The organism is Streptomyces sp. AC550_RSS872 (genome assembly GCF_019049285.1).
GTDB lineage: Bacteria > Actinomycetota > Actinomycetes > Streptomycetales > Streptomycetaceae > Streptomyces.
In genome coordinates, this window is record NZ_JAGMUL010000092.1 from 56,196 (window position 1) to 144,013 (window position 87,818).

General features: G+C 67.9%; 78 protein-coding genes and 13 pseudogenes (1 of these 91 only partly in view). 44 read left to right on the forward strand and 47 right to left on the reverse strand.

All coding sequences use genetic code 11. The features are described from left to right. From nhaA to KUM44_RS29980, 4 genes are all read left to right on the forward strand, one after another. Nucleotides 1-203, forward strand: the 3' portion of a protein-coding gene (nhaA, locus tag KUM44_RS29965; protein WP_217213083.1) for a Na+/H+ antiporter NhaA. The gene continues 1,096 nt to the left of window position 1, outside the view; only the last 203 of its 1,299 coding nucleotides appear in the window; its start codon lies off the left edge, out of view; the stop codon is at nt 201-203. An 18-nt stretch (nt 204-221) separates the two neighbouring features. Continuing rightward, complete coding sequence (locus KUM44_RS29970) at nt 222-482, forward strand: hypothetical protein (RefSeq protein WP_217212902.1); 261 nt, start codon at nt 222-224, stop codon at nt 480-482. A gap of 172 nt (nt 483-654) precedes the next feature. Further along, nucleotides 655-1,896, forward strand: coding sequence for a sodium:proton antiporter (locus tag KUM44_RS29975; protein WP_217212903.1), 1,242 nt, complete (start codon nt 655-657; stop codon nt 1,894-1,896). A 120-nt stretch (nt 1,897-2,016) separates the two neighbouring features. After that, a complete protein-coding gene (locus KUM44_RS29980) occupies nt 2,017-3,936 on the forward strand; it encodes a TrkA family potassium uptake protein (protein ID WP_217212905.1) in 1,920 nt (639 codons plus the stop codon). Between the two features lie 342 nt (nt 3,937-4,278). On the opposite strand, the gene KUM44_RS29985 is transcribed toward KUM44_RS29980, so the two are convergent. The 3 genes from KUM44_RS29985 to KUM44_RS29995 form a co-directional block, all read right to left on the reverse strand. After that, complete coding sequence (locus tag KUM44_RS29985; RefSeq protein ID WP_217212906.1) at nt 4,279-9,183, reverse strand: DNA repair ATPase; 4,905 nt, start codon at nt 9,181-9,183, stop codon at nt 4,279-4,281. Nucleotides 9,184-9,265: 82 nt separating this feature from the next. After that, complete coding sequence (locus tag KUM44_RS29990; RefSeq protein WP_217212907.1) at nt 9,266-11,302, reverse strand: flotillin family protein; 2,037 nt, start codon at nt 11,300-11,302, stop codon at nt 9,266-9,268. Between the two features lie 92 nt (nt 11,303-11,394). Further along, a complete protein-coding gene (locus KUM44_RS29995; RefSeq protein ID WP_217212908.1) occupies nt 11,395-11,835 on the reverse strand; it encodes a hypothetical protein in 441 nt (146 codons plus the stop codon). 254 nt (nt 11,836-12,089) lie between these two features. Between KUM44_RS29995 and KUM44_RS30000 the strand changes: the two genes are divergently transcribed. Beyond that, the gene (locus KUM44_RS30000) at nt 12,090-13,148 is read left to right on the forward strand and encodes a CdaR family transcriptional regulator (RefSeq protein ID WP_217212909.1); all 1,059 of its coding nucleotides are present in this window, start codon (nt 12,090-12,092) and stop codon (nt 13,146-13,148) included. Between the two features lie 65 nt (nt 13,149-13,213). On the opposite strand, the gene KUM44_RS30005 is transcribed toward KUM44_RS30000, so the two are convergent. Further along, nucleotides 13,214-14,323, reverse strand: a complete 1,110-nt coding sequence (locus tag KUM44_RS30005) for an SPFH domain-containing protein (protein ID WP_217212910.1) — start codon at nt 14,321-14,323, stop codon at nt 13,214-13,216. A gap of 30 nt (nt 14,324-14,353) precedes the next feature. Then, nucleotides 14,354-14,791 (reverse strand): NfeD family protein, encoded by a 438-nt coding sequence (locus tag KUM44_RS30010; RefSeq protein WP_217212911.1) that lies wholly within the window; start codon nt 14,789-14,791, stop codon nt 14,354-14,356. Nucleotides 14,792-15,941: 1,150 nt separating this feature from the next. Between KUM44_RS30010 and KUM44_RS30015 the strand changes: the two are divergent. After that, nucleotides 15,942-16,182 (forward strand): annotated as a pseudogene (locus KUM44_RS30015) (Tn3 family transposase); the annotation flags it as partial. Nucleotides 16,183-16,243: 61 nt separating this feature from the next. Here the strand turns inward: KUM44_RS30015 and KUM44_RS30020 are convergent. Then, a complete protein-coding gene (locus KUM44_RS30020) occupies nt 16,244-16,861 on the reverse strand; it encodes a TetR/AcrR family transcriptional regulator (protein WP_217212912.1) in 618 nt (205 codons plus the stop codon). Nucleotides 16,862-16,957: 96 nt separating this feature from the next. On the opposite strand from KUM44_RS30020, the gene KUM44_RS30025 reads away from it, so the two are divergent. Together KUM44_RS30025 and KUM44_RS30030 are read left to right on the forward strand one after the other, a co-directional pair. Continuing rightward, the gene (locus tag KUM44_RS30025) at nt 16,958-18,067 is read left to right on the forward strand and encodes an NAD(P)-dependent oxidoreductase (protein WP_217212913.1); all 1,110 of its coding nucleotides are present in this window, start codon (nt 16,958-16,960) and stop codon (nt 18,065-18,067) included. Then, complete coding sequence (locus tag KUM44_RS30030; protein WP_217212914.1) at nt 17,992-18,348, forward strand: SDR family NAD(P)-dependent oxidoreductase; 357 nt, start codon at nt 17,992-17,994, stop codon at nt 18,346-18,348. The genes KUM44_RS30025 and KUM44_RS30030 overlap by 76 nt, the downstream gene beginning before the upstream one ends. 34 nt (nt 18,349-18,382) lie before the next feature. Here KUM44_RS30030 and KUM44_RS30035 read toward each other — a convergent pair whose 3' ends face one another. From KUM44_RS30035 to KUM44_RS30045, 3 genes and pseudogenes are all read right to left on the reverse strand, one after another. Then, on the reverse strand, nt 18,383-18,658 hold the full coding sequence (locus KUM44_RS30035) for a hypothetical protein (RefSeq protein WP_254390311.1): 276 nt from the start codon (nt 18,656-18,658) through the stop codon (nt 18,383-18,385). A gap of 121 nt (nt 18,659-18,779) precedes the next feature. Beyond that, nucleotides 18,780-19,043, reverse strand: a pseudogene (locus KUM44_RS30040) (IS5/IS1182 family transposase); the annotation flags it as partial. 96 nt (nt 19,044-19,139) lie between these two features. Continuing rightward, a complete protein-coding gene (locus KUM44_RS30045) occupies nt 19,140-19,400 on the reverse strand; it encodes a hypothetical protein (protein WP_217212915.1) in 261 nt (86 codons plus the stop codon). Between the two features lie 109 nt (nt 19,401-19,509). Between KUM44_RS30045 and KUM44_RS30050 the strand changes: the two genes are divergently transcribed. Then, entirely contained in the window at nt 19,510-20,124 is a 615-nt protein-coding gene (locus tag KUM44_RS30050; protein ID WP_217212916.1) for a TetR/AcrR family transcriptional regulator, read from the forward strand. 95 nt (nt 20,125-20,219) lie between these two features. On the opposite strand, the pseudogene KUM44_RS30055 reads toward KUM44_RS30050, so the two are convergent. The 7 genes and pseudogenes from KUM44_RS30055 to KUM44_RS30085 form a co-directional block, all read right to left on the reverse strand. Next, nucleotides 20,220-21,402 (reverse strand): annotated as a pseudogene (locus KUM44_RS30055) (IS110 family transposase). Next, on the reverse strand, nt 21,372-21,962 hold the full coding sequence (locus KUM44_RS30060; protein ID WP_217212917.1) for a hypothetical protein: 591 nt from the start codon (nt 21,960-21,962) through the stop codon (nt 21,372-21,374). Before KUM44_RS30060 ends, KUM44_RS30055 begins: the two are co-directional and overlap by 31 nt. Next, entirely contained in the window at nt 21,959-22,693 is a 735-nt protein-coding gene (locus KUM44_RS30065; protein ID WP_217212918.1) for a hypothetical protein, read from the reverse strand. The genes KUM44_RS30060 and KUM44_RS30065 overlap by 4 nt, the downstream gene beginning before the upstream one ends. Nucleotides 22,694-23,650: 957 nt before the next feature. Then, nucleotides 23,651-24,163, reverse strand: coding sequence for an ATP-dependent DNA ligase (locus tag KUM44_RS30070; RefSeq protein ID WP_217212919.1), 513 nt, complete (start codon nt 24,161-24,163; stop codon nt 23,651-23,653). A gap of 130 nt (nt 24,164-24,293) precedes the next feature. Next, nucleotides 24,294-25,520, reverse strand: a complete 1,227-nt coding sequence (locus KUM44_RS30075; protein ID WP_217212920.1) for an MFS transporter — start codon at nt 25,518-25,520, stop codon at nt 24,294-24,296. Nucleotides 25,521-25,527: 7 nt separating this feature from the next. Further along, entirely contained in the window at nt 25,528-25,995 is a 468-nt protein-coding gene (locus KUM44_RS30080) for an ArsI/CadI family heavy metal resistance metalloenzyme (protein WP_217212921.1), read from the reverse strand. 28 nt (nt 25,996-26,023) lie between these two features. Further along, the gene (locus KUM44_RS30085; protein ID WP_217212922.1) at nt 26,024-27,388 is read right to left on the reverse strand and encodes an FAD-dependent oxidoreductase; all 1,365 of its coding nucleotides are present in this window, start codon (nt 27,386-27,388) and stop codon (nt 26,024-26,026) included. A gap of 101 nt (nt 27,389-27,489) precedes the next feature. On the opposite strand from KUM44_RS30085, the gene KUM44_RS30090 reads away from it, so the two are divergent. From KUM44_RS30090 to KUM44_RS30095, 3 genes are read left to right on the forward strand one after another with little or no spacing between them, the layout of a single operon-like run. Further along, a complete protein-coding gene (locus KUM44_RS30090; RefSeq protein ID WP_308402764.1) occupies nt 27,490-28,281 on the forward strand; it encodes an NAD(P)/FAD-dependent oxidoreductase in 792 nt (263 codons plus the stop codon). Beyond that, entirely contained in the window at nt 28,278-28,550 is a 273-nt protein-coding gene (locus tag KUM44_RS47315) for a hypothetical protein (protein WP_308402765.1), read from the forward strand. Before KUM44_RS30090 ends, KUM44_RS47315 begins: the two co-directional genes overlap by 4 nt. Before the next feature lie 48 nt (nt 28,551-28,598). Next, on the forward strand, nt 28,599-28,979 hold the full coding sequence (locus KUM44_RS30095) for a helix-turn-helix transcriptional regulator (RefSeq protein ID WP_217212923.1): 381 nt from the start codon (nt 28,599-28,601) through the stop codon (nt 28,977-28,979). Nucleotides 28,980-29,023: 44 nt separating this feature from the next. On the opposite strand, the gene KUM44_RS30100 is transcribed toward KUM44_RS30095, so the two are convergent. Then, nucleotides 29,024-29,563: a DinB family protein gene (locus tag KUM44_RS30100; RefSeq protein WP_217212924.1), complete on the reverse strand. Its 540-nt coding sequence runs from the start codon at nt 29,561-29,563 to the stop codon at nt 29,024-29,026. A 175-nt stretch (nt 29,564-29,738) separates the two neighbouring features. Between KUM44_RS30100 and KUM44_RS30105 the strand changes: the two genes are divergently transcribed. The 4 genes from KUM44_RS30105 to KUM44_RS30120 are packed head-to-tail and all read left to right on the forward strand — an operon-like array spanning nt 29,739 to nt 31,168. Beyond that, nucleotides 29,739-30,083 carry a hypothetical protein gene (locus KUM44_RS30105; RefSeq protein WP_217212925.1) on the forward strand — a complete coding sequence of 115 codons (345 nt, stop codon included), beginning with the start codon at nt 29,739-29,741 and terminating at the stop codon, nt 30,081-30,083. After that, a complete protein-coding gene (locus KUM44_RS30110) occupies nt 30,080-30,526 on the forward strand; it encodes a MerR family transcriptional regulator (protein WP_217212926.1) in 447 nt (148 codons plus the stop codon). Before KUM44_RS30105 ends, KUM44_RS30110 begins: the two co-directional genes overlap by 4 nt. A 56-nt stretch (nt 30,527-30,582) precedes the next feature. Next, entirely contained in the window at nt 30,583-30,822 is a 240-nt protein-coding gene (locus KUM44_RS30115; protein ID WP_217212927.1) for a hypothetical protein, read from the forward strand. A 10-nt stretch (nt 30,823-30,832) separates the two neighbouring features. Next, entirely contained in the window at nt 30,833-31,168 is a 336-nt protein-coding gene (locus KUM44_RS30120; RefSeq protein WP_217212928.1) for a YnfA family protein, read from the forward strand. A gap of 106 nt (nt 31,169-31,274) precedes the next feature. Here KUM44_RS30120 and KUM44_RS30125 read toward each other — a convergent pair whose 3' ends face one another. From KUM44_RS30125 to KUM44_RS30135, 3 genes are read right to left on the reverse strand one after another with little or no spacing between them, the layout of a single operon-like run. After that, nucleotides 31,275-32,330: an ArsO family NAD(P)H-dependent flavin-containing monooxygenase gene (locus KUM44_RS30125; protein ID WP_217212929.1), complete on the reverse strand. Its 1,056-nt coding sequence runs from the start codon at nt 32,328-32,330 to the stop codon at nt 31,275-31,277. Next, a complete protein-coding gene (locus KUM44_RS30130) occupies nt 32,327-33,097 on the reverse strand; it encodes an MIP/aquaporin family protein (RefSeq protein ID WP_217212930.1) in 771 nt (256 codons plus the stop codon). The genes KUM44_RS30125 and KUM44_RS30130 overlap by 4 nt, the downstream gene beginning before the upstream one ends. 37 nt (nt 33,098-33,134) lie before the next feature. Then, nucleotides 33,135-33,443, reverse strand: a complete 309-nt coding sequence (locus tag KUM44_RS30135; RefSeq protein WP_217212931.1) for a helix-turn-helix transcriptional regulator — start codon at nt 33,441-33,443, stop codon at nt 33,135-33,137. Between the two features lie 92 nt (nt 33,444-33,535). On the opposite strand from KUM44_RS30135, the gene KUM44_RS30140 reads away from it, so the two are divergent. Beyond that, nucleotides 33,536-33,949, forward strand: a complete 414-nt coding sequence (locus tag KUM44_RS30140) for an arsenate reductase ArsC (RefSeq protein ID WP_060905627.1) — start codon at nt 33,536-33,538, stop codon at nt 33,947-33,949. Continuing rightward, nucleotides 33,946-34,446 (forward strand): annotated as a pseudogene (locus KUM44_RS30145) (NAD(P)/FAD-dependent oxidoreductase); the annotation flags it as partial. The gene KUM44_RS30140 and the pseudogene KUM44_RS30145, both read left to right, overlap by 4 nt. 182 nt (nt 34,447-34,628) lie before the next feature. Here the strand turns inward: KUM44_RS30145 and KUM44_RS30150 are convergent. From KUM44_RS30150 to KUM44_RS30160, 3 genes are all read right to left on the reverse strand, one after another. Beyond that, a complete protein-coding gene (locus KUM44_RS30150) occupies nt 34,629-35,387 on the reverse strand; it encodes a class I SAM-dependent methyltransferase (RefSeq protein WP_217212932.1) in 759 nt (252 codons plus the stop codon). Between the two features lie 171 nt (nt 35,388-35,558). After that, a complete protein-coding gene (gene istB / locus KUM44_RS30155; RefSeq protein WP_217212933.1) occupies nt 35,559-36,356 on the reverse strand; it encodes an IS21-like element helper ATPase IstB in 798 nt (265 codons plus the stop codon). Next, nucleotides 36,353-37,003, reverse strand: coding sequence for a hypothetical protein (locus tag KUM44_RS30160; RefSeq protein WP_308402766.1), 651 nt, complete (start codon nt 37,001-37,003; stop codon nt 36,353-36,355). Before KUM44_RS30160 ends, istB begins: the two co-directional genes overlap by 4 nt. A gap of 646 nt (nt 37,004-37,649) precedes the next feature. Between KUM44_RS30160 and KUM44_RS30165 the strand changes: the two genes are divergently transcribed. After that, nucleotides 37,650-38,321: a hypothetical protein gene (locus KUM44_RS30165; protein ID WP_217212934.1), complete on the forward strand. Its 672-nt coding sequence runs from the start codon at nt 37,650-37,652 to the stop codon at nt 38,319-38,321. On the opposite strand, the gene KUM44_RS30170 is transcribed toward KUM44_RS30165, so the two are convergent. Then, nucleotides 38,302-40,062, reverse strand: a complete 1,761-nt coding sequence (locus tag KUM44_RS30170; protein WP_254390312.1) for a site-specific integrase — start codon at nt 40,060-40,062, stop codon at nt 38,302-38,304. The genes KUM44_RS30165 and KUM44_RS30170 overlap by 20 nt on opposite strands. Nucleotides 40,063-40,267: 205 nt before the next feature. Between KUM44_RS30170 and KUM44_RS30175 the strand changes: the two genes are divergently transcribed. After that, nucleotides 40,268-40,858: an IS5 family transposase gene (locus tag KUM44_RS30175; RefSeq protein WP_217212935.1), complete on the forward strand. Its 591-nt coding sequence runs from the start codon at nt 40,268-40,270 to the stop codon at nt 40,856-40,858. Nucleotides 40,859-40,890: 32 nt separating this feature from the next. Here KUM44_RS30175 and KUM44_RS30180 read toward each other — a convergent pair whose 3' ends face one another. Further along, complete coding sequence (locus tag KUM44_RS30180; RefSeq protein WP_062701857.1) at nt 40,891-41,289, reverse strand: nuclear transport factor 2 family protein; 399 nt, start codon at nt 41,287-41,289, stop codon at nt 40,891-40,893. Between the two features lie 192 nt (nt 41,290-41,481). On the opposite strand from KUM44_RS30180, the gene KUM44_RS30185 reads away from it, so the two are divergent. Next, entirely contained in the window at nt 41,482-42,876 is a 1,395-nt protein-coding gene (locus KUM44_RS30185) for an IS701 family transposase (protein WP_254390313.1), read from the forward strand. 269 nt (nt 42,877-43,145) lie between these two features. Then, nucleotides 43,146-43,405, forward strand: a pseudogene (locus KUM44_RS30190) (transposase); the annotation flags it as partial. 165 nt (nt 43,406-43,570) lie between these two features. Here KUM44_RS30190 and KUM44_RS30195 read toward each other — a convergent pair. The 3 genes from KUM44_RS30195 to KUM44_RS30205 all read right to left on the reverse strand — a co-directional run bounded on the left by KUM44_RS30195 (nt 43,571) and on the right by KUM44_RS30205 (nt 47,070). Next, nucleotides 43,571-44,695, reverse strand: a complete 1,125-nt coding sequence (locus tag KUM44_RS30195) for an NAD(P)/FAD-dependent oxidoreductase (protein WP_217212936.1) — start codon at nt 44,693-44,695, stop codon at nt 43,571-43,573. Next, a complete protein-coding gene (locus KUM44_RS30200) occupies nt 44,692-46,659 on the reverse strand; it encodes a LodA/GoxA family CTQ-dependent oxidase (protein WP_308402767.1) in 1,968 nt (655 codons plus the stop codon). The genes KUM44_RS30195 and KUM44_RS30200 overlap by 4 nt, the downstream gene beginning before the upstream one ends. 168 nt (nt 46,660-46,827) lie before the next feature. Next, entirely contained in the window at nt 46,828-47,070 is a 243-nt protein-coding gene (locus KUM44_RS30205) for a hypothetical protein (RefSeq protein WP_217212938.1), read from the reverse strand. Between the two features lie 580 nt (nt 47,071-47,650). On the opposite strand from KUM44_RS30205, the pseudogene KUM44_RS30210 reads away from it, so the two are divergent. Then, nucleotides 47,651-48,098, forward strand: a pseudogene (locus tag KUM44_RS30210) (transposase family protein); the annotation flags it as partial. Between the two features lie 446 nt (nt 48,099-48,544). Here the strand turns inward: KUM44_RS30210 and KUM44_RS47700 are convergent. Next, nucleotides 48,545-48,835: a peptidoglycan-binding protein gene (locus KUM44_RS47700; RefSeq protein ID WP_217212939.1), complete on the reverse strand. Its 291-nt coding sequence runs from the start codon at nt 48,833-48,835 to the stop codon at nt 48,545-48,547. Between the two features lie 362 nt (nt 48,836-49,197). Further along, nucleotides 49,198-50,405, reverse strand: a pseudogene (locus tag KUM44_RS30220) (IS110 family transposase). A 203-nt stretch (nt 50,406-50,608) separates the two neighbouring features. On the opposite strand from KUM44_RS30220, the pseudogene KUM44_RS30225 reads away from it, so the two are divergent. Then, nucleotides 50,609-51,074 (forward strand): annotated as a pseudogene (locus KUM44_RS30225) (transposase family protein); the annotation flags it as partial. Nucleotides 51,075-51,240: 166 nt separating this feature from the next. Next, nucleotides 51,241-52,071, forward strand: a pseudogene (locus KUM44_RS30230) (IS5 family transposase). A gap of 126 nt (nt 52,072-52,197) precedes the next feature. On the opposite strand, the gene KUM44_RS46930 reads toward KUM44_RS30230, so the two are convergent. The 6 genes from KUM44_RS46930 to KUM44_RS30260 form a co-directional block, all read right to left on the reverse strand. Then, complete coding sequence (locus KUM44_RS46930) at nt 52,198-52,395, reverse strand: peptidoglycan-binding protein (RefSeq protein WP_217212940.1); 198 nt, start codon at nt 52,393-52,395, stop codon at nt 52,198-52,200. Nucleotides 52,396-52,524: 129 nt separating this feature from the next. After that, nucleotides 52,525-52,962 (reverse strand): peptidoglycan-binding protein, encoded by a 438-nt coding sequence (locus tag KUM44_RS30240; RefSeq protein ID WP_254390314.1) that lies wholly within the window; start codon nt 52,960-52,962, stop codon nt 52,525-52,527. 901 nt (nt 52,963-53,863) lie between these two features. After that, complete coding sequence (locus KUM44_RS30245) at nt 53,864-54,049, reverse strand: LysM domain-containing protein (RefSeq protein ID WP_217212941.1); 186 nt, start codon at nt 54,047-54,049, stop codon at nt 53,864-53,866. A gap of 1,525 nt (nt 54,050-55,574) precedes the next feature. Continuing rightward, nucleotides 55,575-57,512 (reverse strand): S41 family peptidase, encoded by a 1,938-nt coding sequence (locus KUM44_RS30250; RefSeq protein WP_217212942.1) that lies wholly within the window; start codon nt 57,510-57,512, stop codon nt 55,575-55,577. Nucleotides 57,513-57,568: 56 nt separating this feature from the next. Further along, nucleotides 57,569-59,485 (reverse strand): DNA/RNA non-specific endonuclease, encoded by a 1,917-nt coding sequence (locus tag KUM44_RS30255; protein ID WP_217212943.1) that lies wholly within the window; start codon nt 59,483-59,485, stop codon nt 57,569-57,571. A gap of 156 nt (nt 59,486-59,641) precedes the next feature. After that, nucleotides 59,642-59,788, reverse strand: a complete 147-nt coding sequence (locus tag KUM44_RS30260; protein WP_217212944.1) for a hypothetical protein — start codon at nt 59,786-59,788, stop codon at nt 59,642-59,644. A 556-nt stretch (nt 59,789-60,344) separates the two neighbouring features. Between KUM44_RS30260 and KUM44_RS30265 the strand changes: the two genes are divergently transcribed. The 4 genes and pseudogenes from KUM44_RS30265 (at nt 60,345) to KUM44_RS30275 (ending at nt 64,088) form a co-directional block, all read left to right on the forward strand. Next, entirely contained in the window at nt 60,345-61,466 is a 1,122-nt protein-coding gene (locus tag KUM44_RS30265) for a hypothetical protein (RefSeq protein WP_217212945.1), read from the forward strand. Nucleotides 61,467-61,594: 128 nt separating this feature from the next. Beyond that, nucleotides 61,595-63,100 (forward strand): hypothetical protein, encoded by a 1,506-nt coding sequence (locus KUM44_RS30270; RefSeq protein WP_254390315.1) that lies wholly within the window; start codon nt 61,595-61,597, stop codon nt 63,098-63,100. A 1-nt stretch (nt 63,101) separates the two neighbouring features. Beyond that, nucleotides 63,102-63,218: pseudogene (locus tag KUM44_RS45880) on the forward strand (IS630 family transposase); the annotation flags it as partial. A 222-nt stretch (nt 63,219-63,440) separates the two neighbouring features. After that, nucleotides 63,441-64,088 carry a dihydrofolate reductase family protein gene (locus KUM44_RS30275; protein ID WP_217213087.1) on the forward strand — a complete coding sequence of 216 codons (648 nt, stop codon included), beginning with the start codon at nt 63,441-63,443 and terminating at the stop codon, nt 64,086-64,088. A gap of 137 nt (nt 64,089-64,225) precedes the next feature. Here KUM44_RS30275 and KUM44_RS30280 read toward each other — a convergent pair whose 3' ends face one another. Further along, a complete protein-coding gene (locus KUM44_RS30280) occupies nt 64,226-65,161 on the reverse strand; it encodes a PHB depolymerase family esterase (protein ID WP_254390316.1) in 936 nt (311 codons plus the stop codon). A 143-nt stretch (nt 65,162-65,304) separates the two neighbouring features. After that, entirely contained in the window at nt 65,305-65,703 is a 399-nt protein-coding gene (locus KUM44_RS30285) for a transposase (RefSeq protein WP_217212947.1), read from the reverse strand. A gap of 89 nt (nt 65,704-65,792) precedes the next feature. On the opposite strand from KUM44_RS30285, the gene KUM44_RS30290 reads away from it, so the two are divergent. Continuing rightward, nucleotides 65,793-66,086: a hypothetical protein gene (locus tag KUM44_RS30290; protein ID WP_217212948.1), complete on the forward strand. Its 294-nt coding sequence runs from the start codon at nt 65,793-65,795 to the stop codon at nt 66,084-66,086. A gap of 99 nt (nt 66,087-66,185) precedes the next feature. Here the strand turns inward: KUM44_RS30290 and KUM44_RS47320 are convergent, their stop codons facing one another. The 4 genes from KUM44_RS47320 to KUM44_RS30310 all read right to left on the reverse strand — a co-directional run bounded on the left by KUM44_RS47320 (nt 66,186) and on the right by KUM44_RS30310 (nt 68,016). Continuing rightward, entirely contained in the window at nt 66,186-66,590 is a 405-nt protein-coding gene (locus KUM44_RS47320; protein WP_217212949.1) for a transposase, read from the reverse strand. Between the two features lie 3 nt (nt 66,591-66,593). Continuing rightward, complete coding sequence (locus KUM44_RS30300; protein WP_217212950.1) at nt 66,594-66,923, reverse strand: transposase family protein; 330 nt, start codon at nt 66,921-66,923, stop codon at nt 66,594-66,596. A 307-nt stretch (nt 66,924-67,230) separates the two neighbouring features. Next, entirely contained in the window at nt 67,231-67,398 is a 168-nt protein-coding gene (locus KUM44_RS30305; protein ID WP_217212951.1) for a hypothetical protein, read from the reverse strand. Nucleotides 67,399-67,458: 60 nt separating this feature from the next. Then, nucleotides 67,459-68,016, reverse strand: a complete 558-nt coding sequence (locus KUM44_RS30310) for a DUF3291 domain-containing protein (protein ID WP_217212952.1) — start codon at nt 68,014-68,016, stop codon at nt 67,459-67,461. 357 nt (nt 68,017-68,373) lie between these two features. Between KUM44_RS30310 and KUM44_RS47705 the strand changes: the two genes are divergently transcribed. From KUM44_RS47705 to KUM44_RS30340, 7 genes are all read left to right on the forward strand, one after another. Next, nucleotides 68,374-68,769, forward strand: a complete 396-nt coding sequence (locus KUM44_RS47705) for a hypothetical protein (RefSeq protein WP_374202088.1) — start codon at nt 68,374-68,376, stop codon at nt 68,767-68,769. Nucleotides 68,770-69,641: 872 nt separating this feature from the next. Beyond that, complete coding sequence (locus KUM44_RS30315; RefSeq protein WP_217212953.1) at nt 69,642-71,288, forward strand: hypothetical protein; 1,647 nt, start codon at nt 69,642-69,644, stop codon at nt 71,286-71,288. A 96-nt stretch (nt 71,289-71,384) separates the two neighbouring features. After that, nucleotides 71,385-72,533, forward strand: coding sequence for a hypothetical protein (locus KUM44_RS30320; protein WP_217212954.1), 1,149 nt, complete (start codon nt 71,385-71,387; stop codon nt 72,531-72,533). A gap of 811 nt (nt 72,534-73,344) precedes the next feature. Then, nucleotides 73,345-73,644, forward strand: a complete 300-nt coding sequence (locus KUM44_RS30325) for a hypothetical protein (RefSeq protein ID WP_217212955.1) — start codon at nt 73,345-73,347, stop codon at nt 73,642-73,644. Next, nucleotides 73,641-75,578 (forward strand): GMC family oxidoreductase, encoded by a 1,938-nt coding sequence (locus KUM44_RS47325; RefSeq protein ID WP_217212956.1) that lies wholly within the window; start codon nt 73,641-73,643, stop codon nt 75,576-75,578. The genes KUM44_RS30325 and KUM44_RS47325 overlap by 4 nt, the downstream gene beginning before the upstream one ends. Next, nucleotides 75,575-77,425: a peroxidase family protein gene (locus tag KUM44_RS30335; protein ID WP_217212957.1), complete on the forward strand. Its 1,851-nt coding sequence runs from the start codon at nt 75,575-75,577 to the stop codon at nt 77,423-77,425. The genes KUM44_RS47325 and KUM44_RS30335 overlap by 4 nt, the downstream gene beginning before the upstream one ends. A gap of 85 nt (nt 77,426-77,510) precedes the next feature. Next, nucleotides 77,511-77,669, forward strand: a complete 159-nt coding sequence (locus KUM44_RS30340) for a hypothetical protein (RefSeq protein ID WP_217212958.1) — start codon at nt 77,511-77,513, stop codon at nt 77,667-77,669. On the opposite strand, the pseudogene KUM44_RS45900 reads toward KUM44_RS30340, so the two are convergent. After that, a pseudogene (locus tag KUM44_RS45900) lies at nt 77,638-77,882 on the reverse strand (transcriptional regulator); the annotation flags it as partial. The gene KUM44_RS30340 and the pseudogene KUM44_RS45900 overlap by 32 nt on opposite strands. Nucleotides 77,883-78,614: 732 nt before the next feature. Here KUM44_RS45900 and KUM44_RS45905 point away from each other — a divergent pair. From KUM44_RS45905 to KUM44_RS30360, 4 genes and pseudogenes are all read left to right on the forward strand, one after another. After that, nucleotides 78,615-79,433, forward strand: coding sequence for a hypothetical protein (locus tag KUM44_RS45905; protein WP_254390317.1), 819 nt, complete (start codon nt 78,615-78,617; stop codon nt 79,431-79,433). A 252-nt stretch (nt 79,434-79,685) separates the two neighbouring features. Continuing rightward, a pseudogene (locus KUM44_RS47330) lies at nt 79,686-80,080 on the forward strand (transposase); the annotation flags it as partial. A 110-nt stretch (nt 80,081-80,190) separates the two neighbouring features. Next, on the forward strand, nt 80,191-80,586 hold the full coding sequence (locus tag KUM44_RS30355; RefSeq protein WP_217213101.1) for a hypothetical protein: 396 nt from the start codon (nt 80,191-80,193) through the stop codon (nt 80,584-80,586). 65 nt (nt 80,587-80,651) lie between these two features. Continuing rightward, the gene (locus tag KUM44_RS30360; RefSeq protein ID WP_217212959.1) at nt 80,652-81,461 is read left to right on the forward strand and encodes an IS5 family transposase; all 810 of its coding nucleotides are present in this window, start codon (nt 80,652-80,654) and stop codon (nt 81,459-81,461) included. Between the two features lie 248 nt (nt 81,462-81,709). On the opposite strand, the gene KUM44_RS30365 is transcribed toward KUM44_RS30360, so the two are convergent. From KUM44_RS30365 to KUM44_RS47710, 3 genes are all read right to left on the reverse strand, one after another. Beyond that, nucleotides 81,710-82,507, reverse strand: a complete 798-nt coding sequence (locus KUM44_RS30365) for a hypothetical protein (protein WP_217212960.1) — start codon at nt 82,505-82,507, stop codon at nt 81,710-81,712. A 654-nt stretch (nt 82,508-83,161) separates the two neighbouring features. Next, nucleotides 83,162-83,509 (reverse strand): hypothetical protein, encoded by a 348-nt coding sequence (locus tag KUM44_RS30370; RefSeq protein ID WP_217212961.1) that lies wholly within the window; start codon nt 83,507-83,509, stop codon nt 83,162-83,164. A 292-nt stretch (nt 83,510-83,801) separates the two neighbouring features. Continuing rightward, nucleotides 83,802-84,185: a glycoside hydrolase family 55 protein gene (locus KUM44_RS47710; protein WP_217213089.1), complete on the reverse strand. Its 384-nt coding sequence runs from the start codon at nt 84,183-84,185 to the stop codon at nt 83,802-83,804. A 272-nt stretch (nt 84,186-84,457) separates the two neighbouring features. Between KUM44_RS47710 and KUM44_RS45915 the strand changes: the two genes are divergently transcribed. Both KUM44_RS45915 and KUM44_RS30385 read left to right on the forward strand, forming a co-directional pair. Next, nucleotides 84,458-84,679 carry a transposase gene (locus KUM44_RS45915; protein WP_254390318.1) on the forward strand — a complete coding sequence of 74 codons (222 nt, stop codon included), beginning with the start codon at nt 84,458-84,460 and terminating at the stop codon, nt 84,677-84,679. 122 nt (nt 84,680-84,801) lie between these two features. Next, a pseudogene (locus KUM44_RS30385) lies at nt 84,802-84,909 on the forward strand (transposase); the annotation flags it as partial. A gap of 474 nt (nt 84,910-85,383) precedes the next feature. Here KUM44_RS30385 and KUM44_RS30390 read toward each other — a convergent pair. After that, nucleotides 85,384-86,361, reverse strand: coding sequence for a winged helix-turn-helix domain-containing protein (locus KUM44_RS30390; RefSeq protein WP_217212962.1), 978 nt, complete (start codon nt 86,359-86,361; stop codon nt 85,384-85,386). Between the two features lie 89 nt (nt 86,362-86,450). On the opposite strand from KUM44_RS30390, the gene KUM44_RS30395 reads away from it, so the two are divergent. Continuing rightward, nucleotides 86,451-87,767, forward strand: a complete 1,317-nt coding sequence (locus KUM44_RS30395; protein ID WP_217212963.1) for an MFS transporter — start codon at nt 86,451-86,453, stop codon at nt 87,765-87,767. Nucleotides 87,768-87,818 lie beyond the last annotated feature (51 nt).

Here is an 87,818-nt window from a genome sequence, read left to right on the forward strand (position 1 = left end):
AACTCGCCTTCCCCGACCCAGCGGCCGCCGGACCCGTCAAGGCCGCGGTCCTCATCGGCTCGCTGACCGCAGCAGCGCTGGCGTCCATGCTGATCAAGCGGCGCAACGGTGTCTACCGGCGCCTGTACGAGGAGGAGAACCGCGACGACGACAACGACGGCATCCCCGACATCTACCAAGTCGACGCCACCACCGAGCGCTGACGTCGAGAGGGGCGAGGTGTGGAACCTTCACTGGCCACAGCGTTAGCCCTCATTGCGGTCCTGGTCATCAAGACCGCGGTGATGCAGCTGCGCGACCCCGGCAGCGCGCGACGGGAGTGGGCCTTCGTCACGGACGGGGTCGCTTTGGCCGGGGGTGTGCTGACGGCTGTTGTCGTAGGCGCCGTGGGCTGGTCGTACGGCGGGAACGGCGCGGTGGCGTGGGCCCTGCTCGTTGGTCTCCTGGTCGCCCAGGGCATGGGACGACGCGCGGAACGCTGACACCCGCAGGCTGTCCTCGAGTTGCCGGATTCCGGCAAGGATCCCTGTCCCGGAGTGCGCGTCAAGGACCTGTCAGGAACGCGTAAAGCATGTGTAAGCTCGCCACTGGTGTGCCGGGAAGTCTGGTCGGCGGTGTGGACAGAAGTCTCTTCGTCGATCGGGGGTCCAGGTCATGGTGCTCGTTGTGGTGTTCGGTGTGGCGCTGCTCATCGCGGTGCTGCTGTCAGGGCTCGCGGCCCGGACCGTGCTCTCGACGTCCTTCCTCTTCCTCGTCGGCGGCGCGCTGGTCAGCGACGGATTTCTGGGTCTGATCCACATCACCCCGGACAGCGAGATCGTGTCCGTGACGGCGGATCTGGCGCTGTTCGCGGTGCTGTTCACCGACGGCATGCACGTCTCCTTTCCCAAGCTGCGGGAGAACTGGCGCAACCCGGCGCGTGCCCTCGGGCTCGGCATGCCGCTCGCCTTCGTCGGCATGGCTCTGCTCACGCACTTCGTGGTGGGGCTGGACTGGACGACCTCCTTCCTCGTCGGCGCCGTACTGGCGCCGACCGACCCCGTGTTCGCCTCCGCCATCGTCGGGCGCAAGGAAGTCCCGTCGAAGCTGCGGCAGTTGCTGAACGTGGAGAGCGGCATCAACGACGGGCTCGCCCTGCCGGTCGTCCTCATCCTGATCGCCGCGGCCGGGCCGACCTCCGGGCACGCCGAGGCCGACTTCGGGAAGATCGCGCTGGAGCTGGTCCTCGGGCTGGTCTTCGGTGTCCTCCTGCCGTTCGTCGTGAACGAGCTCGTACGCTTCCGGCTGCTGGGCGCCGAGCCCAAGCTGCAGCCGCTGCTGCCGCTCGCGATCGGCGTGATCCTTTACGCCCTGTGCCACCTCACGCACGCCAACCCCTACCTCGCCGCGTTCTCGGCCGGCGCCGTGCTCACCGCACGAGCGCCGGAAGCGAAGGAGGCGTTCGAACCACTGGGGGAGGCGCTGGCGGAGCTGGCCAAGTTCGCGGCCCTGCTGGTGTTCGGCGCGCTGCTGACCCCTCAGCTGTTCGGCGACCTGTCCTTCGGCGGCTACGTCGCGGTGGTCCTCGCCATCGTGCTGATCCGCCCGGCCTCACTGCTGCTGTCGCTGCTCGGCACGCGGTTCACCCGCCGCGAGAAGCTGGTGGCCGCGTGGTTCGGGCCGAAGGGCTTCGCCTCGGTGGTGTACGGGCTGCTGGTGCTCCAGGCGGGGATCCCGCAGGGTGAGGAGGCGTTCACCCTCATCGCCGTGTGCATCGCCTTCTCGATCGTCGCGCACAGCTCGACCGACGTGCCGATCGCCCGGCTCTTCCACGTCGAGGACATCGCCGGCGTACCTGACGGTGACGCGGCACCGACATCGCGTGCGGCCGGGCAGTCACAGGAGGTGGGTGCCTGACCCGGTCCCGGACCGGCAACCCTGCTCCCGCGCTCCCACTGCGCGTCCGTTCGACCGGAGGTCTGCGACGACATGGCCCTGTTCCCTCAGCCGACGCCCGGTGTGCCACGGCCGGGACACATGATCGTGTGTGGTGACGACGCCCTGGCCGAACGGCTGGCGGCCGAACTCACGACGGTGTACCGGGAGCGGGTCACGCTGGTCGTCCCGAGCTCGAACCTCACCGGAGTCACCAACCCGACACGTGCCTCCGCTCTGCTCGGCCGGATGCAGGCCGCCATGAATCGTGCGGCTGACGCGCCCGGCGGGAGCGGGGCGGCTCCCCGGATGCTCGAAGCTCCCGTGCTCACGGAGGCGGTCCTGGTCGAAGCGGGTGTGCGGGAGGCCGCCGCGCTGGCGCTGGTCCACGACGACGACGCGACCAACATCCACGCGGCCCTCGCCGCCCGCCGGCTCAATCCCCGGCTGCGCCTGGTGATCAGGCTCTACAACCGCAAGCTCGGCCAGCACCTGGAAGAACTCCTCGACCAGGCCGCCGCCCTCGCCGCACCCGGCCTGGACCCCGACGCCCTGGACACCTCCACCACCGTCCTGTCAGACGCGGACACGGCGGCGCCGGCGCTGGCGGCCACAGCGGTCGCCGGCACCAGCAAGGTGGTCCAGGCCGACGGGCTGCTGTTACGGGCAGTGGAACGCACCCCGCCCGGTCGCGGCGAGGTGGCCGACCCCGGCCTGTGCACACTCGCCCTGCTGTCGTCGACCACCAACGACCCTGCGGGAGCGGAGGGCTCGGATGCGAGCGGGCAGGACGGACCGGCGCTGCTGCCCGGCATGGACGAGGTCGCCGCCGCGACAGGTCGCGGCACAGTGGTCCTCGAAACGGTCGCCCACACCGGCGCCGCTTCCGCGCCCGGCCGCCTGGCAGGGCGAGGGCTTCCGCTCGCTTCCCTGTTCTCGCGTCGGCTGCGCTGGTCGCTGGCCGGGCTCGTCGCCAGTGTTCTGGGGCTTGCCGTGGCGAGCTGGCTGACCACCGACGACCACCCGCTGCATGCCGCCTACCTCACCCTGCTGGACCTGTTCGCGATCGGGGACCCGGCGATCGGCGAACCCACTGCCCGCCAGGTGCTGCAACTCCTGTCCGGCCTGGCCGGACTGCTGCTGCTCCCCGTCCTCCTCGCGGCCGTTCTCGAAGGGCTCGGCACCTTCCGCACGGTCTCGGCACTGCGACGCCCGCCCCGCGGTCTCTCCGGCCACGTCGTCCTGCTCGGCCTCGGCAAGATCGGCACCCGTGTCCTGGCCCGGCTGCGGGAACTCGACATCCCGGTCGTGTGCGTCGAGGAGGACCCCGAGGCACGCGGCCTGCCTCTCGCCCGCCGCCTCCGTGTCCCCACCGTCCTCGGCGACGTCACCCAGGAAGGCGTCCTGGAATCCGCCAAGATCCACCGTGCACACGCCCTGCTCGCCCTCACCAGCAGCGACACCACGAACCTCGAAGCGGCCCTGTACGCACGCTCCGTCAAACCGGACCTGCGGGTCGCCCTGCGCCTGTACGACGACGACTTCGCCACCGCGGTGTACCGCACATTGCGCGCCGCCCACCCTCACGCCCTCACCCGCAGCCGCAGCGTCTCCACGCTCGCCGCGCCCGCCTTCGCCGGCGCCATGATGGGCCGCCAGATCCTGGGGGCGATCCCGGTCGAACGCCGCGTGCTGCTGTTCGCAGCCCTGAACGTCGCCGGACACCCCCAGCTGGAGGGGCGCACCGTCGCCGAGTCGTTCCGGGCCGGTGCCTGGCGTGTCCTGGCCCTGGACACCGCCGCCCCGCACGACCGGCTCCCCGACCTCGCCGCCAACCCGACGCACGAGGACTCCGATCGGCCCGCCGGGCTCGTATGGGACATTCACCCGGGCTACGTCCTGCGTCCTCGTGACCGGGTGGTCCTGGCCGCCACGCGGCAGGGCCTGGCCGAGCTCCTCGGCCGACAGCCACGGGGCGGGACGCACGGCACGGGTCCGGAGAGGACGGGACGGAGGGACTGAGCCGACAGCGGCCCGGCCAGCCGCCCGGCCACCCGTCACCGTCAACCAAGAGCTGCGTCAGCCCAGTACCTACGGATCAGCGCAGGCTTCTCCTCGAGGCCGGCATCACGACGACCGCTGGTGAAGGCGCCCGGCAGAGCGAGCCAAGCCAGCAAACGCCTACCGTGCCGGCCCACCACCAGCGGTCCCTCGGCTCAGTCAGCGCCACCGCCAGGCCGGCGAAGACCAGCGTCAAGGCGCCGGTCCACCACCGGTTCCTGCGTCGAGTCGCGGCGTCATGACCGATCCATGGGCCGGGCACGCCGTGCTGCCCGTCGTGCTCAGCCGTCCCGCCGAAGGCACTCATTTCAGTGGCTCTCCCGGTTGCCGCCCTGCCGCATGGCGGGCCTGGGAGTTCGCCAACGAATGGCGTGGGTCGGCAGCGCGGTCGATCGCCGTCCCAATCGCGGCGATACGGTCGGCGAGCAGGCCGAGCGCGGCGACTGCCCGGGACAGGGGCGCGTCCTCGGGACCACCGAGGGCTAGAGAGCGGACGTAGGCCGCTTTCACCTCCGCCCACCTCGACGCCTGTTCCGCCGTCAGCGTGCCCCGCAGCTCGGCCAGCTTGAGCAGGTTTGCCTCGGCGCCGGTGGTCAGAGTCTGTGCCTCGGCCGTGTAGTGGTCGTCGATCAGCGCGGCGAGCTCGGTGTCGTTCATGACGGGCTGTATACGCTGGACGATCTTGTTCATGTTGCGGTAGGAGCCCTGCAGTTGGAAGGGCGGTTCCGTGCGGGTCGCGTCCGACTGGGCCGCCGATGCGATGTAGGCCGCGTTCACCGCCAGAACCGTCCGTCGGGCGGTGAGCAGGTGGCGCAGGACGGCCAGGATCCGCTCCAGCTCGGTGGGGGCGTACGGGTGGGTGAGGCGGTCGGCGCGGGACGCCCCGTCGCCTTCCGCCAGGCGGATGAGGAGGTCCAGGTCGGTGCGCTCGCGGCCGGCCATGGGAGCGAGCACCGGGTTCGACGTCAGGGCGTTCTCGATGAAGCTGAGCGCGAAGGCGTCCTCCTTGCCCGTCAGGACGTCGCCGAGGTTCCAGACGTCGGCTCGGTTGGCGAGCATGTCGGGCACGCGGAAGCGGCTGCCGGACTCGGTGTAGGGGTTGCCTGCCATGCATACGGCGAACCGCTTGCCGCGCAGATCGTAGGTGCGCGGCTCGCCGTCCCGCACACCCTCGATACGACGTGTGGCGTCGCACAGCGGGATGAACTTCTGCAGCAGCTCCGGGGAGGTGTGCTGGATGTCGTCCAGGTACAGGAGGGTGTTGTTGCCCGTCTCCAGCGCGAAGTTGATCTTCTCGATCTCCTGCCGGGCGGTGGCGTTCGGCGCCTCAGCCGGATCGAGCGAGGTGACGGCGTGGCCGAGCGCCGGGCCGTTGACCTTCACCAGCATCATGCCGAGCCGGTCGGCGACGTACTCCATGAGGGTCGTCTTGCCGTAGCCGGGCGGGGAGATGAGCAGGAGCAGTCCGCCGGTGTCGGTACGCCTGGACTCGCCCGTGGTGCCGAGCTGCTTGGCGAGGCTGTCGCCGATGAGGGGGAGGTAGACCTCGTCGATGAGCTTGCTCCGCACGAACGCGGACATCACGCGCGGCCGGTACTCGTCCAGGCGGATCCGCGTGCGCTCGGCGGTGACCAGGGCTGTCCGGTGGCGCTGGTACGCACGGTGGGCGGGGGCATCGTGCAGGCGGAAGTGCTTCGTGCGGGCCAGGAGTTCGTCGATGCGCACGGTGAGCTTGCGGCCGGTGATGCGCGGGTGCGTGCCCAGCAGCTCCTCGACGGTCTCGGTCAGTGCCGCGTCGGACTCGTGCCGGACCAGATCCGGGCAGAGCTCGGCGGCCACCGCCTCGGCCAGGTCGCCGGGCGTGATGTCCAGGCCGGTGGAGGAGGCGTACGAGGACAGCCATGTCTCGACGAGTTGCTTGCGGGCAGCCAGGTCGTCGAGCGCGGTGAGGTCGTCGTCGTAGGCGGACGTGCCCACGGTGCGGCGGAACTTGTCGAGCATCGTGCGGGTGCCGGCGCTGATGACGAAGCCGTCAGGTCCGGTGGTCAGCTCCTCGAACAAGTAGGCGGCTGCGCTGCCTGCGTCCTCGCCTCCGATCGCTTCCGCCAGTTCCGCGCGCAGGTCGGCGATGGCGGGCGCGAGGCCGAAGGTGTCTCTCGCCCGGGCCAGCGACACCGCACGCCGCGTCCAGCTGTCGCGCGCCTCGGGCGACGTCCCATGCGCCCAGAACAGCTGGGCAGCGGCCCGGGCGACGGGCTCGTGGCGGAGCAGTCCCGCCGCGTCGTGCAGGCGCAGGAGCGCGGTGAGGATCGCCGTCGCGTCATGGTCGTGGACGCCGCGCTCGTAACCCTCGTCGTACGCCGTCTCGGCTGCCTGCCGCACGAAGGCGGGCAGGTCGGCCTCCGCAAGGGCCTCGGGACCGTGTTCGTCCAGCAGGCGGGCGGCGAGATGCTCGGCCCGGTAGACCTCGGGCGACTCCGACGGCAGGGGGCGGTCCCAGTACCGGCGAGTGGCGGTGAAGTCGGCGTCGGTGACCGGGGAGCGGTAGTCGGTGCCGGTCACCGCGAAGGCCAGGCCGTCGCCGTGGGGAACGAGGGTGAGATCGAGGGGCTGGGTGTTCACGGCGAAGCGGTGGTGGCCCAGGCGTAGGGCGCGGCCGTCGTCGGAGTACAGCTCGGTGCGGTCACGCAGGGCGCGAAGTGCCTCTTGCCGGGCTGCCTTGAGGCGTCCGTCCAGTTCCTCGGCCCGCACCTGGTCGCCGAGGTCGCGCAGTTCGTCGGCGATACGACGGACCTTGGCGGGCATCGGGTCGGAGGTGAAGTAGGTGGTGACCGCGTCCGCGTCCGTCAGGGTCGCGGCCCGGCGGGCCACGGTGGCGAGGACGCGGGTCGCGGAGTCGGCCAGGCGTTCGGCTTGACGGGCACGGGCGTCGGCGAGGGTCTGCTTGCGGGCGGAGAACGCCTCGTGCACCTCGTCACGCTTGTCCGCGAGGGTGTCGAGGAAGTCGTCGAACTCTGCGAACCGGGATTCGAGGTTCTCCACCTGGACCAGGAGGCGGGAGAGCTGTTCGTCGCACGCGTCAGGACTGTCGGCCGCGGCGAGGGCCCCGGCGACGGCCTGGCCCAGCAGCGCGAGCTCGGCGGCGAACCCGGCCCGGCTCTCCTGGTCGAGGAGAGAACGACGGCGGGTTTCGAGGACGGCGCGAGCCCGGTTGACTCCGCCGAGGACCTCGGCGACGCGCTCCAGTACGGACGTACGGACCGTGGCGTCACCGATGTCGAGCCCGGCAACCACCTCGGTCACCACGCCCATCCCTTCGGCCAGCTCGTCTAGGCGGGCCATCACGGGCCCGGTCTCTGCGACGGTGGCGATGGCCTCGGCGTCCTCGATGAGCCGCTCGACGTCCTCGTGGTGGCCGGCGAAGGCGTCCTCGCGTGCCAGGTGGGCGATGGCCCGCTGCCCGAACGCGGCCAGCTCGGCCTCGGTGCCGGAGGCGAGCTCGTCGATGCGGTCGCGGTCCGCGTACCGCGTCTCCTTGAGGGTCAGCAGGTGCCCCTGCGCCTGGCGGAGCTCCGTCAGCCCGGTCACCCACGCGGCGGCTCCGCGCGGCGCCTCACCGCGTAGCCGCCGTACGACGACGGCGATCCGCGCGGCGGCTTCGTCGAGCGCGTCGGTGGCCTGCCGGGTGAGGGCCTGCACGGTCTCGAACTCGGCCAGGACCTGCTCCGCCGTGGCCATCACCTGCGCCAACGGGGTCTGGAGACCGCCGAGTTCGGGGTCGGCCAACCAGTGGTGGGTGTCCGCCACCCGGACGCAGGCGGCCACCAGCGCCTCGTACACCTCGCTGGTGGGGGTCGTCTCGGCGACGGCCCCGGTGATGGACAGGCAGTCGGAGATGCCCCGCACCAGGTCGGCGTTGCCGACGCGGGCCAGTGGGCCGGTGCCGACGGGCTGGGCGGCAGCGTGGGTGTCCGAGACGTACGGGGAGTTCCACAGCTGTGCGGGGTGGACCCGCCGTGGTTCGTCGCTCTCGGCACGCAGGACCACGAGCGCGCCGTCGTCGAGGAGTGCCCAGCCATGGCAGGACAGCGGGGCGGCCATCTCCTTGCGGATCGTGTTGTACGGCAGGAGCAGGCTGCGGCCCTCGGCGCTCGCGTGGAAGGCGTAGAGCACGTCCTCGCCGTTCGGGGAGCGGATTTCCCGCTCGAACTCCAGCTCCGCCGTGTCGATTTCGTACGTCTTGTGGGCCCCGGAGGCCAGGCAGTAGCCGCCGGGGAAGACGATGCCCTGATCGTCCGGCAGGCGGCGGCAGGCCCTGCCGATGTCGTCGAGGCGGACGACGGCCCTGGTGAGGGTGTTGTACACCAGGTGGCGGTCGGTGGCCTCCTTGTAGGGGCGCACGCGCAGCAGGATCAGGGCGCCCACGCGCGCGTGGGCGATGTCCGCGTCCGCGAGGGACTGGAGCGGCTCGTCGACCGGCTCGCTGTAAATGCCCTCAGCGGTCTCGGTGTCGTCCGCGGTCTTGACGGTGAAAGTGCCGCCGACCGTGGAGACGAACACCTCGCCATCGACAGAGACATGAGGATGGCGGCCGAGGACGTGGTCGTCGCGGGTGGCCGGCGTCCAGTCGACCTCGTGGGAGGGCGGCAGGACGTGGTCACGGTCGCCGCGTGCGTCCAGGAACGTGGCCCGGCCGTCGCCGGACAGGGACCAGCGCAGGACGCGGATGTCGTCCGTCTTCTCGCCGGTCTGGAAGACGGCGAGCACCTTGTCCTCGACGAGGCGCAGTCGCAGGAGACGGGCCTGGCGGTAGTAGCGGTGCAGAGCCGCGAACTCCCGTACGAAGGAGGAGTCGTCGAGCAGGCCGGGCACGGCGTCGTCGGGCAGCCGCCCGAAGGTACGGTCGTGCAGGGTCAGGACCTCGCCCACGCCGGTGTCCGCCTCGCGGCTCGGGACAGCGTTGTAGCCGAAGAGCAGCACGTCCCCCACGGCGACGATGTCCCGGGGCACCACGGCGCCGTCGGTACGCAGCCGCTCCGTACGGGCGAGTTCCAGCCGCATCGAGCCGAACTCCTCGCCCCGGCGGGCGTTGAGCGCCTCGGTGCGGCGGGCGAGCTCGGCGGCCTGCGCGGTGAGTCGGTCACGCAGCACCTCGTACGTGCCCGTGTCCAGTGGCTCGTACGTGCCGGTGTCCAGGCCGGTCGTCATGGATTCCCTCTCAGGAGGTCGAAGGAACACGGTCCGGAGCCGCCGTCCCCTGTGCGGCGGCTCCGGACCGGGGGCGGGCGGGTCAGGCGTGGACGGCCTTGCCGTTGAGAGCGGTGAGCGGCTTGTCCGCGAGACCCAGCTCGCCGGCCTTGTCGAGCAACTGCTGGAGCTGCCCGGAGTCGGCCCCGCCGGTCCGCATCAGCTTCATCAGCAGCGCCGATACGGTCAGGTTCTGCACGTCGGCCGTGGAGACCGAGCCGAGGACGCGGCTCAGGTCGTCGGTGAAGCTGGCGCTGCCGTCCAGCCAGGGCCCGGCCAGTGCCTGCGCGGTCTCGGAGTGCTGGACGAAGCTGTCGATGCCCTTGCCGAGCGCGATCGAGGACACCAGCCGGTCGAGGAAGACCGAGTCACCGCCGACGATGTTGATGTCGGCGTTCTCCAGTCCGGTGGCGAGCACGGTGGCCTGCGCCTCGGCGACCTGACGCTGTACGTCCAGGCCCGCGAGCCGGATGTCCTTCTCGGCTTCCAGGCGCAGCCGGTACTCCTCGTGGCCACGGGACGCGTCGTCAAGGGCGGCCATCGCCGCCGCCTTCTCGGTCAGCCCGGCCGCCTCGGCCTTGAGCTTCTCGCCGATGCCCTCGGCCTCGGCGAGGGCCCGCGCCTTGGTGCCCTCGGCCTCGGCCCTCATCCGGGCCTGCGTCGCCTCGGCGTCCGCACGGCCGGCCTTCTCGATGACCTCGGCCTCCTTGTCGCGGACCTGGACCGCCGCGAGCCCTTCCGCAGCGGCCTCGGCCTGGACGCCCTCGGCGAGGCGGAGCTTGGCGCGGGCGTCGAGGTCGGCCGTCTTCAACCGGGCCTCGGCAAGGGTCAGTTCCTCGGACGCGCGGTGCGTGGCGGCCTGCTCGGCGGCCTCGGCGGCCTTGATGTCCTTGACCAGCTTCTCCTGCGCCTCCGCCTCGGCGGCGATGATCACGGCCTGCCGCCCGCGCTCCGCCTCCTCCACGGCGCGCAGCCGCTTGATGGACTCCTCCTGCTCGGCGACCGTACGGTCCACCGCGACCCGCTCGCGGATGACCTCGGCGATGTCCCGCTTCTCCGCCTCGACCTCCTTCTCGGCGGCGATCCGGGTCAGCTGCGTCTCCCGCTCCCGGGCGATGACTTCGAGGAGACGGTCCTTCTCGATGCGCTCGTTCTCGACGGCGATGACCCGCTCGCGGTTCTTCGCGGCGACGGCGACCTCGCGGGCCTGGTTCTCCCGCTGCACGCCGAGCTTCTCCTCGGTGGCCAGGAACGCGGCCTGTGCCCGCAGCCGCTCCTCCTCCACCACCCGCGCCGTCTCGGCCTCCTCCCGGGCCCGTACGGTCGCGATCTCCCGCCTCTGCTTGATCTCCGCGTCGGTCTGCCGCCGCTCCAGCTCCAGGATGGCCTCGCGGGCGTCGACGTTCTGCCGGGTGATCTCCTTCTCCTCGGTGCGCTGGGCCTCGTTGGTGCGCACGTGCTCCAGGGCCGTCAGTTCGGTGATCTTGCGGATGCCCTGGGCGTCGAGGACGTTGGCCGGGTCGAGCTGGGTCAGCGGCGTCTGCTCCAGGTAGTCGATCGCCGCGTCCTCCAGGTGGTAGCCGTTGAGGTCGACGCCGATGACCTCGATGATCCGGTACCGCAGCTCGTCGCGCTTGGTGTACAGGTCGGTGAAGTCCAGTTGCTTGCCGACGGTCTTCAGCGCCTCGGAGAACTTCGCGTGGAACAGCTCCTGCAGCGTGTCCCGGTCACTGGCCCGCGCGGTGCCGACGGCCTGGGCGACCTTGATGACGTCCTCCACGGTCTTGTTGACCTTCACGAAGAACGTGATCCGGATGTCGGCGCGTATGTTGTCCTGGCAGATCAGCCCGTCCTTGCCGGTCCGCGTGATCTCGATGGCCTTCACCGAGATGTCCATCACCTCGGCCTTGTGCAGCACCGGCAGCACGACCTGCCCGGTGAAGGTCACATCGACCTTGCGCAGCTTGGAGACGATCAGCGCCTTGCCCTGCTCCACCTTCCGGAACAGCTGGGAGACGACGAGGACGGCGAGCCCGGCGACGACGATGAGCACGCCGACGCCCAGAGTGATGGCATTCATTGCATACGTCCTTAGGGCATAAGGAAGGTGAGGCGTAAGGGAGTTGAAGCGTGAAGAAGGAGGGCGGGGCCGCGGCCCGGTGGCACCGTGCGTCAGGCCGCGTGGTCCATGTGAGCCCGACCTCGGTCGCGGTCCCGGCCCTCTGCCCGGCCGAGGCCGGACAGACCGGGTTCATCGGGGAAGAGACGGTGTAGGCGCCGTACGAACCGGCGAGTCATCCGCCATGCGGCGAGCAGCGCAAGGACCGGCACGACCATGCGCAGGAGTCCGGTGGCGGGTCCCGGCGAGGTGAACGCGACCAGGACGAGAGTCCCGCCGACACTCAGGGACCAGGCCAGAACGGTCAGCGAGGAAAGGGCGATCGCCACCGGTACCCCGCCCATGCCCCACGCGCGAAGATCGAGGTCCGCATCGAAGCTGTGGGTGCTGGTGAGGCGCACGGCAACCAGGATCCAGAAGCACAGCACCACGACGAGGGCGGCGGTCAGCAGGATCGTGGGCAGACCGGTGGCGACCGCCAGAAACGTCCGCATCAGGTGGTCCCCCTTTCCGGCCCCTTCCGGCCACAGTGCTCGTCCACCGTGTCTTCGGTGGCGTATCGCGTGCTCCGGTGCCGGACACCTGCCGGTGTCCGGCACCGGAATCCCCCGTAGTGCTCCCCGCAGGTCATGGTGCACGGCACTCCCCCGCCCGCGCATTGCCGGTTCCCGGCAGCATTCATTAGGGTCTGCGTGCCGGTAGACCGCTAAGAAACCGTCACCGGCGCGTTAAGAACCCGGGGGGCGACGTGACGGAACGGGAGATTCCCGAGCAGTATCTGGAGGGCTGTGCCCAGATTCTGGCCGAGGTCGCGGCCACGGGGCGGCGCCTCACCCGGGAGGAACTCACCTCCCGCCGGGAGCTCGGCGAGCAGGCCGCGGACGCCGGCCACGGACTGCGCGCCCTGGTCAGCGCCCATCTGACCGCCGCCCGCGCGGCGTGGCCGACCACTCCCGGCACAACCGACTCGGCCCTGGCCGCCCTGCACCAGGTCATAGACGCCTTCTCGGAGGGCTACGAACGCGCCCAACGCCACGCCGTACGTCAGGAGGAGGCCGCCCGCCGGGAGTTCATCGACGACCTTCTCTACGGCCGTAGCGACCTGGGGCGCCTCGCCGAACGCGCCGAACGCTTCGGCCTGCGCCTCTCACACGCCCACGCCGTGGCCGTCGCCGAAGGGCCCACCGCCTACGACGAGGGCGACCCGGTCCCCCGCCAGGTGGAACGCGCCCTCATCTCCCGCTTCGCCGACCGCAGCATCCTGCTCACCACGAAGGACGGCCGGCTCCTTTGCATCGCCCCCGGCCACCAGGACGAGGTACTCGCGTTCTTCGCCAAGCAGGCCCACGCGGCCACGGAAGGGGGCCGCGTCGCCATCGGGCGAGCCCAGCCAGGCCCCGGTGGAGTCGTCCACTCGTACGAAGAGGCACTGAACGCCTTGGAACTGGCCGAGCGCCTGGAACTGGAGGACCCGGTCCTGCGCGCTGCCGACCTGCTCGTGTACCCCGTCCTGACCCGCGACCGGCAGGCCATGGCCGATCTCGTGGTGAGCAGCCTCGGTCCGCTGACGACGGCTCGTGGTGGCGCCGGGCTCCTGCTCGGCACTCTCACCGCCTACTTCGATTCGGGCTGCGTGGCCGCCGAGGCCGCCCGCCGTCTCTCACTCAGCGTGCGCGCCCTGACCTACCGGCTGGAACGCATCCACAAGCTCACCGGAGCGAATCCGGCTGATCCGGCGCACCGTTACATGCTCCAGACCGCGGTGATCGGTGCCCGGCTGCTGGACTGGCCCGCAAAGGACCTCTGAGGCGCAGCACTCGGGAGTGAGGGGTGGGTGCCTCACAACGGTCCCTGGCGACAACCGTTTTGGGCTCAGCCGCCGGACGTCTGCCCCCGGCGCTGCATCTGTGGCGACTTCGCAGCCTCGGCCTCCGCCTTGGCGTCGCTCACCGCGGCGGCGGCCTGTTTCTCGGCCTCGTCAGCAGCGGCCGCAGCGTCGCGCGAAGCCGTCCAGCCCGCATCGAGCTCTGGAGTGCGGCCTTCGTCCGACGCATCGTCGCCGTCGGCCGCGCCCGCTTCCTCAGGTGGCGCAGTTGTGTGCACACCCGCCGTCGACTGATCACCGAACGCGCGGGTGACGGTCCGAACGGCCTCGGTCAGCTCCCCTGGGATCACCCAGAACGTGTTGTTGTCGCTGCTCGCCAAGTGCGGCAGCGTCTCGAGGTACTTGTAGGCCAGGATCTTCGGGTCGGCGTTGTTGCGATGGACGGCCTGGAAGACCAGCTCCACCGCCTTCGCCTCACCGTCCGCTCGCAAGATCATGGCCTGCTGCGTACCCTGCGCCTCCAGGATGTCCTTCTGCTTCGTGCCCTCCGCAGTGAGGATCTTGGCCTGCCGCTCCCCTTCGGCGTGCAGGATGGCCGCGCGCTTGTCACGTTCGGCCCGCATCTGCTTCTCCATCGCCTCCTTGATCGTGTGCGGTGGATCGATGGCCTTGATCTCGACACGGTTGACCCGGATGCCCCACTTGCCGGTGGCGTCGTCGAGGACGGCGCGGAGCCGGGAGTTGATCTCCTCGCGCGAGGTGAGGGTCTCCTCCAGGTCCATGCTGCCGATGACGTTCCGGAGCGTGGTCACGGTGAGCTGATCGATCGCCTGGAGGTAGTCGGCGACCTCGTAGGCCGCCGCCCGCGGGTCGGTGATCTGGTAGTAGAGCACGGTGTCGATGTTCACCACGAGGTTGTCCTCGGTGATCACCGGCCTGGGGTCGGACGAATAGACCTGCTCGCGCACGTCGAGTTTGGTGTTGATGCGGTCCGCCACCGGCACGACCAGATTCAGGCCGGGTTGCAGCGTCCGGCGGTACCGGCCGAAGCGCTCGACGTTGTAGCGGCGCGCCTGAGGGACGATCCGCACGCTGGCGGCCACGAGGAAGACGACGACGATGGCCGCCACAAGAGTGAGGATGACAACTGGATCCACAGTGCCTCCGTTGCTATGTGTTCAGCCGTTTCATGGAAGGAGTTCGCGGGGGTAGACGATGGCCGTGGCGCCGTCGATCTCCATGACATCCACCAGCGCTCCCACCGGGATCACCAGGCTTTCGTCGAAGGCGCGGGCGGACCACTCCTCGCCGGAGAGTTTGATCAGGCCGCGGGTAGCGGTGACTTCCTGCATGACCTCGGCCCGCTTGCCGATCAGCGCGTCACTGCCCTCGTATGTGACGGGTTGCTGTGCCATGTGGCGCAGCGCGACAGGACGGACGATGAGGAAGCCCGCTGCCGCTGCCGCGCCCAGGGCCAGGAGCTGGCCGAGAAGGCCGACGCCCACACCGGCGACCACGGCTGCAACCAGCGCGGCGCCCGCCAGCAACCCGAAGACCAGCGTCAGAGTGAAGAACTCCGCAGCACCCAGCGCCGCGGCGGCGAACAGCCATACGAACCACGGCATCGAATCGCCCTCCTCATGGGGCCTTGTCCACCAAGCTACTCCCGAGTCGCCGGGCGGAATAGATACGGCAGCGGTGGTTCTTGATCGTTGAACGCCTACCCGGCGGACGGACATACAGCGTTAGCCAGCGGTGCGAACCCGCTCTCTCAGGACCGCCTCTGCATCACATAAGTGCAGGTCAACGCCATACGACCGCCCACGCTCCGACGCTTACCAATCTGAGAGCGCGAGTCCGGTTCTCGTCACCCGCTCCATGCCGGACGCCACGGCAAAGACGTAGACCTGGGCGGCCACCGGCCGGGGGTTCAGACGGCGAGTGCAAGCACCGTGGCCCTCCGCCGGCACCGTCAATAGTCCATGTGCGGGCGCAACGGACACTTTGGCTCGGCCCGAGACACGACGCGGTCCTGTCGGTGCAGGGGGCGTGCGCGCTTATGGCTCTGCTACCGACGGCGCTCGTGCCCATAGCGTGCCTGCAAGTGGGCGGTTCGTAAGGCGATGTCCGTTTCTGGTTGAGGCTGAGCAAGGTCGCGGGTGGGGGTTGTGTCGGCTACCGCCACGGCATCGTCATCGTCAGTGTGAGAAGCCCACCGTGACCCGCGGCCACATCCCAGCGGCGGGGGCCACCCTCCTTCCGCGCAGCCGGCGCCGCGACCGAGGCCCGGCGCGCCAAGGCTCAGCGCCATCGGGTTCCTGTGCTGGTGCCGGGGCATCGACCAACTCGGCACCGAGCGTTCAGCCCTCTTCCTCGGCCTCATTCCCCTGTCCGCCGCGGCAACCGCCCCCCCCTGGTCGGCACCGGACATCTCAGCATCGCGCAACTCATCGGCTGCCTCTTGGGCGCCGGCGGCATTGCCCTCGGCATGAGTCGCACGCAGGGATCGCATGATCCTGCGTCGCACCAGGGACCGGGCTGACAGGCCGCGTCAGTCCGTGCCCGGTCTCAGCCGATCCGCCATGAGCATCGGGCTCTTGTTACCTGCGCGTTCTTCGCCGACTCCTATGGATCTGAGGAGCACTCTCAGAGGCCATCCGCAGGAAGGCGAAGCGCGCTGTCGTACGGGCCGGGCGGGAGCCTGACCGCCTGCTTGATCACTCTACGTTGTCAGATGCGGAAATCCAGCCCTCGAGAACAGCCCCTGGGGCTATGGAGGGGATGGAGGATCAGATCGGCCCGCTCGGCCTGGTCCTCAACTCCGTGGTGCTGTTCAACAGCCGCTACATGGGCGCCCGTCACCCAGCTCCGTACCGAGGGCTTTGACGTCCGCGACCAGGACGTGGCCCGCCTGTCCCCGTTCGTGCGGCACTACGTCAACATGCTCGGCCGGTACTCGTTCCTGCTGCCTGAAATACCTGGCGGCCTGCGGTCCCTGCGCGGTCCGTCGTCGACGCCGGGTGACCGCGGGATCGGGCCGGCACCCGGACGCGGCACCCGGGTGGCGGCTGGCGTGATCAGTGCGGTTGGCTGTCCGCGCCGGGTTTCTCGGGGGCCGGGTGGTCGGGGAAAAGCGGCAGGATCTGCTGCAGGATCAGCCGGCAGGGGGTCAGGGACTGGTCGGCGCGGGCGAGCACCATGGAGCCTTCCAGGGCGCCGAGCAGGAGCATGGCCAGGCTGCGGGCGTCTTCGGCGGGTGTGATCCCGTAGTGCTCCAGGGTCTCGGCCAGGGACGCCACCAAGGTCCGGTAGGCGTCCCGGCACGCGGCGGCGAGCGCGTCGGAGCCGGGCACGGAGTCCAGGGTCACGGTGGTGATCGGGAGTCCTTCGCTGAACCCGGTCTCCATCAGGTGGCGTGAGCAGTGGTCGGCCATCGCCGAGACCCAGGCCCGCGCGGTCGGGTGGGAGGCGCGGGTGGCCTCGATGTGGCGTACGGAGTTGACCGCCGCGAGATGGACGGCCTCGACCGCGATCTCCTCCTTGCCCCCAGGGAACAGGTAGTAGACCGATCCGCGGGGCGCGTCGGCCTCCTCGACGATCTGGGCCAGCCCGGTCCCCCGGTAGCCCTGTCGGCACAGCAGCCGGTGGGCGCTGGCAAGGATCTTCTCGCGCGAGTCGGACTTCGGCCTGGCCATGCAGATAAGTATAAGGAGCCCCATAGCTATACTGAACCCTATAGCTATACCAAGTTGTATAACTATGCAGGTCTACATACTTTCCGGGAGTGCAGCATGACCACCGTCTTCGTCACCGGCGGCTCGGGATTCGTCGGAGGCCGCTTGATCGCCCGCCTCATCGCGGACGGCCACACCGTCCGCGCCTTGGCCCGCAGCGAAACCTCGGCCAAAGCCATACAGGCTCTGGGCGCCACCCCTGTCCGGGCCGACCTCTCCAGCCCCGAGACCCTGCGCGCCGCCGCAGCAGGGGCCGAACTCGCCTTCCACGCGGCTGCGCGCACCGGCGGCGGCAGCCGCGCGCAGTTCTGGGCGGACAACGTCACCGGCACCGCCAACGTGATCCGAGCAACCCGCGAGGCCGGCGTGCGCCGCCTCGTCCACGTCGGCACCGAGGCGGCCCTCATGAACGGCCAGCCACTGGTCCGCGTGGACGAGACGGCACCGCTGCGGCCCGATTCCCGCGCCTCCTACTCCGCTTCCAAGGCCGCCGCCGAGCAGCTGGTCCGCGACGCCGACGGCTCCGGAATGGAGACCGTCGTCCTGCGCCCACGCTTCGTGTGGGGCGCGGGAGACACCACCTTGCTGCCCCGGCTGAAGGACATGGTGGAGTCCGGCCACTTCTCCTGGATCGGGGGCGGCCGGCACCTCACCGACACCACCCACATCGACAACACGGTGGAGGGGCTTGTCCTGGCCGCCGAGCGCGGCCGGCCCGGCGAGGCGTACTTCGTCACCGACGGTGAACCCGTCGTCTTCCGCGACTTCCTCACCGAGCTGCTCGCCACCCAGCACGTCACCGTCCCGGACCGCTCCCTTCCCTACGGCGTCGCGCGCGCCATCGCCGGCACCGCCGAGGCCTTGTGGCGAACTCTGCACCTCAAGGGCGAACCTCCCCTGGGCTACATGGGCGTTTGGCTCTCCGGTCTGGAATGCACGATCGACACGGCCAAGGCCCGCACCGAACTCGGCTACCGGCCCGTCACGACACAGCAGCAAGGGCCTCGCCAATATGCGCACCCCCACCCACTGAACCTGGCACGCCCCCACATCCGGCCCCGCGCCCTGACACCGAAGCCAAGGGAACACCAATGCCGAAGACGACGAACCCCGCCACGCACTGGACTGCAGCCGACATACCCGACCTCACTGGCCAGACCTGGCTGATCACCGGTGCGACCAACGGACTGGGACTGTCCACCGCCCGCGAGGCACACGCCAAGGGTGCCCGCCTGATCCTCGCCGTCCGCGACACCACTCGAGGCGAACAGCTGACCCGCGAACTGAGCGGCGCCGACGTCCTGCAACTCGACCTCGCCTCACTCGACAGCGTCCGCGAAGCCGCGGCGCAGGTCAGCAACATCGACGTCCTCATCAACAATGCGGGCACTTCCCCCCAGCAGCGCACTGAGTGGGCGGTTCATGAGGTGATGTCCGTTTCTGGTTGAGGCTGAGCAAGGTCGCGGGTGGGGGTTGTGTCGGCTATTGCTTCCTGGCGAAGTTGCCGGTGTCGGCTTCGGTGAGGATGCCGAGTTTGACCAGGCGTTTCAGCTTGGCGCGGGTGCCTTCGACGTTTTTCGGCAGCAGTTCGTGGCCGAGGGCTTCGCAGACGTCCTTGGCCCGTAGCGGCCCGGCCGTCTGGTTGAAGGCGGCGAGGATGCGGGGGTAGTCCGAGTGCTCGGGCAGCTCCGGCGCGACGGCCGGGAGCCGGTCGGCGAGGCCGGTGACGGTCTTGCAGGTGATCGCGAGGTGCGCCAAGTGGGTCTCGGCCTCCCGCAACCGTGTCTGCAGGCCGTCGATCTGGGTGCGCGGAGGTCGTCGACCAGGGCCCGGGCGGCGTCTGCCTGGAGGTCCAGGGCGTCGAGCAGAGGCTGGATGTTCACGCTGCCACCGCCTGCGCCTCGCGCCAGGTGGGGGCGTTCGCGCCGGTGAGGCGTCGGGTCATGACGTGAGTCATCGCCCAGTAAACACGGGAGGCGGAGGAGGCGGGGCGGTGCTCGCAGTCGCGGACCAGGCGCCGGTGCAGTATCAGGATCCCGTAGGTCTGCTCGACCCTCCACCGCTTCGGCTGCGGCACGAACCCCTTGACCTGCGGGTTGCGTGCGACGATCTCGACGTCGATGCCCAGGCCGGCGCCGTGCAGCCCGGTGAACGGGGCTATCCAGGAAGGCTCCGACGCCGTGATCACACCAGTCACGCCAAGAGCTTTCCACGCAGCGGTGGTTGGCCTCTGGAGCGCTCATGGACGTTGGTGCGCCTGCCTCCTCACATGGTGACGGCGCGCCGCTGCCGCCAGTAGGGCGGCACCTGCAAAGCCGACCAGGAGGGTTCCCCACTCAGGCACGTGGGCTGCCCGCAGAAGGCCGGCGACACCGAAACTTGTATCCCACCCGGCCTCTGTGATGGCGGAGCCGAACCCCTGGATGGCCAGGATGGCTCCGAACAGCCAGAGCAGCCCCTGGCCTGAGCTGTTGTCCGACTTCTTGAGCTGCTTCCCCATGACGGGCGTCCTCTCCGATGTGCGCACATCGTTTTCGATGCGGTCGCATCACATCGTGCAGTGCCGCAGGATATGATGCAAGTGCATCGGAAAACAGGAGGAGCTGAGCGTGCCCAGGCAGGTCGACTACGAGGACCGGCGCCGCCGGATCGCCGAGGCGGTCTGCACTCTGATCGCGCGTTCCGGCATGGAAGCCGTCAGCCTCCGCGATGTCGCGGCTCAGGCGGACGTGTCCATGGGCGCCGTCCAGCGGTGCTTCCGCACCAAAGAGGACATGCTGCTCTTCGCGCTGGAGCACGTCTCCCAACACGTCAGCGAACGCGCCAACCAGCGCATCGCCACAGCCTCCGCCCCTCAGGCCGCATCCACTCTGCTGTCACACACCCTGGCCGAACTCGCCTTGCTGAATGACGAATCGAAGACGCAGGCGCACGTCTGGCTGGCCTTCGTCACCCACGCACCGGCCAGCGAAAAACTAGCCGCCGTCCTGCACGACACCTATGCCAAGCTCCATGACCTCATCGCATGGCTCATCCGCTATGGCCAGGACACCCAGGAAATCCCACAGCACCTCGACCCCACCCGCGAGGCGCACACCCTCCTCGCTGTGGCTGATGGCCTCACGGTCCACGTCCTAGCAGGCCACCACTCTCCGGAGATGGCGCTGGCCATCCTTCAACGCCACATCGACCACCTGCTGCAAAGAGCATCCAGCCACGGATGACGCGCCCAGCCCCAATGTGTTGTGCACCGCACGCTTCTGACGCCCACAGCCTGCTCGGGGCTGGTCAGCAGATACGGGACTTCCCAATGTTGATGTCAAGCAGATGTCGCGACGGGAAGTGAAGCGTGGTAGCACTCTCTGTCACGGATCATCGCCCACAAAACGTTGACACGTCGGCGTGCGAGGGCAAGGAGGGCCTGTTTGTGCCCCTTCCCTTCGTTCCGCTTCCGCTGGTAGTACGCCTTGGAGGCAGCGCAGGACTTGAGACTGGCCATCGCCGACAAGTACATGGTCCGAAGCAGACCGCGGTGGTAGCGGCGGGGCCTGCGCAGGTTGCCGCTGACCCGGCCGGAGTCACGCGGCTGCGAAGCCGGCCAGTCGGTCCGCACTGCCGAAGGCGGCCAGGTCCCCGCCAGTTGCGGCGATGAACTCGGCACCAAGCCGTGCGCCCATACCGGGCAGACTGCGGATCACCTCGGCGTATGGATGTTCGTGAAACCTCGCCTCGATGAGGGCATCAAGCTCCACGATTTCCTCTTCGAGGGCCATCACTGCCTTCGCCAGGCGGACCACCATGGCGGCCGCCAGATGCTCGCCGGGCAACGCGGTGTGCTGGGCCTGCGCTGCCTCCACGGCAGTTCGAGCCAGTGCGGCGGCACCTTTGACCTTGCGGTTCTTCAACCAGGTCTCGATCCGTTTCGCGCCTGTGCGACGGATGGCTGCCGGAGTCTGGTATCCCGTCAGGAGCATGATCGGACCCTTGTTTGTCAGGTCCAGTGTCCGCTCCAACGCAGGGAAGATCTCCAGCAATTGCGCCCGTAGGCGGTTGATCTGGCGAGTGCGGTCGAAGACGAGATCCAGGCGCCGGGTCGTCAGAGCGCGAAGGTCAGTGGCAATCTCGTCGCCGGGCGTCAGCAGCCCCAGATCACGGCGGACGCGCGCCTGGTCGGCGATGACGAAGGCGTCCTTCGCGTCCGTTTTTCCCTCGCCCCGGTAAGTGGCCGAGGCCCGATGGACTGCCAGGCCGGTGAGATAGGCAACGGGCTGGCCGTGGACTGTGAGCAGGCCGATCAGCAGGGCGGCACCACCATGGTTGAGGTCGACGGCCCACAGCACATCGTCGAATAACGCCAGCACATCGCCGATCAGCGCCAGCAGCTCAGTCTCGTCGTTGAGGGTCCGGCGGGACAGCAGCCGCTCACCCTCCGCGTTAATCACCACGCAGTGGTGATGTGTCTTGCCGATGTCTACACCGGCCCAGATCTCGGGCACGGCCACCTCCGCCAGCTCGTCGTGCATCGATCCCGCAGACGACCTCGCCGGCGTTGTCCTACAGCAGCGATCGAGTCGCGTCTCCCAATTGGCGGTCGAGTCGTCGCGGAGCTCCGGGCGGCCAAGTCCCGTAAGCCATCCAACGGCTCAGCCTTTACAGCCATACCCGAAGCCCCCGGGCCCTCCGATCGTACGAGTGATCGGATCAGGCCCACGTCTTGAAAGGTAGGACAGCCCTTAGTCGTGCTGGTGGGGCCGTCGGCGGTGTCTGGGCCCGTCTCGATCACCGCGGAGCGGGCCTGGTCGTACTTCAGATACTGCTGCTCGATGTGCTTGGCGGCCGGGGCGTTCGCGACGATGATCTGTTGGGCCACCCGGAAGGCGTGGGTGATGCCGTCGCGCAGGTTCATGACGATCAGCTCGCACATGATCTTGCGGAACTCGTAGGGGCTGTCGCCCGCCTTCGCGCTGGCCTCGTCGCAGATGCCGGCCAGCCAGTGGGCGGTGTCGGGCGGGTAGCGGTCGAAGACGTGCGGTGCGTTGTCACCGGGGATGTCGTTGTTCATGCAGTCGTGCTCTCTACGAGGCGCAGGCCGCCGGGCGTGCGCGCGTTGGTGATGGTGGCAGCCCACTGGGCTACGTCGTCGGCGAGATAGGTGACCAGCCGAAGGAGGTCGTTGTCGGCGTTGGTGGCGACCTTGTCGCCGGGGTACCAGTCGGTGACGAAGGCGTTGAAGCGGCCGATTGCCCGGGCGAAGTCCTGTCGCCACTCGGCCAGCAGGAGTTCGTCACTCGGCCGGTTTCCGCCCAGGACCTGGACGAGCTCGCGGAACACGGCCTCCCCCGGCTCGGTGTCCGGCGCCTCAGTGCCCGGGTCGTGCTGGGCGGCTTCGTGCGCGGCGGCCTGGAGCAGGTCGGGGTCCGAGCGCAGCACGGCGCGAGCCAGTTCTGGGCGCTGTACGAGGTAGGCGGCAGCAACGGCGCGGGTGGCGTCCTCATCGGCTTTCACCGCGCCGAGGATCGCCTCGCGGACGTCAGGCTGGCAGGCTTCGAACTGGTGGACCGCGGTGACGACTGCCTTGCGTTCAGCCTGGGCACCGGGGCGTCGGCTGGGCGGGATCGCCTTGCGGACGGCCTTGAGGTAGTCGGCCTCGGTGACTTCGAGGATGTCGTCCTGCTCGGCCAGTGACATCAGGCCAAGCAGGACGCCGACCTTCTCCTCGAACTGCTCTTGGTCGAAGGCACCGTGTTCGCTGCTGAGGGCGACCTGGTACATCGTGGTGAACGAGACGTACACCTTGGAGTCCAGGACGAGCTGGCGCTGCTGCGGCTTCCACCGGTACCCCAGCAGGCGGCACTTGCGCAGAGTGTTCGGCGACAGCTTGAGCCGTGAGTGAGTACATCGAGCTGCGCCTCTGTTGCGTGGCGGGATCCAGCCTTGGCCGGAGCCCCGAACTTCGCCAGGAGCCAGTCTCCTACCGCGAAGCGCGCGGCCCGGAACTCCCGGCCCGTGGTTGACCCACGGGTGACGATGCGTTCGATCTCCTCGAACTCGGACGGTGTACAGCCGGCTTCGTCTGCGGCCTGGGGTTCGGTCCAAACGACGTGGACGGCGTGGTCATCCTCATGCCCTCCGGGTAGGGAGGCCGCCCGCACCGGACAGCCGGGCACGGAGAGTAGTCACGACTGAACTCTACTCACGGCATCCTGCGCGAGAGGCATCAACTCCGCGTTCGGGAGAATCACCTTCAGTGGTGAACCGGGGCAGCGTGTCGTCCTCCGCAGCGTGCCGCGCGTAGTCACAAGCCGTCACCCACAGCCGTTGGAGGGTGGATGGATGCCAGGCCGCCGCTGCGGCCTCCGCGTTCGCCGCGGCATGTCCCCACCGCTCCCGCCGTAGCCCAGAGCATTGCTGCTCAGCCGTACGCCAGCCCACGGCGAGTGCGTGGATGCGTACGCGTATCGGCGAGCAAGGCCCGGCAAGGTCAAGGGGAGCTTTGCGCAGTCCGTCGCGGACGCGGACGGGGTGAACTGAAGCGACATGCTGGGGACCGTAGGATCGAGCGCTGACAGTGTGTCCTGCATCTGGAGCAACCAGGCTCACCCTCCGGCGTTCCTCTCACCCGATTGGGCCTCCGTCGAGGGCTACCGCGCGCATGCGAGGCCAGCGCCGGCACATCCGCCACTCCGCCGCGGATGACGCCGTCGGAGATCTTCGTGCCGCACGCACGTGGCTCTGAGGTCTCGGTTCGGCTCAGGTACTGCGGAGCCGGGTGACCGTCACCACGGCGTGCCGGGATGTCCCGGCCAGGACCTCAACCACCGGTCCGGGAGCGGCGGTGGTGTAGGGCTCCCCCGCCCGGGTGCGCGCGCTGCGCGGCGGGCCGCTCGCGGCGAGGTGCACCGCGACCTGAGCGGCGAGGGGCGCCTTCAGGGACTGGGTGAGCGCGACACGTCCGTCGGGGAGGCGGACCGCGAGTGCCCGCGGCCGCGCGGCCGGCCCGGTGTAGCCGACGATGTCTGCCTCCACGGTCTCGGCATGCCTGATCTTCTTCCAGGCCCGGCCGGTGGTCCGGTACACGGAGGTGGCCTGCTTCGCAACGATGCCCTCAATGCCCTGCTCCGGGAGTTGCTGGTACCACGTCATGGCCACCGTGGGGTCGTCGGTCATCGGAACCAACTGGATCGGCGGCTTGACGTCGTACTCCTCCAGCAGGTCGACGAGCAGGGCACGGCGGTCGTCGTACCGCCGGTCCCCTGACGTCACCGTGCTCGGGGTGAAGAAGGACGTCCCACACCGAAGCGCGCAGGTTCGAGGAATCCAGGCCCTCCTTGCACGGGAACCTGATAGCCGTCCAGGGAACGAACTGGCCTGGGTGGGCAAGTTCGTTGCTACTTCATCGTTTCGGAGCCGTGGGTGGCGGCATGGTCGCCACGGCAACGAGGGCGGCAAGGGCAGAGATGAGTGCAAGCAGGGTGAACAGGTGTGGGTATCCGCCAAGTGCTGCGGCCAGGGCAGCTCCGGCGAACGGGGCGAGGGCTGAGGCCGCAGTCGCCGGAGCTGTGAGGAGTCCGGACAGGCGTCCGTAGTGGGTGGTGCCCCATCGGTCGGTTACGGCGGTGGCTTGGAGGAGGGTGAGGTTGCCGCGCACCATGCCGGCTGCGATCGCGATGCCCACGAGCAGGGGAAAGGGACCGGAGACCATCGCGAACGCAGCAGACGTGGTCCCGCCGAGCGTGATCAGGGCGACGGTGCGGGTGGTGACGCCGGTGCGATTGGCGAGGGTCGCGTGCAGAGTGCGGCCGAGGGTCTGTCCTGCGCCGCCTAGGCCGAGGGCCCAGGCGGCGGCGGTGGGGCTGGCGCCGCGGGTGATCAGCAGGGGTACGAGGGCGATGACGACGGCGTACATGGCGAAGCTGTTCAGCGTGAGCGCGGTGGCGAGCATCAGGAACGGTCGGCTGCGGGTCACCGACGCGCTGTTGGTGTCCCGTTGGGAGGGCGACGCTGGTGCGGGCGGCCATGGGCCTCGTAGCGCGAGGGCGTGGGCGGGGATGGTCACGAGGGCGAGGAGCAGCGCGAGTACGGCGTACGTTGCGCGCCAGCTCAGGTGCTCGGCGAGCGCGGCGGTCAGCGGGGCGAAGACGGTGGAGGCCAGGCCGCCGGCGAGGGTGACGACGGTGAGGGCGCGGACACGGTCGCTGCCCCACCAGCGGGTGAGGGCGGCGAAGGCGGGCTGGTAGAAGGTTGCGGCCATGGCCACGCCGGCCAGCAGCCAGGCGGCGGTGAAGGCCGCGAGGTTGGGCGCGGCGGCGAGGCCCAGCACGGCGACGACGCCCAGGACGGAGCCGGTGGTCATCACGGCGCGCGGGCCTCGGCGGTCGAGGATGCGCCCGACGGGGATGCCGGTGAGGGCGGAGACCAGGAGCGCGCCTGAGAAGGCGGCGGTGGTGGCGGTGGTCGACCAGCCTGTGGCGGCGGTGATCTGGGGGTTCAGGACGGGGAAGGCGTAGTAGACGATGCCCCAGCTGGTGATCTGGGTGGCGCACAGGGCGGGCAGGGCGGCGCGAGGCCGTGACCGGTCTCCCGTCCCGGTCACGGCCTCGCTGGTGTGGAGGTCGGTCATTGGCGGATCAGCAGCAGCCGCCCGCGACGGCCGGTGCCTTCTGTCCGGTGTCGGCCTCGGCCGGGCCGGCGGCGCAGCAGGTGCTGCCCTGCTGCTTGGCCAAGGAGTCGGCGTCAGCCTTCACGACGTACACCTCCCAGGGCTCCTGGCCGGGGCCGTGCACCCAGACCTTGTCCTGGAGGGCGTAGCAACAGGTGGTGTCGCTCTCCACGTCGGTGGCCAGGCCGGCCTCGCTCAGGCGGGCGGTGGCGGAGTGGACGGCTTCGGTGGTCTCGACCTCGACGCCGAGGTGGTCCATGCGGGTCGCCTCGCCCGCGGCGCCTTCGATCAGGACGAGCTTGAGCGGGGGCTCAGCGATGGCGAAGTTGGCGTAGCCGTCGCGGAGTTTGGCGGGCACGGTACCGAACAGCTTCGTGTAGAAGGCGACGGACGCGCCGAGATCGGGGACGCGCAGGGCGAGCTGTATGCGGGACATGACGGACCTCCTCGGGTGGATGGGGAGTTCAGCAGCCGCCGGAGGCGGCAGGGGCGCCGATGCCGATCTGGAGAGTGGCCGGTGCGGCGCAGCAGCCGCCGCCCTCGCTGCTCTGAGCGGCGTCGGGGTCGTCGTACAGGCCGGCGCCGCCGCACACGCCGGTCTCGGGCAGGGTCAGTTCGACGCGTTCGGCGGCCTCGCGGTCGCCTGCGAGTGCGGCGGTGATGGAGCGGACCTGCTCGTAGCCGGTCATCGCGAGGAACGTGGGAGCGCGGCCGTAGGACTTCATGCCGACCAGGTAGAAGCCCTGCTCGGGGTGGGCGAGCTCGTTCACGCCGTGTGGGTAGACGGTGCCGCAGGAGTGGACGTTGGGGTCGATGAGCGGGGCGAGCGCGGTCGGGGCCTGGAGGCGCTCGTCGAGGCCAAGGCGGACCTCGGAGAGGAAGGACAGGTCGGGGCGCAAACCGGTCAGCACGATCACCTCGTCGAGCGGGTCGAGTCGGCGGCCGTCCTCGGCGACGAGAACGAGCTGGGCGCCATCGCGTTCCACGGCCTGGGTGCGGAAGCCGGTGACGGCGCTGGCCTGGCCGGCCTCGACGGCGGCCTTGGCGCGCAGGCCGAGGGCGCCGCGGGCGGGGAGTTGGTCGGCCTCGCCGCCGCCGAAGGTGTTGTCGCCGATGCCCCGGCGCAGGATCCACACCGCGTGCGTGCCGTCTTCCTCCTTCGCCAGATCGGCGAGGTAGGCCAGGGCGGTGAAGGCGGAGGCGCCGGAGCCGATGACGGCGGTGCGCTTGCCCGCGTACCGGGCCCGGACGGCAGGGTCCGTCAGATCGGGGACGCGGTAGGAGATGCGGGCGGCTGCGGTCTTCTCGCCGAGGGCGGGCAGTCCGTTGGCGCCCATCGGGCTGGGGATCGTCCAGGTGCCGGAGGCGTCGATGACGGCGCGGGCGGTCAGGCGCTCCTCGCGGCCGTCGGCCAGCTGGACGTGCACGGTGAAGGGCTGTGCGTCGCGGTCGGCGTCGACGATGCGGTCCCGTCCCGCGCGGGCCACACCGGTTACGGCGACGCCGTAGCGGACCGTCTCGCCGAGGACGTCGGCGAGCGGCTGCAAGTAGCGCTCCGCCCAGTCGCCACCGGTCGGGTAGCTGGCGCCGTCAGGGCGGACCCAGCCGGTGGGGGCAAGGAGCTTCTCGGCGGCGGGGTCAGTGACCTCGGCCCAGGGTGAGAACAGCCGCACGTGCGCCCAGGCCCGTACGGCAGTGCCGGCGGCCGGGCCGGCCTCCAGGACCAGCGGTTCCAGGCCGCGCTCGAGAAGGTGGGCGGCGGCAGCGAGGCCGACGGGGCCAGCTCCAATGACCACGACGGGCAGCTGGCCGTTGGTGGGCGCGTTCACAAGATTCCCCTTTGCTTCGACGTCTGTCGATGTTGCGTGACCCAGGATGGCACCTGTATTGATGAGCGTCAACATAGACACTCGCCGAATCAGGGGGTGGTATGGAGCAGATCGACGTAGCAGTGATCGGTGGCGGGCAGTCGGGCCTGGCGGCGGCGTACGCGCTGCGCGGGCAGGGGCTGCCGTCGGTGGTACTGGAGGCGTCCGAACGGGCAGTCGGCTCGTGGCCGCGCTACTACGACAGCCTCACCCTCTTCTCGCCCGCCCGGTACAGCTCACTGCCAGGGATGCCCTTTCCCGGCGAGGATCCGGACCGCTACCCGCGCCGGGACGAGGTGGTCGCCTATCTGGCCGCGTACGCCGCGCGCCTGGACGCCGATATCCGCACCGGCTGTCGCGCCACCAGGGTCCGGCGGGCCGACGGGGGGTTCGAGGTGGAGCTGGCGGGCGGCGGCCGGCTGATGGCACGCGCCGTGGTCGCCGCCTCCGGCACGTTCGGCCGCCCCCACCGGCCTGCGTTGCCGGGCCTGGAAGGCTTCACTGGTTCGGCGCTGCATGCCGCCGACTACCGCAGCCCGCACCCGTTCACCGGACGCCGGATCATCGTGGTGGGGGCGTGGAACTCCGCGGTGCAGATCGCTGCCGAACTCGCCCACGTGGCCCGGACGACGCTGGCCAGCCGGGGGCCGGTGAGGTTCATGAGGCAGCGCATTCTCGGCCGGGACCTGCACTTCTGGCTCGCCCGCGGCGGCCTGACGCGGCCCCGCTGGGCCGCCTCCTTCGCACTCCACCGACGCAGCTGGTCATCGATGACCGCCGCTACCGTGCCGCGCTCGCCCAGCGTGCGCCGGAGTGGCGGGCGCTGTTCACCGGGATCGACGGCGCCAAGGTGAGCTGGCCCGACGGGACGCGCGAGGAGGTCGACACCATCCTTCTCGCCACCGGCTACCGGCCGGACCTGCCCTACCTCGCCGGCCTGGACGGTGCGCTCGATGGCGCTGGCCGTCCCCGGCAGCGAGGCGACATCTCCCTGATGCACCGCGGCGTGGCGTTCGTCGGGCTGGAGTGGCAGCGCAGCCTGTCGTCCAACTCCCTGCGCGGGGTCGGCCGGGACGCCGCTCGCGTGGCGCGGCACCTGGCGGCTCACCTCGCTCGCGGCTGACTCGGTCCGCCCTGGTCCGCTTGGTTCGACGTATGTCAACATAGACGTATGTCGAACACTGAGGTGCTGCCACTGCTTGAGCCGGAGTCGGATGCTGTGGCGCCGTGCTGTCCGCCGCTCACGGAGCGCCCGTTCACTGCGGAGGAGGCCGAGACGGCCGCGCGGATGTTCAAGGCGCTGGGCGATCCGGTGCGGCTGCGGCTGTTCTCGGCGGTCGCCTCGCACGAGGGCGGCGAGGCGTGCGTGTGCGACATCTCCGACGTCGGCGTCTCCCAGCCGACCGTCTCCCACCACCTGAAGAAGCTCAAGGAAGCCGGACTGCTGACCTCCGAGCGGCGCGGCACCTGGGTGTACTACCGGGTCGAGCCGTCGGTGCTGGCCGCGATGGGCAAGCTGCTGACCATGTCCCCGGGCGCGGCCCGACGGTGACCGGAGCACCCGCCGTTGGCCGCCGGGAGTGCCGTCGGTCGAGCTCATCCGCCCTCGGTCAGTGTGAGCTGCCGGTGGTGGAAGTCGAAGTGCTGGGTCGGGTACTGGTAGAGGTCCGCGATGGTCATGACGTCCTTGAAGAACGGATCCCAGCGGGTCGGGTAGTGCATGGCGAGCGCGAGGTCGGCCTCCCGCGAGGTATCGAGACGGCGGTGCAGCCAGTCGATGACGCGGTCGAAGGCCGTGCCCATCCGGCGACGGCCCAGAACCCGGGCACCACCGACTGGCCCCAGGTAGTTGACGACGTCGAATGGCCTGGTCGCCGTGTTCAGGACCCGGGCGAAAGCGCGGCTGGCACCGCGCGGCAGCCGTCCGAACACCCGCAGCAGCGCCAGCAGCGGCCGGATCAGGATGTAGCCGAAGAGCATGTGGAACAACAGTTGCCCGTTGGTCCACCGCGTGCCCTGCGTGCCCCGTCGCAGGTCGGCGTCGGCGGCGCCGTCGAGGAGCCGATGGAACGTCGTACGGGCCCGCTCCAACTCCTGGTGAATCGCCTGACGATCCACCCGCGCTGCCTCCTCCACGACAACCACCTGCCCTCCGGCTGCCCTGGGCACACCGTCGCAACGGCCTGCCGTCGTGCTGGTTGAGCGTCGCAACCCAGCCGTCACATGACCAGCTCGGCGGCCGGCCGGGCTTGCATCCGGTACCCAGGTACAGGTTTACCGTCGGTGGGGTGTGACGACGGGAGTGAGCGCGATGACCGACCTGGACTGGGTGCCCCAGTCATGCACTCTGCCCACCGAGGAGCAGCCACTACGGATCGCCGAGTGGGACGAACTGCTCACCGAGCGCCTGACGGCGCTGTCGCGCCCCGGCCCACAGCGTCTCCGGCTGGAACTCTCCGACGCCGCGGCGGCAGAGGACCGGGTCCGTGACCTGGCCGAGCGGGAGAGCGGCTGCTGTTCGTTCTTCACCTTCGAGGTGACCGTCGTCGCCGGCGCCGTCCGTCTGGACATCGGGGTGGATGCGGTGCATGAGGCGGTCCTTGAGGCACTGGCTGAGCGGGCCACCCGTCTGACCGGGCACGGGGAGCAGCAGTGAGCACGGGCCTGCGCAGCGGTCAGGTGGCTGAGGCGGCCGGGGTGAACCTCCAGACCCTGCGTTACTACGAGCGGCGTGGCCTGCTCGCCGAGCCCGAGCGCAGCAGCGGCGGACACCGCCTGTACGGGGAGGAGGCGGTGACCGTGCTGCGGGTGATCAAGGCTGCCCAGCGTCTCGGCTTCACGTTGGAGGAGGTGGCCGAGCTGCTGGAGGCCGGAGGCCACCGGCACGGCAGACCGGTCCCGGGCCTTCAGCAGCGGGCGCGCGCGAAGCTCGCGGAGGTCGACGCGAAGATCGCGGACCTCACCACCATCCGCGCCACCCTCGCGGCGGCTCTCGACGCGGGATGCGCCGACCTGACCGCCTGCTCCGCAAGCCCCTGCTGCCCGATTCCCTTCACCGGCCTCGCCGAGGAGAACCGCCATGCCGGCACCTGCTGCTGACCCGCGCACCAAGCGCGCCCCGAAGGCGCTCGCGGGCCTGGCCGGACTGGCCTGCCTTGCGTGCTGCCTGCTGCCTGCTGCCCGCCCTGATCACGGCAGGTGTGGTCGGCGCCGGCGCCTCGGCCGTGGTGGACCGGCTGCCGGGCATCGCCTTGGCCCTGGCCGTACTCGCCGCAGCGGCCTGGTGGTACTCAAAGCGCCGCACCTCCTCTGGCTGCTCCTGTGCGCCGAAGGCCACGTCCGGTGAGGGATGCGGCTGCGGGCCCCAGCAGATCGACGCCCCGGCCCGTCGGTAGGGTCCTGGCCATGATTGTTGCTCGATCCGTTGCCCTGTTCGTCGTCGCCGCCCTGTTCGAAATCGGTGGGGCCTGGCTGGTCTGGCAGGGCATCCGCGAGCACAAGGGCTGGGTCTGGATCGGCGCCGGCGTGATCGCCCTCGGCCTCTACGGCGTGGTGGCGACCTGGCAGAACGACGACAACTTCGGCCGCATCCTCGCCGCCTACGGCGGCATCTTCGTCGCCGGCTCCATCGCCTGGGGCATGATCGCCGACGGCTACCGACCCGACCGCTACGACGTCATCGGCGCGGCGGTCTGCCTCGCCGGCATGGCCGTCATCATGTACGCCCCCCGCAGCAGCTGACGCAGTCGGCGCGTCGGCTTCGCGCGGCCGTTCGTCCCCTGCGCTGCTCGTCCGGCGAGGCCCGCATGCCGCACGACCAAGCTGAACGCTCTCACGGCCTCGGCCCCTACGCGAGCAGGGCGGCAACCTCGCGTGCTGCCTCGCGGGCGGGGCGGCCGACGCCGATGAGGGTGGCGGAGGCGGGGCCGGTCCAGTCGCCGTAGCCGAGAAGGTGCAGGCGCGGCTCGTCCACGGCCCGTGTGCCGGCGGTGGCGATGTGGCCGCGTCGACCGCGGAGCTGGAGCGGGGCGAGATGGGAAAGGGCGGCCCGGAAGCCGGTGCACCAGATGACCGCGTCGGCCTCGGCGCGGGTGCCGTCAGCCCATTCGACGCCGCCGGGGATGAGGCGGGTGAACATCGGGCTCGCTTTGAGCAGGCCGCGGTCGCGTGCCTCGCGGACTGGTGGAACGGCGACGATGTCGCCGAGTGAGGCGACTCCGCCTGTGTCGGTGCGTCGTTCGTCGAGGGCGCGGCGGCGGGCGGTGGCCGCGTCGAAGAGGGCGCGGCCGTCGATGTCGTCGGCCAGGTAGCGGGGCGGGCGCTGGGTGACCCAGGTCAGCCGGGTGTCGTGGGCGAGGTCGGCGGCGATCTGGGCGCCGGAGTTTCCGCCGCCGACCACGATCACCCGGCGGCCCACGAAGTCCTGCGGGCTGCGGTATTCGACGGTGTGCAGCTGACGGCCACCGAATTCCCCGCGGCCGGGGACGGCAGGGAGGAAGGGGCGCCACCAAGAGCCGGTCGCGCTGATCACGGCGCGTGCGCGCCAGGGTCCCGAGTCGGTTTCCACGTGCAGGAGCCCGTCGTCGCGGTGGACACCGAAAACGTGTACCGGCCGCTCGACGGGAAGTTCGTATCGCTTCTCGTAGTCGGCGAGGTACTCCACGACATGCTGTGCGTCGGGGTACTCCTGTCCGGGCTGTGGTGGCATGAGGCGGCCGGGCAGTGAGGAGTAGGCGGCCGGGGAGAAAAGGTGCAGGGAGTCCCAGGTGTGCTGCCAGGCCCCGCCCGCTGTGGTCTGGGCGTCGAGGATGACGAAGTCGAGGCCCAGGCGGCGCAGGTGGTATCCGGCGGCGAGCCCGGACTGGCCGCCGCCGATCACCACCACCTGGGACGTGCGCGTCACTCGGCGGTGTCCCGCCCGGGCGTGAAGATGAGGGCGACTAGCGCCAGTCCGACCACGGCTCCGATCAGCTGCATGCCGATGAAGCCCACGAGAGAGCCGGGCGCGATGCCCGCGAACGTGTCGCTGAAGGTACGGCCGATGGTCACCGCCGGGTTCGCGAACGACGTCGAGGAGGTGAACCAGTACGCGGCGCCGATATAGGAGGCGACCGCCGCCGGGGCGAACCGCAACTGGTCGGTGCGTGCCAGGCCGAAGATCAGCAGGATCAGACCCGCCGTCGCGACCACCTCACCCAGCAGAAGATGTCCCGCCGACCGGTCGTGCGTGGACCACTCCACCAGCGCCTTGCCGAACATCGCGTCCGCCAGGACCGCGCCCGCGATGGCCCCGACGATCTGTGCCGGAACGTAAACGGCGACCTCGCGGAGCGTCACCCCGGCTCCGCCGCGCCTGCCGGTCCACCATTCGGCCAGCGTGACCACGGGGTTGAAGTGGGCGCCGGAGACCGGGCCCAGCAGGAGGATCAGGACGCCGAGGCCGAAGACGGTGGCCAGGGAGTTGGCCAGCAGCTGCACCCCGACGTCCCGGGTCAGCTCGGTGGCCTGGATACCGGAGCCGATCACGACCGCCACCAGGGCCGCGGTGCCGACCAGTTCGGCGGCGGCGCGGGCCGTCAGCGGCCTGCGCGGCGGGGTGGCGCCTGGAGCGGGCTGCGGCTCGGCGGACGGTATGGCCGACTCCGCGGCGGGTTCGTGCGTGGCGGTCAACAAGACTCCTTGGTGCAGTCGCCGGGGGCGGCGAGGTTCAGGGGCAGGACCGCTTGTTGTCGGCGGCCGAGCGGGCGGACTCGGCCAGGTCGGCGAACTGGCCCGCGAGCAAGGCGATAACGTCGGGCTTGAGCCGGTAGTAGGTGAACCGGCCGCACGGCTCCGTCTCCACGACCCCGGCCTCGCGCAGCACTCTCAGATGGTTGGAGAGGTTGGTCTGCCGGGCACCGGTCTCCTCCACGAGGTGGGTGGTGCACAGCATCTCTTTGGCGAGCAGGGTCACGATCTGGAGCCTGAGCGGGTCGGCCAGCACCCGGATCAGGTCAGTGTCGACTGACGTCATCATGTGCTGATACTGTCACATCAGTGGTGGCTGACACCACCGGGTGCTGACATCATTTGCACCTGATGCCGTCGTGAGACAAGAGAGAGCCTCCGATGTCCGACAAGCCCTCCGTGCTGTTCGTCTGCGTCCACAACGCCGGCCGTTCCCAGATGGCCGCCGCGTGGCTGACCCACCTGGCCGGGGACCGCGTCGAGGTCCGCTCCGCCGGCTCCAACCCGGGCGCGGGCGTCAACCCGGCCGCCGTCGAGGCCATGGCCGAGGTCGGCATCGACATCTCCGCCGAGGTGCCGAAGATGCTCACCGTGGACGCCGTGAAGGAGTCGGACGTCTGCATCACCATGGGCTGCGGCGACACCTGCCCGGTCTTCCCCGGCAAGCGGTACCTGGACTGGCAGCTGGAAGACCCGGCGGGCCAGGGCGTCGAGGCCGTGCGTCCGATCCGGGACGAGATCAAGGTGCTGGTCGAGGGCCTGATCAAGGAGATCGCGCCGGAGCCCCAGGCATGAGCACGGGCACGGGCATACGCAACGTCATCGTCATCGGCTCCGGCCCCGCCGGATACACTGCCGCCCTCTACACCGCCCGCGCCTCGCTGAAGCCGCTGGTCTTCGAGGGCGCGGTCACGGCCGGCGGCGCGCTGGTGCAGACGACCGAGGTGGAGAACTTCCCCGGCTTCCGCGACGGCATCATGGGCCCCGAGCTCATGGACAACATGCGCGCCCAGGCCGAGCGCTTCGGCGCCGAGCTCGTTCCCGACGACATCGCCGCAGTCGACCTCACCGGCACCATCAAGACCGTCACCGACAGCTCGGGTACGGTCCACCGCGCCAAGGCCGTCATCGTGGCGACCGGCTCGCAGCACCGCAAACTCAATCTCCCGGGCGAGGACGCGCTCTCCGGCCGAGGGGTTTCGTAGTGCGCGACCTGCGACGGTTTCTTCTTCCGCGAACACGACATCGTGGTCGTCGGCGGCGGCGACACGGCGATGGAGGAAGCCACCTTCTACGCTGACTGCCCTCGGCTTCGCCATAAGGGGAGCGAATACGCAGCGTCACGCTCCACACAACGAGAGCCAGAGCCTGAGAACTGACAACGCTGAGGGTCCGACCGTCCGCAACGCCGTGGGCGAGGTCGTTCTGACGTGACCTTGGTGGCGGTGAGGTGCCTGTGGGCATCCGGCTCTATTCAGGCTTGAGTGGTGGCTGATCGCACGATGGTCAGGCCGCACCGGTATGGCTCGTCGAGCTCGCCGTCGGGGAAATGCCGCGCCAGCGCGGTGCGGTTGGTGTCGAGGAGTTCGGCCCGCTCGATAGGGTCCATGACCGCGAAGTGCGAGTGGGTGCCGATGTTGCTGATGTGATCTTCGACGGTAATCCGGCGCGACCACGGTATCTCGCGGGTAGACACGTGCACCGGAAACGGGGCGAACAGCTCGGCCACGGTTGCCGGGTAGCTGCGGGTGAAGGGCGCGAGTCGGGCATCCTCCGCCGCGACCCACGGGACGCGGACGTCGGCCTGGTTCCACCACAGGGCCAGCACGCCGTGCGGGCGTAACACGCGCAGCGCTTCGGGGACGGAACGGGCCGGGTCGGTCCAGTGCCAGGCTTGGGCGTAGGTGATCACGTCGAAGCTGCCAGCGGTGAAGGGCAGTCGATCCCCCTCGCCCCTCACCAGCGGGATTTCTGGCTCGGCCGCGCGCAGCTTGGCGGCCATACCGGCGCCCGGCTCCAGGGCGACGACGTGGGCGCCGCGTTCGCGCATCAGCCGGGTGGCGATACCAGTGCCGGCCCCGCAGTCCAGCACGTCGGCGCCGACCAGCGGTCGGCCGGCGAGTTCCTCAACGGCGTCGAAGAGGGCCGGCGGGTAGTCCGGCCGAGCGGCGGCATATTGAGTGGCAACGGTGTCGAAGGACAGGGCGCGGGCTTGCTTCGCGTGAGATGCCATGCCCGCGATCTTTCCGGGTGCAGGGAGAAGTTGTCAGTAGTGCACGGAGAGATCCGCGTCCAGCGCAAGCGATTGACCGGGCTCTGATGAGAGGCCATCGCATCCAGCCGGACCCTGGATCAGTGGATGCTCCAATCGTCATGACGACGATGAGCATGCTCCCGATAAAGGTCAGCCCGTCGCGGTGTCCTGTGCTCGGACTGCCCTGGTGCTGGCGAGTCGGTAGGATTCTGTACCGGTCTCAATGATGTTCCCGCCGAAGGTGAGGCGGTCGACGATGGCCGCGCAGAGCCGCGGATCGGTGAACGTCCTGGTCCACCCGCCGAACGACTCGTTGGAGGCGATGGCGACGCTGTTCTTCTCCTCGCGTTCGGTCAGCACCTGGAACAGCAGCTCAGCGCCCCTGCGGTCCAGCTCCATGTAGCCGAGTTCATCGATACAGAGGAGATCTACCCGTCCGCAGCGGGCGATGGTCTTGGGCAGGATCTTCTCGTCCGCGGCCTCGACCAGCTCGTTGACCAGTTTGGTGGCGAGTGTGTAGCGGACCCGGAAGCCGGCCATGGCGGCCTCGGTCCCGAGCGCGATCAGCAGGTGAGACTTGCCGGTGCCCGAGTCGCCGATCAGGCAGAGCGGCAGACCCTTCTTGACCCATTCGCAGGTCGCCAGGGTGTGGATGACCGCCGCGTCGACGTTCCCGTTGGCCTCGAAGTCGAAGGCCCGCAGCGACTTCTCCCGCGGGAACTGCGCCGCCTTGATCCGCCGTTCGGAGCGGCGGCAGGCCCGGTCGTCGCACTCGGCCATCAGCAGCTCGGCGAGGAACCCGCGATACGACATCTGGTCGCGGGCGGCGGCTTCGGCCAGTTCGGGGAACTGGGCCCGGATGGTGGGCAGCCGAAGCATGCGGCATGCCTGGTCAACGGCGGCAGTGGCGGCCTGTTCGGTCAGTCCGCGATGGCGTTTGAGTGTCACGGCATCTCTCCCTGGATGGCGGGGCGGTCGGCCCGCTGCCGGGCTCGCAGCAACTGGTCGTAGGCCGCGACCGAGGGCAGCGGCCGGGTGTCGGGCGGCAGCTGGGCAAGCCCCCGTTCGGTCAGCGAGGTCACGTTCGTCCGGTCCGGCTCCGCAGGAACAACCGGAGCCGCGACCTCGTCGGCTTCAGCCGCCTTCCGGGCCTCCAGGGCAACCGCGTCCGCGGTCAGAGCGCCAGCCCTGACCGCGGACGCAAGCCCGGCGACCAGGTGCTCGTGGGGGACGTGCCGGCCCATCAGCAGGACCTCGATCAGAGCGCGGGTGCCGTCGCGCTCGCCGTGGGCAGCCTTCGCCGCCTCCCACCAGGCGTCGTGAACCGGTGTGAACTTCCCCGCAGAACGAGCCTGTTCGAGCGCGGCGGCACCGGGGAACGCGCCGGGCTTGCGGACCAGGGCTTCCAGGTAGTGTTCCAGATCCAGCCGGGTCTTCCCCTTGGCGATCAGCCGTTCATGGCGGGCGATTTCCTGCTGGCCGTCGTAGACCACCAGCTCCGAGGCGTGCAGCATCGCCCGGACCGTCCGGCCGATCAGCCGCACCGGCACCGAGTAGCGGTTGGTGCGGACGCTGATCTGGCTGAAGCGATCCACCCGCAGGCTGAACAGGCGTCCTGTCTCGAATGGTTCGTCCGGCAATGGCTGCGCAGCAGCGGTCGTTCGACGGCGAAGTACTCGCTCACCGGCCGCGGCCGGGAGCCGATCCGGCGCCGTTCATCCTCCTCATCCCACTGCTCGATTCTCGCGTTCAACTCGGCAAGCGAGGCGACCTCTGGGACGTTCTCTGAACTTGCCGGTTGGGGCCCCTCGGCCGCCTTCAAGTCCTCGATAGAGTCGGCGTGATGACTGGGAGCCGAGGCCGTTGGCCGAAGATCGATGAGGAACGCGGAGTCGAGGACGCGACGCTCCTGATCCTGGAGTGGCTGGGCGAGCAGGGTGTGAACGCCATGATCAGAATGGACGCCGAGAGGCTGGCTGACAACGCGCCGGCGTGGACGTTCGCCGCCAGCGGTGGCCCGTTGGCGCATGGGATGCGAGCTGACGGAAGGACTGTCCAGCAGTGCATGTCCGTCGCTCTGGATCGTCTGCGCGACGCTGGTCTGTCGGTTCCGTTTTGATCTTCGACCGCCGTTTGGCTTCAACCACGATGCCGTCTTCGTCGTTTCGGCCGTTCTTGTGGACTGTTGGACCCGGCTTCTCTGAACTGTCGAGGTTGAGACTTGGCAGTAGCGTCACGCTGGTGAATCTCAACCTCTTCAACGATGTGCCTGATGGCCTGACTCAACGAGCCCGATCGTTCGTCCGCGCGCACGGCGTCAAGGTCGACGTCCGACCGGTCGAGGAACACAGACAGTGGTGGCTTGAGCGAGACATCCCCGCGACGGTCATCGACCGGATGGCGGCATATCAAGAGCGATGGGGTGGCCTGGTCCTGCCACCCGCATCCAAGTACGACGGCGGCCCGAGGTACTTCGCAGCGGACTCTCCCGAAGGCTCCGCGTCCGAAGGATGGTGGTTCGAAGCGGGTATGCAGCGGACAGCGGTTCCCTACTCGTTCATGATCGGGCCGTCTGGTGAATTTGGCATTCACGCAGGTCAGTGGTCGCCCCTCCATGCCACTGTAGAGGGTTGGGTGGAGTCGCTCGCACTGACCCACCACGCGTCCATGTGGGCAAAGAAGATCGTCAAGATCACTGGCGACGAGGTCGACGGCATCGTGCTAGATGAGTACGAGGCGGTGCATCAAGTGCTGGGCGTGGCCGACACCTGGTGGCGAGGGGCCGACTCACTGGTGGCGATCTACTCAGGGGAGGCCGAGGCCCTGTCGTTCCCGCGGGGTCGCACTGCGTTGATCTACTCCGGCCTGGATGAGTGGGGCCTGCGAGGAGGCGTCAAGGACGGTGGCAGCTGAGAACGCTAGGAGCCCGACAACCCTCTGACTTCGGTGGTGACATGACGCCCCGCGACGTCAGGGAAGGTCGGCATGCCGAGGTGGATGGCAACGGCGCGGTGGGTGATGAGGTTGTCGAGCTGGGCGAGCTTGGCGTTGGCCGCCGCGAGGCCGACCTTGAGCCCTTCGGCCTCGCCGGCCCAGCCCTCACGTTCGGCTCGGCGATCCGGTCGATGAGGTTGTCGCGGATGTCCACCAGTCGCGGCCGTTGGGCCGGGTCGGCCCGCAGGAGCGGGCATCGGATGCAGCTGTGCTCGTGGACGCAACTGGTGCCGTAGGCCCGGCCGCAGTCTCCGAGGGCAACCTTGCGTCGTTCGAAGTGGCCGAGGAACTCCTCCCACTCCTGCTCGGTGGGGCTGCGGTATTCTTCACTGGGCCGCAGGTCCCGGCGACGAGCGATGAACGCGCGGTGCCCGTTGATGGCCTCCTCTGGATAAACGGCCTTGTAACCCATGGTCGTGTTGATGTCGCGATGTCCGAGGATCAGCTGGGCGATGTGGGGCGGCATGCCGTTCATGACGGCGTCGGTGGTGAAGATCCTTCGGAAGTCGTGCGGGGCGAAGTGCAGCGGGTTGCCGGTCGCGTCGGTGAATCTGGTGGCCGCGAGAGCGTCCTGGAGGAGGTCATGGATGCCGGCGATGGGGATCGGCCGGTCTTCCAGCCCGATCTTGCGCTGGAACAGCAGCGGCATAGGCGGGTTCCAGACCTTTTCGTGGTGGTCGTAGGCGATTACGAGCGGGACGCCGCCGTCAGTGGTGCGAACGCGGCAGATGATCGCGGAGAGGACATCGGCGAGTTCCGGCGAGATGACCAGCAACCGTTCCTCGTCGGTCTTGGACGGGGCGATCTGCAGGAGCGGAACGAGCTCGCCGGTGCTCGGCAGCCGGTATTGGACCAGGCTGTGGTGCGAGATCTCGCTCAGCTCCTCGACCCGGATGCCGGTCATGCGCAGGACCTCGATCGCGGCCCAGCCCCAGAAAGCGTTGCTCTCCTCCCGCGCCAGGTTCCGGCGCTGGCCGGTGGCGGGTTCTTCGGCCCATAGGTGCGGCGAGTGCCGCTTGAGGATCGCGCGCCGCAGCGTCTGCCCGTCGGTGGTGAACAACTCGCCGGGGCGGGCCCGTCCGCCGGCCTCCAAGCGGGCGGCGGCAGCCTTGCGGTTCCGGTCGACCGCTTCGCATAGGGACGGCAGGACGGGAAGTCGCTCCCGGGTGCGCTGATCCATGCGGGCCTTCTGCCGGGACTTCATCTTGCGATGCTGGACGTCGTCGGCGCGGACCGGACAGGGGACGGCCCATGGGCCCCAGCGGGAGGGTTCGTCGAGCGCCCACTGCGCGAGGTCCAGGTAGAACGCCCGCACCGTCATCAGGGTGTCGGAGGCGGTGGCCCGTTCCACCGTGGTCTCCACGACCTGGCCGTGCTCGTCGGAGGTCCGGACGGTCCGGGTCTGCAGGCGCCGCTTCCAGGCGGCGGCGACGTCCGGTGCGAGCCGGAGCGAGTCGATGCAAGGGTGGTGCTTCTCCAGGTCCTTCGAGAACCACAGCCCCAGCGCGGTCGCCAGACCGGTCAGGGTGTTGTAGTCGACGGACGGCTGACGTTCCCGCAGGTAGTCGACCAGCAGGTCGCGGACGGGGCGGCAGGCCAGGTCGTAGCGGTCGACGAGTTGCTCGACCGCGAGCTGGCCAGGGAAGCGTGTGCTGAACATGCGGACCGAAGACGGCGCGTCGGCGGGGAAGACGCCGAGGGAGTGCAGCAATTGGTAGAAGAACGGGCTGTGTCGGGTGGACTTGGCCTGTCACCAACGTCCCCAGACAGCACACCTAGTGCAGCTACAACGACATAGCCTGGCAACTCCTGCCGCTGGAGCTGAGGTTCGGCTCCGGACAGACCTGCTGGTGGCGCCTGGAGCGGTGGCAGCAGGCAGGAGTCTTCGACCAGCTGCACCGCATCCTGCTCGCCGAGCTGAACGCGGCCGGCCAACTCGACTGGTCACGGGCCTGCGTGGACGGCTCCCATGGCCGTGCGAAAAAGGGGGTGCCGACACCGGTCCGTCGCCGGTCGGCCGGCGCAAGACGGGCAGCAAACACCACCTGATCTGCGACGGACGCGCAACTCCGCTCAAGGTCATCACCACCGCAGCCAACGTCAACGACGTCACCCAGACCCTCGCCCTCGTCGACGGCATCCCACCCGTCGCCGACCGCTCCGGCCGTCCTCGCAGGCGTCCAGAGGCCCTGCTCGGAGACAAGGGCTACGACTCCAACCCCAACCGCCGCGAACTGCGCAAGCGGCGGATCCTGCCTGTCATCTCCCGCAAGGGCGCCCCGAACATCCAGGGTATGGACAAGCTCCGTTACGTCGTCGAGCAGACCTTCGCCCTGCTCCACCACTTCAAACGACTCGCCGTCCGATGGGAACGCCGCACCGAACTCCACGACGCCTTCGTCTCCCTCGCCTGCCGCCTCATCTGCTGGAGACGCCTCAAGAAGCACAACTCATGACCCCACATCAACCCAAGCTGACCGCCCCACGGTCAGGGCTGGTCGTACCAGGCAAACGCTGCGATCCGCCAGCCCTCTGAGGTGCGGACGAACTGGATGGTCTTGGTCCCGTCTCCCTCGAACGGCTCACCATCCAAGATCCCGGACTTGCGGTACTCGCCGAACCGCGACGCGATATCGCCCGCGATCTCTGTCCGTTCAGAGGTCTCCCACTCGGAGAACTCGACCAGCCGACCGTCGGTCAGCAGCCGCTGGCGAGGCTCGATGAACTCGTCCACGGTGTAGACCGTGAACTCCGGGCCGGTCTTGACGATCACGCCACCCGGAAGAACCAGCCGGCGGATCCGGGCCACGTCGGCAGCCTTGCCGCCCCGGTTGTCAAAGGCATCGAAGAACTCGGCGGTCACGACGTCTATCTCGATCTTGGACATGACGCGACAGTAACAGCGAAGGGGTGCCGGACATCGTCGGTCTCGACAGGCTGCGGAAGGTCGTCGAGGCAGACCGTCACGCGCCAGTTCAAGCGCCTCGCAGTCCGCTGGCAGACGGCTCGACCTACACAACGCCATAGTCTCCCTGGCCTGCGGACTGATCTGCTGGAGACGACTCAACAGCCCTTCACCATGATCGTGTTACGAGCTCTAATACTCCAGTTGCACTTCGCTATTGCCGCTGGTCAGGAGCTGGTTTCTGAGCTTACTCAACTGACGTGTCGTCATGTGGCGGGAGTTCGTGACCGGCGGCTTGTGATCGCTGTTGTGCTGATCGTGCAAGCTGATGTGCGGCCTGATGGCTGGGCTCCTGAGCTGGAAGAGGTGCTGCTGCGGGTGGGACACCGGTTCGGCCGGGTCGATCTGCGGCGGCGGATGCGAGACTACGTGCGCGGGCTGCTCGGCCCTGTCGGCCGGAAGAACGGCTGGCAACTCGCGGAGTACGTCGGCCACGACGTTCCGGCCGGCTTGCAGCATCTGCTGAACCGGGCCCGATGGGATCCGGATGAGGCCCTCGACGACCTGCAGGAATACGTGGCCGAACGGCTCGGTGAGCCCGACGGTGTCCTGATCATCGACGAGACCGGCTTCCTCAAGAAGGGCACTGCTTCGGCTGGCGTGCAGCGGCAGTACTCCGGCACGGCAGGACGCACGGAGAACTGCCAGGTCGCCGTGTTCGCCGCCTATGCCTCGTCGCGGGGACGGACCTTGGTGGACCGGGAGCTGTGCCTGCCGAAGTCCTGGACGTCCGACCGGGACCAGTGCCGCGCGGCAGGCGTGCCCGACGCCCGGGCCTTTGCCACCAAGACCGAGCCGGCCCGGAACCTTGTCGCCCGGGCGCTTGCCTCACCACTGCCCGTCGCGTGGGTGACGGCAGACGCTCTCTACGGGCAGGACTGGCACTTCCGCCGCATGCTCGAGGAGACCGGTCTGGGCTACGTCGTCGCGGTCCCGAAGTCGCAGCAGGTCAAGTCCCTCGCGGGATGCTGGCGTATCGACCAGCTCATGGGGGATGCCCCCGACGACGCCTGGGAGCGGCTCTCCTGCGGCGACGGTGCCAAGGGCCCGCGGGTCTACGACTGGGCAGCCGCCCAGCTCCCGGCCGTTTCGTTCTTCGGTGGTGACGAGCCTTCCCACCACCGGTGGGTACTGGCCCGCCGCAGCATTGCCCACCCGGACGAGATCGCCTACTACCTGGCCTATGCCCCCGATGGCACCAGTGTCGCGGAGCTGGTGCGGATCGCCGGCTCCCGCTGGGCGATCGAGTCATGCTTCCAGAGCGCGAAGAACGAGTGCGGCCTGGACCAGTACGAAGTGCGCCGCTACCCGGGCTGGTACCGGCACATCACTCTCGCGATGCTCGCCCACGCCTTCCTCGCCGCCATGGCAGCCCAGGCCGAAGACGCAAAGGGGGCCGCAGAAACGGATCTTTCCTCGTGCCGCTCAGCCTGGCAGAAATCCGCAGGCTCCTGGCGACTTGCCGCCCCAGGCCAGGCCACCACCGCCAGCACACCCGTCATGCCCTGAGGTGGTCCTGCTTCCGACGCAGACACCAGACCACCGCCATGCGCTGCCACTACAAAGGCCGCACTCGAGGTCACGAACTCCCGCCACATGACGACACGTCAGCTGAGTATGCTCAGAAACCAGCCCCTGACCAGCGGCAATAGCTAAGTGCAACTGGAGTACTAAGGGGACTTGGCTGCCCTGGGCTCCGCGACGACTCGACCGCCAACTGGCAGACGCGACTCGATCGCTGCTGTAGGACTACGCCGGTGAGGTCCTCTGCGGGATCGATGCACGACGAGCTGGCGGAGGTGGCTGGACCCGAGATCTGGGCCGGGGTGGGCATCGGCAAGACGCACCACCACTCATGGTGATCAACGCACGAGGCGAGAGACTGCTGTCCCGCCGAATCCTCAACGGTGAGACCGAGTTGCCGGCGCTGATCGCCGATGTGCTGGCGCTATCCGACGACGTGCTGTGGGCCGTCGACCTCAATCATGGCGGCGCCGTCCTGCTGATCGGCCTCCTCGGCACCCACGGCCAGCCCGTTCGGCTGCCCAGTGCGAAGCCGTTTCCGCCCCGGACGACCACGGTCGCGCCTGCAGCGACGTGCGCTGCGGGCAGCGGCAGCAGGTGATCGTTCTCGTCGGCCACCGGCCAACCCCTTGAGGGGCTCGTGGTCAGCAAGCCGACGAGCCCTCATGCAAGATCAAGGTTAGCCCGACCGGGACCACGCATGATGGGGCGTTGGGTCGGTGAAGCGGCGAGACCAGAACGGGTGGTTGTTCCAACGGGTCTCCTGCCGGTGGATGAATTGATGGTTTCGGCGGTATTCCGCGTAAGCGGCGTGCACACGATGCTCGTAGCTGTCCAACGCCGTCATGTCACCGCGCATGCGCGCGATCAGCGCGCGTGCGCCGTTCAGCCCCGTCACCAGTGCGGTCAGGATGCCCTGCGAGGACAGCGGATCGAAGGCGGCGGCTGCGTCGCCCACGGCGATCCAGCCCTCGCCGTACAGCCGGTCCAGGCGGGCACCGTACGCGGGCGCCCGCTGCGGCGCGCTGTCAGCAAGCAGCTCGTGCCCGTGTGCACGGGCACTCACATGGACAGTGCGCAGTGCTCGTCGGTGGAACGTCTCCGCGGTGCCCGGCTGTGCGCCGGGCAGGTCGGCGTCGGTGAAGAAGACGACCATGCGATGGCGTGAGGGCACCAGAGTCGAATACCACCAGCCGTCCCGGTCGGCTTCCACGAGGGAACGCGTGTCAGGCACACCGGATGCGGGGCCCAGGGTGAGGTGCGTGGCCAAGAGCCGGTCATTGGTGAGGCGGCGAGCGCCCAGGCGGATCGCCAGTGCCGCAGTGCGGCCTGTGGCGTCAACCAGCCACGTCGTCCGCACAGCGCGGACACTGGTGGGTCCCCAAAGCTGAATGTGCCACCCCTCGGGGGCGCGCAGCGGGGCACGCACCGCAGTGTGCTCGGCGAGCTCAGCTCCCACCGCCTGGGCTGCGGCGCGCAGCCGATGATCGAACAGTGCCCGGTCCAGGTGCCAGCCATGCCCGTAGGGGTCACGCAAGGAATCGACCGTGCGGAGGTCGGGCCCGCCCCAGGAGGAGAGGGTGCCGTAGCTGGGCAGATGGCCGCTACCAAGGATCTGGTCATGGATGCCGAGGTCCTCGAGCAGCAGCGCGGCCACGGAGACCAGGCATTCGCCGACCTTGGCCAGGCCGGTTCCCGCGTCAGCGAGCAGGACGCGGTGCCCGCTGCGGACCAGTGCGAAGGCCGCAATGGACCCGGCCGGCCCGCCTCCGGCGACGACGACGTCGTAGCGGTCGCCGCTCATTGCCACTCGTGGAAGGGATCGAGCTTCTCCAGATAGCCCACCGAGACCTGCTCCGGCGTGTAGCTGGTGCCCTCGATTGCTGTCGTGACGGCCCGACCCATCGCCGCCTCCGCCGCGGCGTCGGAGATCTCTGGCGCTCCCAGCTGCGGCACGTGTACGTTCACCAGGTTGTTGTCGTCATGAGCCTCCTGCAGCGGCGGCTGCGGAGGGGACTCGACCAGAATGAGGTTGGGGAACTTGCCGTCGCCGACGGTGTATTCGCGTTCCTCGATGATCCCGAATTTCCACCACAGCTTCGTCATCTGCTGCAGCTGTTGCGTTTTGTCCGTGGCGGTCAGCCCGCGCAACCACACCGCACGGCGCTCGAAGGCGTCCGCCCGCTCCTCGTCGCTGCCAGCCGCGTTGACCTTCTCAAAGTCGGCTGCCTTCAGTACGTGGTTGGGAACGTGGGCCGGCCAGAAGGTCGGCAGGTAGGGGCTGTAGCGGGCGTCGATGTTGTTCTGGAGCTCGTAGCCGGAGCGACAGCTTGCGGTGTCAGTCTGCCAAGGGGCCGCCATCCACCGCGTCAGGTCCCCGGGTCCCTGCGCGTAAAGCGGACCGCGCGCGGACAGCGCGATATCGGGGGTGAGGTGGTCCCCGTAGTCCGGTTCCGGCGGATCCTGCGCTGTACGGTGGCGGATGCGGAACGGTTCGCTGTACATGGTGTCGTGCCGAATCGGCCAGGTGACTTCGCAGCCAGGGTGGAAGGCATCGGCAGCACAGTTTTCCAGCGCGGCGCGGTCCAGCAGGCCCGGCTGCGAGGCGACAGGCGCATCCTCGAGCTTGGTGATGGTCTTCTTGGTGCCAGCCGTGAAGTCGCCCAGAGCCCACTGTCGCATCATCCGGTTCTGGGTCTCGGAGAGCGCCAGGTGCTGGAGGTCCGATCGTGGCGGTACGGCCATGCCGTCACCGTAGATCCACGGCCAGGGCGTAGGGGATCGCTCGTCACGCTCGTAGTCGCGCATCGTGTTGTAGACCTGCGTGCGGAGTTCCTCATTGCGCTCGGATGGATCGGACAGACGGGCGCGCATCTTCTCGTCCAGGAAATAGTGCGGCCCGCCCCATCCGAACTGGGCAGCGAAACCTCGATTGACCCACTGCAGATTGCAGAAGCGGGCCAGGATCGGCTCGATGTGGTCCCCGTAGGTGATGTCGGCAGGGAAGGGAAGCGTGCCGTTGTTGACGAAGACGTCGTGGAGCAGGTCATACAAGGTGCGCACGGTCTTCACCGCAGGTGCGTAGTGCGGAGGCCCGACGACCACCCAAGCTCCCGCCGCTTCGATCGCCTGGCCATTGTCCAGGATGACTTCCGCGGTAACCGGCCCGTCGGAGATGTCGTCATACCAGGTGTCGTTGTTGGCGAATCCGGTAATGGGCTTGCCCGCCCATGAGCCGCACTCCCCCATCCCGCCGAGGAACAGCAGTGATCCGCCCTTTACACCGCGCAGGTCCCCCAGGTGCGTCTTATCCCCCATGATCTGTCCCAGGACCTGCGCGGTCTGCTGCTGCGCCACTGACACGCTTTGTGGCGCGGGCATGTTCACCAGCTTGCTACGGTCCTGAACATCGGCGTTGCGGCGACCGTACTGCCGGCGCTTGAGCCGTCTGCCGTCCGGTACGTCCAGCGGCAGGTGAAACTGGTACCAGGCCGCCTTCTTGTTGGCTACCTGGACCGTCCACACGATGTCCTTAACGCCGTCGCGGCCCGGAACGACTTCGCGTACCGCCTGGCCGCCGCTGTCGTACTGGTAGATGCGGAAGTGCGCCGCCTGCCGTTTGAGCCTGCCCTCGGCATCTCGGAAGCCGCCCTCGGGGCTGGCCGGCTGGTCCGGCACCTCTGGGCCTATGAAGTACTCCGAGCTGTTGCCAACCCGCGCGATCCCGATCGCAGGATGAACCTTGAACGTCGCCTCATTCCCAGCCACAACCACCTCCGTAGACATCGTGCGTTACCGGGGCAGAACGTAAGGGGTGCAGTGAACCTACTGACGAAGCCAGGCATACGGCGGCGGTGAGCCGAGCGGATGGTGGAATTCGCGTGGCCTGCGCTCGAGGTGGTTCTCGCCAAGTCGGTGACGGATCGCCGCCCCCGGTCATGGGGTCGTGGTAATCCTGAGAGTCGTCGCTCGCCGCACACCGGTTTCACCCAGCAGCTCAACCAACGCCGCGTTGAAATTCTCCAGCCCGTCAGCCTCCAAGTGGGCGACGATCTCCCCCGGGAAGATCCCACTCGCCAACACCTTGCAGCCACCAAGACTGTGATGTGTCAGGCGCTCGAGCGCGACGTCATCACTAGCCGGCTCCACCTCGAACAGAACATATCCACGGGCCAGCATCGCCGATACCTCACTTCATTCTCGATGCCCGGTTCGTCACATAGGGGACGAATTGTATGTTCTGGGCAAATTAACACTGCCGTACTCCGGTTCCCGGGAGGCGCAGTCGTGTTATGGAGCGATCACTTGATCGCGCAAAAGCCCAGTTGCCGGGCGGAGTCGTGGCCTCGGACGACCCAGTATCCGTACCCGCACCGCTGCCACTGATCGTCCCAGCGGCGATACAGTTCCCATCTCGTCCAGCCGGGTGAGTGTGTCGGAAAGGTTGTGCAGGCAGGTTTCGCGGTCACGGCGGATCGCAAAGATCGTGGCGATGTCGGCGTCGGTCGGACGCGGCGATGACAGTCGAGCAGTCTACAATTGTTCACCAGCCGGGCTCGGGTCGCTCATACGAAGACCGTAGAAGCGCGCCAGGAGGACCTGACGGGTAGTCAGTCCAGGTGTCAGTCCAGGTGCGAATCAGTGAGGTCTTTCAGCGCGGCCACTGATCGGGGGACGGCGTAGGCGTCCCCAACGGACAAGGCTCCCGTGCCGTTGGAGGAGGTGTTCGACGTCTCAACTCGCGACCGCAAGAGCCTTGTTGGTTCTCTGTCCTGACCCACTGGACCTGCCTCATGCCCTGGTCGAGTGGGTCACCCTGCTCATCGTCACCCGCGAGGGTGACCACCGCTGCAAGCTCCCGCCGCACCAGCGTGCTCTGGTCGCTCTGGTGTACCTGCATCAGAACGTCACTCTCGCGCAGCTTGCGGCCGGCTTCGGTATCTCGACCGGCACCGCCCACGCCTACACGACCGCAGTAATCGGCCTGCTCGCCGCCCGCGCGCCCGGCCTGCTGCGTGCCCTGCGCGAGACCGATCCGGACTACGTCCTGATCGACGGCACCCTTGCCGAGTGCGACCGGGTCGGCGACAGCCGCGCGACTTCTCCCACAAGCACCGCCGGCGCGGAGTGAACGTGCAGGTGGTGACCGACCCTGCCGGCAGGCTGCTGTGGATCTCACCCTTCTGCCCGGCCGGGCGCACGACCTGAGGCGCATGGCCTGACAGGTGCTCCGGCGCCCTTGACGTCGGTCCGGCTTCCCCGCACGAGTGCGGTCAGCTGCCGGGATCGACTTGCCCCGAAGCACAGTTTATTCAGCAAGGTGTATGCGCACCGACGACGCGAGGTCCTTACTGCTTTGAGGCCACGACGGCGAAGCAACATAGCGTGAGGTCGCCGGTTAACAAACCGGCGATCCTTCGCGTCGATCGCCACCGGCACGAGGGCAAGCCGGCGGAGCTCCACACCCGTGGCTGGGCGGCGATGGTGGGGGTGGCAACGTAGGTGCGGCGGTCCATGAATGCGGACCGATCTCCCGATCGAACTTATAAAGCGGATCTCGGCGGGCTATCGTCCGCCTGTGCTGGTCGGAACGAGTCGGAGCACGCCGTCGTGTTTTGAAGTCATTCCGAGAGCTCAGAACGTCGAGTTACCGTCACTCCGAATAGGGCACCCGGAGCTTGGCCCAGGACTTTGCTCCCGGCCAGCCGTCCGCGTCCGCACCCTGGTACCCGAGCTTCCGCTGCCACCTGGCGTAGCAGTCGCGGTGGTGTGTCGTCCACTGACGTCCGCTGAGAGGGTGGGCCGAGGGTGGACCGGCCGGACCAAATTCGGAGCATCCCTCTTCGACCAGGCGCATTGCCATCATGCTGATGATCGGGCTGCTCGGCTCATTTTTGAACCACTCGGAACCTGGGAAGGGAACGTAGCCGTCTTCTGCACTCATGCTTGCACAGTAGGCGTGTCCACCATTGCCTACATGCTCACGGCTTTGCGACTCGGTAAGTTCATGCGATTAGCGGATGTCTGAGGATCGCTATCGCGGCATCCGGCTCGGCCGACAAGCTGCGCTACTCGTACGGCAGAGGGGGCGAGGACCCGGGACGTTAAAGCCGTTCAGAGCGCGGCATCGATTGCCATCCATGCTCGACGCAGGCACGCCACCACCCAGGCTCTGGGCGTCAGAACGCAGCGCTACGCGCTCAACGACGCTCAGGATCATTGCGCAAGGCAGCTCTCGGTCTGCCGGCTCCTCGTGCCGCACTTGACCTGCCTCACGCCCTGGTCGAGGGAGTCTCAATGATGGTGTCAAGCCGACTGGGTGGCTGACGGGGTGGGCGTGAAGTGCCTCTTGTCGCGGAGCATGGCCCAAAGGACGTCCACTCGACGGCGTGCGAGGGCGAGCAGGGCCTGGGTGTGGATCAGTCCTTCGGCGCGTTTCTTGAGGTAGTAGTCCCGGGAGGGGCCCGGGCGCATCATGGCGGTTTGGGCGGCCATGTAGAAGACGTGTCGCAGGCGGCGGTGGTAGCGCTTGGGGCGGTGGTGGTTGCCGGTTCGGCGGCCGGAGTCGCGTGACACCGGTGCTAGTCCCGCGTGGGCGGCCAGGCGGCCGGCGTCTGCGTAGCTGGACAGGTCTCCGACGATGGCGAGGAGCTCGGCCCCGAGGATGGGTCCCATGCCAGGCAGAGATTCGATGACTTCGGCGCGCTCGTCAAGGCGGAATGCTTCGCGGATCTCCCGGTCGGTGTCTTTGATCCATTCGTCGAGCATGAGGAGCTGGTGGGCGAGGTCGCACACGAGTTTGGCGGCTCGCTTTCGCCCGATAGAGCTGTCACCTGGGATCGGGCTGCTTCGAGCGCGCGGGCGGCGACCTCATCTGCACTGCGGACCGCACGTCCTGCCAGCCAGTCCGCGAGCTGCTTGACGCCGACTCGCTGCACGGCGGCCGGGGTCTGGTATTCGGTCAGCATAACGACCGGTCCCTTGGCAGCTGAGTAGTCGAAGGCCCGCTCCAGAGCGGGGCAGATGCCTACCAGGGCATCGCGCAGGCGGTTGATCAGCCGCACCTGGTCGGCGATCAAATCGGCTCGATGCGTGGTGAGCAACTGGAGACCAGCCACGGTCTCGTTCGGCAAGTTCAGCGGCGTGAAGTCCCGGCGCATACGCGCGGTGTCGGCGATGACCAGGGCGTCCTTGGCGTCGGTCTTCCCTTCGCCGCGGTAGGCGCCGGACATTCGGTTGACCGTTCGTCCAGGCACGTACACCACGCTCTGACCGTTGGCGATTAACAGTGCAAGCAGCAACGTTGAGGCCCGGCCGGAGATATCGACCGCCCATCGCACCTCGTTGGCCATCTCGCACGCTGCGACGATCAGTTCCAGGATCTCGTCTTCACCGTTGACGACCTTCCTCGAAAGCACCTTCTCTCCGGTGGCGTTGACCCCGACAGCCCAGTGATGGGCCTTGCCAGCGTCGATGCCGACCCAGATCTGCTCATGACGCTCCGTCACCGTCATCGCTCCTTTCCCCCAGGAAGCAGCACCCTCAGAGTCCGGGAACGCTCCGCCGCCGAGCCCTTAACCAGCGATGACCGCAGTTCTCAATCAGCGGCCGGAGCATCCCGGAGGACCGGGCAGCCACTCACTCGGAGCCATCAACGGCAGGTCACCATCAGCTACACCCAGTCCTCCCGGACCACCACCATTCTTAAGGGGTCACCATGCTCATCGTCACCCGCGAGGGTACCGCCGCTGCAAGCTCCCGCCGCACCAGCGTGCTCTGGTCGCTCTGGTGTACCTGCATCAGAACGTCACTCTCGCGCAGCTTGCGGCCGGCTTCGGTATCTCGACCGGCATCGCCCACGCCTACACGGCCGCAGTAATCGGCCTGCTCGCCGCCCGCGCGCCCGGCCTGCTGCGCGCGCTGCGCGAAGCCGACCCCGACTACGTCCTGTTGGACGGCACCCTTGCCGAGTGCGACCGGGTCGGCGACAGCCGCGCCGACTACTCCCACAAGCACCGCCGACGCGGAGTGAACGTGCAGGTGGTGACCGACCCGGCGGGGCGGCTGCTGTGGATCTCGCCGACGCTGCCCGGCCGCGCACACGATCTCACTGCGGCCCGCACCCACCAGATCATCCGGATCTGCGAACGCCAGGGCGTCCCGTCCTCGCCAACCGCGCCTACATCCAGTACCCCCCCCCGGCACCTCATCGACGGATGCCTCGCCGGGACCGGACTATCCCTCACGCCAACGACTTCATGAGTTCAAGCTCAGTAGAGGGCGTCTGAAAAGCCTGTCAGCGGGCAAGTTGCCTGGTAGCGGGGCGGTGGCGCACTTTCGGGGGCTGGGGTGTGCGGGCTGCGTACCCGTTACTCGACGGATCTGTCCGATCCGGAGTGGGAGATCCTCCGTCCGTTGGTTCCGGCGGTCAAGTCCGGTGGGCGACCGGCGAAACACACGCGGCGGGAGATCCTCGACGCGTTGGCGTACTGGCTGCGGGCCGGCTGTGCCTGGAGACTGCTGCCGCATGACCTGCCGCCGTGGCAGACGGTCTACTACTACTGGCGGCGATGGCAACAAGAAGGCGTGTGGGAACGGATGCTGACGGCGCTGCGCGAACGCGAGCGGGTGCAGCTCGGCCGTGATCCCACGCCCAGTGCGGCCATCGTGGACAGCCAGAGCGTTCGGGCCAGTGAGCGTGGCGGCCTGCACGGGTAAGGTCAACGTATCAAGCGCCACCTGCTCGTCGACACCCGCGGCACCGTCCTGCTGGCCTGCGTGAGCCCGGCGAGCGTCGGCGATCGCGACGGCGCCGTGGTGCTGTTCTCCCGGGCTGCCGATGCCTTCCCGCGCCTTCGGCACGTGTGGGCGGACCAGGGCTACCGGGGCGCCGACTTCCACACCTGGGCCCGGGAAGCCACCGGCCTCACCGTGGAGGTCGTGCAGCGCCGCGACGGTGGATTCCGCTCGACCTGGGCTCGGGTGGGGGAACCGCCTCCAGCAGTGCCCCTCTTCGCGGTGGTCCCGCGGCGCTGGGTGGTAGAGCGGACGTTCGCCTGGCTGGGACGGTGCCGCCGCCTGTCGAAGGACTACGAGTACCTTCGCGTCTGCTCGGAGAATGCCATCTACCTCGCCATGGTCATGCTCCTCGTGCGGCGCCTCGCAAGATCAGCCCGCTGACGGGCTTTTCAGACGCCCTCTAGCCGAGTTGGTGAACAACCGCGTGCCTACCCTGCGGCTTCGTCACGGACCTCGCCGGGACCTCGACGCCGTCGTCGCCGGTCTCCGCACCGACGGCGGCTACGCTCAGCAGACAAAGTCCGAGCTGTTGGCCCAGAAGGTTAGATGCGACCATGTCTGAGCTCCGATGATGCCGTCGACCGTGATATCGGCGCATCCCTGAAATCTGCGTGTTGCAGCATCAGTGACCGGGCCGAAAACCCCATCCTGGACGAGGTCTTTGCCCGTCATTGAATTGTTCAGGTAGCACTGCGCCTGTTTCACCGCTACTCCTGACGAGCCACGCTTGACTGATGGACGGGACTTGGTATGGTTGCAAACTTGACTGGCCATAGAGAGCCTCCTCTACATACTGTCCTCAAGTGCTTGGACTAGTGCTTCGAAGCCGGGAACTCAGTACGATGAGTTACCCTCATCCGGATAGGGGACCCGGAGCTTAGCCCAGGACTTTGATCCCGGCCAGCCGTCCGCGTCCGCGCCCCGGTACCCGAGTTTCCGCTGCCACATGGCATAGGAGTCGCGGTGCTGCGTCGTCCACTGAGACGGTGGACCGCCCTGACCGTACGCGGAACACCCCTCTTCGACGAGGCGGATTGCCATCATCGTGATGATTGGGCTATTCGGTTGACTCTTGAACCACTCCGAACCTGGGAATGGAATGTAGCCAGATTCATCTTTCGCGACGATCAGCCGTTGCCCGACGAAGATTTTGTCCGGGTCGGGGATGTTGTTCCACGCTTGAAGCTGTTCGACCGTGGTCCCGAAGCGGTTAGCAAGGTCCCACAGCGTGTCGCCCGTTCTGACGGTGTGGAAGGTGTCTTCTCCGTTCATATTTGTATGCTAAGCGCCTCGGTTGGTCCTCGCATGTTCGCCCGGGTTGCTGTGGTGAGGTCATTCGGACAGCGGGTGCCGGTGGACTGTTCCGGAGAACATCGCACTACAGAAGCCCCGGAATTGGGCTGGGCTTGCGGTGGTCCTCACAGGAGATTCGGCGATCACCGTCGCTGCTGTCTGGGGCGTTGCTCGTGCAGATGACGCTCAGTCTGTTGCCATCCGTACCCGTTCATTTACTGCCGTCAGCACAATGACAACAGCGTACTTCGGTATCAGGGCCGTCAGCCACACCGCTCAGTCCAGGGCCTCGCGGCCGCCGACAGCACCGGATGTAACGCCCTGGCAGATTGGCTAACGCCGGTTGTACGTATCTCACTTGGTCACCAACGCGCCCGACATGATGCGGGCCGGTTGCCTGGCAGGCCTTGCGATTCGGATCAGTCGCGATCACCGGATCCCACGCGACAAGAACCCGCGCGCGCAGCTCACGCGCGAACGGGCTCCCATGCAACTCCCCCACCGGCGCTATCTGACTGTTCGCCTATTCCATGTTCAACAGCTTTGGTAACGCACCATGCGAGACGGTGCCGCGCTAGTACTGCACGCTGGACGAGGCGACGCGACGGCATGCAGCACAAGGGAGGGCTGCACGGCAAGGAGACGATGAGGGTGACGCCGGCCTGGTCGGCGCCCCCTCCTGACGCGCCACGGGCCAATCCTGGTGTCGTAAGGTCATGAAGTCACGAAAGAGCGGCCGGAAAGCGCCAACCTGACGGCTCGGAGTCCCCAGCCACCTGCCGAAGCGCAACCCGCAAGTAAGCTGGCGGAGTTAGGGCGGCCGGATGACGCAGTAGCGTCATCCGGCCGCCCTAACTCCCATCGGCACTACACTGCCCGGTCAGCCCGCGGACTCTGCTTCTGATTCCGCCTTCGATACAAGCAGCCGTTGCCCGATCTTGATTTTGTTCGGGTCGCGAATCTTGTTCCATGCTTGAAGCTGTTCGACTGTGGTCCCGAACCGGTTAGCAAGGTCCCACAGCGTGTCGCCCGTTCTGACGGTGTGGAAGGTGTCTTCTCCGTTCATATTTCCATTCTAGGCGCCTCAACCTAACCTCGCATATTCGCGCGGGTGGAAGTAGTGGGGCCACCCGGAGGGGCGGAACGTAAGGGTGTTCATGCTGTATCATTTGCGTTCGACAAATTGGAGGAGCGGTGCAGAGCTTGGAGACCCAGAGGATCCCGTAGTGCAGAAGATCTGACGTGGGCTGGGCTCTTGGCGGTCCTCACACGCGGTACTGCAATCACCATCGGAGGTGGGGACCTTCGGCTTCCGCCGCCGTGTACACCTCGTCGACCAACGCTGCGAATCGCACCGAACGGCGATCTCCCAGGGCTGATGCGTACCTTCGCCACGGATCGGCATACGCATGCCAATGCCTCCGCGCTGCTTCCCCTGGGAAGTGGTCTGTGAGGAGTACCCGCAAAAGGCAATCGAGACCACTGCATCACTCGTGACACTTGTTGCGCAGCCAGTAGGCATGCGAGTTGTCGCAGAACGTGGCAAAGCCTGTGCCGAGCGCCGTGCCGGCGACCGCTGACCGCGCAAGGGGAAGAAGAGATGGGCCAGCGCACAGGGACTTCGCCGCCGACCTATTCCTTAGAATGCAAAGAACACGACCAGGTTCCCCCAGTCCAATGCCGCTGCAACTCGATCGTTATGGGTTGATCTCGTATCTCCTGAGGACCGTCCACGCGCCAGGAGCCCGGTAATGGATTTGTCCGGTCTGGCGGACAACCATGGTTTCCTCGACCGACCTTGGCCATGGACCCGTCGTCCGGTGCCTCCGCCGCTCACGCTACGGCAGCAGCGGCTCCAGGCGATCCCGAAGCGGCTCTTCGCAGTTGACGGTGCCAGCGCGGGCTGGCACATCGGTCCCCGGGGGTAGATGTCGAGCTGTAGCGGGTCTGAAACACGTCGGGGTCGTTCAACAACTCGCGTTGCGTCGGCCTGCGGGCATCGAAAATGGCAGCCCCGCCGGTATTTCGGGACGGCCCGAGGAGTTTTAACTAGAAGAGGCTGCTGTTGGCCGCTGCGAACGCGTTGGTCTTGGGGGTCTGTGATAGCGCGCGCTCGAAGTTGTGGGCGAACGAGGGGCGTGACAGGGCTGTCAGGGATGCGAGTTGCGGGAGACAACACACCTGCGGTGTGGCTCTTCGTGCATCGCCTGGAGCGCCGGACACCAGGGCCCGTCACCGACCCAGGTCCCGCATCACGTCCCCACTCGCAACTATCAATCGGCAATCTCGCCCACAAGGAATCGGCACGGCGCCGCGACCTCGGCCCGCCAACTACCGCTCGTGGTCACAGCAGTCGGGCGCAGGCCAAGGGCCGGGACCTGCCACCCGGCGCGAAGCCTCTACCCAAACCCGGCGCGAAGGCGGGTGTCCGGTCCGCGGTGTCCCGCGCAGCCGGCTGTAGTCATCTGCGGGGTCGTGCTCCTGCCGCGTCGGATCGGCTGTATTGCCGATCCGACGCAAGGAACGGCGACTGGCCCTGTCCGAAGGACTGCCCGGGCCCGCAGGATCAGGAGCAGGTGAGGGCCAAGCGCCTACGGCAGATTTCGGGTCGTACTCGCGACGAGGCGGCCGACCTCGAAACCCTCCAGGTGGGCGGTGTGTGCTGAGGCGGCGCCAGGGACCAGCAGGTCGGCCTGGCCGCCGATGAGGTCGACGGAGGCGCGGGGGCGCTGGTCGAGGTAGACATCGACGCGATCGACGTTCTCCGCGGTGAGCTTCAGACGGAGCGCGCCGTCGGCGGCGGCCGCCTCCGTGATCGTCACGGCGTGCGGAGTCAGACCCTGCAGGAGGCGGCCCGCGTGGTCCAGGAGATCGGTGTTGCCCTCCAGCAGGTCGCGGCGTGTCATGCGGTGCAGCTCGTCGGGGACGACTCCCAGGTCCTCCACCGGCGTGCCCGAGTTCGGGCCGACCCGCAGCGTGCGGCGTATCGACACCCGCATCCCGGCACCCTTCGGCAGGGCCGTGTAGGGCGTGCCCGGGTCGTCCGCCAGGAACTCGGTCAACCGGTCGTGCTGCCAGACGTTGGCGCCGCCGGCGCCCGTGTTCTCGTCGGTGCCGAGCACGGGGCCGATGTCGTGGTCCTGGAAGCCCGCCGCGAAGATGTCCGTGGCCGAGTAGCACCGGGCGTTGGTGATGAGTACGACGGGCCCGAAGTACTGCTGTCCGATGGCGTTGGCGCCGTTCTCGGGGCTGATCGGGAAGGCGCCGGAGTAGACCGAGCCGGTCTCGACGGCCTGTTCCATGGACGGCACCCAGGGGCCCAGATCCAGTCCCGGAGTGCCCTGGAGCCGCCGGCAGATCCGCAGGTTGAGCGGGGTGTTGACGAACTGTGCCGGTTCGGGGTTGATCCGGCGCGGCGTCAGTGTCTGCAGGGTGAACTCGGCGGCGTGGATGTGCCCTCCGCCGTTGTCCCGGACGTCCACGATGAGACCGCCCTGGGGCAGTTGCCGGATGAGCCGTACGAACTCGGCGACGAACCTGCCGGGGCTGTTGACGTGGAACGTGAAGATGCGGATGTGGCCGAACGTTCCGGAGGGCGTGGTGACGGCCCGGGCCCGGAAGACCGTGGGCATGGTGGTGGCGATCTCGCCCGCCCCCAGGTCCGGTAGGGGTTCGTCCGCCTCGGCGGCCCGCTCCTGGGCGACGACCAGGGGCGCGAACAGCAGCACCTTGGCCCGTTGGGTCTCATCGCCGTCGAGGTCCAGGCCTTGGAACACGGCCGTGTCCCGGTCGGCGGAGACGAACGAGGGCAAGTTCTCCACGATCTGCCAGCTCTGCCGGAGTTCCCGGGCCGTTCCGGCGAGGTCGATGTAGCTGACCGTCACCCACTCCTCCAGCGGCGGGAGATGGATGACGAGCGGCCGCACGGTCAGCGACTGCACACCCCGGCTGCGCCGGGCCGCCGTGTTGCTACCGGCGAACCGGGCCGCGTTGAGGTCGACGGCGTCCTGGATGGGGATGCCGCTCCAGTGGGTGATCTCGACGCCCGGCTCGAATCCCGGCGCCGAGAAGCCGCTCACCACATGGGTGACCAGGAACCGGGTACGGTCCTGTTCCGTGCAGGACTCGATCAGGAAGGGCAGGAAGGCGATCTTGTCCCTGAAGGGGTCGGGCAGCAGGTAGTTGGTGTGCAGGTCCCGCACCGAGTGGAAGATCTCCGACATCTCCGCGTGGAACAGCCACTCCCTCGGCATGGTCTGCGGTGTCTGCCGCTCCATGCGCCGGCGCAGCAGCCGCAGCCGCTGGACCGGGTTGACGGCGTGCATCGCGGTCTTCAGCGGCAGATGGACGTAGTTCTGTTCCAGCAGGACCAGGGCCTGCTCGGCAAGGAGTCGGCGGTCCTCCAGGGACAACTGGCCGGCGCCGTGCAGGAAGGCGGGCACGGAGGCCGCGCCGAGCAGGTGGTCACGTACCGGCTCCGCCGCGTTCTGGAGGAACTCGGGTGCGTTCTCATGAACCGGTTGGGTCATGGTGATGCACCAAGCCTTCGTAATGTGCGAATCTGGGTCTTGGATGGGGGGGCGGTTCAGCCCCACTGGATGTCGGCCGTGTTCTCCAACGGCGGGCGGTCCGCCACAGACTCGGGAACATGCAGGATGTCGCCCTTGTGGAGGGCCGCGGGGAAGCGCACCCGAGTGCGGTCCTCGACCTCGCCGAGGGTGACCTGGAAGACCCGGAACTCGTCCAGTTCCAGCGCTTCCAGCTGGTCCAGGTTCTGCGTCAGCAGAAACGCTCTGGCCTTCAGCTCGCCGTTCTCGGTGAATGCAATGACCTTGTAGAACTCCCGCGCTATGCGCACGCCCCGGTAGACCCGGTCGTCGTCCTGGAAGACCGGCCCGCCGAAGACGCTGATTCTCAGGTCGTCGACGTCGACGTCGGCGAAGACGGCGTCCTCCAGCGCTCCCCACACCCCGTTCTTGGCACTCTGGTTGAAGTCGTCCATCTGCGGGGTGATGTTGGTGTAGAAGAACGAGTCGGTGTTGGCCTTCCGGGCCTCCGGCAGGCTGCCCCAGAGCAGGTCGGCGCGGCGGGCGATGTGCCCCCGGTCGAGCCGGTTGGCCTGGTACAGCTCGTTGCCGACCTGCGCCGTGGCGGGCAGCCGCTGGTCCTTGACGAAGGGGATGCCGCTGCGGCTGAGCTTCTTCAGCGAGCCGCCGTCGACGTTCCAGGCCACCCAGAACGGGAAGCGCCGCTTCTTGTTCAGGGTGAGCGAGAAATGCGTGTACGGGATGACCGGCGAGCCGTCCAGGAGGGCGGCGTCCCGCGCGAGGTCCGCGTCCAGTTCCGGGGCCTCGACCCGTTCGCCGAGGAAGTCGGCGTCGTAGCCGGCGATGATCTCCAGCTGCTCCGGCGCGGGCTGGCTGAGGGTGATGTCGAGCTTTTCGAACACCGATGTCGACAGGCAGGCGAGGGCGTGCTCGTCCGGATCACCGGTGCCCTCGCCGGCGAAGTGCAGCCCGGCCAGCACCGAACTGACGCGGTCGTCGCCTTCCTTGAACAGCCACACCGCGCCGGAGTCACCGCCGCTGCTGACCTCATCGTCCGCCGACGGATGGTCGGGGTCCGGGCCAATCTCGAAGCACCCGATGGTCCGCTGGCCCGTTCCCCCGCCGTAGTTGATCTTCGCTATGGTGTCGACGCGGCGGACGATGCCGTGGGTGACCCCGGTGGAACGGCCGCTCTTGACCACCTTGTCGCCGAGCTCGGGCTCCCCCAGCGTCCGGGGGGCGACTTCCAGTTCGAGGATCTCCGGGAGGGAGTCGCGGTCTTCGATGGTCGCCACCGCGCAGTCCCCGGCCACGCCCAGGTGGGAGCGCTTGAGCACGCCCATCCGGTTGCGGTCGATGCGATTGTCGTCCCGCGTGCCGGGCTGCACGACCTCGATCCCCAGCTCGCCCAACGGCCCGTGCAGCACATGCCAGTTGCTGAGTACGTACGGTGTCCCGTCGGCCCGGTCGAACACGATGCAGCCGATGGTGCCGGCCGACACCGTCACCGCGCCGACGCTGGCTCCGGGCCGGATGGGGTCCATCCGGCTCTTGCGCAGCGGGCTCTCGACCTCGGCCACCATGTGGAAGCTCGGCTTGTAGGTGCGCTCGATGACATCGGTGGGCACCTCGAAGCCATCGACAGTGATGGTGGCCGGGATCAGCTCGGTGCCCAGGGACTCCAGCACCTCCGGCTCGGCCTTGGTAGCCACGGTGAACTGCAACGCCACATCGCCGCCCGGCTGGTCACCGGTCACCTTGCGGCCGACCCCCACTGAGGTGATGTTCGGATCCTCCAGCAGGTGCGGGCCCCGGACGCGGATGTAATGCCGCAGCGATGAGATGAGTTCATCGTCGGAGGGCGAGCCCATCTTCGCCGAGGCCGTCTTCGGCGCAGGCTTCGGTTGCGGGGTCTTCGAGGCGGTCTTCTTCGTGTTCGTGGTTCTGCTGGCCATGGGGGCACACATCCCTTCGCGGGCGAGACGACGCAGGAGGGCCGCCGGGGATCGGCAGGCATAGGCACGTCGGCGTCGCGCGCAGTAGTGGTCCGGGGCGGCGACGCTCACCAACGCTGCCTTGCATTGGTGGGTGTTCGGTTGCGGCGTCGGTGGTCAAACGAAGATCGCCACGACTATTGCGAGGGCCTGGCCGACCGCGACTGCCTTGATGACTCCGTCGAGCCAGGGGGTGAAGTCCTCGTTCACCCGACCCGGGCAGTCCATCGCCTTCTGTGGCCGGTGCGCTCCCGAGCGTGACACCCGCGGACGGTGCCCAATTCGGTTCGAACTCCTCCAGCTGCTGAACCACTTGGAGCTTTTGCATGAATCAGACGTCAACTATTCCGACCACCCGCCCTCCCGGAGTCGAAGAACCCGAGGAGGTGATTTTGCCGCTCATATCCATGATGGTCGAGCGGCGCGATGAGGCAAGTTGACATTGGAACCCAACGCTTCTGCCTCTTGGCGGATTCTCCCGCAGTCAACTACTTCTAGTGAAGCGTCAAATATTGAATCCAGACGCAATGACGCGTGTCCAATGTTGGCGATCATCTAGGCAACCCAGTCGTAGGCTGCCGGCCATGAGGAATCGCGCTCCCTCGTCAGCCTGACGCTCCGCCCTTCTGGCGAATGGTGCCGGAGCCAATCCGGATGCGCGAGACGGCGACGGGGTCTAACGTAAAAAGCGGCCGCTTGCGCATCGAGTCGGTTCCACACCGAGACGCGCATTTCATCGACTACGGCTGCTGCTTCTTACTTCTCCACGGGAACTCCGCCGGCTCGCACCCGATCCGGCGAGACCGGAGGAGGCAGGACAATGGGACGAGCTCCAGAGAATATGGAAAATCCGGGCGCCGAGGAATCTCGCCGAGCACTCTCGGAATCCCATGGGCACGCGTCCAACGCCCCGGCCGCTCGCCCCAGTACCTGGCAGCATCGCGCCAAGGTCCGCGCGTCCGTTCTGTGGATCGAACTCGACTCTGTCTGTCCGAAGGAGAAGGAAGACGACTGTTCGGACGGAGTGAAGCGGAGCGAGCAGCGTGACGGGGCTCGGCGATTGCTCGTTCGGGCGGAGAAGCTGATCGACAGTGCCGGGAGTCGGCAGCGAAGGTTGTGGGAGCGGATCCATAGTTGGTGGAACGGGGAGCTTTACGAAGGGACTCTCAAGAGCCTGCATGAGGCCGAAGTGCTCATCGTGGGACTGTACGAGCCCAACCGGGCGCTTCGCCATGCTCGGAGTGTGCTGGCGATGGCCAAGCCGATCTGCCGTGGGGACAGCCGGGTGGCACAGGTCGAGCAGCTTCTGGGGTCTTCCAGAGAGACGCCGATTCCCAAGGACCTGCCGGCGGCACTCGCCGAGTTGCTGGGAGCGGCATACGCGGTCGAGGAGGAGAGGGGTGTCCGTAGCCGGAACTTCCGTAACCGGCTGATCCGGGCGGGGTTGGTGCTGACGATACTTCTTGGTGTGGTAGTCGGCGTCGCTTTCGCAGTCGACGGTTCGATCCCCGTATGCGATGTGATCGGCGAGCGACAGACGACCAACTGCATCGGCTCAGACGCCCCGAGCGGGCAGGACACCGGCATCGTCATGCTACTCGGCATGCTCGGCGCCGGTCTGCCGATGATCGCCCGGCTGCAACGGATGGGAGGCAGCTGGAACCCCTACAGCCTGCCGTTCTGGCAGGAGATGATCAAGCTGCCGACCGGCGCCCTGACCGCTGTGGTGGGCCTGGTCCTCGTCGATACCGACTGGCTCCCGTTCGCGAGGCCCGCTGACGGTTGGCGAGAAGTAATCGCCTACGCGATCGCCTTCGGCGTCGGGCAACTGGCCTTCACCCACGCGCTCGATAAACGCACGGAAAAGCTGCTGGCTGCCGACCCCGACGTGGACGAGGCAGAGCAGCTGGAAAACGTACCGTCAAAAAAAGCGGACCGCTGAATCCGCACATCCCGGACCCAGGCCTGGACCCAGGAGAAGCCATGGCCGATCAAGTAGAACTTCCGACTCCCGCCAAAGTGGTCGCAGCCAGAGAACTGCCCGCTCGTGAACCGGTCCAGGACCCCACTTTGCGCATCCCAGTCAACCGGGACTGGGAAGGAAAGCCCGAACCTCGGCATCGACTCGTCACCATCGGTGATTCGCTCACGCACGGATTCCAGAGTGGGGCGATCTTCAGCACCGACATCTCCTTCCCGGCAATCATCGCCCATGAGCTGGGCTGGGGCGGAGGGTTCCGCCACCCCTCCTATCCCGGATACGGGGGTCTGCCACTCAACATCGAATTGCTGCTGCGGGAGTTGGAGGAACGCTTCGGGAAGAACCTCGACTGGTGGGAGGCGGCTCTGGCACTGTTCCACGCCCGGGGATTCCTGGACAAGGCTGAAGACTACTGGGAACGCGGGCCGGGGAAAGACGTGCCTCGGACCACCGGAATCAACCACAACCTCGGGGTGTACGGCTGGGACGTCCGCGATGTGCTGTCCAAAAACGCGAAGATCTGCCGGGACGCCATCGACGAACCAAAGGACAACTTCCTGAAGCAGGTCGTGCAGAACGACGGTGACCGCGCGGCGCTGCGGGTGCTGCCCTCGGCGGGCATCGACGGCGACGAGAACATGACCGTGCTCGCGGCCGCACAACGTCTCGGTGAGGACCGGAGCGCAGACCAGAGACACGGCATCGAGACGCTGATCGTCTTCGTCGGCGCCAACAACGCCCTGCAGACGGTGACCAAGCTCAAGGTGAAGTGGAGCGGCCCGGACTACAAGGACCTGAAGGGCAAGGAGTCGTACACGGTCTGGGATCCCGATCATTTCAAGGAAGAACTGCGGGAACTCGCCAAGCAGGTGCGCGGCATCGCGGCGCGGCATGTCATCTGGTGCACCGTGCCCCACGTCACCATCGCGCCGATCGCGCGCGGGGTGGCGCGCAAGATGACCATCGGCTCGCGGTACTACCCCTACTACACCCGGCCATGGATCAGCGATCGGGACTTCAACCCCACCGTGCACCCACACGTGACGGGCGAGCAGGCCAGGGACATCGACTTGGCGATCGACCTGTACAACGACGCCATCACCGCCCAGGTGAAAAACGCGCGGGACGACGGCCGGGACTGGTACCTCATGGATACGGCCGGGCTGCTCGACCGGCTCGCCGCCAAGCGCTACATCGACGATCCCAATGCCCGGCCGGCGTGGTGGCAGCCCTATCCCCTGCCGCCGCAGCTGGCGGCCCTGCCTACGCCGCCGAACTCCCACTTCCTGACCAGCGACGGCAATGGGCGCACCGATGGAGGTCTGTTCTCCCTCGACGGCGTCCACCCCACCACCGTCGGATACGGCATCATGGCCCAGGAACTGGTCAACATCATGCGCCTGGCAGGCGTCGAGTTCCGCCATCTGGACGGCACGGTACGACCGGACCCGGTCCTCGTCGACTTCGATCGGCTCATCCGCCGCGACACCTTGATCAACCAGCCTCCGGGCAACCTGACCTCGGGGTTCGAGGTCCTCGCCTGGGCGGAGGCGTCGATCAGTCTGCTGAAGCGCACACTCTATTTCCGGGGCTGACCGGTGGTCAGCCCACGCCCGCCACCCCGATGTACTCGCCGCGCACGCAAGGAACGCGCCCGCTGGCAGCGAGAAAGGTATCCGCTGGGGTGGATGCCCCCTTCAAGGCGCAGCCTGATGGGCTGCCCCAACGCAGGGCAATGCCATCCGCGCGCCTCTTGGCGACTCAGCCCCGCACCCGCGGGCATCGGAATGCCGCCGAACGACGCAGGTGAACGGTCACGTGGGGGACGCGTTGGAAAAACTTGGGCGCCACTGTCGATCCAGCCACGCCCCGTTCGACATCCCGATGTAGGAGGCATCGCCACAGAGGAGACGACAGCACATGACGAGGGAACACATGGAGCAGCTGCTGCGAGTGCAGAACTTCACCATCTCGAGCGACGGCGTCGCCGCCGGCGAGGACCAGAGCCTGGAGCGGCCTTTCGGCCACACCATCGATCCGGGAAGGCTCTTCGCCTGGGCCGGCGCCACAGCGAGCTGGCCCATCCGCACCGAGCCCGGGGGAAGCCGGGGCCTCGACGACTACTTCACCCGGGACTTCAGCCACAACATCGGCGCCGAGATCATGGGCCGCAACAAGTTCGGACCCCAGCGCGGTCCCTGGCATGACCACGAGTGGCGCGGCTGGTGGGGTGACGAGCCGCCCTTCCACACGCCGGTGTTCGTCCTGACCCACCACAAGCGTCCGTCGTTCACGCTCTCCGACACCACGTTCCATTTCGTGGACGGCGATCCCGCCACCGTTCTCGCGCAGGCGCGGGAGGCCGCACAGGGCAAGGATGTCCGGCTCGGCGGCGGCGTGACCACCATTCGGGAGTTCCTCGACGCCGACCTCGTCGACACCATGCATGTTGCCGTCTCACCGGTGAAGCTCGGTTCCGGGCTACGCCTGTGGGACTCGCCGGAACAGCTGCTGGACCGGTTCCACATAGAGGTCGTGCCCAGCCCGAGCGGCGTGACGCACCACCTTTTCTGGCGCAAATGACAAGACAGAGAACGCGGGAACCTCAGCACGGCCGACGCGAGCATGCTGGCAGATGAACGCGTAGTTGTGGGCGAGTCACCGTTGCAGCCCCCCGTACTCGCCCACAATCACTGACCAGCCACACGCGCAACAGGCCTTCACTGCCTCTTCTTCGGATGGGCGGCGAAGAACTCCCACATCAGATCGGTGGCGTTGACGTCGGAGTCGGCGAAGGCCATGTCGTTGTTCAGGCCGCCGGGCCAGGAATGACCCATGCGGGCCAGTCGGTAGGTGGTCACCTCGGAGCCGTTCGGGCACGTGGCCGTGGTTCGCTTGACTTCCTTCTCCACCTCCTCAGGCGAGGCGGTCTTGCAGTCCACACGCTTCTGCCAGGTCTTGATGCCGGTGTCGAAACTGTCGTAGTACCGGTCCAGTTCGCCGATAAAGGTGATGACGGAGACCGGGGATTCAGGGCGATACGAGTCGTCCTCCGCGGCCGAGCCGATGAAGCCGCCGCTGACGGGGGCGACGGCGGCGAAGACGTCGTGGAGTTCCACGGCGGCCTTGAGGGACATATCGCCGCCGTTGGAGATGCCAGTCGCGTAGATGCGGTCCGGGTCTGCGCCCCAGATGTCGACGAGGCGGTCGGTGATCGTGCGGAGCAGGCCGACGTCGTCCTCGGAGCCGCAGCACACCAGGGCGTTGAAGGCCTGCGCATGACCGTCCGGGTACACGACAAGGAAGTTCTCCCGGTCGGCCTTCGTGCTCAGGCCGCTGAGCTGTTCGACGTAGCGCCCGGTGCTGGGGTAGGGGTGCATGGCGATCACCAGGGGCAGTTTCTTGTCCGGGGTGTAGCCAGGGGGTGCGTGCACCTTGTAGGTGCGCTGTTGACCCTTCCAGGTGAGCTTGACCGTCTGGTCACCAGGGCGGGGAACTTCTGCCTCCGGTGAGGATGACGACGTAGGCCTCTTGGACGGCTCGTCCTCGGCGCCGGAGTCTTCGGGGCCGGAGGAACAGGCGGTCAGGACGAGGACGGCGCACAGGGCCACGACGGTGAGTGGGCCGCGTAAGGACGTAGTCCCTCGGGTCAGCATGGCGCACATGGTCGCAGTGGGGTGCGGGGCGGTCCAGAGGAATGGTTGGTTCGCAGCACCCGTGCTCTCATGTCGGCGACGCGTGAATCGTGGTTCTGGATCACTTTCGGTGCTGGGACCACGGAGAGTCACCAAAACCGCGATCATGAACGGCCTCGCGCGGTGAGGAGGACCCGTTTGCGGAGTAGGTCGAAGTTGGCGCGGCCGAACATCTGTCGCTTCAGCATCTTGATCTTGTTGTTGTGGCCTTCGACGGCGCCGGAGCTGTAGCTCAGGCTGAGACCTGCGACGACGGCCTCAAGGTCCTGCCGCAGGCCGGTGACGAAGGTGTGCAGGGCAGGGAGATCATCGCCCTTCACCTTGGCCATCCACTGGCCGAGGCCGCAGCCTTGACGGTCGTTCATGAGCTCGGCGAACGCGCGGACGTGGTAGGCGGTACGGTCGAGAGCAGGGCAGCGGGCCAGGATCTCCTTGAGCCGCTGGGCCTGGTCGTCGGTGAGACGGTCGGGGTGGCGGGTGAGCCAACCGGTCACTTCGCGCACGGACGGTGCTTTGCGGGCGGATCGAGCGGGGAGGCGTCACGGAGTCGGTGTACGTACTTCTTCACGACGCTCTCCCCGCCGGTGTACCCATGCTCGCGCAATTCCTCGAACAGGCGACGGGCGACAGTGCAACCCTCGGCCCACCGTTGGTGAATGTAGGGCTTGTAGGGGTCGAGGATGCCAGTGCGGCCGGTCCACTGGCCGGCCAGGAGCTCGTCCGGGCTCGCCGCGTGGGCGAGACGGCGGACGGTGTTGCGGGCCAGCCCGAGCTTCCGGCCGATCGCGCGCAGCCCAACTCCCTTGTCAAGGAGGGCATGGACAGCTGCGTGATGCTCACGGACGCGATCGGACAGGCGGCCGGCCGTGCGCGGCCCTGGTGGTGAGAGAGGTTCGAGGTCCACCGTTTCGGTGACCGCGCTGACCTGCGTGTTGGCAGCGTCGTGCGGTTCGCGGAGCAGGGCGCGGTGCTGGACGACGGTCTTCTAGACGCATTCGGCGAGGTTGGACCAGATGTGCCAGCGGTCCGCAACATGGACCGCCTCCGGGGCGCCGATCCACCCGGCCTCAGCAAAGGCAGTCGAGCGATCCCGGCAGATCACTTCGACACCAGGATGCTCGGTGAGCCACCGGGCCACAGTCGTCGTGGTCCGGTCTGACAGCAGGTCGACGGGCTGGCGGGTCTCGATATCGAGCAGGATCGTGCCGTAGTTGTGCCCCTTGCGCAGCGCGAATTCATCCATCCCGAGAACCCGCGGGGTGGTCGACTTGGGCTCTGGCAGGCGGCGGATCAGCCGTACCAGCGTCGAACGGCTCACCTGGGACGTCAGGACCTGGGAGAAGCGAGCTCCGGCCCGTCCGGCCAACATCACCGCCAGGCGCTCAAGCACCTTCTACAGACCGGCACTTCGCCTCCCATACCGGAAGGTGAGCCCGTCGATCTGCTCGGCGAAGGTCGCCTGCCGACAGGATCGTCCGCGGCAGCGGAAGCGCCGCACCCGTAACTCGATCAGCACTCGCCGTCCACCAACCGCATGGTCGGCGAACCGACGTACGTACCGGCTGTGCACCCGGGACGACAGCGTTCCGCACGCCGGACACGCGGCCTGACTCGCAGTCGTCCGTGCTAGAACAATCACCAACTTGCCTTCAGCCACGGCATTTTCGAGCACGACACCTGCGACCTGGTGGAACCACAGGTCCTGGAGGAGCACATCACCCACGGCCGTTCATGATCGCGGTTTTGGTGCCCCTTCGTGGTCTCAGCACCGAAAGTGATCCAGAACCACTTTTCAGCCGTCGCCGACACTTCAGCCGCCAGTCCCACGGCGTGCGGGAGCGGAACGTCTGCTCGCTCCCGATCGCCGCCTCGTCCCGCGCGAACTTCCCGGCTGGCCCACAGGCGCTTGATTGCGACGCGTTCACCCTACGCCTCTTCCCTGGTGAGCATCTTCCCCACCGATCCTCAGTGGTCGACTCCGAAACCCCTCGGAGGTTGACTGTGGAGCCTGTGTTGTGTGTGGTGCGGAGTCAGAGGCTGGGGTCGGTGAGGTAGAGGCCGCAGGCGCAGCCGAGGGCGTCTTCGGGGGTGCCGGCGAAACCGCTGGTGGGCAGGATGGCGTCTTGGCACTCATCGGTGCCCGCGAAACGGAGGGCGAAGCCCCAGGTACTGGCGGATCCGCCGTGGCGTAGACGCATCTGCTCGCCGTCATTCAACCGAGGCGTTTGACAGCGAAACCAGTCGTTCAGGTTTCCTGGTCAGCGAACCTGGTCGCTCTTCGGCCCGATGCCTTTGATCCTGGTCGGAGTTCCCTCCGGGGCGAACGAGTGGTGGAAGGTGAATGCGTGCGGCGCGGAGCCGTGGTCATGGAGGTGTTCCAGCCTGGAAACCCCGTCCTGCCAGGTAGGTATCACGCCGTCGAAGACCCACCAGAACACGTAATTCGGGTGCTCTGTCCTGTCGAACCAGTCGTAGCGCCTGTTCAGCGCCTCACGGTGCAGACCGGTGTAGACGGCGTCGAAGGCGGAGCGCAGGTCGGTCCAGAGTGAGAGGGTCGCGGCCAGTGCGGTGGTTTCCACCGTACGGCCCTTGCCGTACCAAGTCGGTACGACGAACTCTCCCCATGCACCCCAGTCCGCCTCGAAGAGCATGCCCCGGTCACCGTCTGCCGCTTCAGCACGCGCGAGGCACCCGGGGTGCTGACTGATCCTCCGGTACACGGCCTCACCCCTGTCGTAGAACTCGCGCATGAGAGGTGCGGGATCGGCGAGAGGTGACTTCAGGACGCCGAATGTGTACAGCGCAAGATGGGACATGCGTCTCTCCCTGGTTGGGGGTGCCTGGTGTGGACCCGGTTCGGTGGCTTACGCCTGGGGGCGAGGATGGGGCGTGACCGACTCATCCCGTCGCGGGTGGCTCAGCCTGAGGGAACTCCTGGGCGACCGTGGGCGATCGCCGAAGACCAGGTGAAGGTAGATGCCTCTGCGGGCCATGTCGAAGTTGCGTTTTCCCTGTCCAAGTGCCCTCTTGCATCTGTCATCGCGGGGCTGGGGCGGTGACGGGCGGGGCAGGCCGCGGGGTACCAGTGATCCACTTCGGCCGATCGGTTCGCCCACCACGCAGATGGCCTACGGCCACAAGACCGAGCACGGCTGCGGAAGCGTGCACAGGTGGTGCTGCACGCCGCGCATGGACGCTCCAACGCATGCATCGCCCGGGACGCGGGGATGCGTTTGGATACCGTGTGCGGCTGGCGTGTCCAGTTCGCCCGGGCGGGCCCGCCCGGGCTCAGAGACCGTCAACGCTGCGGCGGTCCCTCCTCGTTCACCCCGTTGCAGGCCACCGAGGAGGCGGGCGTTGGAGGCCGTGCACGTCGATGCCGAAGCGGGCGCCGTGGTCGATGGCGGTGGTGCGCAGTCTGCGTCCACCCAGGCCGCGATGCAGAAGCAGTTGTTCTTCTCGAAGATTATTGGCCTGCTGAACCCGTCTTCGATGGCTGCCTGGACAGTGTCGCGGCAAGGGCGACGGCACGTCACCCCGCGTTCCAGGCGGGCGTGCCCGTCGCATAACGCCGGGAGGACAGGGATCCTCTCGCATGGGTGGCACGAGGGAAGGAAGGCACTCCGCGGCGGCCAAGAGCCGTTCGCTGTCGATACCCATGCGGCTGGCCGGTGCTTTAAGGAACCAGTGGGCCACAGACCATCCCGCCCTGCTGAGCGGACACCCGCCAAGAACTCGCACTTGAGGATACGCCGCGGTTCTCCGATGTCGATTTATGCGGAACCAGCCGGGGGTGGGGAACTTGGTTTAGATGCTGGTACCCCGGATGGAGAGGTGGGCGTCCTTCGGGTCGTCGGACCCAATTGTCCAAATGAGATGGCCTGCTAGCCGATCAGGCCCGCGTCCCCAGCAACCTGCGAGCGTATTGCCAGTCGTAGCACACGCATCCAGGCAGCGCATGCCGTCAGATTCCCGTGAGACTCCCCCCCCGTCCCAGCCGTACGGGAGTGGCTGACTAGCTGGTCAGAGCGGGTTGACGACTGACAGGCAACCGCTCCAAGGCCGATCAGGATCCACGACTTGGCACCGCAGGCCACTGGCTACCGCTGCAAGCACGCCACCGAATGGATCGCCGTCAAGACACGGTGCCAACTGACTTTCGACCCGGCCGAACAGACCGCGCTCCCGACGCCCTGGCCGACTGCCTGACGCCGTCATCGAGTTCACCCTCGCCGGCTGGGCATCACTTTGGCCCGTCACCCAGGAGTGCAAGGGCGGGCCATTCATGAGGAATGTGGCGAAGGCAGAAGCGATGAGCAGGTAGGCCATCTGAGTGGATCCGCGACCGCGGCTGAAATGGGTTTTCGTGACCGGGTATTCGTTTGGACGTTGATATTTAGCATTAACTGAAAATGCTCATCTTTTTGGGAGCGGAGTGGCCATGCCCGACCACACGCAGCTGCGGCGTGCGACCGCCTGGACGAGAGCGACTGCCCTCGAGGAGGTCAGCGCCACGGGTGGCTTGGATGAGACATTCGGCCACCCCCCGTTGGACCAGGGCCTCGCCGACGACGGCTGCGGACCCGGCTCCACCGCGCTGGAACGGGGGCGGCTGTACCGCAGGATCAGCGGTAGGGATGACCGGGCGCGGCCCGTCAGCGAGGAGGAACTGACATCGCTGGGTGACCCGATGGCAGTGGAGTTCTTCCGCGTCGGCGTATTTCCCACCACCGTGCAGGACCTGCTGTCCCGACTCCCCGCGACGGCGGCCGCCTCACGGAAGGTGTATCTGGTCAGCGAGGCCGGGCAGATCCCGCCGGATGCCATCGGCGAGCGCGACATGCGGTTCGCGGTCACCGCTGCCGTAGCAGGTAGTCAGGTTGACCTTCTGGTCAGCACCCAGGCTGGTGGCGACCCCCAGGCGGGATTCCTTCAGGTCGCAGGATGGGATCCCCAAGCGAGGGTCTTCAACTTCTACGCTCGGTTCGAATCCAGCTGGGTCTGGGCGGGCAACTCCTGGGACGCACTGGAACCCGACTCGCGCGGCAAGGGCTGCTTCGACAGCCACGTCAACGGCAGCGCCGTGATGAAAGAGCTGAGGATTCCCTGGATCAACTGGCAGTCCGAGCGGGCCACGATCCGGCTCGCCGAGGATGACCCGCTGCACGATGACCAGCTGTTCCAGCAGGTCATCGGGGCCCAGCAACTGGAACTGACCGTCAGATCCCTCATCACCCGGTGGACGGCGGCGCGCCTAGCCGCTGTCACCGCGAGCGGCCTCGTGGACCACCCCGACCGGCTGCTGCGCCATCTCTTCACCAGCACCACGGTCAATCTCGCCAGCACCGACAGACAGAGCAGCAGCATCACGGCGGACAGTCCCGACCTCACGCTGCCCACGGGTTTCTGGCTGAACCAGGATGCCCTGTTCGACGACCTTCGCCTGTCCACGCAGGCCGCCCCGCCCAGGGTGCCGGCCGCCCGATACCTCGCCAGCCTGACCCGGTTCGGCTTCCGGCTGGAGGAGAAGTTCAGCGGGTTCTCGCAACCAGGCGACACGTTTTTCGCCTTCGTGGTGCCCGAGGCAGCTCACGAGGACAACGAGGTGGTTCGGCAGATGGTCCGCCACGGGCTTGTCCCGGCGAAGTTCGCGGCCTGTGTGCTGATGGTGGACTTTCCCAGCCCCGTCTTCAGCCCTGCCCGAAGCCGCCTCATGCGGTACGTGCCGACCACGCCGACCAAGGCGGTGGAGTTGTGCGACAAAGTCGCACAAGCCATCTTGGACGCCGCGGGCGCCCTGCCCGCGGACAGCCCCGAAGGCCGCTTCGCCGAGCAGTGGCAGGTACCCGACGACGCCTGGCGGACAGTGTTCGGACAACGCGTGGACGCGTACCTGCGCGGGGTCACCGAGCGCATCCGCACCGAAACCGGCTTCGATGACTTTGTCCGCCTGGCCGAGTCGCGCCGTCGGCACTTCCGCCGCATGAAGCTCAACGAGTTCGAACTCACCCTGCCGGTCACCAATATTCGCCCTGACGCCCCGCCGCTGGCGATGCGTGAGGACGCCACCGTCGCGGAGCTGACCTGACGCTGCCACTCACCGGTCCCGGTGTCCCCGGCATCACCTTCGGCGGCCCTGCCGCCCACTTGGTTCCCGCTCGCCCTCGCATACAAGGAGAACGCCATGGCCGAACTGGAAGCCTACGGCCCCCCAGGCAACCTCGACGATCTGGACGACTTCGGCCGCAAGGCCTGGAACACGTTCATCTCCGACACGGTCGACGAGGCCATTCAAGGCCCCGATCCGGACCAGGTACTGAACGACAGCCCAAGACCGCAGTTCTACAACCTGACCACCACGGACACGGCCCCGGACCTCCAGCACGCCCCCATTCGATGGACTGCGTTCCCCCGCATCATCAAGATCACCTCCATTTCCGACCTCCAGCGATGGCAGCGCGCCGACGCCAGCCGTGACGTCCAGGACGAGTACTGCGAGTGGAGCGTCTCCCGCGACGACTCAGGAAAGATCAACGAGGTCACGTTCACCTGTGAAGGCCCCGAGTACTGGGAGATCCTGGCGCAGACCAACCCGGACAAGACACTTGAGCTCTACCAACGGTTCATCAGTCCGGACGTACGCAAGGAGGATCTGTTCTCGCCCAGCGGTCGATACCAGCCGCGCAACAAGTGGAACAACTCCACGAGCCATGGCGCCATGCACTTGATTCAGCCGAACAACACCTTGGGCGCGGAAATCGAACTGGCTGCGGCGGCCACCATCCGGCGCGTGATCAACGGCGAGGAACTGACCACCGAGCAGGAGCTGATCGCCTGCAGCAAGTACGGTGCCGCGGAGCGCAACAGCGATCCGCACATCGGCGCGGGAGTCAACGCCCTGGCCCGCCAGAAGGCCGACATCACCCTCGCCGACCCAGTGGGCCTGTACTTCGACGACCTGTCCACGGACGGCTGGGAGACCCCGGACGGCTCCGATCCCAAGGAATACTGGACGTACTTGAGAGGCGACTCGGAGCACCGTGTCCGCGCGGTCTACGCGGTGCCCGCGGACAAGGGCTTTGCCGTCGGGGACATCACCATCGGCGGAAGGCCCATCGAGTTCGGATCGCAGATCGCGGACTTCATCACGATCAGGCTCACCGGCGTCGCCTGCCGGTTCGGCGAGTCCACGGCCCAGCCGCAGACCGCCTGTAAGGAGTTCCCGGCGGTCGAATTGCGAGAAGAGCGCTTCAACGCAGCCGCATTCTCCGCCTCCGGCCACTTCCTGGATCCCCGCCCCACGCTCTCCCACCGCTCTTCCCGCGTCACCTGACACGTTCCATCGCGGAGCGCGTCGCGCTTCACCAGGCCCGGTACGGCGAACACGGATCTTGCGGTGTGCCCTGTGGGGGTCGGCCCCGGCTTGGGGCCTGCGGCGAGTGTGGGGCGACGGCGACGCCGACAACCGGGCCGACTTGGGCGGCCGCGGAGGCTGTGGCGAGTCGGAACGGCGTCGGCGACGATGTTCCGGTCGGTCAGGGTGAGCGACGTCATCCCGCGCTCCGCGGCACGCTGAACGAGGAAGCCGGGCAGGGAAGCTCCGTAGCGGGCCCAATAGCACCGGCCTCGCCGACCGGCTCCCCTCACCTCCGTTCTTCTGCCGAACACCGGTACCCGCACATCCTCGCTGTCTTCGACGCGGCGACCGGCCCCTGCGGGCCAAGGACCTCCATCAGGCCCTCGGTCACGAAGTGCTGCCGGAGAAGGTCAAAGGCACCGGGCCAAGCAGAAGCTCCTGGTCAAACTCGGCATCTTCACCGAAGCCGACACCAGTAACTTCGCCAAGCAGCAGTAGCCGTTACTCAGACTCCCCAGGCCGTAGTGGACGCCTTCACTCACGACCTGCTCCGGCACAGACCCCACCGTTAACAAACCACCGGTGGCAGCGCGCGTCGGCTCGGCCGGACCAGATCGCCTCGGGAGCGGACCACCCGAGCGGACCATCCGTGGCGACGTCACTTCGCGTTGCCGGTCCGAGGGCCGAGCGGGTGGTTCTCGCGGGTGGCTTGGGTCGAGACGCGTCCGGCAGGGACAACTACCTGGGTGAGCTGCGCCGCCCCGCAGTCCCTTTCAGGGAGGACACCATGTCAGGAAAGCGTGTTGCCCGAATTCGTTCCGCGGCGGTTCTCGGGCTGGCCGGCATCCGGCTCTTCAACGGGGCCGCCGGCCTGCTCGGCCTCGACCTGCTGACCAGCCGCGACGAGCGCCTCACGCAGGACCTGCGGGAGGGTGTGCTCATCCATGGCAGCGACACGGTGACTGCGGCAATGCTCGGGCTCCGCGGCCATCTGGCACCCCGCACCGCTGCCCCGACCACCCTGATCTCCGCTGTCAACACCGCGCTGGCCGTCAGTGCTCTGACCGGCGGCCAGGAGAAGACGTGACAGCGACCGCCGCAGAGGGGTTCGACTACGTCGTGGTGGGGGCGGGGGCCGGCGGCGGGCCGCTCGCCGCCCGCCTCGCCGAAGCCGGCATGCGGGTTCTGCTCCTCGACGCAGGCGGCGAGCACACCAACGACAACTACCTGGTGCCCGCCTTCCACCCCGACGCCACCGAGGACCCCGCACAGCGCTGGGACTACTTCGTGCGCCACTACGCGGACGAGGAACAGCACCAGCGCGACACCAAGGCCGTCCCCGGCAAGGGAATCCTCTACCCGCGGGCCGGGGCGATCGGCGGCTGCTCCGCCCACCACGCGCTGATCACCGTCTACCCGTACAACGCGGACTGGGATCGAATCGCCCGGGCGACCGGCGATGACTCCTGGAGCAGCGCGTCCATGCGCGCCTACTTCGAGCGGCTGGAGCGCTGCGAATACCGGCCGCGCCCCAGGACACTGCCGTCCAACCGGCTGCTGGCAGCGCTGCTTCGGGCGCTGCCGTTCGTCTCCGGGCGGTACGTCAACGGGTCGCGGCACGGATTCGACGGCTGGCTGCCCACACGGCTGGCCGACCCCGGGCTGATCATCCAGGACAAGCAGCTGCTGAAGGTCGTACTGAACGCGGCGGAGGGCGAGCTCGCCGACTTCCTCGGTCGGCCGTTGTCGCCTCTGGAGGGCCTGGGCGCCCTGGTTGACCCCAATGACTGGCGCGTGCAGACCGATGCGCTCGAAGGGCTGTGGCAGATTCCCATGTCCGTCACCGCCGACGGGCGGCGCAGTGCCGTACGCGAGCAGGTCGCGGCCGTACGCGAGAAGTACCCCGACCGGCTCGTCGTACGGCCGCACGTGCTGGTGACCCGCGTCGTGCTGGACGAGAACGACGCGGCGGTCGGGGTCGAGTACCTCGCCCGCGAGCACGCCTACCGAGCCGATCCCGCGGCCGACGGGGACCCCCACCTCGCGTCGCCGCAGCTGGTGCTGGCCCGGCGCGAGGTGATCTTGGCCGCTGGTGCCTTCAACACACCGCAGCTGCTGATGCTGTCCGGGATCGGCCCGCGCGATGAGCTGGAGCGGCATGGCATCACGGTGCGCGTCGACCGGCAGGGCGTCGGCCGGAACCTCCAGGACCGCTACGAGGTCGGCGTGGTCAGCCAGATGGCCCGGGAGTTCCCGATCATCAAAGGCTGCTCCTTCCACGCGCCCGAGCCCGGCACGCCACCCGACCGCTGCTATCGCGACTGGCAGCGCGGCAAAGGGCTCTACACCACGAACGGAGCCGTTGTCGGCATCACCCGCAAGTCCCGTGCCGATCTGGACGCACCGGACCTGTTCGTCTTCGGGCTGCCCGCCGACTTCCGCAGCTATTACCCCGGCTACTCCCGGGACGGGCTGCTGCGCAAGGACCGCTTCACCTGGGCAGTCCTCAAGGCCGGGACACGGAACACAGGAGGGCGGGTGCGCCTGAGGTCGGCCGATCCCCGGGACACCCCGCAGGTGAACTTCCACTACTTCACGGAGGGCACCGACAAGACCGGCGCGGACCTCAACGCGATGGTCGACGCCGTCGAATTCGTGCGCGGCATGAACCGCCGCGCCGAAGACGTGATCAAGAAGGAGCTGTGGCCCGGCGAGGGTGTCCGCACCCGTGAGCAGATCCGCCGCTGGGTGCAGGACGAGGCGTGGGGCCACCATGCGTCCTGCACCTGCCCGATGGGGCGTCCCGACGATCCCGCCTCCGTCGTCGACAGCCGGTTCCGGGTCTGCGGCGTGCAGCGGTTGCGTGTCGTGGACGCCTCCGTCTTCCCCCGAATTCCCGGATTCTTCGTCGCCACTCCGATCTACATGATCAGCGAGAAGGCCAGTGACGTGATCCTCGCCGAAGCCCTGCCGCCCAGCGAACCAAGCACCGTCGAACCGTCCGCCAGGAGGAACCGATGACTCACAAGCAACCGTCCGCCGGCAACGCGAGGTCCGGCTACCGACGCACCCTGCCCTGGCGTGTCGTCACCGGCGTCGCCGAATTCCTGGACCGCAGGATCGGCTGGGACAAACTGCCCGTCCCGCTCGGACTCGGTACCCTGCTCGGGCTTCGGGTGAAGCTGCGGCAGGAGAACCTGCACGACACCAACCGGATCCCCGCAGTGAACGTACCCGAGCCAGCACCGCGGAACGGCAAGGCATACCTGGTCAACCGGACGGCCGACGGCAGTTACAACGACCTCGACCAGCCGAAGATGGGCATGGCCGGCACCCGCTTCGGCCGCAACATCCCGCTGGAGCAGATCCCTCCGGTCTCGGCCGCAGACGTGCTTTCCTCGCCCAACCCGCGCGTGGTCAGCCGCGAACTGCTCACCCGGGACGAGTTCATCCCCGCCGAGACGGTGAACTCCCTCGTGGCGGCCTGGCTGCAATTCATGGTGCGCGACTGGTTCAGCCACGGCACAAGCCCCACGGACCGGCCGTGGACCATCCCGCTACGCGACGACGACCCCTGGCCCGAGCGACCCATGCAGATCATGCGCACCCCCGACGACCCCACACGCGACCCGCACGCCCCGGCCAGCACCCCCGACACGCGCGTCAACGTCTCCTCGCACTGGTGGGACGCCTCCCAGATCTACGGGTCGAGTGAGGAGGAGCAGCGCGTCCTGCGCACCGGGGAAAACGGCAAGCTGCGTCTGTGGGGCGACGACGGGACACCCTTCCCGTCCGACCCGGACCACGACCCGTCCCGGGTGCCCGGCTTCTGGCTGGGGCTCGCGATGATGCAGACGCTGTTCGCCAAGGAACACAACGCCATCTGTGACCACCTCCACACGCAGTACCCCGGCTGGGACGACGAGGAGCTCTTCCAGCGCGCCAGGCTGGTCAACGCCGCCCTCCTCGCCAAGATCCACACGGTGGAGTGGACACCGGCAGTCATCAGTCACCCGACCACCGTCACCGCGCTGCGCACCAACTGGTGGGGACTCGCCGGCGAGCGCGCACACAACCTCTTCGGGCGGATCAGCAACTCCGAGGTGATCAGCGGCATCCCCGGTGCCGAGACCGACCACTACGGCGTTCCGTACACGCTCACCGAGGAGTTCGTCGCCGTCTACCGCATGCACCCGTTGGTCCGCGACGACTGGCATCTGCGGGCCGCGGCCGACGACGCCACGCTGCGGGAGGCCACCTTCCGCGATCTCGCCGGTCCCGAGGCACTGAAGGTCATGGACACCGTCCCCATGCATGACCTGCTCTACAGCTTCGGCACGCTGCACCCGGGCCTGGTCACCATGCACAACTTCCCGAAGTTCCTCCAGGAGTTCGAGCGGCCGGACGGTCACCCGCAGGACCTCGCGGCCACGGACATCCTGCGCAGCAGGGAACTCGGTGTCCCCCGCTACAACGAGTTCCGCCGGCTGCTGCGCCTGAAGCCCGCCGCGAGTTTCGAGGAGCTCACCGAGAACCGGGACTGGGCCGAGCAGATCAAGCGGGTCTACGGCGGCGACATCGAGAAGGTGGACCTGACCGTGGGCCTGTACGCGGAGAAACTCCCCGCCGGATTCGCCTTCAGCGACACCGCGTTCCGCATCTTCATCCTCATGGCCTCGCGTCGGCTCAACAGCGATCGGTTCTTCACCGAGTACTACACGCCCGAGGTCTATTCGAAGGCTGGACTGCGCTGGATCGACGAAAACACCATGGGGACCGTGCTGCTGCGCCACCACCCGGATCTACGGACCGCACTGGCCGGAGTGAAGAACGCCTTCCAGCCCTGGAACGTCGCCGGGCGGAAGTGAGGAGGAAGCCGGGACGGCAGAAGGTCGCAGAGCCTTCCTCGTCCTGGAGGGCGGCGGGGTTCGCGGCCTGGGCGCCGCGGGAGCTGTGATCGGCCTGCTGGAGAAGGGCCATGCCTTCGAGCGCTCCGCCGGCACCTCCGTCGGCACCATCGCGGTGGCCTTTGTGGCCGCCGGGGTGGAGGCCACGGGCCTGCGCGACATCATGGGCCGCCTGGACCCCGCTTGCCGTCCAGCCATGCCCTGAACGTGCGCTCGTGACGGTGAGGCCGGCCTCGCGGGCTGCCTGGCGGGCGTGGTCGGTGCGGGTGAAGTAGTGCAGACGGGCCAGCAGCCCGCGGCGTGCAGTGATCGGGGTGGCGACGAAGTTGGCGAGCGCATCGAGCTGACGTGCGACGGCCTCGTGGCCTTTCATGCCACGGGCCCCGTATTTCCCGAATTCCATGGTGCGCTCTGGCACTTCAATTCTCTTTCACGGTGGCGTGCGCTGCTTTGTGGCGGGACCAGATTACAGCAGGTTCGGTTCAGAGATCACGAGTTGTCGTCAAGCACAAGCCGGACCTGACCTGCTGGTTCGGGAGCTTGCGTGAACGTGGCGCAGGGCAGCTCAGGGCCACGCCCAACAGCCTTCAGTTCTGCGAACTCAGTCGAGGCCAGGGGTCTTCGGCCGAAGAGGCGCTGGAGGATCTCGCACGGTATTCAAACGTCGCCGTCCATTCCACCTCGGCGCTCGCCGGGGACGTCAGTGCCGCAGCTGCGGCGGACGACGAGGAACGCAAAGTGAAAGACCTCGAAGCCCTTCGACGCAAACCGGGCCTGCGGCCGCTATCTGCCGCGGATTTCGGCGGCTCACTCCGTGTGACGCCGTGGGACGTGCTGCACACTTTCGCACGAGCCATCTCCTTGGCACGCCGCGGAGCAGCCCGCGGCCTGGCCGAGCACTGGGGCAGTCTGAAGTACAGCCTGGCACTCAACGGCGGCCCCAGTTCCTACATGGGGCTCTCCGCCGAGGGACGGGACACGGCCGACTACTACAAGGCGCTCCAGTCCGGGGAACTTGGTGTCGGATTCGCGCTGGCTCTCTCCGAGCGAATTCTCAGCCGGCGATACCCGGACCATGCGGTATCGATCGTCCCGGCAGACACAGCCCTCCGTGCAGGTTGGGCCCTGAACAGCGGACAAGGGCACCACGATGGGCTACCGGTACCGTCCGCAGTACTTCGCAGAGGTCTGGAAACCCGGAGAACCGTCGCGCATTTTCCCTGTCGTCTCCCGCGGAAACCACGGCAAAGCCAGCGACTCACTCGGCCAACTCGCGGACGCTTCGGTCTACATAGACGGGGTCCACATCTGCATCCCCGACGAAACACGTGGCCTGATCTTCAGCACACAACTGCCCCTCGCCGAGTCGCTCACCGTGCACGCACTGGCTGCCGATGGCACAGACGGCTGGCTGTCCGGCACGGACAGCTTCCCCCTCGGGAACCTGAACGAACGGCTCCGCGACGAGGCATGGCCCCCAGGCATCCACCCCCTGGCCCACGACGGCAAGGGGGCACCCGTGGTACCCGGTGTTCACGTCACCCCGGAACTCTCCGGATGGTTCCGTCACGTCCTTGCACGAACCTCCGCCGCAGGGCTCACAGCCTTCGCCGGCGACGGAAACTCCACCGCTCCGTACCTCACCACCCGCCAGGGAAGCCGACGCTTCTCCGCTGGGTTCGCCCACGCGGCCACCGACAGCGTCCAGGACGCCGCATGCACACTGCTCGGCATTCCGTTCGTCGGCACCGACCACGTCTTCCGCCTCAACGGAACACGCGTGGAGGCATTCTCCGGCGTCCATGCCGACCTCTTCACCCACCTGAGTCACGGCCGCCGGGAGCAATACCGCAGCGACGTCCACGCTCTACGTCCCAAGTGGCCTTCGGACACCTGGGACGACGAGTGGAACGGCCCCGTCTCGATACACCAGGATGGCTTGGTCCTGGCCCTGCATCTGCTGCCCTGACTCTGCGTGACCACCGAAAGTCATCGAGGAGCCTTCCCGCCATGCCCCATCGACCATTGGCGGGGAGGTTTTCTGGGGAGAATCTGGGGAGTACGGGCGGCGCTGGGGAGCGCGTGGGGAGAAGCGGCTGCGTAGCCCGACAAGGTCTGAGAGGGCGGGATGTGACGAGATGCCGCGTTTGCTGTCGCTGGAACGTGTGGCACAGGCGTATCGGGACTGATCGGGGAGTCCTGTAGTGCTGGAGTGTTCCTCGTGAGCGACCGCCAGCCCTACAAGAGCGACTTGTCCGACGAGCGGTGGGCCCTGATCGAGCCGGTCATCGCCTCCTGGAAGGCTCAGCATCCCTCCGTCAGCGGCCACCAAGGCGCCTACGCGATGCGGGAGATCGTCAACGCCCTGCTCTACCAGTCCCGTACCGGCTGCCAGTGGGACTACCTCCCCCGCGATCTACCGCCGGTCGGAGCGGTGAAGTACTACTTCTGCAAGTGGCGTGACGACGGCACCGACCAGCCATCCACGACCTGCTGCGCTGGCAGGTCCGCGAGAGCCGGGGGCGCAAGGCCGACCCGAGCCTGGTGGTGCTCGACACCCAGAGCCTGCACGCGGCCGTGGGGGTGCCCGCCGACACCACCGGAAGAAGGCCGAGCGGGCTCGCCTGGCCGACCCGAATGCCGCGTACACCAACGCCCTCCCGAAAGCAGATCTCGTCCGCTACACGAAGACCCTGGACGGCGACCCCTCGAAGGGCGAACTGTCGGTGGATCTTCCCGCCGGCGGCACCATCAGCACCACCAGCACGGGCTGCCTGGCCGAGGCCAAGGGGAATCTGTACGGCGACACCGCGACCTGGTTCCGCGTCAATAAGATCGCCACAAGCCTGACGCCCCTCTACGTTCCGCATCTCGTCAAGGACCCGCGCTTCGTGAAAGCGGTCGAGGCCTGGTCGCGGTGCATGCGCGAAGCCGGCCACGCCTACGCGTCCCCAGACGAGATCCGGGAGGATCGGCATGCGCTCACGCAGGGAAGGAGCGCCGCACGGGCCCATGCCGCCGAGGTGCAGTTGGCGGTGACCGAAGCCACGTGTGCGGTGAAGACCTCGCTGGGCAAAACGGCTCGCGCCCTCGAGCGTAAATACCGCGCTAAGAGCTCGTAACACGATCTTGTTGAGGTGCGCTGGTTGGGCGTGACCGGTCTGATGATTCGGCCGTTCGTGATGCTGTGAGTACTCGGCCGTGGATCGTGGACGACGACTTGTGGGCGCTGATCGAACCGCTGTTGCCGCCCTGGCCCGAGCGGTCACCGGGTCCGCGGCCGGTGGCAGATAGGCTCTGCCTCCAGGGCATCCTCTATGTCCTCTACAACGACATAGCCTGGCAACTCCTGCCGCTGGAGCTGGGGTTCGGCTCCGGACAGACCTGCTGGTGGCGCCTGGAGCGGTGGCAGCAGGCAGGAGTCTTCGACCAGCTGCACCGCATCCTGCTCGCCGAGCTGAACGCGGCCGGCCAACTCGACTGGTCACGGGCCTGCGTGGACGGCTCCCATGTCCGTGCGAAAAAAGGGCGTGCCGACACCGGTCCGTCGCCGGTCGACCGGCGCAAGACGGGCAGCAAACACCACCTGATCTGCGACGGACGCGCAACTCCGCTCAAGGTCATCACCACCGCAGCCAACGTCAACGACGTCACCCAGACCCTCGCCCTCGTCGACGGCATCCCACCCGTCGCCGACCGCTCCGGCCGTCCTCGCAGGCGTCCAGAGGCCCTGCTCGGAGACAAGGGCTACGACTCCAACCCCAACCGCCGCGAACTGCGCAAGCGGCGGATCCTGCCTGTCATCTCCCGCAAGGGCGCCCCGAACATCCAGGGTATGGACAAGCTCCGTTACGTCGTCGAGCAGACCTTCGCCCTGCTCCACCACTTCAAACGACTCGCCGTCCGATGGGAACGCCGCACCGAACTCCACGACGCCTTCGTCTCCCTCGCCTGCCGCCTCATCTGCTGGAGACGCCTCAAGAAGGCCCGCCCATGATCGTGTTACGAGCTCTACGAGCGCAGGCCGGAACACTTCCTCGCCTTCACCGCCATCGCCGCGGCTCTCATTTGCCACCGCAGACTCACCAAGTGAAATGGCGTCCTATTCAGCGGGCACCTGAGGGGCCAGGGTTGCCATTCTCGGGAGTTGACCCGTGGGTTCGCGGTCAACACGCGGGATCGGCTTCGAGGTCGGCCTGGAGAAGCTGCCGGGCTGAGTCCGCATAGCGGATGGCGGTCTTGGGCTCACACACCGCCCTCAATGAGGGTCCAGCCAGAGGAGACCTGGGCTAGCGGGCCGACGTTGGTGTAGTTGCCGTTCACCAGCGTCGAGGTCCAGGCGGTTCCGTCGTCCTTGTAGAAGAACAGGCTGTCCGAGGTCCGGCCCACCTTGTTCCAGATGCCGGAGGTTCCGATCCTCTGGAAGGAGATGCCGGTGCCGTTGGTAGCCTTGGACACCCGGAACTCGAGTTCGCCGCCCGCCCTAGCCCACGACAGCACGGAGTCGCTCGTGGCGGTCAACGTCCCCAGGAAGTCGTCCCTCGGGATGCTGCCCTTGTCCGTGTAGACGCCGCCGGAGAGGCTGCCGTACCCCACGTTGCTCCAGGGGAACTCGCTGGAACCGTGCCGGGCCGCCGCGACCAGCGTGTCGCGGGAGGAGGCCATGGTGCCCCAGCCCGAACTGAAGTCGTTGTACACGCGGACCTGCTGGAACGCGCCGTTCATGAGGGTGCCCGTTACTCCGCGGCCGGTCGCGTTGTAGAAGATCACGGAGTCGGCGGACGCCTCGATGAAAGTCCAGTCCGGGGCGAACCCGTAGGTCTTGACTCGGGTGTACGTGCCGCCTGTGAAGGTGCCGACCTCCCCGGCCCCGGTGCCCTGGTTGTAGAGCAGCAGCGAGTCACGGCTCGCGGCGCCGTGCGTGTACCCGGTCGGGAGGCGCAGCATCGCCTTGGCCTGCCAGCGGCCGCCGGAGAGAGTGCCCGTCCCTGCTTGGCCGTTGTCGGACCTGTAGAACAGGATCGAGGTGTTTGGCGTGGTCACGGATGCTCCCCTTTCCTCACACTCGGACGCGCGCGGCGCGGCTGGACGTGGCGGGGAATGCGTCGCCGCGGTGCGGTCTGCAGGAGGACGCCCGTACTTGCGGACCGGCCAGTCACTGCTCCGCCCCCGCAGGCCGGCCGTTGCTGCTGCTGGGACGCTCTCATTAATTCTGCGCCACGGCGAGCCGCCCCGCATCTCGGCGCAGGCCAGGCGGGCAACCCAGATGGAACGGTTCGGCGGTGGGGCCCGGGAACATCGCTGCCCTCCAGGCCGGCGATGTTCCCGGGCCCCACCTTGCTCCCTTTGACTGTGCCTCACTCTGACTACAGAGGGCTACTCGTCGCTTTGCCGTAGCTTCGGAAGAACAGGGCCGTGATCTCCGCGAGTTCGAGGAAACTGAAGGCTCTTCAGTGGGAACTCGCGGGTCCGATGCCGTCATTTTCGGGGATGGCCCCGTGGGTTGGTGGCGAACACGTTGATCGGTTTCGAGATCAGACTGGAGACGTTGTCGTGCCGAGTTTGTGTTGCGGATGTCGGTTCAGCCGGTCTGGCCACGCTCGAGCTGTCGCGGAAAACGCCGGACTGGGAACGCTCCGGGTGACGAATGGCCGGGCGGTGTAGGGACCCTGATGATGCAAACAAGGGAGCCACGGCCTACCTCGTAGCGATCAGCAGGCATGCGACGGCGAACACGATCACCACGAACACGAAGATCAGCATTGTTCGCCTGGCAAAGCGCAAGGTATCGCCAACTCTGGTTACTTCAACGACCAGCGCCTCGGCATCAGGCGCAGAGCGCACCGCGTCCTCAATCTCGGCCCGTTCGAACCAGGGGAGCCACCCGCCTGACCGGCTAGGCACGCGGGGATGACCGGAAGCGTCGGGATCGACCAGCTCTGTGCCGGGCATCGCTTCCAGGTTCGTCCTCGCCACCCACGACTCAACCGAGCGCCGATAGAACACCTTGATGGTCTGATAGCCAAGCCTCGCCAGAGCGAACACAGCTACAGCTGCTGGTAAGCCACCTGCCGCAGATACGGCTCGATCACTGATGCTTTGCCACTGGCCTTGATCGCCCAGGGGACTGCTGCGGGATTCGGTGACACCTGACCTGGCTTGCTGAGAGGCGGCCTGGAAGGATGTTGCAGTACCCAAGCCGTATCCGATGGAGTTCCGCGAAGACGTCGTGCGGGTCGCGCGCGACCGCGAGCCCGGCGGCATCTGGGTGTCCTCACCTCGGTCACCCAGCCAGTTCTCCCGAGGCCACGCACCACGCTGAATTCGATCCACAAAGTCACGATGTCGCTTGTCCGGACAGATTCAGATGATTCCCCCGGACCAGCTCCAGGCCGACTTCCGATGGTCGTCGCGACTTCTGTTCACCCCAACGATGTCCTGGAGAGAGCGCCTCACCCTGAGGATCGTCTTGTTGCTTCCGTCCTTGGAGAACCACCCCGTCGCTGCCGAGCAGGACCACGCCATCGAGCTGGTACGTGCCGGCGGGGATGCGCACCACACCCCCACCGAGGCGACCTGCAGCGTCAAGCGCTGCGTTGAATTTCCCGGAAGAGTTTTCAGGAGTGTCCGGAAACGCACCGAAGTCCTGAACATTGAGAGTGGCCGTCAGGCGCGGTACGTCTTTTCCAAGGTTGTAGCCGACGAACGCGACGTTGGGGATCTGACTGGCTGTTCGCTATCCGCTCGCGTGGTCGGCGGGGTTCGAACAGCATGCTGATTCGGGTGAGTTGGCCGGTCGGCAGGCATGGAAGAAGGGTCTCTTGGTAGCTCGCGGTTGTCGAGTCCAGCGAGAGGCAAGAGGCCCTCTTGTCGAAGTGTCGCGTGGTCAGCGTTGCCGGGTCCAGTCCGTCCACTCCTGGGTGTGACTGTCTCGCCCACAGGTTCGGGAACGCGGCCGACCGGCCGGATCGTCGGCCCCGATACGGCTCGGATATGAGCGATGCCGAGTGGTTCCTGGTGCGGGATCTGCTGCCGGTTCCGGGTTGGCTGGCGGGTCGGGGCGGCCGTCCGGAAGGCTACTGCCACCGGCAGATGATCGACGCAGTGCGTTATGTCGTCGACAACGGCATCAAGTGGCGGGCGATGCCCGCGGACTTCCCGCCCTGGCCTCGGGTGTATGCCTTCTTTGCCCGCTGGCGGGATACGGGCTGGTGAGCGAACTGCATGAACGCCTGCACCAGGCGGTCCGCCGTGCACCGGAGCCGAGTGCGGCGGTCATCGATTCCCAGTCGATGAAGGGGGAATTGCTGCGGCCCGGCGACGAAGTCGCCGTCGATCTGCGCATTCTCACCGGCCGTCGCCTCGACCTGGTCCACGACCGCACCCGTCAGATCAACCGGCTGCGCGAACAACTCCTACAGATCTTCCCGGCCTTGGAGCGTGCCCTGCCGCGCAAGGGCCGCGCGTCCAGGTCGGTGGTTTTCGTGTGTCCCGAGGATGGCTGCGGCCTCCGGGCACAGGGTGATCTCGCTGGCGTACGTGACGGCCGCGGGGTCGGCGACCGGCTCATGCCGTACCTCGTCTCGGTCGGCCCGCCGTCGACGCGCTCCCAGTCCAGCGCGGACGATCCCGTCAGCGCCCCGACGTCCTCTACGCCGACGGCGGTTACGACCACAACCTCTACCGCCACCAGATCCATGCGCTGGGCATCCGCCCGCTCATCCCCCGGCGCGGCACCGAGCACGGAAGCGGCCGGGGCAAGAACCGCTGGGTCGTCGACGCGGCCTTCGCGCTTCTGCGCTGGTTCTGACGACTGCGTATCCGCTGGGAATCCGCGCCGACATCCACCAGGCCTTCCTCACCCTCGGCTGCGCAATCATCTGCTGACGGTGCTTCAAAAAGAAGTGCTGATCTGAGCCTCAGCCCGAACCGCCGACCAGTGCCTCGCCGAGCGGGGTGCGGCGGTAGAGCACCGACCGTCCGGACCGGGCGCGGACGAGCAGCCCCGCGCCTCGCAGGATGGCGAGGTGGTCGCCTACCGCGCCGGGTGCCATGGCGAGGCTTCGGGCGAGGTGGCTGGTACTGGCCGGGGCGTCCAGCGCCAACAGCAGCCGGGCTCGGGCCCGGCCGACCAGAGCGGTCAGCGCGTCCGGTTGGGGAACAGTCTCCTGTTCGCCCCACAGGGCGGCGGTGCCGCGGGCCGGATAGACCAAGGTCCTGGGCCAGGGGTCTTCCAGGTGGGCGGCGATATTCCCGACGAAGACAGAAGGGATCAGCAACAGCCCGTCGCCGGCGAGGCGGACGGTTCCGCCTCGGAAGAAGCCGAGCTCGATACCGCCGGCGCGCCAGGCGATGCCCGGGTGCAGGCTCTCGATGGTCGTGGCCCATCCGTGTTCGCCGATCACACCCACCCGGTGCACGACATCGCGTTCACAGATCGCGCGCAGTTGCGGCCAGTCCGCGGCGAGCAGCTCGTGCCACGCCTGGTCCATCGCCTCGGCGATCCTGGAGACGGCGTCCGTGGAGTCCAGCACTGCGCGTACGCGGGGATCACGGGCGGACGGGCCGGTCGCGGTGGTGGCGAATTCGTGGCGGGCCGCTTCCAGCGGTGTGGCCCTGATCAGGGCCAGGTCGTCTGCCCAGGTCTGGTTGAGGCCGCGCGGGGGCGGGGCGACGAAGTTCGGTCCTGATTGAGGGCTGTGCAGGGCGAGGACGGCGTCCAGTTCGGTCTCACGGCGAAGCCGTTCAAAGGCCGGCAGGAGCCGGGCGGCCCAGGCTCGCGGCAGCGGCCGGTCTTGACCGGCGAGCGAGCGCAGCAGTAGGCAGAGGTCCATCGCGGGCGACAGTGCGAAGCGGCTGCGCAGCAGGTCCTCGACGGAGACTTCGAAGCGGAGCACCCTGTCATGCTACCGCCGGACGTCTGTTCCGATTCGTCCAGCGACGAATCATTGGTGAGTGGCGTGGGCGCCCGGCGAGGCTGCGCGTCATGACCCCAACCGCCGAAACCGCGCAGGGCAACCACCGTGCCACGTACCGGGAGGTGCTGGCCGAGCCGCGATTCCGGCTGCTCTTCTCGACCCGCGCCGTCGCGATCACCGCGGGCTCGCTGCGGATCACCACGTTCTCGGTGCTGGTCTTCGCGGCCACCGGCTCCGCGCTGTTGAGCGCACTGGCCTTCGGCATCGGCTTTCTCCCGCAGTTGTTCGGCTCGCTGCTGCTGGGCTCACTGGCCGACCAACTGCCGCCCCGTGCCCTCATCGCCGGCGGCTACGCCTTGGAGGGCGCCGCCGCCCTGTTGCTCGCCCTGGTGCGGATGCCGATCGCGGCAAGCCTCGGTGTCGTGGCGCTGGTCGCCCTCGCCACACCGGTGTTCGGCGGCGCGTCGAGTCGGCTGGTCGCGCAGTGGCTGGAGGGCGACGCCTATGTGCTGGGCCGTTCACTGAACAACATCGCCTCCTCTGGCGCGCAATTGTTCGGTCTGGCACTGGGAGGTGCGGTCGTCGCGGTACTCGGCCCGCACCGGGCGCTCGCGGTGAGCGCCGCGCTCTACCTCGGCTGCGCGCTAGCTATCCGCATCCGGCTACCCCGGCTGGAGCCGGGAGAGTTCGGCGGCACAACCGGTGGCGCTCGGGGCGACGGCGGAGCCGTCCGGGCAAGCCTGCACGGTGCCGGCCTGCTGCTGCGCGGAGACACGGTGCGACGACTGATGCTGGCCCAGTGGCTACCGCCCGCGTCCGTAGCGGGCGCGGAAGGTCTGATCGTCGCCTACGCGGGAGGGCGCCACTTCGCGCCCGGCTGGTACGCGGTGCTGATGGGCTGTCTGCCGGTCGGCATGCTCGTCGGTGACCTGCTGGTGGGTCGACTGCTACGGCCACCGACACGAGAGCGACTGGTAGTCCCGTTGATTGCGCTGACGGGACTGCCGCTGGTCGGCTTCGCTGCCGAGCCCGGAGTGGGCGTCTCGTCCTGTCTGCTGCTGCTCTGCGGCTTCGGATTGGCCTACGGTCTCGGCCTGCAACGGCCGTTCCTGGACGCCCTGCCGCAGGATGGCCAGGGCCAGGCCTTCGGTCTGCTCGGCTCCGGCAGCATGACGCTGCAGGGCGTCGGGCCGGTCTGCTTCGGCTCGGTGGCCGCAGGCATCGGAACAGGCGGCGCCATCGCCCTGGCAGGCGGCGCGGCGGTGCTTACCGCCGGCTGGCTTCTCACCTGGCACCCGTCCACCTCCCCGGTTCCCGTCCCGAACTACTCAACGGGATCAGAGAACGGCACCGAACAGCATGCGCGTAGTTCTCCCGCGCAGTAACCGTCGCAGGCCGGGCAGGCCGCGAGCCGTCACGCACCCCACCCCCGCCCC

Excerpts from the sequence above, each read along its gene's own strand:
- KUM44_RS29975 (WP_217212903.1), top strand. The coding sequence starts at position 655 with ATGGTGCTCGTTGTGGTGTTCGGTGTGGCGCTGCTCATCGCGGTGCTG.
- KUM44_RS29980 (WP_217212905.1), top strand. The coding sequence starts at position 2,017 with ATGATCGTGTGTGGTGACGACGCCCTGGCCGAACGGCTGGCGGCCGAA.
- KUM44_RS29985 (WP_217212906.1), bottom strand. The coding sequence starts at position 9,183 with ATGACGACCGGCCTGGACACCGGCACGTACGAGCCACTGGACACGGGC.
- KUM44_RS29990 (WP_217212907.1), bottom strand. The coding sequence starts at position 11,302 with ATGAATGCCATCACTCTGGGCGTCGGCGTGCTCATCGTCGTCGCCGGG.
- KUM44_RS29995 (WP_217212908.1), bottom strand. The coding sequence starts at position 11,835 with ATGCGGACGTTTCTGGCGGTCGCCACCGGTCTGCCCACGATCCTGCTG.
- KUM44_RS30010 (WP_217212911.1), bottom strand. The coding sequence starts at position 14,791 with ATGCCGTGGTTCGTATGGCTGTTCGCCGCCGCGGCGCTGGGTGCTGCG.
- KUM44_RS30020 (WP_217212912.1), bottom strand. The coding sequence starts at position 16,861 with ATGGCCAGGCCGAAGTCCGACTCGCGCGAGAAGATCCTTGCCAGCGCC.
- KUM44_RS30025 (WP_217212913.1), top strand. The coding sequence starts at position 16,958 with ATGACCACCGTCTTCGTCACCGGCGGCTCGGGATTCGTCGGAGGCCGC.
- KUM44_RS30030 (WP_217212914.1), top strand. The coding sequence starts at position 17,992 with ATGCCGAAGACGACGAACCCCGCCACGCACTGGACTGCAGCCGACATA.
- KUM44_RS30045 (WP_217212915.1), bottom strand. The coding sequence starts at position 19,400 with ATGGGGAAGCAGCTCAAGAAGTCGGACAACAGCTCAGGCCAGGGGCTG.
- KUM44_RS30060 (WP_217212917.1), bottom strand. The coding sequence starts at position 21,962 with ATGAACAACGACATCCCCGGTGACAACGCACCGCACGTCTTCGACCGC.
- KUM44_RS30075 (WP_217212920.1), bottom strand. The coding sequence starts at position 25,520 with ATGACCGACCTCCACACCAGCGAGGCCGTGACCGGGACGGGAGACCGG.
- KUM44_RS30080 (WP_217212921.1), bottom strand. The coding sequence starts at position 25,995 with ATGTCCCGCATACAGCTCGCCCTGCGCGTCCCCGATCTCGGCGCGTCC.
- KUM44_RS30090 (WP_308402764.1), top strand. The coding sequence starts at position 27,490 with ATGGAGCAGATCGACGTAGCAGTGATCGGTGGCGGGCAGTCGGGCCTG.
- KUM44_RS30095 (WP_217212923.1), top strand. The coding sequence starts at position 28,599 with ATGTCGAACACTGAGGTGCTGCCACTGCTTGAGCCGGAGTCGGATGCT.
- KUM44_RS30105 (WP_217212925.1), top strand. The coding sequence starts at position 29,739 with ATGACCGACCTGGACTGGGTGCCCCAGTCATGCACTCTGCCCACCGAG.
- KUM44_RS30120 (WP_217212928.1), top strand. The coding sequence starts at position 30,833 with ATGATTGTTGCTCGATCCGTTGCCCTGTTCGTCGTCGCCGCCCTGTTC.
- KUM44_RS30135 (WP_217212931.1), bottom strand. The coding sequence starts at position 33,443 with ATGATGACGTCAGTCGACACTGACCTGATCCGGGTGCTGGCCGACCCG.
- KUM44_RS30140 (WP_060905627.1), top strand. The coding sequence starts at position 33,536 with ATGTCCGACAAGCCCTCCGTGCTGTTCGTCTGCGTCCACAACGCCGGC.
- KUM44_RS30150 (WP_217212932.1), bottom strand. The coding sequence starts at position 35,387 with ATGGCATCTCACGCGAAGCAAGCCCGCGCCCTGTCCTTCGACACCGTT.
- KUM44_RS30170 (WP_254390312.1), bottom strand. The coding sequence starts at position 40,062 with ATGTTCAGCACACGCTTCCCTGGCCAGCTCGCGGTCGAGCAACTCGTC.
- KUM44_RS30180 (WP_062701857.1), bottom strand. The coding sequence starts at position 41,289 with ATGTCCAAGATCGAGATAGACGTCGTGACCGCCGAGTTCTTCGATGCC.
- KUM44_RS30185 (WP_254390313.1), top strand. The coding sequence starts at position 41,482 with ATGATCGTGTTACGAGCTCTAATACTCCAGTTGCACTTCGCTATTGCC.
- KUM44_RS30195 (WP_217212936.1), bottom strand. The coding sequence starts at position 44,695 with ATGAGCGGCGACCGCTACGACGTCGTCGTCGCCGGAGGCGGGCCGGCC.
- KUM44_RS30205 (WP_217212938.1), bottom strand. The coding sequence starts at position 47,070 with ATGCTGGCCCGTGGATATGTTCTGTTCGAGGTGGAGCCGGCTAGTGAT.
- KUM44_RS47700 (WP_217212939.1), bottom strand. The coding sequence starts at position 48,835 with ATGAGTGCAGAAGACGGCTACGTTCCCTTCCCAGGTTCCGAGTGGTTC.
- KUM44_RS30240 (WP_254390314.1), bottom strand. The coding sequence starts at position 52,962 with ATGAACGGAGAAGACACCTTCCACACCGTCAGAACGGGCGACACGCTG.
- KUM44_RS30245 (WP_217212941.1), bottom strand. The coding sequence starts at position 54,049 with ATGAACGGAGAAGACACCTTCCACACCGTCAGAACGGGCGACACGCTG.
- KUM44_RS30250 (WP_217212942.1), bottom strand. The coding sequence starts at position 57,512 with ATGACCCAACCGGTTCATGAGAACGCACCCGAGTTCCTCCAGAACGCG.
- KUM44_RS30255 (WP_217212943.1), bottom strand. The coding sequence starts at position 59,485 with ATGGCCAGCAGAACCACGAACACGAAGAAGACCGCCTCGAAGACCCCG.
- KUM44_RS30265 (WP_217212945.1), top strand. The coding sequence starts at position 60,345 with ATGGGACGAGCTCCAGAGAATATGGAAAATCCGGGCGCCGAGGAATCT.
- KUM44_RS30275 (WP_217213087.1), top strand. The coding sequence starts at position 63,441 with ATGGAGCAGCTGCTGCGAGTGCAGAACTTCACCATCTCGAGCGACGGC.
- KUM44_RS30280 (WP_254390316.1), bottom strand. The coding sequence starts at position 65,161 with ATGCTGACCCGAGGGACTACGTCCTTACGCGGCCCACTCACCGTCGTG.
- KUM44_RS30290 (WP_217212948.1), top strand. The coding sequence starts at position 65,793 with ATGCTCGCGCAATTCCTCGAACAGGCGACGGGCGACAGTGCAACCCTC.
- KUM44_RS30305 (WP_217212951.1), bottom strand. The coding sequence starts at position 67,398 with ATGCGTCTACGCCACGGCGGATCCGCCAGTACCTGGGGCTTCGCCCTC.
- KUM44_RS30310 (WP_217212952.1), bottom strand. The coding sequence starts at position 68,016 with ATGTCCCATCTTGCGCTGTACACATTCGGCGTCCTGAAGTCACCTCTC.
- KUM44_RS30315 (WP_217212953.1), top strand. The coding sequence starts at position 69,642 with ATGCCCGACCACACGCAGCTGCGGCGTGCGACCGCCTGGACGAGAGCG.
- KUM44_RS30320 (WP_217212954.1), top strand. The coding sequence starts at position 71,385 with ATGGCCGAACTGGAAGCCTACGGCCCCCCAGGCAACCTCGACGATCTG.
- KUM44_RS30325 (WP_217212955.1), top strand. The coding sequence starts at position 73,345 with ATGTCAGGAAAGCGTGTTGCCCGAATTCGTTCCGCGGCGGTTCTCGGG.
- KUM44_RS30335 (WP_217212957.1), top strand. The coding sequence starts at position 75,575 with ATGACTCACAAGCAACCGTCCGCCGGCAACGCGAGGTCCGGCTACCGA.
- KUM44_RS45905 (WP_254390317.1), top strand. The coding sequence starts at position 78,615 with ATGGGCTACCGGTACCGTCCGCAGTACTTCGCAGAGGTCTGGAAACCC.
- KUM44_RS45915 (WP_254390318.1), top strand. The coding sequence starts at position 84,458 with ATGAGCGATGCCGAGTGGTTCCTGGTGCGGGATCTGCTGCCGGTTCCG.
- KUM44_RS30395 (WP_217212963.1), top strand. The coding sequence starts at position 86,451 with ATGACCCCAACCGCCGAAACCGCGCAGGGCAACCACCGTGCCACGTAC.